The sequence below is a fragment of the Cryobacterium sp. Y62 genome (assembly GCF_002929785.1).
Classification (GTDB): domain Bacteria; phylum Actinomycetota; class Actinomycetes; order Actinomycetales; family Microbacteriaceae; genus Cryobacterium.
This window is the reverse complement of record NZ_PJJK01000107.1, coordinates 1-92054: the sequence shown is the minus strand read 5'-3', so window position 1 is coordinate 92054 and position 92054 is coordinate 1. Positions and strand designations below refer to the sequence as shown.

95 protein-coding genes, 2 tRNA genes and 5 pseudogenes are annotated in these 92054 nt (G+C 63.6%); 28 read left to right on the top strand and 74 right to left on the bottom strand.

The window, feature by feature from the left end; genetic code table 11:
• Positions 1–74: 74 nt before the first annotated feature.
• The gene (locus CXY71_RS10660) at positions 75–1376 is read left to right on the top strand and encodes an ISL3 family transposase (protein ID WP_104135585.1); all 1302 of its coding nucleotides are present in this window, start codon (positions 75–77) and stop codon (positions 1374–1376) included.
• Positions 1377–1434: 58 nt separating this feature from the next.
• Positions 1435–1890, top strand: a pseudogene (locus tag CXY71_RS10655) (recombinase family protein); the annotation flags it as partial.
• Between the two features lie 25 nt (positions 1891–1915).
• On the opposite strand, the gene CXY71_RS22030 reads toward CXY71_RS10655, so the two are convergent.
• Positions 1916–2059: a hypothetical protein gene (locus CXY71_RS22030; protein ID WP_233204591.1), complete on the bottom strand. Its 144-nt coding sequence runs from the start codon at positions 2057–2059 to the stop codon at positions 1916–1918.
• A gap of 13 nt (positions 2060–2072) precedes the next feature.
• Positions 2073–2453, bottom strand: a complete 381-nt coding sequence (locus tag CXY71_RS10650; RefSeq protein WP_233204590.1) for a DNA/RNA non-specific endonuclease — start codon at positions 2451–2453, stop codon at positions 2073–2075.
• On the opposite strand from CXY71_RS10650, the pseudogene CXY71_RS10645 reads away from it, so the two are divergent.
• The 3 genes and pseudogenes from CXY71_RS10645 to CXY71_RS10630 all read left to right on the top strand — a co-directional run bounded on the left by CXY71_RS10645 (position 2394) and on the right by CXY71_RS10630 (position 6858).
• A pseudogene (locus CXY71_RS10645) lies at positions 2394–3536 on the top strand (IS3 family transposase). The gene CXY71_RS10650 and the pseudogene CXY71_RS10645 overlap by 60 nt on opposite strands.
• A 1586-nt stretch (positions 3537–5122) precedes the next feature.
• Positions 5123–6241: an aromatic acid exporter family protein gene (locus tag CXY71_RS10635; RefSeq protein ID WP_104135583.1), complete on the top strand. Its 1119-nt coding sequence runs from the start codon at positions 5123–5125 to the stop codon at positions 6239–6241.
• A gap of 161 nt (positions 6242–6402) precedes the next feature.
• Complete coding sequence (locus CXY71_RS10630) at positions 6403–6858, top strand: SRPBCC family protein (RefSeq protein WP_104135582.1); 456 nt, start codon at positions 6403–6405, stop codon at positions 6856–6858.
• A gap of 374 nt (positions 6859–7232) precedes the next feature.
• Here CXY71_RS10630 and CXY71_RS10625 read toward each other — a convergent pair whose 3' ends face one another.
• The 3 genes from CXY71_RS10625 to CXY71_RS21475 all read right to left on the bottom strand — a co-directional run bounded on the left by CXY71_RS10625 (position 7233) and on the right by CXY71_RS21475 (position 9106).
• A complete protein-coding gene (locus tag CXY71_RS10625; protein WP_199184279.1) occupies positions 7233–7940 on the bottom strand; it encodes a tyrosine-type recombinase/integrase in 708 nt (235 codons plus the stop codon).
• Positions 7904–8749 carry a tyrosine-type recombinase/integrase gene (locus CXY71_RS10620; protein WP_199184278.1) on the bottom strand — a complete coding sequence of 282 codons (846 nt, stop codon included), beginning with the start codon at positions 8747–8749 and terminating at the stop codon, positions 7904–7906. Before CXY71_RS10620 ends, CXY71_RS10625 begins: the two co-directional genes overlap by 37 nt.
• A 129-nt stretch (positions 8750–8878) precedes the next feature.
• Positions 8879–9106, bottom strand: coding sequence for a hypothetical protein (locus tag CXY71_RS21475; RefSeq protein ID WP_199184277.1), 228 nt, complete (start codon positions 9104–9106; stop codon positions 8879–8881).
• 164 nt (positions 9107–9270) lie between these two features.
• Here CXY71_RS21475 and CXY71_RS10615 point away from each other — a divergent pair.
• Together CXY71_RS10615 and CXY71_RS10610 are read left to right on the top strand one after the other, a co-directional pair.
• A pseudogene (locus CXY71_RS10615) lies at positions 9271–9576 on the top strand (IS3 family transposase); the annotation flags it as partial.
• Positions 9577–9630: 54 nt separating this feature from the next.
• A complete protein-coding gene (locus tag CXY71_RS10610; protein WP_146072800.1) occupies positions 9631–9942 on the top strand; it encodes a hypothetical protein in 312 nt (103 codons plus the stop codon).
• Positions 9943–10305: 363 nt separating this feature from the next.
• Here the strand turns inward: CXY71_RS10610 and CXY71_RS10605 are convergent.
• From CXY71_RS10605 to CXY71_RS10585, 5 genes are all read right to left on the bottom strand, one after another.
• A tRNA-Arg gene (locus CXY71_RS10605) sits at positions 10306–10380 on the bottom strand.
• Complete coding sequence (locus tag CXY71_RS10600) at positions 10371–10856, bottom strand: VOC family protein (RefSeq protein ID WP_368665878.1); 486 nt, start codon at positions 10854–10856, stop codon at positions 10371–10373. Before CXY71_RS10600 ends, CXY71_RS10605 begins: the two co-directional genes overlap by 10 nt.
• A 10-nt stretch (positions 10857–10866) precedes the next feature.
• Positions 10867–11364 carry an HNH endonuclease gene (locus CXY71_RS10595; RefSeq protein ID WP_104135580.1) on the bottom strand — a complete coding sequence of 166 codons (498 nt, stop codon included), beginning with the start codon at positions 11362–11364 and terminating at the stop codon, positions 10867–10869.
• A 341-nt stretch (positions 11365–11705) separates the two neighbouring features.
• Positions 11706–12509: a C40 family peptidase gene (locus CXY71_RS10590; protein WP_104135579.1), complete on the bottom strand. Its 804-nt coding sequence runs from the start codon at positions 12507–12509 to the stop codon at positions 11706–11708.
• A 282-nt stretch (positions 12510–12791) separates the two neighbouring features.
• Positions 12792–13511, bottom strand: coding sequence for a metal-dependent transcriptional regulator (locus CXY71_RS10585; RefSeq protein WP_104135578.1), 720 nt, complete (start codon positions 13509–13511; stop codon positions 12792–12794).
• A 132-nt stretch (positions 13512–13643) separates the two neighbouring features.
• Between CXY71_RS10585 and serC the strand changes: the two genes are divergently transcribed.
• Positions 13644–14762 carry a phosphoserine transaminase gene (serC, locus tag CXY71_RS10580; RefSeq protein WP_104135577.1) on the top strand — a complete coding sequence of 373 codons (1119 nt, stop codon included), beginning with the start codon at positions 13644–13646 and terminating at the stop codon, positions 14760–14762.
• Between the two features lie 174 nt (positions 14763–14936).
• Here serC and CXY71_RS10570 read toward each other — a convergent pair whose 3' ends face one another.
• Together CXY71_RS10570 and CXY71_RS10565 are read right to left on the bottom strand one after the other, a co-directional pair.
• Entirely contained in the window at positions 14937–15560 is a 624-nt protein-coding gene (locus tag CXY71_RS10570) for a DUF3027 domain-containing protein (RefSeq protein ID WP_104135575.1), read from the bottom strand.
• Positions 15553–15933, bottom strand: a complete 381-nt coding sequence (locus CXY71_RS10565) for a cold-shock protein (RefSeq protein ID WP_092451191.1) — start codon at positions 15931–15933, stop codon at positions 15553–15555. The genes CXY71_RS10570 and CXY71_RS10565 overlap by 8 nt, the downstream gene beginning before the upstream one ends.
• Positions 15934–16026: 93 nt before the next feature.
• Between CXY71_RS10565 and CXY71_RS10560 the strand changes: the two genes are divergently transcribed.
• The 3 genes from CXY71_RS10560 to CXY71_RS10550 all read left to right on the top strand — a co-directional run bounded on the left by CXY71_RS10560 (position 16027) and on the right by CXY71_RS10550 (position 19889).
• Complete coding sequence (locus CXY71_RS10560) at positions 16027–16299, top strand: multidrug ABC transporter ATPase (RefSeq protein ID WP_146071719.1); 273 nt, start codon at positions 16027–16029, stop codon at positions 16297–16299.
• The gene (locus tag CXY71_RS10555) at positions 16299–18161 is read left to right on the top strand and encodes a helicase-associated domain-containing protein (protein ID WP_104135573.1); all 1863 of its coding nucleotides are present in this window, start codon (positions 16299–16301) and stop codon (positions 18159–18161) included. Before CXY71_RS10560 ends, CXY71_RS10555 begins: the two co-directional genes overlap by 1 nt.
• Positions 18162–18245: 84 nt before the next feature.
• The gene (locus tag CXY71_RS10550; protein ID WP_104135572.1) at positions 18246–19889 is read left to right on the top strand and encodes a DNA repair helicase XPB; all 1644 of its coding nucleotides are present in this window, start codon (positions 18246–18248) and stop codon (positions 19887–19889) included.
• 111 nt (positions 19890–20000) lie between these two features.
• Here CXY71_RS10550 and CXY71_RS10545 read toward each other — a convergent pair whose 3' ends face one another.
• Positions 20001–20723 (bottom strand): pyrimidine reductase family protein, encoded by a 723-nt coding sequence (locus tag CXY71_RS10545; RefSeq protein ID WP_104135571.1) that lies wholly within the window; start codon positions 20721–20723, stop codon positions 20001–20003.
• Positions 20723–21637, bottom strand: a complete 915-nt coding sequence (gene folP / locus CXY71_RS10540) for a dihydropteroate synthase (protein WP_233204589.1) — start codon at positions 21635–21637, stop codon at positions 20723–20725. The genes CXY71_RS10545 and folP overlap by 1 nt, the downstream gene beginning before the upstream one ends.
• Before the next feature lie 143 nt (positions 21638–21780).
• On the opposite strand from folP, the gene CXY71_RS10535 reads away from it, so the two are divergent.
• The 6 genes from CXY71_RS10535 to CXY71_RS10510 all read left to right on the top strand — a co-directional run bounded on the left by CXY71_RS10535 (position 21781) and on the right by CXY71_RS10510 (position 30085).
• Positions 21781–22473: a response regulator transcription factor gene (locus CXY71_RS10535; RefSeq protein WP_092112483.1), complete on the top strand. Its 693-nt coding sequence runs from the start codon at positions 21781–21783 to the stop codon at positions 22471–22473.
• 46 nt (positions 22474–22519) lie between these two features.
• Entirely contained in the window at positions 22520–24259 is a 1740-nt protein-coding gene (locus CXY71_RS10530) for a HAMP domain-containing sensor histidine kinase (protein ID WP_104135570.1), read from the top strand.
• Between the two features lie 130 nt (positions 24260–24389).
• Entirely contained in the window at positions 24390–24680 is a 291-nt protein-coding gene (locus tag CXY71_RS10525) for a WXG100 family type VII secretion target (protein WP_104135569.1), read from the top strand.
• 196 nt (positions 24681–24876) lie between these two features.
• Positions 24877–27012, top strand: a complete 2136-nt coding sequence (gene betT, locus CXY71_RS10520; protein ID WP_104135568.1) for a choline BCCT transporter BetT — start codon at positions 24877–24879, stop codon at positions 27010–27012.
• Positions 27009–28505, top strand: coding sequence for an aldehyde dehydrogenase family protein (locus tag CXY71_RS10515; RefSeq protein WP_104135567.1), 1497 nt, complete (start codon positions 27009–27011; stop codon positions 28503–28505). The genes betT and CXY71_RS10515 overlap by 4 nt, the downstream gene beginning before the upstream one ends.
• Before the next feature lie 8 nt (positions 28506–28513).
• On the top strand, positions 28514–30085 hold the full coding sequence (locus CXY71_RS10510) for a GMC family oxidoreductase (protein ID WP_104135566.1): 1572 nt from the start codon (positions 28514–28516) through the stop codon (positions 30083–30085).
• A 193-nt stretch (positions 30086–30278) separates the two neighbouring features.
• Here CXY71_RS10510 and groL read toward each other — a convergent pair whose 3' ends face one another.
• The 5 genes from groL to CXY71_RS10485 all read right to left on the bottom strand — a co-directional run bounded on the left by groL (position 30279) and on the right by CXY71_RS10485 (position 34571).
• Positions 30279–31907, bottom strand: coding sequence for a chaperonin GroEL (groL, locus tag CXY71_RS10505; RefSeq protein WP_104135565.1), 1629 nt, complete (start codon positions 31905–31907; stop codon positions 30279–30281).
• A 140-nt stretch (positions 31908–32047) separates the two neighbouring features.
• Positions 32048–33097, bottom strand: coding sequence for a DUF3048 domain-containing protein (locus tag CXY71_RS10500; protein WP_104135564.1), 1050 nt, complete (start codon positions 33095–33097; stop codon positions 32048–32050).
• A gap of 65 nt (positions 33098–33162) precedes the next feature.
• Positions 33163–33366 (bottom strand): cold-shock protein, encoded by a 204-nt coding sequence (locus CXY71_RS10495; protein ID WP_035834941.1) that lies wholly within the window; start codon positions 33364–33366, stop codon positions 33163–33165.
• Positions 33367–33650: 284 nt separating this feature from the next.
• On the bottom strand, positions 33651–34214 hold the full coding sequence (locus CXY71_RS10490; protein ID WP_104135563.1) for a LytR C-terminal domain-containing protein: 564 nt from the start codon (positions 34212–34214) through the stop codon (positions 33651–33653).
• Between the two features lie 84 nt (positions 34215–34298).
• Positions 34299–34571 (bottom strand): DUF3263 domain-containing protein, encoded by a 273-nt coding sequence (locus tag CXY71_RS10485; protein WP_104135562.1) that lies wholly within the window; start codon positions 34569–34571, stop codon positions 34299–34301.
• Positions 34572–34752: 181 nt separating this feature from the next.
• Here CXY71_RS10485 and msrB point away from each other — a divergent pair, with 181 nt between their 5' ends.
• Both msrB and CXY71_RS10475 read left to right on the top strand, forming a co-directional pair.
• The gene (gene msrB / locus CXY71_RS10480) at positions 34753–35154 is read left to right on the top strand and encodes a peptide-methionine (R)-S-oxide reductase MsrB (protein ID WP_104135561.1); all 402 of its coding nucleotides are present in this window, start codon (positions 34753–34755) and stop codon (positions 35152–35154) included.
• Between the two features lie 4 nt (positions 35155–35158).
• Entirely contained in the window at positions 35159–35806 is a 648-nt protein-coding gene (locus CXY71_RS10475; protein WP_233198250.1) for a nitroreductase family protein, read from the top strand.
• Positions 35807–35924: 118 nt separating this feature from the next.
• Here the strand turns inward: CXY71_RS10475 and CXY71_RS10470 are convergent, their stop codons facing one another.
• The 4 genes from CXY71_RS10470 to CXY71_RS10455 all read right to left on the bottom strand — a co-directional run bounded on the left by CXY71_RS10470 (position 35925) and on the right by CXY71_RS10455 (position 39900).
• Positions 35925–36923 carry a DMT family transporter gene (locus CXY71_RS10470; protein ID WP_233198251.1) on the bottom strand — a complete coding sequence of 333 codons (999 nt, stop codon included), beginning with the start codon at positions 36921–36923 and terminating at the stop codon, positions 35925–35927.
• Between the two features lie 151 nt (positions 36924–37074).
• Positions 37075–38670: an ABC-F family ATP-binding cassette domain-containing protein gene (locus CXY71_RS10465; protein WP_104135560.1), complete on the bottom strand. Its 1596-nt coding sequence runs from the start codon at positions 38668–38670 to the stop codon at positions 37075–37077.
• A gap of 135 nt (positions 38671–38805) precedes the next feature.
• A tRNA-Thr gene (locus CXY71_RS10460) sits at positions 38806–38878 on the bottom strand.
• Positions 38879–38985: 107 nt separating this feature from the next.
• Entirely contained in the window at positions 38986–39900 is a 915-nt protein-coding gene (locus tag CXY71_RS10455) for a thioredoxin domain-containing protein (protein ID WP_104135559.1), read from the bottom strand.
• A 217-nt stretch (positions 39901–40117) separates the two neighbouring features.
• Here CXY71_RS10455 and CXY71_RS10450 point away from each other — a divergent pair, with 217 nt between their 5' ends.
• Together CXY71_RS10450 and CXY71_RS10445 are read left to right on the top strand one after the other, a co-directional pair.
• Entirely contained in the window at positions 40118–41215 is a 1098-nt protein-coding gene (locus CXY71_RS10450; protein WP_104135558.1) for an ABC transporter ATP-binding protein, read from the top strand.
• Positions 41216–41279: 64 nt separating this feature from the next.
• Positions 41280–42590, top strand: coding sequence for a DUF4032 domain-containing protein (locus tag CXY71_RS10445; protein WP_104135557.1), 1311 nt, complete (start codon positions 41280–41282; stop codon positions 42588–42590).
• 80 nt (positions 42591–42670) lie between these two features.
• Here CXY71_RS10445 and rlmB read toward each other — a convergent pair whose 3' ends face one another.
• From rlmB to CXY71_RS10425, 4 genes are all read right to left on the bottom strand, one after another.
• Positions 42671–43807, bottom strand: a complete 1137-nt coding sequence (gene rlmB / locus CXY71_RS10440) for a 23S rRNA (guanosine(2251)-2'-O)-methyltransferase RlmB (RefSeq protein WP_104135556.1) — start codon at positions 43805–43807, stop codon at positions 42671–42673.
• On the bottom strand, positions 43807–45222 hold the full coding sequence (gene cysS / locus CXY71_RS10435; RefSeq protein ID WP_104135555.1) for a cysteine--tRNA ligase: 1416 nt from the start codon (positions 45220–45222) through the stop codon (positions 43807–43809). Before cysS ends, rlmB begins: the two co-directional genes overlap by 1 nt.
• Entirely contained in the window at positions 45219–46553 is a 1335-nt protein-coding gene (gene ispD, locus CXY71_RS10430) for a 2-C-methyl-D-erythritol 4-phosphate cytidylyltransferase (protein ID WP_104135554.1), read from the bottom strand. Before ispD ends, cysS begins: the two co-directional genes overlap by 4 nt.
• Before the next feature lie 93 nt (positions 46554–46646).
• Positions 46647–47129, bottom strand: a complete 483-nt coding sequence (locus tag CXY71_RS10425) for a CarD family transcriptional regulator (RefSeq protein ID WP_104135553.1) — start codon at positions 47127–47129, stop codon at positions 46647–46649.
• Positions 47130–47302: 173 nt separating this feature from the next.
• On the opposite strand from CXY71_RS10425, the gene CXY71_RS10420 reads away from it, so the two are divergent.
• The gene (locus CXY71_RS10420) at positions 47303–47818 is read left to right on the top strand and encodes a hypothetical protein (protein WP_104135552.1); all 516 of its coding nucleotides are present in this window, start codon (positions 47303–47305) and stop codon (positions 47816–47818) included.
• A gap of 148 nt (positions 47819–47966) precedes the next feature.
• Here the strand turns inward: CXY71_RS10420 and CXY71_RS10415 are convergent, their stop codons facing one another.
• Together CXY71_RS10415 and CXY71_RS10410 are read right to left on the bottom strand one after the other, a co-directional pair.
• Positions 47967–48650, bottom strand: a complete 684-nt coding sequence (locus tag CXY71_RS10415; protein WP_104135551.1) for a response regulator transcription factor — start codon at positions 48648–48650, stop codon at positions 47967–47969.
• Positions 48647–49834 carry a cell wall metabolism sensor histidine kinase WalK gene (locus CXY71_RS10410; RefSeq protein ID WP_104135550.1) on the bottom strand — a complete coding sequence of 396 codons (1188 nt, stop codon included), beginning with the start codon at positions 49832–49834 and terminating at the stop codon, positions 48647–48649. The genes CXY71_RS10415 and CXY71_RS10410 overlap by 4 nt, the downstream gene beginning before the upstream one ends.
• A 182-nt stretch (positions 49835–50016) precedes the next feature.
• On the opposite strand from CXY71_RS10410, the gene phoU reads away from it, so the two are divergent.
• Positions 50017–50673 (top strand): phosphate signaling complex protein PhoU, encoded by a 657-nt coding sequence (phoU, locus tag CXY71_RS10405; RefSeq protein WP_104135549.1) that lies wholly within the window; start codon positions 50017–50019, stop codon positions 50671–50673.
• A gap of 169 nt (positions 50674–50842) precedes the next feature.
• Here phoU and CXY71_RS10400 read toward each other — a convergent pair whose 3' ends face one another.
• The 5 genes and pseudogenes from CXY71_RS10400 to CXY71_RS10385 all read right to left on the bottom strand — a co-directional run bounded on the left by CXY71_RS10400 (position 50843) and on the right by CXY71_RS10385 (position 54460).
• Entirely contained in the window at positions 50843–51595 is a 753-nt protein-coding gene (locus CXY71_RS10400) for a phosphoglyceromutase (RefSeq protein ID WP_104135548.1), read from the bottom strand.
• A gap of 185 nt (positions 51596–51780) precedes the next feature.
• A complete protein-coding gene (locus CXY71_RS10395; RefSeq protein ID WP_104135547.1) occupies positions 51781–53061 on the bottom strand; it encodes a folate-binding protein YgfZ in 1281 nt (426 codons plus the stop codon).
• 189 nt (positions 53062–53250) lie between these two features.
• Positions 53251–53643 (bottom strand): annotated as a pseudogene (locus CXY71_RS22650) (FABP family protein); the annotation flags it as partial.
• A gap of 231 nt (positions 53644–53874) precedes the next feature.
• Positions 53875–54066, bottom strand: a pseudogene (locus CXY71_RS22645) (FABP family protein); the annotation flags it as partial.
• A gap of 139 nt (positions 54067–54205) precedes the next feature.
• The gene (locus tag CXY71_RS10385) at positions 54206–54460 is read right to left on the bottom strand and encodes a hypothetical protein (protein ID WP_104135545.1); all 255 of its coding nucleotides are present in this window, start codon (positions 54458–54460) and stop codon (positions 54206–54208) included.
• 72 nt (positions 54461–54532) lie between these two features.
• Here CXY71_RS10385 and CXY71_RS10380 point away from each other — a divergent pair, with 72 nt between their 5' ends.
• The 4 genes from CXY71_RS10380 to CXY71_RS10365 all read left to right on the top strand — a co-directional run bounded on the left by CXY71_RS10380 (position 54533) and on the right by CXY71_RS10365 (position 59420).
• Positions 54533–55225, top strand: a complete 693-nt coding sequence (locus CXY71_RS10380) for a response regulator transcription factor (RefSeq protein WP_104135544.1) — start codon at positions 54533–54535, stop codon at positions 55223–55225.
• Complete coding sequence (gene mshD, locus CXY71_RS10375; RefSeq protein WP_104135543.1) at positions 55176–56069, top strand: mycothiol synthase; 894 nt, start codon at positions 55176–55178, stop codon at positions 56067–56069. Before CXY71_RS10380 ends, mshD begins: the two co-directional genes overlap by 50 nt.
• A gap of 232 nt (positions 56070–56301) precedes the next feature.
• Positions 56302–58473 (top strand): RNA degradosome polyphosphate kinase, encoded by a 2172-nt coding sequence (locus tag CXY71_RS10370; protein ID WP_104135542.1) that lies wholly within the window; start codon positions 56302–56304, stop codon positions 58471–58473.
• Positions 58473–59420, top strand: coding sequence for an NUDIX domain-containing protein (locus tag CXY71_RS10365; RefSeq protein ID WP_255411381.1), 948 nt, complete (start codon positions 58473–58475; stop codon positions 59418–59420). Before CXY71_RS10370 ends, CXY71_RS10365 begins: the two co-directional genes overlap by 1 nt.
• A gap of 85 nt (positions 59421–59505) precedes the next feature.
• Here the strand turns inward: CXY71_RS10365 and map are convergent, their stop codons facing one another.
• The 40 genes from map to CXY71_RS10165 form a co-directional block, all read right to left on the bottom strand.
• A complete protein-coding gene (gene map / locus CXY71_RS10360; protein ID WP_233198252.1) occupies positions 59506–60336 on the bottom strand; it encodes a type I methionyl aminopeptidase in 831 nt (276 codons plus the stop codon).
• Positions 60337–60456: 120 nt separating this feature from the next.
• Complete coding sequence (locus tag CXY71_RS10355; RefSeq protein ID WP_104135541.1) at positions 60457–61041, bottom strand: adenylate kinase; 585 nt, start codon at positions 61039–61041, stop codon at positions 60457–60459.
• On the bottom strand, positions 61038–62360 hold the full coding sequence (gene secY / locus CXY71_RS10350) for a preprotein translocase subunit SecY (RefSeq protein ID WP_104135588.1): 1323 nt from the start codon (positions 62358–62360) through the stop codon (positions 61038–61040). Before secY ends, CXY71_RS10355 begins: the two co-directional genes overlap by 4 nt.
• 142 nt (positions 62361–62502) lie before the next feature.
• The gene (rplO, locus tag CXY71_RS10345) at positions 62503–63063 is read right to left on the bottom strand and encodes a 50S ribosomal protein L15 (RefSeq protein WP_104135540.1); all 561 of its coding nucleotides are present in this window, start codon (positions 63061–63063) and stop codon (positions 62503–62505) included.
• A complete protein-coding gene (gene rpmD / locus CXY71_RS10340) occupies positions 63063–63245 on the bottom strand; it encodes a 50S ribosomal protein L30 (RefSeq protein ID WP_066597599.1) in 183 nt (60 codons plus the stop codon). Before rpmD ends, rplO begins: the two co-directional genes overlap by 1 nt.
• The gene (gene rpsE / locus CXY71_RS10335) at positions 63245–63937 is read right to left on the bottom strand and encodes a 30S ribosomal protein S5 (RefSeq protein ID WP_092451201.1); all 693 of its coding nucleotides are present in this window, start codon (positions 63935–63937) and stop codon (positions 63245–63247) included. The genes rpmD and rpsE overlap by 1 nt, the downstream gene beginning before the upstream one ends.
• Before the next feature lie 11 nt (positions 63938–63948).
• Positions 63949–64320, bottom strand: a complete 372-nt coding sequence (gene rplR, locus CXY71_RS10330; protein ID WP_092107252.1) for a 50S ribosomal protein L18 — start codon at positions 64318–64320, stop codon at positions 63949–63951.
• Positions 64321–64322: 2 nt separating this feature from the next.
• A complete protein-coding gene (gene rplF / locus CXY71_RS10325; RefSeq protein WP_092451139.1) occupies positions 64323–64859 on the bottom strand; it encodes a 50S ribosomal protein L6 in 537 nt (178 codons plus the stop codon).
• Positions 64860–64865: 6 nt separating this feature from the next.
• Positions 64866–65264 (bottom strand): 30S ribosomal protein S8, encoded by a 399-nt coding sequence (rpsH, locus tag CXY71_RS10320; protein ID WP_092107248.1) that lies wholly within the window; start codon positions 65262–65264, stop codon positions 64866–64868.
• A 187-nt stretch (positions 65265–65451) separates the two neighbouring features.
• Complete coding sequence (gene rplE / locus CXY71_RS10315; protein ID WP_104135539.1) at positions 65452–66060, bottom strand: 50S ribosomal protein L5; 609 nt, start codon at positions 66058–66060, stop codon at positions 65452–65454.
• On the bottom strand, positions 66060–66419 hold the full coding sequence (rplX, locus tag CXY71_RS10310) for a 50S ribosomal protein L24 (RefSeq protein ID WP_092451143.1): 360 nt from the start codon (positions 66417–66419) through the stop codon (positions 66060–66062). The genes rplE and rplX overlap by 1 nt, the downstream gene beginning before the upstream one ends.
• Before the next feature lie 2 nt (positions 66420–66421).
• Positions 66422–66790 (bottom strand): 50S ribosomal protein L14, encoded by a 369-nt coding sequence (gene rplN, locus CXY71_RS10305; protein ID WP_092451145.1) that lies wholly within the window; start codon positions 66788–66790, stop codon positions 66422–66424.
• A 34-nt stretch (positions 66791–66824) separates the two neighbouring features.
• On the bottom strand, positions 66825–67124 hold the full coding sequence (gene rpsQ / locus CXY71_RS10300; protein WP_092451147.1) for a 30S ribosomal protein S17: 300 nt from the start codon (positions 67122–67124) through the stop codon (positions 66825–66827).
• A gap of 2 nt (positions 67125–67126) precedes the next feature.
• On the bottom strand, positions 67127–67471 hold the full coding sequence (gene rpmC / locus CXY71_RS22460) for a 50S ribosomal protein L29 (RefSeq protein WP_104135538.1): 345 nt from the start codon (positions 67469–67471) through the stop codon (positions 67127–67129).
• Positions 67471–67890, bottom strand: a complete 420-nt coding sequence (gene rplP, locus CXY71_RS10290) for a 50S ribosomal protein L16 (protein ID WP_092451151.1) — start codon at positions 67888–67890, stop codon at positions 67471–67473. The genes rpmC and rplP overlap by 1 nt, the downstream gene beginning before the upstream one ends.
• On the bottom strand, positions 67890–68660 hold the full coding sequence (gene rpsC, locus CXY71_RS10285; RefSeq protein ID WP_092107240.1) for a 30S ribosomal protein S3: 771 nt from the start codon (positions 68658–68660) through the stop codon (positions 67890–67892). Before rpsC ends, rplP begins: the two co-directional genes overlap by 1 nt.
• Positions 68660–69025, bottom strand: a complete 366-nt coding sequence (rplV, locus tag CXY71_RS10280; RefSeq protein WP_104135537.1) for a 50S ribosomal protein L22 — start codon at positions 69023–69025, stop codon at positions 68660–68662. Before rplV ends, rpsC begins: the two co-directional genes overlap by 1 nt.
• A gap of 26 nt (positions 69026–69051) precedes the next feature.
• A complete protein-coding gene (gene rpsS / locus CXY71_RS10275) occupies positions 69052–69333 on the bottom strand; it encodes a 30S ribosomal protein S19 (RefSeq protein ID WP_092107237.1) in 282 nt (93 codons plus the stop codon).
• A 9-nt stretch (positions 69334–69342) separates the two neighbouring features.
• Positions 69343–70182: a 50S ribosomal protein L2 gene (gene rplB / locus CXY71_RS10270; RefSeq protein ID WP_092339441.1), complete on the bottom strand. Its 840-nt coding sequence runs from the start codon at positions 70180–70182 to the stop codon at positions 69343–69345.
• A gap of 22 nt (positions 70183–70204) precedes the next feature.
• The gene (gene rplW, locus CXY71_RS10265) at positions 70205–70507 is read right to left on the bottom strand and encodes a 50S ribosomal protein L23 (protein WP_092107233.1); all 303 of its coding nucleotides are present in this window, start codon (positions 70505–70507) and stop codon (positions 70205–70207) included.
• Positions 70507–71157 carry a 50S ribosomal protein L4 gene (rplD, locus tag CXY71_RS10260; protein ID WP_104135536.1) on the bottom strand — a complete coding sequence of 217 codons (651 nt, stop codon included), beginning with the start codon at positions 71155–71157 and terminating at the stop codon, positions 70507–70509. The genes rplW and rplD overlap by 1 nt, the downstream gene beginning before the upstream one ends.
• A 5-nt stretch (positions 71158–71162) precedes the next feature.
• Positions 71163–71822, bottom strand: coding sequence for a 50S ribosomal protein L3 (gene rplC, locus CXY71_RS10255; RefSeq protein WP_104135535.1), 660 nt, complete (start codon positions 71820–71822; stop codon positions 71163–71165).
• Between the two features lie 8 nt (positions 71823–71830).
• Positions 71831–72139 carry a 30S ribosomal protein S10 gene (gene rpsJ, locus CXY71_RS10250; RefSeq protein WP_035834607.1) on the bottom strand — a complete coding sequence of 103 codons (309 nt, stop codon included), beginning with the start codon at positions 72137–72139 and terminating at the stop codon, positions 71831–71833.
• 495 nt (positions 72140–72634) lie between these two features.
• A complete protein-coding gene (locus CXY71_RS10245) occupies positions 72635–73093 on the bottom strand; it encodes a hypothetical protein (protein ID WP_104135534.1) in 459 nt (152 codons plus the stop codon).
• 196 nt (positions 73094–73289) lie between these two features.
• Positions 73290–74483: an elongation factor Tu gene (gene tuf / locus CXY71_RS10240; RefSeq protein ID WP_104135533.1), complete on the bottom strand. Its 1194-nt coding sequence runs from the start codon at positions 74481–74483 to the stop codon at positions 73290–73292.
• 135 nt (positions 74484–74618) lie between these two features.
• Positions 74619–76733: an elongation factor G gene (gene fusA / locus CXY71_RS10235; RefSeq protein ID WP_104135532.1), complete on the bottom strand. Its 2115-nt coding sequence runs from the start codon at positions 76731–76733 to the stop codon at positions 74619–74621.
• 126 nt (positions 76734–76859) lie between these two features.
• A complete protein-coding gene (gene rpsG, locus CXY71_RS10230; RefSeq protein WP_092107221.1) occupies positions 76860–77330 on the bottom strand; it encodes a 30S ribosomal protein S7 in 471 nt (156 codons plus the stop codon).
• The gene (gene rpsL, locus CXY71_RS10225) at positions 77330–77704 is read right to left on the bottom strand and encodes a 30S ribosomal protein S12 (RefSeq protein WP_035834602.1); all 375 of its coding nucleotides are present in this window, start codon (positions 77702–77704) and stop codon (positions 77330–77332) included. The genes rpsG and rpsL overlap by 1 nt, the downstream gene beginning before the upstream one ends.
• A gap of 372 nt (positions 77705–78076) precedes the next feature.
• The gene (locus tag CXY71_RS10220) at positions 78077–78799 is read right to left on the bottom strand and encodes a spermidine/putrescine ABC transporter substrate-binding protein (protein ID WP_104135531.1); all 723 of its coding nucleotides are present in this window, start codon (positions 78797–78799) and stop codon (positions 78077–78079) included.
• A gap of 54 nt (positions 78800–78853) precedes the next feature.
• On the bottom strand, positions 78854–79354 hold the full coding sequence (locus CXY71_RS10215; protein ID WP_146072798.1) for a DUF6121 family protein: 501 nt from the start codon (positions 79352–79354) through the stop codon (positions 78854–78856).
• Between the two features lie 212 nt (positions 79355–79566).
• Positions 79567–80655 carry a hypothetical protein gene (locus CXY71_RS10210; protein WP_104135529.1) on the bottom strand — a complete coding sequence of 363 codons (1089 nt, stop codon included), beginning with the start codon at positions 80653–80655 and terminating at the stop codon, positions 79567–79569.
• An 88-nt stretch (positions 80656–80743) separates the two neighbouring features.
• Positions 80744–81421 (bottom strand): hypothetical protein, encoded by a 678-nt coding sequence (locus CXY71_RS10205; protein ID WP_104135528.1) that lies wholly within the window; start codon positions 81419–81421, stop codon positions 80744–80746.
• 2 nt (positions 81422–81423) lie between these two features.
• Positions 81424–82092: a hypothetical protein gene (locus CXY71_RS10200; protein WP_104135527.1), complete on the bottom strand. Its 669-nt coding sequence runs from the start codon at positions 82090–82092 to the stop codon at positions 81424–81426.
• Complete coding sequence (pilM, locus tag CXY71_RS10195) at positions 82089–83204, bottom strand: type IV pilus assembly protein PilM (protein ID WP_104135526.1); 1116 nt, start codon at positions 83202–83204, stop codon at positions 82089–82091. Before pilM ends, CXY71_RS10200 begins: the two co-directional genes overlap by 4 nt.
• 64 nt (positions 83205–83268) lie before the next feature.
• Positions 83269–85104 carry a hypothetical protein gene (locus CXY71_RS10190; RefSeq protein WP_233204588.1) on the bottom strand — a complete coding sequence of 612 codons (1836 nt, stop codon included), beginning with the start codon at positions 85102–85104 and terminating at the stop codon, positions 83269–83271.
• Positions 85101–85781 carry a type II secretion system protein J gene (locus CXY71_RS10185; protein ID WP_104135525.1) on the bottom strand — a complete coding sequence of 227 codons (681 nt, stop codon included), beginning with the start codon at positions 85779–85781 and terminating at the stop codon, positions 85101–85103. Before CXY71_RS10185 ends, CXY71_RS10190 begins: the two co-directional genes overlap by 4 nt.
• The gene (locus CXY71_RS10180) at positions 85778–87148 is read right to left on the bottom strand and encodes a prepilin-type N-terminal cleavage/methylation domain-containing protein (RefSeq protein WP_158253053.1); all 1371 of its coding nucleotides are present in this window, start codon (positions 87146–87148) and stop codon (positions 85778–85780) included. Before CXY71_RS10180 ends, CXY71_RS10185 begins: the two co-directional genes overlap by 4 nt.
• Before the next feature lie 101 nt (positions 87149–87249).
• Positions 87250–87759 carry a type II secretion system protein gene (locus CXY71_RS22455; RefSeq protein ID WP_199184276.1) on the bottom strand — a complete coding sequence of 170 codons (510 nt, stop codon included), beginning with the start codon at positions 87757–87759 and terminating at the stop codon, positions 87250–87252.
• Between the two features lie 301 nt (positions 87760–88060).
• Positions 88061–89290, bottom strand: a complete 1230-nt coding sequence (locus CXY71_RS10170; RefSeq protein ID WP_158253052.1) for a type II secretion system F family protein — start codon at positions 89288–89290, stop codon at positions 88061–88063.
• Entirely contained in the window at positions 89290–90954 is a 1665-nt protein-coding gene (locus CXY71_RS10165) for a type IV pilus twitching motility protein PilT (RefSeq protein WP_104135523.1), read from the bottom strand. Before CXY71_RS10165 ends, CXY71_RS10170 begins: the two co-directional genes overlap by 1 nt.
• A gap of 749 nt (positions 90955–91703) precedes the next feature.
• Between CXY71_RS10165 and CXY71_RS10160 the strand changes: the two genes are divergently transcribed.
• The coding region (locus tag CXY71_RS10160) for a hypothetical protein (protein WP_146072796.1) at positions 91704–92054 on the top strand (351 nt) is incomplete at its 3' end.

The following is a 92054-nucleotide window of genomic DNA, read 5'->3' as shown; positions in this document are numbered from 1 at the left end:
TAACGGCCGCACGCCGCTCTCCGCCTAGGTTTCTAACTGTCAAAGGTAAGAAACTCGGGAACGGAAAAAGCGGCGTGCGAACTCTAAGAATATGGCGAACCCTCCTTGGTGTCGAGAACACGTTCGTCGAGGACGTCGATCTTGATCTGGAGGGCAGGATTTTGATCGCGTCGGTGCGTCCGATGGCAGTGAAGCGGAACCGCTGCGGGTCCTGTCAGAAGCGCTGCCCACGCTACGACCTCGGTGACGGGCAGCGTCGCTGGCGAGGGTTAGACGTGGGCTCAATTCAAGTTCACCTCGAAGCCGACGCACCCCGAGTGTCCTGCCGCGTCCACGGCGTCACCGTCGCCGCCGTCCCCTGGGCTCGGCACCAAAGCGGCCACACGATGTTCTTCGATGATCAGGTCGCGTGGCTGGCCACGCAAACATCCAAGACCGCCATCACCGTGCTGATGCGCATCGCGTGGCGCACCGTCGGCGCAATCATCACCAGGGTCTGGGCCGATACCGAAAAGCAGTACGATCAGTTCGCGGACCTGACGCGGATCGGGATCGACGAGATCAGTTACAAGCGCGGCCACAAGTATTTGACCTGCGTCGTCGACCACGATTCCGGCCGCCTCGTCTGGGCGGCGCCGGGTCAGGACAAAGCCACCCTCGCGACGTTTTTCGATGCGTTAGGCCCGGAGCGTTCAGCCCAGATCACGCATGTTTCGGCCGACGGTGCGGCCTGGATCGCCAGTGTTGTCGCGGAGAAAGCGCCCGACGCCGTTCGGTGTGCTGATCCGTTCCACGTCGTGACGTGGGCCACCGAAGCCCTCGATGACGTCCGCCGGGCCGCGTGGAACGATGCCCGCACAGCCGCCCGCCACAACGATGCCCGACGCACCCGCGGCCGGCCAGCCGCCGACGCTCCCGCTCGCCCGGACAGCGCCCGAGCTGCCGGCATCAAGAACTGCCGCTACGCCCTCTGGAAGAACCCGGAAAACCTGACCGAGAAGCAGCAAGCCAAGCTCGCCTGGATCGTGCAGACCGACCCTCGCCTGGCACGCGCCTACTACCTGAAGGAAGGCCTCCGGGTGATCTTCAAACTGCCCCTCGACGAAGCGACCGAAGCCCTCGACAAATGGGTCGGCTGGGCCCGACGCTGCCGCATTCCGTCCTTCGTGAAACTGCAGAAGAGCATCGTCAAGCACCGCACCGCGATTCTCGCGTCCATCGAGCACGGCCTCTCCAACGGCCGCGTCGAATCCATGAACACCAAGATCCGCCTCATGACCCGCATCGCCTTCGGCTTCAAATCACCCGACGCCCTCATCGCCCTCACCATGCTCAGCCTCGGCGGGCACAAACCCGTGCTCCCCGGCCGGATTTAACCCACGGTTACGTCAGGAGAGCCCATAAACGCGGCGGTTTCTAGGGGTCGGTGTTAACACGGGGAAGGATCAGAACCGGCCCGAGCCGGAGGAGATGATCAAGTTCGTCCGAGATAGCGATACTGTTCTCGTGCATTCCATGGACCGGTTGGCCCGTAACTTGGATGATCTTCGCTTGATCGTGCGCCGGCTCACAGCGAAGAAGGTCCGGGTCGAATTCGTGAAAGAGCAACTCGCCTTCACGGGCGACGACAATGCAATGGCGAACCTGCTCCTCAACGTCATGGGAGCGTTTGCTGAGTTCGAGCGTTCCTTGATCCGTGAACGTCAACGCGAGGGCATCACTCTGGCTAAGAAGCGTGGTGTCTACCGCGGCCGCACCCCGTCACTGGACGCGGCCCGCGCGGCCGAGCTGCGCGAGAAGGCTGCCGCTGGCGTGCCGAAGTCTGTGCTTGCTCGAGAGTTTGGGATCAGCCGCGAAACCGTCTACGTCTACCTCCGCGCCGGGGACTGAGCTGGCTGTAGAGGATTCGGTGTGGTTAGAGGTGGATGCCTGCGGTGTCGACTAGTTCGGTCCAGCGCGTTTGACGATCGGTGTCTTCTCGGATTGCTGGGGCCTGCGCGTAGACGTCTGCTTCGGATAGGGCGGTCAGGTTGAGCCCGGTGAGGTCGATGATGTCCACGATGGGTACTTGGTTAGGTGCGGTACGGTCCCAGCGGTGGGGGTTTACCGTACATGAGGGCTGGAGTGCGGACCGTGTCAAGGTCGATGTCTTCTAATTGTGGGCTTTGGTCGAGGACGAATCCGGCAGCGTGCAGAATGGTGGGGCCTTTTGTGGTGGTTGTCCATGCTGCGATCTTCCAGAACGCTTGCGGGATCTTCACCCCGCGGTATATCGGATCTTCGGCTGAGAGTACGGGGGCGGTGAAGACGCTGAGGCGGTTACCGTTGGGACTGCCCCTGGTTTGGTTGACTCCTGATCTGTGGAGATTCGTCTTCGCTGGAAGGATGTCATCATGCCCAAGCCCTACCCACCCGAGTTTCGCCGTGATGTTGTCGCGGTCGCCCGAATGCACGAAGCTCCGCTGAACCAGATCGCGAAGGACTTCGGCATCTCGGAGTCCTGCCTAGCGAACTGGCTGAAGAAAGCCGACGTCGAAGAGGGCGTGAAGCCCGGTGTGACCGAGAAGGAGTCCGCGGAGCTCCGGGATGCGAAGAAACGTATCCGGCTGCTCGAGCAAGAAGCCGAGGTCATGCGCCGTGCCGTCGCCTATCTTTCCCGTGACGTCAACCCACAATGATGTACCCGCTGGTCCTCGAAATGGCCGTCGACGGTATCCCCATCACGGTGACCTGCCGGGTGTTGCGCTTCTCCAAACAAGCGTTCTACAAGTGGAAGCGCAACCCCATCTCCCCGCGCGACTGGGACGACGCCCACCTCACCAACGCCGCCTGGGACGCGCACCAGGACGACCCCGCGTTCGGCTACCGGTCCATCGCCGACGAGCTCCACCAGGCGGGCCTCGCTGCGGGTGAGAACCGAGCCTGGCGGCTGGCTCCCAGCAGCGACTTGGAGCGTGTTCGCGAAGAAACGCGGCCTGACCCGCAAGGCCGGGGCATCGGTGCACGACGACCTCGTCAAGCGGAAGTTCACCGCGACGCGCCCGAACCAGCTCTGGCTCACCGACATCACCGAACACCGCACCGATGAGGGCAAGATCTACCTCTGCGCGATCAAGGACGTCTGCTCGAACAAGATCGTCGGCTACTCCATCGACTCCAGGATGACGGCGTCCCTGGCCGTGGCCGCGGCGCGCCACGCGATTGGCCAACGCACCATCGACGGCACGATCCTGCATTCCGATCGCGGGTCGCAATTCCGCTCCAACGCCTTCCTGCGGGTACTGAAGAACAACGGCATCACCGGATCGATGGGCCGCGTTGGCGCCTGCGGCGACAACGCCGCGATGGAGTCCTTCTTCGCGCTGCTGCAAAAGAACGTCCTCGACCGGCAACGCGGGGCGACCCGGGAGGAACTGCGCCTCGCGATCGTCGTCTGGACCGAGCGGACCTACCACCGCAAGCGCCGACAACGCCGCCTCGGCAAACTCACCCCGATCGAGTTTGAGACAACACACCTGGCCCTCACGGCCGCCTGAAACCACTAACCCTCTAAGTCAACTGAACCCGGGGCAGTCCCTTTCGTCCACTTCCAATTCCGGTCATCCGCGTCGAAACGGGCACGATTGACCCCTTGATGGTGAGTGCGTCTGCCGCTCGCCCGAGGTCTCTTAGGTGGCGATGGTGCGGGCACAAATGTCGCTGGTTGCGGTCACGTAGCCTGAGCTATTCCAGGCGCAGGAGAAGCACGGCGTCGAGGTCCACCGGCGAGGCGAACGCACCACCGCGCAGATCGCTGAACTCTTCAGCGTGGCCAGGTCCACGGTCTACTGCGCGATCCAACGCGCCAGGGACATCACCGTCTAAGCGTTCGTTGTGCAGACGAGTATGGGGAACATGACACGGAGACGTGCCGATGTCGTAGTGACAAGACTCTTCGTAGCCAACAGGTCGCGAGACTGCCAGAAGTTTCGAATGGTTGTTGCGTGTCGACGCTGTTGGCTGCTGCTCGCGCGTTCGTTGCCGCCGGAGAGCGGAGGCCATCGTGGTGCTGACATAGCGCATGTCAACACTCCCGTGAGTTCGTTTGCCGCGTAATTTTGGGCGATATCTTCTCTGACGTAATAAGCATCCCGAAAGAGCTGTCGGCGGAGAGGGTGAGTTCCGCCAACCAGACCGGGTTCACGCTGGGCGAGCGACCGCCATGGAATTTGAAGTAGAGGGGCATGGCGGGGTGTACCCATATTGAACTGCGACCATGTCCCGTCTCAGAGGCCTCTTTCCAGGACACCAGGAAGCTTTCGCCCCGGCGAAGCTTGCGGACAATCACGATCTGAATGTGCGCCAGAATCCGATCGTCAAATTCGACCGTTCTATTGCCGTACTCTAACGAACCCACAACACACACTACGTTTCCTGGGATATGTGGCTTGTGCCCTTGGTGAGGGGTCACACGCCGTTGAAAGGTGAAAAGAATTTTCTAGAGACCGTTCTATGACTTAGTCATCCCAATTTGCATATTCGTGTTTTCCCTCCGAGCGCGTTTGAAGAACTGCAATGGCACGGTTTGAATTGAATGAGTAGGAGATCCGGGGGATGTCGCACCGACCGTTGGCTGGCGGGGTTACCGACGACCGTGGTAAAGACGGATAGTGGTGGAGTTATAGCCGGAATATTTCAGCAAGTATCGAGGTGCGGCAGTCTCTGCGTTCTGGGCAGGGTCCAATTTGATTTGCGCCTGAGGACGACAATACGAGCAAATGATTCTCACGAATGAACACCTTTGTTCGTTCTGCCGCCCGAATAGGACATCGCGCCACATCTTGCGGGAAGCAATCACTTCACNCGCCCTCACCATGCTCAGCCTCGGCGGGCACAAACCCGTGCTCCCCGGCCGGATTTAACCCACGGTTACGTCAGGAGAGCCCCGAAACAACGCCATTAACCGTTGCGACTCACCAGTGAACGAAAGTGGACATCCTCTCCGAAATTCCACAGCTCCGTACCGCCGTGCTGCGGGAGTGTTTTTCTTGTCGGGTGTTTCCCAGCGCCTCGCCAGCCTCCGCGCTTAACCTGCGGGGCGAGCGGATCCCAACTCTCCGTTGCCGCAGGAGAGACTTAGACGATGCCGAGAACGATTTTCCCGTGGAACGTATCACGGCTGGCGTCGGTTCGTCGTCGTCTTCAACCTCCGCGATTCCTCCAGGTCACCAAGATTGCTGTTGCTGTGGCGATTGCCTGGACGCTGTCCCCTTTCCTCCCTGGAGATGCTCAGGAATTGCGGTATTACGCGCCGCTGGGCGCACTTCTGAGCATGCACCCAACGCTTATGCGTTCGCTTCGCAGCGCTTTACAAACCCTCGCTGGGCTCGCCGTGGGGATCGCCCTCGCCGGGGCCGTGCTCCTCCTGAGCGAGCCCAGCGTGTGGACGATCTCGCTGGTGATCGGCCTTGGCTCCCTTATCGGAGGAATGCGATGGCTTGGTGTGGGCGGAGAACAAGTACCTCTGACTGCTCTTTTCGTTCTCATCATCGGCGGTCCGGAAGCCGATGATTACTCGGTCGGCTATCTCGCCCAAGTCTGTCTGGGAATGGTGGTGGGGCTTTTGGTCAACCTGCTAATTTTGCCGCCGCTCGCCATCGGCACAGCTGTCGAGCGGTTGACCAGTTTTCGAGGCACCCTCGCCACGCACCTCAGCGATATCGGCGTAGCCTTGGTCGAGAATTGGCCTCCGGAGCGTGACCTCTGGGCGACCAGGGGTAACGCACTCACCGACGCGGCCCGAGACGTCAGGTCGGCTGTGCAGTACGCCGATGAGAGTCGTCAGGGTAACCCTCGCGCTCGGTTCAACCGCAGAAATCTTGTTGTTGACTATGAGGACCTCGCGGCTCTGGAGAACGTGACCTTTCATGTGCGCAACCTGACAGAGGTTTTTTCGGGCATGATTTGGGGTAAACCGATTCCCCTTGAACTGCCGCCCGAGTTGCGGCCGGTTCTTAGCGATGCCCTGCACGCGGTCGCGGAAACTTTGCGTGCCACGGACGACGGCCCGCGTGATAGCGCACCCTTTGATGCCGCCGTAGTGGCAGTCGAGGCGATTCTGCACAGCATGCAAGAGTTGGGTGCCGAAGCGACATCGCTCAGCCCGACGGCCGCGATCGTCATCGATCTGAAGCGCATTTTGGTCGCGCTTCGCCCGGGGACCGAGAGGGAATCTGACGGGTCTCCCTCGCCCGTTGTTTAGCCCGGCCCATCGAATGTTCACGCTGCTGAGGTTCCGCGCACAGGTACCTTCTCGTTTCTGCAAGTTTTTCCTTACCCGGGTTGACCTTGGATAAGCCTTCGGTACGGTGAATGGGGTTGCAGAAACTATTTCATCCGTGGAATTCGCATTAGGAGGTCATCATGCCCAACGCCATCGAGACTGTCGACGTCAACGTTCCCGTTACCGTTGCTTACAACCAGTGGACAAAATTCGAGGAGTTTCCAAAGTTTTTGAGTTTTGTTGAATCCATCACGCAAGTAACCGACACTCTCACCGAGTGGAAGATTAAAATCGGCGGCGTGGAGCGCACGTTTGAGGCTCGGATAACTGAGCAGCACCCCGACGAGCGTGTTGCCTGGAACAGCACCGGCGGCCAGGTCGACCACGCGGGAGTCGTTACGTTCCATAAATTGGCCGCGAACAAGACTCGTGTGACGGTTCAGCTTGATTGGGAGGCAACAGGGCCGATTGAGAAGGCTGGGGCCGCTCTCGGTATTGACGGCCACGCCATCAAGAAAGACCTCACGAACTTTAAGGAGTTCATCGAGGCGAAAGGAGCCGACGATGTCGGATGGCGCGGAGATGTACAGGCCTGACGCTGCGGGAAGACCAACCTACGACTCGTGATGGTCCGCACACGGCACACCGGAGTTTGGCCACTTGGGATGACGCGACTCTCGAAGCGCTTGGCAAGCTATCTTGCAGAGCGGGGTCAGGTGTTCGTGCTGGATGGCTTTAATGCCCCGGTTCGCCGTCGTGAGTGGTTCCCTTATGTTTCCGTTTGTGACTTCCGAGAGGTGGTCAGGCGGGCTACATGATTGGCTCATTCGAGATGTTGTGAAGAGCCGCCACCGGGTTCGATGTGAGAATCACGCGATCATCCTTGTTAGATCCTTGTGCGGGGCAGAGCACGGCGTAGCGGTAGCTCAACTGTTTGTATGTGGCGCTGTAGCCGCCAACTGGTCCTGTTTTATGGCCTGTCATCGCTGAGACATAGGTCTTGGGTCGGACAAGTAGACTGCGGAGAGAAATTCCGGGTGAAGACGCCGCGGGAGCGGGTATCGCAATCGGTCAGGACGTCAAGGAGCTCGCCGGTGAGCGGCAGTCGTCGGTCACGATGTCCCTTGGCGCCCAGCACCTCGATAACGCCGTCGTTCAGATGAACATCGTGCGGGGTGAGGTGGCGAACTTCGCCGGTGCGCAGCCCGCCGGAGTGCATCAGGGCGAAGAATGCGACGGCCTGCCATTTCCACGGCGAAGAAGCCTCCACCCGTGCGGCCGCCCGGAAGAACAACTCAATTTCGGCGTCAGTCAGCAGGTAGGGCCGCGACCGGACGAAACCGGCCTTCCAGCGGTCCGACAGCACGTAAGCCTTCTGGTTGCCGTTGATCCGCACCCACCGGCCGAAGTCTCGGATGTAAGACATCCACGACCGGTAAGGTCCCGGCTGGGACGATTGCTGGACCGTCACCCAGCCCTCGATCGTCGCCCGGACGAGAATCTCCAAAGCATGGTCAGCGCAGTATCGGTCGAACTGTTTCAGATACCAGATCCGGGAAGCGCCGTAACAGCCCATGCTCGTTTTGAACGCGAGGTAGCCCTCAAGGTCATCGGCGAACAGGCTGGCGAATCCGTGCCCGCTCACGGTCGTGGCCTTGCAGGCATCGGAAGCACGCATGCGCGCATCTGCTCGGTGTCGTCGCTCAAATAGACGTTCGTGGAATCCGGACTCGAATGTCCCAGAATTGCGGAGATCGTCGGCAGTGGTGTTCTCGCGCGCAGCAACTTCGTCGCCGCGTGGTGACGCAACATCCGGGTGCCCGCTTTCGTCTGCGTCACCCCGGCGGCCCTGAATATCCGCCGCGTGATCGCATAGATCGTCGCATGATCTGCCAACGCGAGGTGCGGGGCCAACGACCGCAGGAACACGTTCTCGATGTCGGAGGCTGGCCGGTCGCCCAGAACATAGTCGGCCAGCTTACTGAGGACCGCGGCAGGCAGCGGCAACGTCAACGGATTGCCCGTTTTCTGCTGCACGATGCCGAGAGTGGAGCTGCGCCAATCGATGTCCATCAGCCGTAGCGCGATGATGTCGCAGGCGCGTAACCCCGTCACCAGAGCCAGCATCGTGATCGCAGCGTCTCGGGCAGGAACGTCGCCGCAGGTGCAGGCCGGAATGACCAACTGCTCGTCACCGTCGGCCAGTACGGGAACGAGCTGGTGCCACCGCCAGGCGCGCGCCATTGTCAACGCATCAAGTAAATCGTGCCGCTGGACATGGGTGAGGAATGGGCGGAAATTCGATACCACCGTCCACATCGCCGATGCCGCCCACCGGTCCAGCAATGACTCCAGATAGGCAAACACGGTGGTGCCGTCAGCTGCCTCCAACGACGTGATCCCGCTCGCCTCCAAAAAAAGCAGATATTCGCGTGCCGCCCGACCATAGGCACTTCGAGTAGCCGTGGCCAGGCCACGGCGCTCCATCTCTCACGACCACGCGTCCCAGACGGCGACCAAGTCGGCGCATTGCGGCACTGCCAGGCCGCCGCCGCGGTTACTCATCACCAAGCTCACCCGCCTGGTCAATACATACGAGTCGAACAGTGTCACTAATCAGCCATAATCGAAGTGGCGTTGGACGCTGAAGCGGCCCGTTCTCAGACTCGTCGTCATCGACGCAAACTCCGCCCCCAAAGCCGAGGTGTAGACGCCGTCCTTCCGCGCCAGCAGAGCCAACCATCGAATCGACTTCCGATAGTTACCAATCGTCGACTCTTTGTAACCGGCCGCTCTCCGCGCCTCGACAACGACAACTCCAATGTCATCAACCAGCGTTTCCATAGTATTTTCCCTTCACCGTGCATCTGGACACGATGAAGGTAACGCCAGCGACCGCAGCGCACTATGCCGAGAAAGTCGACCTCCCTCCCTGTAAACAAGCGGCATCGGCACGGTTTCTCGGCTTAACGTCATCCTCGGCATAATCGCTGTTAAGCCGAATTCGGCTTAACAGCGATCGCGGGTCGCAATTTCGTTCCAACGCCTTCCTGCGGGTGCTGAAGAACAACGGCATCACCGAGTCGATGGGCCGTGTCGGCGCCTGCGGCGACAACGCCGCGATGGAGTCCTTCTTCGCGCTGCTGCAAAAGAACGTCCTCGACCGGCAACGCTGGGCGACCCGGGAGGAACTGCGCCTCGCGATCGTCGTCTGAATCGAGCGCACCTACCACCGCCGGCGACGGCAACGCCGCCTCGGCAAACTCACCCCGATCGAGTTTGAGACAATAAACATGGCCCTCACGGCCGCCTAAAACCACTAACCCTCTGAGTCAACTGAACCCGGGGCAGTCCCACGGCGCGTGCTCGTGCAAACGAACGCCGTGCGTGCGGGCGGCCACATCGTGATCGGCTCCCCCAAAGGTTACGAGATGCGCAGCGTGCCCGTTCCTGCCTTTCTCGAAGCGTCGCAGACAGATCAGATCGCAGGCAAACAGCGCAACCAGCTCGTGTTCGGCAATGGCAACATCTATTTGGACACGCCGACCCACTGTGACGTCTGGTTCGCGGGAGCCCGAAAACGCGCACGCCTGACCGATTCGTCCATTCCTATTGGGCTGACGCTGCATGATTTGCGGCATACCGCAGCGTCCCTGGCGATCTGGGCGGCGCAAACGTGAAGGCGGTGCAGCGCATGCTGGGGCACGCCTCAAAGGCGATGACCCTGGACACCTACGCCGATCTATTTGACGATGACCTTGACGCAGTGGCGATCTCGCTTGATACTGCAAAGACCAGGTCGGACGCGCTGCCGTAACGATTCACGCCCGTCGGAGTCGATTTTCTACCTCGAGGAGCGGCCCCAAGGCCCCTGGCGCGGTGTCCCCGCTGCGCGTTGAAATGCCAAAATTGGGCCGTTTCAGCGACCACCGATCACACCTAAATCTTTTGAAGTGTGGGCAAAATGTGGGCAAACGGCCATTCCTGAGAAGTACGAAAACCCTACAGCCCAGTGTTTACAAGGGATGTAGGGCCTCAAAGCATGGTGCCCCTGGAGGGATTCGAACCCCCAACCGTTTCCTTAGGACGGAACTGCTCTTCCGTTGAGCTACAGAGGCTGGTTCGGCAAGTTTAGCCGGTCGCGCCGGTCAGCCCGCTCGATCGAAGCACGACGGTGCCACGGAAACCGCGTAATGCCGACGCCGGCTAGCTGGTCATGTGCACGATCTAGAGCAAGTTGCCGCAGGTCGTCGAGAACAGCCGTGGTCACCGGCCTTATAATCGTCGGTTCCTGCGTGACGCGCACGCCGAGGCCGCGAAGTCGCTCACACCGGAACGTCGTCGACAGCGAATTGGGTGAACGGGATGCCGTCGGCGTCCGGGGCCTCCCTGACCGGCTTCGCGGCGAGGTGGCCGCTGGGTTCCAGCAACAGTTCGGTGCCTTTCGGGTTCTCCGAGGGGACACGACGGTCAGCCAGCGGTCCTCGCCGTCCATGGGGCTGTCATGCTTTTTCAGGAAGCCCAGCACGTCGGTGTAGAACCGCAGTGCCTCCACCTGGTCATCGACGAGCCCGCCCGTAATGTTGATCCGCATGACCAAAAACCTAGGCGGCAGGCGCCAGGTAGGCGTCCCAGTCCTCCAGCGGCCGCTCGACGCCGCGCACAACCCACGTAGTGCCCTGCGGCATCCGCGGGGTGAAGCGCAGCTCCCAGCCCATTTCGGCCGGGGTGTGGTCGCTCTTCAGGTTATTGCAGCGCAGGCAGCAGGCGGCGAGGTTGTCCCAAGTGTCGCGCCCACCGCGCGATCGCGGCAGCACATGGTCGATCGTGGCCGCGGACTTGCCGCAGTAACAGCAGCGGTGATCGTCACGACGCAAGACTCCACGGCGACTGACCGGCACGAGTCTCGACATGGGAATGCGCACGTACCGCGTGAGCAGAATGACGCTCGGCCGATCCCATGACCCCGAGGCCGCGAAAACGGGATGGTCCCGATCGGACTGCACGATCGTCGCCTTCTGATTCATGACCAGAAGGAGTGCCCGTTTGAACGAAACAACGGCGAGGGGCTCATAGCCCGCATTGAGTACCAGTGTGCGCATGCGCTCCCTTTCGAAGGAGGCTGGACGGCTTCCAGCCATTCGAACTACATCCGATGCGCAAAGAACAAGAGCGTGACAAGGCGAGAGAGGGTACAAAAAAGGCGCCGTCACGATGACAACGCCTTACGGCTGCTCACGCAGCTCTTCTCGCTCTGACAACTATGCCGAAAGCACTCGCGACCGCGCACATCCATGGTGTGGATAGTGCGTCGCTCATGCATGGGCTCTCCTTGCGGATCTTCAACTACATCAGGGCACTAGGTTAACCCACAAATGGCGCATCAGGTAAACCTGAACGCGCCATTTGTGTGAGCTGTTACCCAGCGTTCACCGAGGGCGGGTTAGATGCCGATCCTCACGATGTAGTAGTCGCTGCTCCAGATGGGCTGTATCCGCACCGACTGGCCGGTGTATGGGGCGTGCAGAATATTGCCGTTGCCGGCATAGAAGCCGTCGTGACCGGGCATGATCACGAGGTCGCCTGGCACGGCATCCTCGATCGCGATCTTGGTTCCGGCCGCGCCCTGGCCCGTCGACGAGTGCGGCAGACTGATGCCGAATTGCGCATAGACGTACATGATGAAGCCGGAGCAGTCGAAGCCGGCCGGGGTGGCGCCGCCATAGACATACGGTGTGCCCTGATACTGCGAGGCCACATTGAAAACGGATGCGAGATCAAAATTCGGGTAGGTCGGGTTGGCCAGGTAGTCGGCGACGCTCGGACCGGAGTAGCTCGCGGCATACGAGGTCATCTGCGCGGCGACCTCGATACGGCGGGTTTCCGCGGCTGCCGCGGCGGCCGCAGCTTCAAGTTCTTCCGGGGTGGTGGCGGTGAATCCTTCGCGAGCAACACTCACGGTCGCTGCCTGCGCGTCGACCTCAACGGCTTGCGCCTGAGCCTTGGACATTTCGGTGGACTCACTGGCCTGAAAGCTGGCTTCGTTCGAACCGGGGGCGAAGGCATAGGCCGGAAGGGCCATTGTGGCGATCATGCCGGTAGCGAGGGTCATAACGACGACATTGCCGAGGCGGCTGCGGCGCTTCTTCGGGGCCGCACGCGGCAGTGCCCGGTGGGCGTGTGCCGAAGGTTCCACTGTTGCCAGGGCATCGGATGTTCGACCCAGCCCGCGGCGGGACCTTCTCATGCCTAATGCAGCCAAAGTTTTAACCTCCGGCGCCTCGACAACACTAGGTTGTTGTCCCGTCCACTTCGCTAATCGCGGGTGTGTTCCTAGTCAAGAGACGGGGCGAACAGGCGTCTTGGCTAGAGTCCTTCGACCGTTTCTGATCTGTGGGACTCCCCGAGGTTACAAGACGCGCACCCATTTGTCACGCTGAAGTACCATTTTTCTAACGAATTGATAACGGCACGGTCATTGGGACGAGACGTCTGGCTGGAATCGGCGCGGAGCGATCTGCGCCCGATGTCAGTGAGCGACGGGCGCGAAGCCGTCCGGCGTGCTGACGAAAATATGGCTGGCGACCTCGTTGGGCAGTTCCAGGCCGGCACCGAAACCTTCGACCTGTACTAGAACGTACGATCCGGCAACCGAGAAGACTCCCGTCGCGCCGGGCATGACGCCGCTCTGCTTGAGCTGCAGAAGCAGCTCGGGGTCGAACTGCACCGGTTCACCTAGGCGACGGATGACCGCGGTCACCGGCTCGGATGAACTCGCCACCACCGCAACCACGCTGGTTACTCCCGCCATGAACGCCACGGCCGCTGATTCACCGAACTCGTCTAATCCCGGAATCGGATTGCCATAAGGAGACTCGGTGGGGTGACCGAGCAGCTCTAAAATCTTGCGTTCCACCTGTTCGCTCATCACGTGCTCCCAGCGACAGGCCTCATCGTGCACGAACTCCCACTCGAGCCCGATCACGTCGCTGAGCAGACGCTCGGCCAGACGGTGCTTGCGCATCACGTGCACGGCCTTACTGCGGCCCGCCGCAGTCAATTCCAGGTGCCGGTCGCCGGAGACGACGACGAGGCCGTCCCGCTCCATGCGCGCGACGGTCTGGGAGACAGTGGGACCGGAGTGCCCAAGACGCTCGGAGATGCGCGCCCGCAACGGCACGATCTGTTCTTCCTCCAGGTCGAGGATGGTGCGGAGATACATTTCGGTGGTGTCGATCAGATCGCTCATCCGCAGCCCTTCGTTCAGCTCGTGCGCGCACCGCTCATCTGGTGACGGAAGGTGCCTCGTTGGCGGCCTCGGCAATGGCCCGCACAGCGTCACAAGCCTACCCGCCAGTGGGAGGGCAACTAGAATTACGGCATGGCAGACCTTCTCATACCCACCGATCTGCTCCCCGTCGACGGACGATTCGGCTGCGGCCCATCGAAAATCCGGAGAGAACAGCTCGACCACCTGCTCGGATTCGGCACCGGAGTGCTCGGCACCTCGCACCGCCAGCCCCCAGTGAAAGACCTCGTCGGTCGGGTGCGGGCCGGCCTCGCCGAGCTGTTCAGCATTCCGGACGGTTATGAAGTCGTGCTCGGCAATGGCGGCTCGACCGCGTTCTGGGATGCCGCAGCGTTCTCCCTGATCGAGAAGCGCGCGCAGAACCTGGTCTTCGGCGAGTTCGGCGGCAAGTTCGCCAAGGCGGCCGCTGCCCCGTGGCTCGATGCCCCCGACGTGATCAACGCCGACACCGGCTCGCGCAGCGACTTCGTTGTGAAGGGCGGCATCGACGTCTACGCCTGGCCCCAGAATGAGACCTCGACCGGCGTCATGGCCCCGGTCATCCGGGTCGCCGGCGACGCTGGCGCCCTCACTGTCATCGACGCCACGAGCGCCGCCGCTGGCATCGATTTCGATGCCAGCCAGGCCGATGTCTATTACTTCGCCCCGCAGAAAAACCTCGCCTCTGATGGTGGCCTGTGGATCGCCCTGTTCTCCCCGGCGGCCCTCGAACGCGTCGAACGTATCGCCGCGAGCGGCCGGTACATTCCGGAATTTCTCAGCCTCAAGAACGCCGTCGATAACTCCCGCCTGAACCAGACGCTCAATACCCCGGCCCTCAGCACGCTGCTGCTGATGGAGAACCAGATCGATTGGATCAACCAGAGCGGCGGACTGGCGTGGGCGTCCGCGCGCACCCTGGCATCGTCATCCGTTCTATATGACTGGGCGGCAGACGTCGATTACGCGACCCCGTTCGTGGCGGACCCGACCCACCGTTCGCAGGTCGTCGTCACGATCGACTTCGACGACGCCATCGATGCGTCAGCGGTCAGCAAGACGCTACGTGCCAACGGCATTGTTGACACGGAGCCGTACCGCAAGCTCGGCCGCAACCAGCTGCGCATCGCGACCTTCACCGCGATCGACCCTGAGGATGTCAAGAAGCTCGTCGCGTCGATCGAGCACGTCGTCGGCCACCTCGGTAACTAGCACGAAGCCCAACGAAAGGATCGGGCCATGCGTCTCTGGCTGAAAGACAGTGAACGTCGGCCCGATCCGCTACCCGCGAGAACGGATGCCCGCAAGGCACTGCTTGTGGGCACGCTGCTCTGGCTGATCGCCCTCGGCGCCGCACTCGTCATTGAGTTCACGGCGCCGCAGGCATCAGGGGCGGCGAGCGCGTCGGGACCGGGTTGGTGGCTGTGGTGCGCTGTCATCGGCGTCGGGCTCGGACTTGCCGGTATCACCTGGGTTCAGTTCCGCCGCCGCTAGGGCCTCATCGAAGTCGATGCCATCGAGGGCATCGAGCGAGTCATCGGCGTCGTCACCGGACCCATCGTCGCTGTCTTCGTCCGACTCGTCGGAGTCGTCGGAGTCGTCGGAGTCGTCGGAGTCGTCATAATCCTCTGAATCTGATTCGTCGACATCCGCGTCCCCGTCGTCTTCGATAAGGCGATCCGACCACGGCACCCATTCGGGTGCCAGCAGGGAATCGTCGCCGGGGGTGAGCTCGGTCTCAAGCACCGTCGGCGCGGCATTTTCATCGACTCGGGCCAAGGAGACCGTCCAGCGCCAGCCCGGATAGCCGGTCATCAGGCAGTCGAAAAGTAGCGAGATCACGAACTCGCCCTCATCGAGGTGCCCGATCACCTCGCCGATCGTGTCCTCATCCGTGATCTCTCGGAGCGCAGTGCGGGCCAGATCAACGGCCGCGAGCAAGGTGGCGTCGGTTGGTTTTGCCGTCGTGGGCTGGGCGTCGGCCGGCTGTGCGTCCGTCAGGTCAGGCATCCAGTTCCTCGGCGACCTTGCGTAGCATCGCCGCGATCTTCTTGCTGTGGCTCGACTCGGGGTAGCGCCCGCGCTTGAGGTTGGTGCCGATGCCGTCGAGCAGTTTCACCAGGTCTTCGACGATGATCGCCATGTCGTCGGCCGGTTTGCGGTTGATCTTGGACAGGCTCGGCGGAGCTTCAATCACGCGCACCGAGAGTGCCTGGGCGCCGCGTTTGCCGTCGGCGATACCGAATTCGAGCTTCGCGCCGGCCTTGACGGTAACGCCGGAAGGCAGGGCGGAAGCGTGGAGGAAGACTTCCTGGCCGTCATCGGAAGTGATGAAGCCAAAACCCTTCTCTTCGTCGTAAAACTTGACCTTGCCGGTAGGCATCTGAACCTCACTGAGTTTTGGGCGCACAGAAGAGTGCGGGGTGTGAACTCAGCATATTCGGTTGCGGCCGCTGCGTGCCCGTATCCTTAGCCTGTGACCAATCAAACTCCACGACCCGTCAGCCGGATAGAACGTGTTCTTGCTTACACGGTTGCGGGCGTGGTCGGGCTGTCGATCCTCGCCTTTATCGCGGTGATCGCGGCGACGGCGGTGGGCGTCAAGGCGCCGCAATTCGGGCAGGGTATCTGGCCATCCGTTATCGTGCTCCCGACATTCGGTCTTCCGGTTGGTTTTCTGCTGGTCATCGCGCTCATGGTCACGGTTGGAGTTCGCCGCAGTCGCGAAGCCCGACGAGACCGCGAGTAATGCTCGGCCTCGCGTCACGACTTCGGGCCCTGCCCGATGCCGAGCTGCGGCACGTGATCGGGGTGCGCGGTGTGAGCGCGAACGGCATCCACGATTTCTTTGACCTGGCCGAAGCGCTGCTGCACCCCGAAAGCATCCAGCTGGCGCTCAGCCACCTGGACCGGTCCGTACTGGCCGTACTGGCCGTCGCCGGCGAATACACGAGCGCCGATTCGGTACCCAGCCTGCACGCCGTCGCCCAACGGCTCTCAGCACTGGGTTCCACCGAAGTCACGGCCGCCGACGTGGCCGCCCGCGCCGATTTCCTCGACGCCCTGCTGCTCACAGTTCGTACGGACGGATGCTGCATCCCCTACAACGCCGTCTCGGCTCACCTGGCGAAATGGCCGGCCCAGGGCCTTCCGGGAGCCGCCGATCTGGCCATCACAGTCTCCCCGGCCACCGTAGCCGCCGTACCGGACACCGATATCCCTTTCATCGACACGCTCGCCACCGAGCGCGCCTTCTCGGTTGTATCGTCGATCGCCGAGCTGGTCAACGAGCTCAGCCGCGAGCCCGCCCGCGAGCTCAGCCGCGGCGGACTCGGTCAGCCCGACACGAAGCGTCTGGCCGCCATCATGACCGTTGAGCTCGAGCTGGTCGCGCCGATCGTCGCCCTGGCCGCGCGGGCCGACCTGCTGGCCCGCTCCGACGGGTATTGGATGGAAACCGAGTCCGGCGAGGCCTGGCTGCTCGAAGGCACCACCTCCCGTTGGTCCACCCTGGCTGCGGCCTGGCAGGCGGCCCTCCCTCCTATCGTCGCCGACATTCTGCCGCGACAGGCGGGGTTGTTCTGGGGCGAGGCGCTATCGGGATTCATCGCCTGGCTCTACCCAGCGGGCGGCGAGTGGATGCAGACTCAGCTGACCGAGTTTGCCCGCGACGCCGAACTGATCGGCATCACGGCCCACGACACCACGAGTACCGCCGGCGCGAGCATGCTACGCGGCGACCTTATGGCGGCTGTGGCGACCATGGCGGCTGCCCTCCCCTCCGAGGTCGGTGCCGTGTATCTCCAGCACGACCTGTCGATGGTGTCCCCCGGCCCGTTGGCCCCGTCGATCGATGCCCGCCTGCGCGGGATGGCCGACGTGGAAAGTCGGGAACTGGCGTCGAGCTATCGCATCACCGCAGCATCCGTCAATCGTGCGCTGGCCGCCGGCGAGAACGCCGCGTCTCTGCTGGCCTTTCTCGCTTCAATCTCGCTCACCGGCATTCCGCAGCCAGTGGACTATCTGATCAATGAGTCAGCCGCCCGCTACGGTCGCGTGCGAGTGGGCACCCTGGCCGACGATGCCGTCCTCGCGTTGAGCTACGTCTCTTCAACGGATGCCGCACTGCTGAACACGATCGCGGTCGACCAGACTCTCGCCCCGCTCGGGCTGGTGCGCGCCGACGACGGTGAGCGCCTGCTCAGTCGGTTCGGCGGCGACGCGGTGTTCTGGGCGCTCAGCGATGCGCGCTATCCCGTCGCCGCCGAGAACGAACATGGCGAGATTGTGCACCTGCGGCGACACCAGGTCGCCAGGATCGCCGTGACCCCGCCGAAGGATCCGGCTCTGAACCTGGTCGAGAAGCTCCGCGCCAGCGACGGCCACGGCGTGTCGGTAGCGGATGCCTGGCTCGCCCGTCAGCTCGACTCCGCCATCAAAGCCAAGCAGACCATCCTGGTCAGCGTTGCGATGCCCGGCGGCTCGGTCGTGGACTATCTGCTCCAACCGGCCAGTGTCAGTAACGGCCGCTTCCGAGCTCGCGACCGACGCGCCGACATCGAGCGCACCCTGCCGTTGAAAAGCATCCTGAGCATCACCCCGGCGCCCTGACCAGCCAGGTGTCGAGGACGACACCCGACGCGAGCATTGGCCGAGTGCAGGCGACGGCATCGGACGCGAGTAGGATTGAGCGCTATGTCTGATGGCCCCCTGATTGTTCAAAGTGACCGCACGGTGTTGCTCGAAGTCGCCCACCCTCTTGCCGAGGATGCTCGTCACGACCTCGCCGTTTTTGCCGAGCTCGAACGGGCTCCCGAGCACATCCACACTTACCGCATCACGCGGCTCGGCCTGTGGAATGCCCGGGCGGCCGGCCACGACGCTTCGGACATGCTCGCCACGCTCGAGAAATATTCCAAGTTCGCCATACCGCAGACGGTCAGCGTGGACATCACCGAGACGGTCGGCCGCTACGGCCGCCTCGTCATCGAACGCGACTCCGAGGGCGACTTGGTGCTACACAGCAGCGACCAGGCCGTGCTCACCGAGATAGCAGGGGCCAAGCGCATCGCGCCACTGCTGATCGGGCATCCGTCGTCGGAAACGTACCTGGTCGAGCCGTGGGCTCGCGGGCAGCTCAAGCAGGAGCTGGTGAAGCTCGGCTGGCCGGCCGAGGACCTCGCCGGGTACACGCCCGGCACCCCGCACGACATCGCCCTGCGCGAAGACGGCTGGGCGCTGCGCGACTACCAGAACAAGGCCGTCGCGAGCTTCTTCGACGGCGGCAGCGGCGTAGTCGTGCTGCCCTGTGGCGCCGGTAAAACACTGGTCGGCGCCGGAGCGATGGCCACCGCCAAGACCAACACGCTCATCCTGGTAACCAACACGGTCTCGGCGCGGCAATGGCGCAACGAACTGCTCAAGCGCACCACGCTCACGCCCGACGAGATCGGCGAATACTCCGGGCAAGTCAAAGAGGTCAAGCCCGTGACCATCGCGACCTACCAAATTCTCACCGCGAAGCGCAAGGGCGAGTACGCCCACCTCGAGCTGCTCGACGCCATGGACTGGGGCCTGGTGATTTACGATGAGGTGCATCTGTTGCCAGCACCCGTGTTCAAGCTCACCGCCGAGCTGCAGGCGCGCCGCCGCCTCGGTCTCACCGCCACCCTGGTGCGCGAGGACGGCCGCGAGGGCGATGTGTTCAGCCTGATCGGCCCCAAGCGGTTCGACGCCCCGTGGAAGGAGATCGAGGCTCAAGGCTTCATCTCGCCCGCCAACTGCTACGAGGTGCGCATCGACCTGCCGCAGTCGGAGCGACTCAGCTACGCTGCGGCAGCGGATCATGAGCGATACCGCATGGCGGCAACCGCTCCGGCCAAGCTCGGCGTAGTGCAGGTCCTGATCAAGAAGCACGAGGGCGAACGTATCCTCGTGATCGGCCAGTACCTCGACCAGATCGACGAGCTCGCCGAGGTGTTGAACGCTCCCCAGCTCACCGGTGCCACTCCAATCGACGAGCGAGAACGGTTGTATCAGGCGTTCCGGGTGGGCGAGGTCAAGGTGCTCGTGGTGTCGAAGGTTGCGAACTTCTCGGTCGACCTGCCCGAGGCGACCGTGGCCATCCAGGTGTCCGGCTCATTCGGCTCTCGCCAGGAGGAGGCCCAGCGCCTCGGCCGTCTGCTGCGACCAAAAGAGTCCGGCCTATCGGCGAACTTCTATACCCTCGTCGCCCGCGACACCGTCGACCAGGACTTCGCGCAGAACCGCCAGCGTTTTCTCGCCGAGCAGGGCTACAGCTACACGATCCTCGACTCGCATAGCCTCGAGGCCGCATAACTCCGTTCCCCGCTCGCCTGAGTACTTTCCGGATCCGGGCCCAGAAAGCGGGCCTACGTTGGATCATGGGCCCGCTTTGGCAAAGCGGCCAGAACAAACGCTTGCCCGATCTCAGGACCGCGTGCGCCCGTAACGCAAGAACAGCATGTCGCCGGCGCGCAGGACGTGCAGCAGCTCCATAGCGCGGGTAACAGCGCTAGCGCCAACGGCGATACGCCCGGCCGAGCCCCCCACCAGCACCGGACTGAAACTCAGGCACAACTCGTCGACACAGTCCGCCGCGAGCAGGTCGCCGAACAGGTGCGGACCCCCCTCGCACAGAATCTGCGGCAAACCGCGTTCGGCGAGCGCCGCCACTACGCGGTGCGGCTCGACTTCTTCGTCGCCGCACACGATCACGTCGGCCACCGCGGCGAGCGCGGCCCGCCGGTCTGACGGGGCGGCGGCGTGGGTCAGCACGATGGGTCGAGTCGCAGCTTCCGTGAAAAGCGGATGCCGCGGGTCGAGATCCAGCCGCCCCGACACCACGGCCAGCGGAGGCTGAGCGGCCAGACCCGCCTGCGTGCGCCAGGCCGCGTCATCCGCTGACAAACGAATGCCGCCGTAGCCCTCGGCCCGAACGGTGCCCGCCCCGATGAGGATCACGTCGGTCAGCAGCCGCAGGGTGTCGAACACGAGTTTGTCGTCGGCGTTGTTCAGACCGCCGCTCAGGTCGTCGATGGTCGCGGCGCCGTCGAGACTCGCGATGAAGTTGACGCGCGTCCGCGGCGCCGAACGGTCGACCACTTGGTAGCTCTCGATCAGTTCCGCCCGCGGCGGCAGCTCGGCGCGCATCAGGCGAGGTTGTGACGCTCGTAGGCGGGCTGCCGAAGCCCGAGGATGGCCTCGGTCATGCGCACGGCATCGACGGCCGCGCGCACGTTGTGCATGCGCACGATCCGCGCTCCCTGCAGAATACAGACCGTCATGGCGGCCAGCGAACCGTCGACCCGCTCGCCGCGCGGCCGATCGAGGCTCTCTCCGACGAAATCCTTATTGGAGACGGCCACGAGCGTCGGCAGGCCGAGCCCGGTGATCTCGCCAAGCCTTCGGGTGATCTCGAGCGAGTGCCGGGTGGTCTTGTTGAGGTCATGGCCGGGGTCGATGATGATGCGGTCGGCCCGCATTCCACGCCCGAGGGCACGGTCGACGCGGGCGAGCAGAAACGCGCTGACCTCGCCAACGACATCGTCGTACTGCGGCGCCGGGTAGGGCATTCGCGGCGCCGCGAGGCTGTGGGTAATCACGAGGGTGGCATCGCTGTCGGCGACCACATCGGCCATGGCGGGGTCGTGCACGCCCGTGGTGTCGTTGATCACGTGCACGCCGGCGGCGATGCTCGCGGCGGCCACAGCCGGGTGAAAGGTATCGACCGAGATGACCACGCCGGCGCCGCGCAGCGCCGCGACCACCGGAACCACCCGGTCGATCTCCTCCTCGATCGGCACGGCCGGCCCGGGCGCGAACTTGGCGCCACCAATGTCAATCCAATCCGCTCCATCAGCAATGGCCTTCCGTGCCGCTAGAACGGATGCGTCGAGCGCGAACGTTGCACCCTGGTCGTAGAACGAATCCGGCGTGCGATTGACGATGGCCATCACTGCCACCTCGCGATCGAAATCGAAGGTGCGGCCGCCGATCAACCGGCGCGGTGCATCCAGTTGAGGAAGCAGCACTCCCGGAGCGGAGCTGATTCTTGTGCGGGTCATAACGGTCCTCACCATTGGAATGAATCGATTGTTCCATTCCATCATGGCGCTAACTCCTGCCGCGGAACGGATCATCGGCCGCCGATCCCGGCACATGGGCTCACTCTCAGCGAAGCTCCAGCTAACACGCAGATACTGGGGGCATGACTGACGGCCCCCGCATCCTTATCGTCGATGACGAACCCAATATTCGCGACCTTCTCACCACCAGCCTCCGCTTCGCCGGCTTCGCCGTGCGCGCAGTGGGCAATGGCGCGCAGGCTATCTCCGCCGTGCTCGAGGAGGAACCCGACCTCATTATTCTTGACGTCATGCTTCCCGACATGAACGGTTTCGGTGTCACCAAGCGCCTGCGTTCGGCCGGCTACACGGCCCCGATCCTTTTCCTCACCGCCAAGGACGACACCGAAGACAAGATCACCGGCCTCACCGTCGGCGGCGACGATTACGTGACCAAGCCGTTCAGCCTCGACGAAATCGTCGCTCGGATCAAGGCCATCCTGCGTCGCACCATGCACGCCGACGAAGATGCCGTGATTCGCGCCGGCGAACTCACCATGGATCAGGACACCCACGAGGTTCTTGTCGGCACCGAGGCCATCGAGCTGAGCCCGACCGAGTTCAAGCTGCTGCGTTACCTCATGCTCAACCCCAACCGGGTGCTGTCGAAGGCGCAGATTCTCGATCACGTCTGGGAATACGACTTTAACGGTGACGCCGGAATCGTGGAGAGCTACATCTCCTACCTGCGCCGCAAGGTCGACGTGCACTCGAGCGAACCGCTCATTCAAACCAAGCGTGGCTTCGGCTACATGCTCAAGGCTGCCAAGGCATGATCCATGGGGCTTAGGCACAGCGAGCTTTCGTAGACTCAAGCCACTCATGCACGAAACCCTGTCCAGGCGGTGGAGCAGCATCTCCCTCCGTTCCAAGATCACCGGTGTCACGGTGTTGATGCTCACGCTCGGCCTGCTTGTTTCCGGAATCGGCACCATGGCCATGCTCAAGCAATATGTAGTGACTCAGGTCGACACGCAGCTGCAGGTCGACACGCAAACCGCGCTCAGCGGATACTCGTCGAGCGTGTTCTCCCAGGGTGACACCGAGGGAGTCGCCTCGGACTACTTCGTAGCTCTGTACGACCAGGACGGCGCTCTGATAACCCGCACCTGGCAGGAACGCGACCACGCCGAGCTGCCGGTTATCGGCATGCCGCTCGACCTGAAACGGGTATCGCAGCTCGACGGACAGATTCAAACCCTGTGGGACGCCGCCCACGCCACCGAGTTTCACGCGATTATGGTACCCGTGGTGATCAGCCCGACCGGCACCTACGGCACCCTCGTCATGGCGGTGTCGTTGCGGCCGACCGAGAACACCATGGCTACCTACCTCACGATCTTCCTGGGCTTCGGCGCTGGAGTCGTGCTTATCGGAGCCATGCTCACCCGCGTACTCGTCACCACCACCTTCGTTCCGCTCCGCGAGGCCGAGCAGACCGCCGCGGCGATCGCCGACGGTGACTTCAGCCAGAGGCTCGGCGGCGCCACCCCGAACACCGAGGTCGGGCGCCTCAACCGATCGCTCAACATCATGCTCAGCCGCATCGACCGAGCCTTTAAAGACCGCGCCCGCACCATCGACCAAATGCGCCGCTTCGTTGGCGACGCCAGCCACGAACTGCGCACCCCCCTGGTTTCGGTGCGCGGCTACGCCGAGCTGTATCGTATGGGCGCCCTGCAGACCCCCGAAGATGTCGCCCAGGCCATGGAACGCATCGAAAAAGAGGCCATTCGCATGGGTGGTCTGGTCGAGGATTTGCTTGAACTCGCCCGCCTCGACGAGACCAAGCCGCTCGCGCTCACCCGGGTCGACCTCGTTCCGCTGGCGCGCGACGCCGCCCTCGATGCCATGGCCAGCTCACCGGGCCGCCAGGTGACGGTGCTCACTCCCCCGCCGGCACCCGGGTCGCCCGGTCGCGATCTTGACGCTGACCACGACCACGAGCACCGCGATGGTGATTCCGGCGAGATCGACAGCGATGGAACAGAAAGCATCACCACCGGCACGATTACCCGGCCGTCCGGATCGAGCACTCCGACCGGTGCCATCGCCTTCGCCGGCGCCACCCTGGCCCGGCTGCGCACCCGCAAACCGCGCCGTACAACCGCAGCGCTTCCCGATGCCGGCCTGACGGTGTTGCCCGTCGTACCCCAGCTGCCGCCCGTGGTGATGGCCGAAGAGAACAAGATTCGCCAGGTCATCACCAACTTGATGGGCAATGCGATGCGGTTCACCGCACCGGACAGCCCGATCGAACTCGAGGTCGTGGTCGACCCGCGCACCCTGCGGGCATCGATCGCCATCGTCGACCACGGCGAAGGCATCCCACCACAGATTCGCGAGAAGATCTTCCAGCGCTTCTGGCGCGCCGACTCCAGCCGCGCCCGCGAAACCGGTGGCAGCGGCCTCGGCCTCGCCATCGTCGCCGCCATCGTCGCAAGCCACAACGGTACCGTCGACGTCGTCGACACCCCCGGCGGCGGCGCCACCTTCCGCATCTCGCTCCCCCTCGCCGGCACGCCGAGCGCGCCGCTGCACACCCAGCCCGTCATCCCGTAACCGCCCTCCTGCACAGGCCGCGGCAGGCGGCATCCGTTCACAAATTGGTTGCCGGGCAGCGGATGCTGCACGCTCTCCTTCTACGCTCATGGTCACCAACATTCATGTTTGAGTAGCAGGAAGGCACACCATGACGAGCTTTCAGGTCGACAGCGATGCGGTGCAGAGCACCGCCAACACCGCACGCGGCACGATCGGGCAGGTGCAGGCTGATGTGGCCGAACTCAACGCCCAGCTCACGAGTCTCGAAGGGTTCTGGACCGGCCAGGCATCGGCTGCGTTCCAGGGGGCTTTCGCCGAGTGGCGCGGCATGCACCAGCAGCTGGAAGAGAGCCTGACCCTGCTCAACCAGGCGCTGAGCCTGGCCGGACAACAGTACGCCGAGACCGAGCAGGCCAACACCCGGCTGTTCGCACGGTAGACGATTCGTACCCGGTCGGAGTGTGTTATCCCGCGCGGGATAGCACGACCGCAGCCCAAAAAAGCCCGGAAAGACGCGGATTTTCGGTTGCTAGACTGACAGATGCGCTTGCGCCGCCACCGCGGCCACTCGGACAGCCATGCCGCGAACACGCGGTCGGCGCCATCGAGACATCACACCGAGTACCAAGGATGAGATGACTTTCTCTGCCCACATTCCCGCTACCGAACCATCGACCGGACCGCCTGGCCTCCCCCCGGAGAACAAGACCCGGGTGAACAAAACGGTCTTTTTCGGTTCAGCCTCCGGCATCATTGCCATCGCCCTCTGGGCGATCCTCGCGCCCAACAACGCGAGCGACGTCATTGCCGCCGTCGTCGGCTGGGTGTCGGTCAACCTCGGCTGGTACTACTTTCTAATCGTCACCGTCGTGCTGGTCTTCGTCATCGTCGTCGCCCTGGCCCGCGTCGGCAAGACCCGCCTCGGGCCAGACCACTCCAGGCCGCAATTTAGCTTGTTCACCTGGACCGCCATGCTATTCGCCGCCGGAATCGGCATCGACCTCATGTTCTTCTCGGTCTCCGAACCCGTCACCCAGTACCTCGCCCCGCCCACCGGCGACGGCAGCTCCGTTGAGGCCGCCCGCCAGGCCATGGTCTGGACCCTGTTCCACTACGGCCTCACCGGCTGGGCCCTCTACGCCCTCATGGGACTGGCCCTCGGCTACTTCGCCTACCGGCAAAACCTGCCGCTGAGCATCCGTTCAGCGCTGTACCCGATCTTCGGCAAGAAGATCCGCGGCCCGATCGGCGACGTGGTCGACATCGCGGCGATCCTCGGCACCATTTTCGGCATCGCCACGAGTCTCGGCATCGGCGTCGCCCAGCTCAACTACGGCCTCACCTTTATGTTCGGAGCGCCGGAGACGCTTCTCGTGCAGGCCTCGCTCATCGCCCTGAGCGTGGTCATGGCCACGATCTCGGTCGTCTCCGGGGTTGAGAAGGGCATCCGTCGACTGTCCGAGCTGAACGTTCTGCTGAGCGTTGGTCTCATGCTGTTCGTTCTGATCGCCGGCAATACGAGCTTCCTGCTCGACGCCATCGTCCTCAACATCGGTGACACCCTGAGCCGGTTCCCGGCTATGACCCTTAATACCTTCGCCTATGACCGGCCCGATGAATGGCTCAACTCGTGGACCCTGTTCTTCTGGGCCTGGTGGATCGCCTGGGCACCGTTCGTCGGGCTGTTCCTGGCCCGCATCAGCCGCGGCCGCACCATCCGCGAGTTCGTCGCAGGCACCATGATCGTGCCGTTCGCGTTCATCCTGATCTGGATCGCCGTGTTCGGCAACAGCGCCCTCGCTATTGTGATCGGCGGTGATGCCGGCTTCGGTGAGGTCGCCATGAATTCGCCGGAGCGTGCGTTTTACTCACTCCTGGCCGAGTTCCCGTTCGCACCGGCCACCGCCGCGATCGCCACCTTCACCGGACTGCTGTTCTATGTCACGAGCGCCGACTCCGGCGCCCTCGTGATGGCCAATTTCACCTCGCATCTCAAGGACTCCGAGTCCGACGGTCCGAAGTGGCTGCGCATCTTTTGGGCGGTAACCACCGGCGTGCTGACCCTGGCAATGATGCTGGTGGGCGGCATCCCGACCCTGCAAAATGCCACGATCATCATGGGACTGCCCTTCTCGGCGGTACTGCTGCTCGTCATGCTCGGGCTGTATCGCGCGCTTCGGCTTGAGCAATCGCTTACCGACAGTTACCGGGCGAGTCTGCCCGGTCTGCTGTCCGGCCGCAGTACCGACCCGGCCAGGGCGCGCAACTGGCGTCAGCGGTTGACCCGCGCCATGAGCTACCCCGGTCCACGCCAGGCCGAACGCTTCGTGTCGAGCGTGGCCCTGCCCGCCCTGCAGGAAGTGCGTGACGAGCTCGTGACGCAGGGTGCAGAAGTGATCCTGTCGCAGGGCGTGGTCGACGGCCTGCAGATTCCGCACCTCGACCTCAACGTATCGATGGGCGACGAACGCGGGTTCAAATACCAAATCTACCCCGTGCAATCCGACACTCCGACCTATGCGGTGCGTTCGGCGAGCGCCAGCGGCAAGTATTACCGCATGGAGGTTTTCTCCCTCGAGGGCAGCCACGGCTACGACCTCATGGGCTACAGCAAGGAGCAGGTCATCACTGACGTGCTCGATCATTACGAAACCCACCTCGACTTTCTGCATCTCAACCGGGCAGAGCCGGGAAACACCGCCCTCGCCGAGGACCAGGTGGCTAAGGACAATTGGGAAACCGATTTTGAATCGGACGAGGTCAAGCAATGAACACACCGATCGATACTGCCGCACCGGCGACGCTGTTCATCAGCGGCGCCTGGCTGCCCGCGAGCGACGCGGGCACCCGCGAAATCCACTGCCCGGCCGATCAGAGCTTGGTCGGCACGGTCAGCGAGGCGACCACAGCGGATGTCCACGCTGCGATCCGCGCGGCCCGCACCGCTTTCGACAGCGGCCTGTGGAGCAGCGTTCCGGCGCCCGAACGCGGTGATTTTCTGCTGCGCGTCGCCGCTGAACTGCGCGTGCGCCGGGCCGAGTTCGCCCACGCCGAAACGCTCGACACCGGCAAACGCCTGGTTGAGAGTGAAATCGACATGGACGACATCGCGAACTGCTTCGCCTACTTCGGCAAGATTGCCGGGCAGGACAGCGGGCGCATCGTCGACGCCGGCGATGAAAACGTCGTCAGCCGCATCGTGCACGAGCCCGTCGGGGTTTGCGGCCTGATCGCGCCGTGGAACTACCCACTGTTGCAGGCCGCCTGGAAGATCGCCCCGGCCCTCGCCGCCGGCAACAGCTTCGTGCTCAAGCCGAGCGAGCTCACCCCACACACCAGCATGCTCATGATGGTGCTGCTCGACGATCTCGGCCTGCCGGCCGGCGTCGCCAACCTCGTGCTCGGTGCCGGTGCTGTGGCCGGCGAACCGCTGTCCAGCCACCCCGATGTCGACCTGGTCTCGTTCACCGGCGGCCTCGAGACCGGTCGGAAGATCGCCGCGGCCGCCGCTGGAACAGTCAAGAAGGTCGCCCTCGAACTCGGTGGTAAGAATCCCAACGTGATCTTCGCTGACGCCGACTTCGACGCCGCCGTGGACAACGCGCTCAATGGCGCGTTCGTACACTCGGGGCAGGTCTGCTCGGCCGGCGCGCGCATCGTGGTAGAGGCATCCATTGCTGAGAAATTCGTCGACGAACTGGTGCGCCGGGCCAACCAAATTCGCCTCGGCGGACCGTTTGATCCCGACGCCGAAACCGGGCCACTGATCAGCGCCGCGCACCGCGACAAGGTCACCGCCTACGTCGCGAAGGGCATCGCAGAGGGCGCTCGCCTGCGCTGCGGCGGAACCTGGGGCGAGGGCGACCTCGAGGAGGGCTTCTATTACACGCCGACCGTGCTCGACCAGGTGTCGGGCGGCATGTCCGTCGTGATCGACGAGGCTTTCGGCCCGGTAGTGACGATTGAAACCTTCGAGACCGAAGCCGAGGCCGTGCGCATCGCCAATGACACCGTCTACGGCCTGGCCGGAGCGGTCTGGACCCAGGACGCCGGCAAGGCCCAGCGCATGGCCAAGGCCCTCCGGCACGGAACCATCTGGATCAATGATTTTCACCCCTATCTGCCGCAGGCGGAGTGGGGCGGCTACGGTCAGTCCGGCGTTGGCCGCGAGCTCGGCCCGATGGGCCTCGGCGAGTACCAGGAAACCAAGCACATCTACCAGAACACCGCACCGGCCGTCACCGGCTGGTTCGCCGCACGTTAGGACCACCGATGACCGCACTGACTCAAACCGAATTCGACTACATCGTGATCGGCGGCGGCTCCGCCGGGGCCGCTGTTGCCGCGCGGCTGAGCGAGGACCCCACGCTCGAGGTGGCCCTCGTGGAAGCCGGCCCCGACGACCGTGGCATCGATGTCATCCTCCAGCTCGACCGCTGGATGGAGTTGCTTGAGAGCGGCTACGACTGGGACTACCCGATCGAGCCGCAGGAGCACGGCAACTCGTTCATGCGCCACGCCCGTGCCAAGGTGCTCGGCGGCTGCTCCAGTCACAACTCCTGCATCGCCTTCTGGGCACCGGCCGAAGATCTGAACGACTGGGCCACTTTCTACGACGCCACAGGCTGGGACGCCGCTAATACCTTCCCGCTGTTCCAGCGCCTGGAAACCAACGAAGACCAGGCGCCGCACCACGGCCAGGCCGGCCCGGTGCACCTGATGAACGTGCCGGCCACCGACCCTTGCGGCGTGGCCCTCCTCGATGCCTGCGAGCAGACCGGAATCCCGCGCACCACGTTCAACTCCGGCACAACCGTTGTGAACGGGGCGAACTTCTTCCAGATCAACCGGCAGGCGGACGGAACGCGCGCGTCGTCATCCGTTTCTTATATTCACCCGATTCGGGATCGTGCCAACTTCACCCTGCTCACCGGAATGCGGGCCCGCAAACTCACTTTCGACGAGAGCAAGCGCTGCACCGGCGTGCAGGTCGTCGATGCTCCCGGCGGCAAGACTCACTACCTCACCACCCGCGCCGAGGTCATCCTCTCGGCCGGCGCCATCGATTCACCCAAGCTGCTCATGCTCTCCGGCGTCGGTCCGTCAGCGCAGTTGAAGGAGTTCGGCATCGAGGTAGTTGCGGACTCCCCCGGCGTCGGCGAGAACCTGCAGGACCATCCAGAGGGTGTGATTCAGTGGGAGGCGAAGCAGCCAATGCCCGAGACTAGCACTCAGTGGTGGGAAGCCGGCATCTTCACGACCACCGAGGAGGGCCTCGACCGCCCCGACCTCATGTTCCACTACGGTTCGGTTCCCTTCGACATGCACACCGCCCGTCAGGGTTACCCGACGACGGAGAACGGGTTCTGCCTGACCCCGAACGTCACTCGGGCACGCTCCCGCGGCACGGTCAAACTGCGCTCGAGCGACTACCGCGACAAGCCTATGGTGGATCCGCGCTACTTCACCGACCCGCACGACATGCGCGTTATGGTCGCGGGAATTCGCAAGGCCCGGGAGATCGTGGGCCAGCCGGCCATGGCCGAGTGGGCTGGCGAGGAGCTGTATCCGGGCGTCACTGTGCAAACGGATGCCGAAATCACCTCGTACATCGAAAAGACCCACAACACGGTCTACCACCCCGCCGGAACCGTGCGGATGGGCGCCGTCGACGATTCGCTCGCGCCGCTCGACTCCGAGCTGCGGGTCAAGGGAGTTACCGGCCTGCGCGTCGCCGATGCGTCGGTCATGCCGGTTCTCGTTACCGTAAACCCGAACATCACCACGATGATGATCGGCGAACGCTGTGCCGACCTGGTGAAGTCGGCCCGCAGCATCCGCTAAAACACGGAACAGACACAAAGGTGGGCGCGCCTCCCCAAGGACGCGCGCCCACCCACTGACCAAAGCACGACGTAAAAAGAGTGCGCGCCTCCCCAAGGACGCGCGCCCACCCACTGACCAAAGCACGACGTAAAAAGAGTGGGCGCCTCCCCAAGGAGGCGCCCACTCTTTTGTGGTGCTAGCTGGCGGGGACTTAGAAGTCCATGCCACCCGAGGGGTCGCCGGCCGGAGCCGAGTTCTTCTCGGGCTTGTCAGCAACGACGGCCTCGGTGGTGAGGAACAGTCCGGCAATCGACGCGGCGTTGAGCAGCGCGGAGCGGGTGACCTTCACCGGGTCATTGATACCGGCAGCGATCATGTCGACGTACTCGCCGGTGGCGGCATTAAGGCCCCATCCAACGGGCAGGTTGCGCACCTTATCGGCGACAACACCGGGCTCCATACCCGCGTTGAGAGCGATCTGCTTGAGCGGAGCATCGATGGCGACGCGCACGATGTTCGCGCCCGTTGCCTCGTCGCCGACGAGAGCGAGAACTGCCTGGCTCTCGAACGCGGTCTTGCCAGCCTGGATGAGTGCAACGCCACCACCGGCGACGATGCCCTCTTCAACGGCAGCCTTGGCGTTGCGCACTGCATCTTCGATGCGGTGCTTGCGCTCCTTGAGCTCAACCTCCGTTGCGGCTCCGGCCTTGATGACAGCAACGCCGCCAGCAAGCTTGGCGAGGCGCTCCTGGAGCTTCTCGCGGTCGTAGTCGCTGTCGGTGTTCTCGATCTCGGCGCGGATCTGCGAAACGCGACCGGCGATAGCTTCGACGTCGCCGGCACCCTCAACGATCGTGGTCTCGTCCTTGGTGATGACGACCTTGCGGGCGTTACCAAGCAGGTCGAGCGTGACGTTCTCGAGCTTGAGGCCAACCTCTTCCGAGATGACCTGTCCACCGGTGAGAATGGCGATGTCCTGCAGCTGAGCCTTGCGACGGTCCCCGAAGCCCGGCGCCTTGACGGCGACGGACTTGAAGATGCCACGGATCTTGTTCACAACGAGCGTGGCCAAGGCCTCGCCGTCGACGTCTTCCGCGATGATGAGGAGCTGCTTACCGGTCTGGATGACCTTGTCCACGATGGGGAGCAGGTCCTTGATGTTGGAGACCTTGGAGTTGACGATCAGGATGTAGGGGTCTTCGAAGACCGCTTCCTGACGGTCGGGGTCGGTGACGAAGTACGCCGACAGGAAGCCCTTGTCGAAGCGCATGCCCTCGGTGAGCTCGAGTTCGGTGCCGAAGGTGTTCGACTCCTCAACGGTGACAACACCTTCCTTGCCGACCTTGTCGATGGCCTCGGCAATGATCGCGCCAATTTCGGTGTCGCCGGCAGAGATGGAAGCCGTGGCCGCGATCTCTTCCTTGGTTTCGATTTCCTTGGCGCTGGCGATGAGCTCGGCAATGACAGCTGCCGTGGCCTTCTCGATGCCGCGCTTTAGGCTGATCGGATCGGCGCCGGCTGCGACGTTGCGCAGGCCTTCGCGAACCAGGGCCTGAGCGAGGACAGTGGCGGTGGTCGTTCCGTCGCCGGCTACGTCATCCGTCTTCTTGGCGACCTCTTTGACGAGCTCGGCACCGATCTTCTCGTACGGGTCGTCGAGTTCGATCTCCTTGGCGATGGACACACCGTCGTTGGTGATCGTGGGGGCGCCCCACTTCTTCTCCAGAACGACGTTGCGGCCGCGCGGGCCGAGGGTGACCTTGACGGTGTCGGCCAGAATGTTCAGGCCGCGCTCAAGCCCACGACGGGCCTCTTCATTGAATGCAATGATTTTTGCCATATGTGTAACTCGTCCCTCCCGGACGTTCCAAACGATGATGGGGTTAGCACTCAGATGACGAGAGTGCTAGATCGATTCTGGCACTCTGGGGTCGAGAGTGCAAGCGAGCATCCGGGGTGATGTCGGGCTGTCTGCAGCTGTCAGGGAACGAGATCGGCTGAGCCGGTACCGTTGGGCACCAACTGGAACCAGGTATTGCCCGGTGCCAGCCGAATTGTCACGCCGTTGCCGTCGATGAAGCGGATCGGTGAGGTCTGGGCATCCTTGCTCCAGGTGGCCGCTAGGGTCTTGCCACCGGACGAGATCGACGCTTCACCGGAGGCGATCAACTCGGTCTTGGGGATACTGTTGGAGACGGTCACATCGACCCGCAACACGACCACGTTGGTGGCCTTGAGTTGGGCACCCTCGGGGGTCAGGTCGGGCACACCGTCCTGAGCGCGCAGGTAGGCGGCCGCCTCGGCGTTCCAGGTCCAGCTGCGGGCGCTGGAGTTGGAGAACTGGGTGTTGATCACCGAAATCGGCGTGCCGTCCGTAGAAGCGGATGCCGCGGCGAGGGTGGCTGCGTAGGCGTACTGCTGGGCGGGCGGGGTGACGGAGGCATTGCGGTTGACGAATTCCGACGCGGCGAGGATCACGTTGTGCGGGGCCGACGTAGCGGAAGACCGCGAGAACAAGCCGGTCGTGTCATAGTCGAAGATGGCACTGATCTGGCCAGTCACGTTCATCGCGTCGACGAATCGCTGCTGGCCACCGGAATAGGCGACCAGACCGCCGAACGGCGCAATAATGTCAGGGTCCATCGGCCGGATCGACCGCACCGGGCCGAGCTGATCGGGAATACTCGACTGCCAGACCGCGACATAGCGGGTGATGCCGCCCTCGACCAGTTCTTCGAACACGAGGTCGGTGCGGTCGATGGCAACCTGCGGCCGGGCCGCAACGTGGTTGTCAATCTTGGCTGCCAGTGACGGGTGGGCCAACGAGCCGCCTTCGACGCTCTGCCCGGTCAGCGGTGCGATCTCGGTCGCCGCCGGGGCGACATAGTCAGAGGTCCAAGCCGTGCTGGTCGGTGCCGAGGAGGGGGTCGGGGTACTGCCGGTGCACGCGCTCAGGAGCAGTGCCGGTAATACGAGGGCGAGCAGCCCCGCGGCCTGAAGCGGTCGAGCGGTACGGGCCGTATTTTTCATAGTCACCGGTAAACACTAACGCCGCCCGTTGCAGCGGGCGGCGTTAGTGTGAAATGCGAGGCGGGTTAGGCCGGTCGAACCGATTCAGCCTGAGGGCCTTTCGCTCCGGCACCAACCTCAAAGACGACCTGCTGGCCTTCTTCGAGAACCTTGTACCCGCTCATGTCAATGGCGGAGTAGTGGACGAAGACGTCTTGCCCTCCGCCGTCGACGGTGATGAAGCCGAAACCCTTTTCAGCGTTGAACCATTTTACGGTTCCGTTCGCCATGTGTTACTCCTTGCTCAGTTATCAACGGCAACGGCCCATTGGCTGTTCCGGGCCGTGCCGCAGAGATTGCGTTCATTCTGTGCGAGCAGCAAATCCCCGAGAACAAGATGTCTGTTGCAAGTTACCTACTGGTGCAAGTTTCCTTGGGCGAGCTTTCTTGATCCGGGCGGGTATTGCCCGAACAAAATGTGTGACCAGAACGGATATTACTGAAATCGGAGCAGAAGAATAGGGGCTTGACGAATCAAATCATGGCCACTAAGAACACAGCTTTCGCGTTTCGCTCAGCCAACTGGTGAAACGTAGTCGTTGCCGACGACGACGGTCATGCTGGCGCCGGAATCGACGAAATTCGTGGAGACCACGATCTGCGCTCCCGGAAGCGAGGCAGCGACACCGCGGGCGGCGCCTTCCTGGCTCGCATCGGCGTAGTAGATCACCGTGGTCGCCTCCGTGTCGGTACTGGCGTTCCCCGTGGCACTGACCACCCAGCCCGCGGCGGTGAGAGTGTCACTGACGGATGCTGCGACGCCGTCGTTCGCGGACCCGTTGAGCACGTTGATGGTCTGCGCCGGGTCGACGGTAGCAACAGCCGTGGGGACGCCGGTCGCTGTTGGCGGCGTAGTTGCACTGCTCGCGGGCAGCCCGGGAATGCTGGAGAAGTCGAGGTTATTATTAATCGCGAGGATACCGACAGCACCGATGGCAATCAACAGCACGGTGACTCCCAGCGCCCACCAGAATCCAATCCAGCCGCGACCCCTCTTGCCCGGGGCGCGATGGGCACCTACTCGGTCGAGGGCGTGCGGGTGGGTGTCGAAACGGTCTTTCGCAAATTTTTGCGCCATGGTAGTGGAATCCTTGGTTGGCCGGCCGGGCCGGAATCGAGCTGAAGCGCAAGGCTCCGTGCTGGCCGAAAAGCGGGTGGGTGCCTAGTCGCGGGTGGGCAGCGAACGACTGGCGCGTGCCTCGGATCGGACGGAACGCATCCGCTGCAATCGTTTCACCAGCATGGGATCAAAGGCCAACGCCAACGGCGAGTCAACCAGTGCGCCCAATAATTGATAGTACCGGGCGGTCGACAGGCTGAAGGTGGCCCGGATGGCCTCCTCCTTGGCGCCGACGTGCCGCCACCATTGCCGTTCGAAGGCGAGCACGGCCTGGTCGCGTTCGCTCAACTCGGTTGTCGGGGCGTGTTCACTCATTGCTGCGTCCCTCCCCCTGTTGGCTGTCCGTCAGACTCATCCTATTTGCGGGCGGCTGAATGTTACCTCCGGCACGCCCTGCCGCGCTGGGACACGCCGTGTGGAATGCGCGCGAGGCCAAGCGAGTTTAGGCTTAGTAGACGCGGCCAGTGCCCGGTCGCCGGAACGAAGGGATCTGAACATGGACTACGCAATCAAGAAATCAGACAGCGAATGGCGCTCCGAATTGGGCGCGGAGAAGTTTGCGGTACTACGCGAAGCCGGCACCGAGCGCCCCGGCACCGGCGAGCTGCTCGACGAGGGTCGGGCTGGCCTCTACACCTGTGGTGCCTGCAACGCCGAGCTGTTTCAAAGTGGCACCAAGTTCGATTCCGACTGCGGCTGGCCGAGCTTTTACGAGTCGGTTCGGCCCGAAGCGGTCGAACTGCTCGAGGACCGCTCCATGGGAAGCGTGCGCACCGAGGTGCGCTGCGCGAAGTGTGGCTCGCACCTCGGCCACGTTTTTCCCGACGGTTTTGGTACCCCGACCGGCGACCGGTACTGCATGAATTCGCTGTCGCTGAGCTTCACGCCCGCCGAGTAACGCGGTGTCGACGACGGAGGCGGTTGCCAACCCGGAAGTGGCAGGTTCGGTCGGAGCGAGTTCTGGTGTTCCCGGCCCGGACACGACCGGTTCCACAGCGGATACCGCGGCGGTCTTCAAAGCTGTCGCTGAACGGCGCAGTCACTCCAGGGTGACGGCGTTCGCCCCCAGCCGGGCGGAGTTACTTCCGCTCGTGGCGGCGTCCGCGCGGGTGGCCGATCATGGCGCGTTGCGTCCGTGGCGGCTGCTCGAGTTGCGCGGTGACGCTCGGGAGCGGCTCGGAGCGGCGTTTGTGGCGGCATCCGCTTGTGAAGGGCTCGAGGCGATCAAGCTGGCCGGCAAGCCGCTGCGCGCACCGCTGCTGATCGCGATCGTCGCATCGCGGCAGGCGAACTGGAAGGTTGCTGGCTGGGAACAGGATGCGGCGGCTGCGGGCGTCGCGCACCTGCTCACGCTGCTGCTCGAAAACGCTGGCTGGGGGGCGATGTGGCGCACCGGGCCACTGGTTCGATCGGCGCCGGTGCGGGTGCTGCATCGCCTTGCCGACGGGGAAGAGCTGCTCGGCTGGCTCTACGTTGGGGGAATTCCCGAGGAGTCGAAGCCGGGCGTGCGGCTGTCGATTGATCCAGAGGAGTTTCTGGGGGTGTTGTAGGCGATGTTCGGGCTTGCGGTTTTCGTCCCTGGCCCACCTTGGAGCGCCGGGCCCAGGATCTATCATGGGCCCGCTCTTCGGGCCCAGGCGGGATGGACACCACGTTCAGGGACTACCGTTATGCGCGGGCATGACCGGGGCGACGCCAGCGCACCGCCGCGATGACGACGGCCACCAGCGCGAGCGCGGTTCCGGCCAGGGTTGCCACGCCGAGCGGATGCCCCGCGGTGGGCGCGAACAGATCCAGCGCGAGGGCGCAGAGTAGCTGGCCGGCGACGATGCACAGGCCGAGCATGAGTACGCCGGTGGTGCGCACGACGAGTGCAGCCCCGGCGATGAAGATGCAGCCGATGAGTCCGCCGGTGTAGAGCCACGGGTTGTCCGGCAGGTCGAGGGCGAAACCGACCAGCAGACCGTGCACGAACGCCGCGAGTACGAGCGCGACGGATCCGGTGAGGAAGTTCAGAAAAGTTGCCGTGAGTGCGCTCTGCGCGGTGACCCGCACCTGACCGTTCACGGCCTGCTGCCAGCCCTGGGCGATGCCCGCCACGAGGGGCAGCACGAGCAGCCAGAGCGCGTCGATTCCGCGCAATTCGCCGCTCACCGTGCAGGCGACGGCGACCAGAGCGAGCACCGCGCCGACGATTTTGGAGGCGTGCAGCGGTCGGCGCCCACCCGGGCCGATGCCAAACCGGTCCATGAGTACGCCGCTCACGGTCTGGCCGGCCACGACTGCGACGGTGAACAGGGCGATGCCAAGTGGCGCGGCAACGAGGCCCTGCGACAGCACGAACAGGGCGCCGGCCAGGCCGCCGAACAGGTGCCACCAGGACAGGTGCTTTGCTTTCACACCGCGGGCAACGAGTTGGAGGCCACGGCGTCCACGACGGAAGACGACGAGGCCGAGGCTGAGAACGACCAGCCCGGAGCCGAAGGAGATGACGGCGGCGGTGAATCCGTCACCGATTTGATGCCCCAGTTCGCCATTCACCCGCGATTGCACGGCATACATGGCCCCGATCAGCACCGAAAACAGGAGCGCCAGCCAGATCGGCACAGCGGATGCCGCGGGCGCGGTCGGAGCATCCGCTCGGGTTTGTGCGTTGGCTGGGTTCACTTGGCAATACTACGAGATGGGTGCGTGCGGGTAGTGCCCGACCGGACTGCAACCTGCCCGGAGCCAACCCTAGGTCGCTGGGGCCATGATTCATCATGGGCCCAGTTTCCGGGCCCGATCGAAACAGGGGGCAGGGCGCTGGCGCGGCGCGTCAGGCGGCGCGCATCTCGATTTCGCCGGGGGCGGCACCGTCGCTGCCGAAGACCAGGCGGCGGTTGGCAATCTTGTCAGTGAAGAAGCGATCGTGGCTGACCACCACGACAGCGCCGGGAAAGTGCACGAGGGCGCGTTCCATCACCTGAGTGCTCGACATGTCCAGATGGTTGGTCGGTTCGTCGAGCAGCAGCACCGAAGCTCCGGAGAGCAGGCACTGCGCCATCGCGACGCGGGCGCGCTGACCGCCCGAGAGATTGCCAATCTTCTGCTTGAGGTCGGCCTCGCTGAACTGGAACATAGTCAGAAAACGGTTGACCGATTTCTTGGTCGCGGTGAGGGCGAGGCTGCCGGGCATGGCGTTGACGGCATGACTGACAGTGTCATTTTCGTCGAGTTCGGTGAGAATCTGGTTGTACGACACAACGCCGGCGCCGCTGGCCCAGGCGACCGAACCGTGGTCGGCCGTCTCCTCGCCGGTGAGCACCCGCAGCAGGGTCGTCTTTCCGCTGCCGTTGCTGCCAAGCACGACGATGCGGTTGCCACGGCGCACCTCGAAACTGAGGTTTTCGAACAGCACCTTGTCGCCGAAACTCTTGGCCAGGCCGTCGACCCGGCAGAGGACGTCCTTGACGTGCAGGTTGCCGTAAATCTCGGTGATGATCTGGTCGACCGGGCGCGGTGTGCGCGATTTCTTGATGTGCGCGAGCTGGTTGCCGAGCTGGCGGCTCTCGGCCTTAGCGGCCTCGCGGCCGTCGGCGATGCCCTCGGCCTCGAAGGCGAGCAGCTCGGATTCGTGCACGAACTGTGCCTCGAGGGTCTTAAGCCGAAACTGCTTCTGCACGATGTACTCGCCGAAGCTGCCGGGGTATTCGTGTAGGTGAAAGTTCTCGACCTCGATGATGCGGGTGACGACAGCGTCAAGAAACTTACGGTCGTGCGAGACGACGATGGCAGCACCCTTGAAGCTCTTGAACCAGGCTTCGAGCCACTCCACGCCGGCCACGTCGAGAAAGTTGGTGGGCTCGTCGAGCAGCAGCACGTCGGGCGCTTCGAGCACGATCTTGGCCAGGGCAGCCCGGTTGCGCCAGCCGCCGGAGAGCTCATCGATCGCACAGACGCGGTGCGCCTGATCGAATCCGAGGGTGGTCAACGCGGTGTCGATGTGCCGCTTGTAGTCCCAACCGTCCAGCCGGTCCATCTCCTCGAACAGCTCGCCCTGCCGCCCGATCAGCAGGTCGAGTTCAGCGCTGGCCGACGAGTCGAGCGCGATTGCCGCGTCAATCGCGGCGACCTCGGCCTCGACCGCCTTCACGGCAACGAACAGTTCGTCGAGCACCTCGGTGATGGTCTGCTCGCCGTTGAGTTCGGAGAACTGGGAGAAATAGCCAACCCGAATGCCATCTTCGAGGGTGACCTCGCCGGTGTCCGGCGAGACCTGGTCGAGAATCAGCTTGAGAATGGTGGACTTGCCGGAGCCGTTCTTGCCGATCAGGCCGACCCGGTCGCCGGGTTCGAGGCGAAAGAATGCCTCCCGCAGAATCTGGGTGTTCTCAAAGCGGATGCTGACATCGTTCAGCCGGATCAGGCTCATGTGTGTTCCCTCCCGAGGTTTCTACGGCGGGCATTCGCTGAAAAAAACCCCAGCCGTCAGTGTACGTGGCGGCGCTGTGGGACCGTGGCGGCACAGAAAAACCCCTACATCCCAGCCGGGAGGAGGGGGTAAGGGGGCCGGCCACGGGACTTGAACCCGTAACCCCCACTTTACAAGAGTGGTGCGCTACCAATTGCGCCAGGCCGGCATGAGGCCAGGGCCTCGAATAACCATCCTAAATGATTCTCGAGGCTTTGCCGCCATCGGCCGGGCGAAGCGGATGCGACGGCTCGAGCAGCAGCATCCGCTTAGCAGCTACCCGCCCGGGGTCGGGGTGGGGGTCGGCGTCGAGGTCGAGTAGGTCTCGCCGAGGGCCTGCTGAACGAAGGAGGCGAATTCCTTGGGGTCGTCGAGCGAGCCGGTGTAGGGCTTTCCGTTGACCAAAACGGTCGGGGTGCCGGTGATGGCCTTGATCGACGAGTTGGCAATCGGTCCGTCGAGGGACCTGTCTGTGGCGGCCTGAACCCAGGACTCGAAGGTTCCGTCGTCGATGCAGGTGTTGATGCTCGAGAGCGCGGTGCTCACGCCGGAATCCTTGACGACGGCCTTGATTTCATCGTTGCTACGGCCGGGCGCCGATTCTTCGGGCTGATCGACGAACAGGGCCGAGCTCAAGGCGAAGAAGTCGTCCGGCGAGTAGTTGGCGACGCAGGCTGCCGCATTGGCCGCCCGCAGGGAATACTTGGTGCCGGCGGACTTGCTCGTCAGAATCGACACCGGATGAATCTCGATCGTGGCGGCGCCGGAATCGACCCACTGGGCAATTTGCTCATTGTTGGCGGCTTCGAAGTCTCCGCAGAACGGGCAGAGGTAGTCGAGATAGACACGAATGTTGGCGACGGCGCCGGTGGGATCGGGTTCGGAGGGCCGAACGGCGGCATCGGGCTGTAGCGCCGGGGTGAGCGCCGTGATCATGCCTTCGCCGATGAGGACGCCATCGCTGGCCATGTTCCTGGGGCCGGGACCGGCCGGTTTGATCGAATTGACGATGATGACGGCAACGAGAACAACGATGGCGATGCCCGCGATGCCGATGCCGCCCTGCAGAAAGACCTTGTTTCGACGGTCCTTTTTCTTTTGGCTGACGCGCAGCTGCTTGGCCTTGATGCGGGCCGCGTCACGGCGTCGGTTTTTTGAGGGACTGCTGTCGCTGGGTCCGCCAATAGTCATAAAGATCGCTTTCGAGAAGTGAGCGCGCGCGTCAGCGCACCTTTGGAATATTAGATCCCCTGACTGGGAATCGGCCAAACGGGGCGGACGGGCGATAACCGGCACCGGGACATCCGTCGTGTAATAATAAAAGCGTCGTGTGCTTCGGCGCCCGGCGGACAAATCCTATTCACAACGGATCGTCCGGCACGTTCCTGCCGGTGAAGGAGTAATAATCATGGCTTCAGTGACCTTTGACAAAGCAACTCGGCTCTACCCGGGTTCCACCCGACCGGCTGTTGACCAGCTCGATCTGCAGGTCGCCGATGGCGAATTCCTGGTTCTGGTCGGCCCGTCCGGCTGTGGAAAGTCCACCTCGCTGCGTATGCTCGCCGGCCTCGAAGAGGTCAACGACGGCAACATCCTCATCGGCGACCGCAACGTGACGGATGTTCCGCCGAAAGACCGCGACATCGCCATGGTCTTTCAGAACTACGCGCTGTACCCGCACATGACGGTCGCCGAGAACATGGGCTTCGCGCTCAAGATCGCCGGAATCAACAAGGACGAGCGTGCCGCCCGCGTACTCGAGGCCGCCAAGCTGCTCGACCTGGAGCCCTACCTCAGCCGCAAGCCGAAGGCCCTCTCCGGTGGCCAGCGTCAGCGCGTCGCCATGGGCCGCGCGATCGTGCGTCAGCCGCAGGTGTTCCTGATGGATGAGCCGCTCTCCAACCTCGACGCCAAGCTGCGTGTGCAGACGCGTACGCAGATCGCTTCCTTGCAGCGTCGACTCGGCGTCACGACCGTCTATGTGACCCACGACCAGACCGAGGCGCTCACCATGGGCGACCGGATTGCGGTACTCAAGGACGGCATCCTGCAGCAGGTCGGTTCGCCCCGCGACCTGTACGCGAAGCCGCAGAACGTGTTCGTGGCCGGATTCATCGGCAGCCCCGCAATGAACCTGTTCCTCGCGGACACCGTCGACGGTGGCATCAAGTTCGGCACCGCGACCGTCCCCGTGCAGCGCGACACCCTCGCTGGCTCGACCGGCAAGAAGGTCACCGTGGGAATTCGTCCGGAAGATATTCAGATGTCGTCGACCGCCGGAGACGGACTGCAGATTGAGGTCGATCTGGTCGAAGAGCTCGGCGCCGACGGCTACCTCTACGGTCACTCCACGATCGAGGGCAAGCGCACCGACATCGTCGCTCGCGTCGACGGCCGCTCGCACCCGAACGCCGGCGAGACGGTGTACCTCACAGCTACTCCGAACCACCTGCACGTGTTCGACGCTGAAACCGGTCTGCGCCTCGGCGGCGCCGTCACCGACTAGTCAGCTTTTCGGCTTTCGGCTGGAGGGAGTTCGCTCCCTCCAGCCTTTTGGTTAGGGTCACACTATGAGCGGTTCCCTCAATATCACCGCGGCTACGGCCGACCCTGCCCTACTCGACCTGCCGTGGCATCTGCCTTTGGATGCCTGGCCGAATGAGAACATCGCCTCGTTGCCCAAGGGCATTTCCCGGCACCTGGTGCGGTTCGCTCATCTGAGCGGGCGGGTGGTCGCCATCAAGGAGACTACGAACGAGATGGCTAAGCGCGAGTACGACATGCTGCGCACCCTGGCCAATCTGGAGATTCCCTGCGTCGAGCCGGTCGCCGTCATCACCAATAGAACGGATGCCGACCTCGACCCCCTGAATTCGGTTCTGGTCACCCGGCACCTCAAGTTTTCACTCCCCTACCGCGCCCTGTATTCACACGCCCTGCGTCCGGATACGGCCACCCGGCTGGTTGATGCCCTTGCCGTGCTGCTGGTGCGGTTGCACATGATCGGATTCTTCTGGGGCGACGTGTCGCTGTCGAACACTTTGTTTCGGCGAGATGCCGGCGCCTTCGCTGCCTATCTCGTCGACGCCGAGACCGGACAGTTGTACTCCGGCGGGCTCTCGAATGGACAGCGCGAGAACGATTTGGAAATCGCCCGGGTGAACATTGCCGGGGAATTGATGGACCTCGAAGCGGGCGGCCGCGTTGCCGACGAACTCGACCCGATCCGGATCAGCAACGGCATCGTTGCGGCTTACCGACTGCTCTGGAAGGAGCTCACCGGCTCAGAGTCGTTCTCTAGTTCCGAACGGTGGCGCATCACCGAACGGGTCGAGCGCCTCAATAACCTCGGCTTCGACATCGAGGAACTCGCGATCAAGACCGATGGGACTGGTTCGCGCGTGCGGATTCAGCCCAAGGTTGTCGACGCCGGACACCATCAGCGCCGTCTGCTGCGCCTGACCGGCCTCGACGCCGAAGAAAACCAGGCTCGTCGGCTACTCAACGACCTCGACTCCTACCGCGCTGCGTATGGCGAGCCGGCCGCCGACGAGGAAATGGTCGCGCACGAGTGGCTCGTTCGGGTGTTCGAGCCGGTGGTGCGGGCAATTCCCGTGGAGTTGCAGGGCAAGCTCGAGCGGGCGCAGGTGTTCCACCAACTCCTCGATCACCGCTGGTATATGGCGCAGAACCAGTCGCGGGACATTCCGCTCGCCGAGGCCGTGAGCTCGTATGTGCAGGATGTGCTGCGGCACCGCCGCGACGAGGCTACCGTAATGGATCCACTCACCGGGGCGATTACGCTGCCGATCCGGGTGCAGCCCGGCGACGATACCTCGGTCGACCCCGATGATGCCGACGACTGGACCCTCAAGGTTTAGCGCTTTCTCCCAGTTGCCTACTGGTACTTCTTTGCGACCGGGCCCGGGCCCGGTCGCAAAGGGAGATACGAGTGCGGGGTCTACTGCTTGGCGGCATGTTTCGCGGCCTTGATCTGAGCACGGAGGCGGGCCACCTCGTACAGGGTGACTCCGGCGGCGATTCCGGCGTTGAGTGATTCGGTCGAGGCGCTGATCGGAATCGAGACGATCGCATCGCAGGTCTCGGTGACGAGGCGGGACAGGCCCTTGCCCTCGCTGCCGACGACGATGACGATCGGGCGCTCGGCGAATCCGGTACCGAGGTCGGGCAAGGACACGTCGCCGTCGCCAGCCAGGCCGAGCACGAACACGCCTTGCGCCTTGAGTGCCTTGAGCGTCTGGGTAAGATTGCTCGCCATCGCGACGGGGGTGCGGGCGGCGGCGCCGGCGCTGGTCTTCCAGGCAGAGGCGGTGACGCCAACCGAGCGGCGCTGCGGCACGATGATTCCGTGGCCGCCGAATGCAGCGGTCGAACGGATGATCGCACCCAGATTGCGCGGGTCGGTGATGCCGTCGAGGGCCACGAACAACGGCTTGTGGCCGCGGCTGATGGTCAGTTCGAGCAGTTCCATCGGGTGCGCGTACTCGTAGGCCGGAACCTTGAGCGCGAGGCCCTGGTGCACGGCGTCGCGACCGGCGAGACGGTCGAGTTCGGGGCGCATAACCTCGAGAATGGGGATGTTGCGGCTCGTCGCCATGAGCAGCACCTCTTTGACCCGCTCATCCATTTCGATGCGCGCTGCGATGTAGAGGGTCAGTGCCGGGATCTTCGCGCGCAGCGCCTCAAGCACCGAGTTGCGGCCGGTGACGATCTCGTGCTCGTCGATCTGTTGGGCGCGACGGGTCGAGGATCCGCCGCCGCCGGTGTTGCCGGTGCCGCGCTGCGGGCCTCCCTGCGACGCGCCGCGGGAACCGCCACGAGCAGCGGGGCCGCCACGCGAGCCGCCACGGTTGGCGGAAGCATCCGCTGCCGGGCGCGAGTTGAAACCGCCGGCGGCGGTGAAGCGCTCGGCCGCAGCCTTGCGCTTGCCAGCGGGGTGGTAGGGACGGTCTTCGGCCTTGGGCGTGGGCTTCTTACCCTCGAGCGCCTGGCGGCCCTGGCCACCGGAGCCGACCTGGGCTCCGCGGCTGCCCTTGCGCACCGATCCGGTGCGCGATTTGCGGTCTAAGTTCTTCATCAGTCAAAGCTCCAATGGGCACCCGACGGGGTGTCTTCGATGGTGATTCCGGCGGCGACGAGTTCGTCCCGGATTCGGTCTGCGGCCGCGTAGTCGCGGTTTTCCCTGGCGAGGGTGCGGTCGCCGAGCAATCGCTCGACCAACGCGCTCAGGGCCACCATGGCCGGTTCGTCCGTCGCCACGGCCCAGCCGGGCGACAAAGGGTTGATTCCCAGCACTTCGCTCATCGCGAGTACTTCACTACGAGCAGATGCCGCAGCATGCAGGTCTTCGGTATCCAGCGCGGCGTTGCCGGCCCGAACGGTGTCGTGGAGCACACCGAGCGCCTGTGGAACGGCGAGATCGTCGTCCATGGCCGCGGCGAACTCGTCGGGCACGACCTCGACGCCACTCCCGGCGAACCGGGTACCGGCAAGGCGCCGGTCGGCACGGTCGAGAAAACTTTCGATGCGGTCGAGGGCCGCTTCGGCCTCGGCCAGGGACCCGTCGTTGTAGTCAATGGTCGAGCGGTAGTGGGCGGCGCCGAGAAAATAGCGCACGACGATGGCGCGAGCCTGGTCGAGCAGTTCGGCCGCGAACACAGAGTTGCCGAGCGACTTGGACATCTTCTGCCCGTTCACGTTCACCAGGCCGTTGTGCACCCAGTAGTTCGCGAAGTCACTGCCGGCCGCGTTCGACTGGGCCAGCTCGTTCTCGTGGTGCGGAAACCGCAGGTCGAGTCCGCCGCCGTGAATGTCGAACCGGTCGCCGAGGTAGCGGGCGGCCATGGCCGAGCACTCGATGTGCCAGCCGGGGCGACCAATGCCCCACGGCGACGGCCAGGCGGCTGAGTCCGGTTCGCCCTCCTTATGGCCCTTCCACAGGGCGAAGTCGTGGGGGTCGCGCTTGCCGCGCGGGGAGGAATCCGCTGCCGTTTCCATATTGTCCGGCGACTGGTGCGTGAGCGCGCCATAGGCGGCCCAGCTCGCACTGGAGAAATACACGTCGGCCGAACCGTCAGCGGCCGGGTAGGCGTGGCCGCGTTCGATCAGGGTCGCGATGAGGGTCTGCATCTCGGTGATGCTCGCCGTCGCGCGCGGCTCGTAGGTGGGGGCGAGGATGCCGAGGCGCTGGTAGCCGGCGGTGAACTCGAGCTCGTAGCGGTAGGCGAGCGCCCACCACTGCTCGCTCGAACCCTTGGCGTTGATCAGAATCTTGTCGTCGATGTCGGTGACGTTGCGCACGAACGTGACGTTCAGTCCGCGGTAGCTGAGCCAGCGGCGCAACTGGTCGTAGACCAGGGCGCTGCGCAGGTGACCGATGTGCGGGCTGGACTGCACGGTGGGTCCACACACGTACATTCCGACCTGGCCCGGTTCGCGGGGGACAAAGTCAAGCAAGGCCGCAGCCTTCGAATCGTACAGTTGCATGGTCACGCCTCCCAGTTTAGGTCAGGGGTCTGACCCGGCTCTGGTGCCGCAGGCGGTAGCGGGTAGAGCAGCGCCGTTGCCGTCGCCGCGACGCCCTCGCCGCGACCGGTGAATCCGAGGGCGTCGGTCGTGGTTGCCGCGATATTGATCGGTGCAGAGAGGATGCCGGCGAGTCGCGTTTCTGCCTCGGCACGACGCAGCGAAAATTTGGGGTGGTTACCGATGATCTGCACCGAGACGTTGCCGACCTGGTATCCGGCGGCAGCAACCAGGCGCACCGTTTCGGCAAGAAAGACGTCGCCGTGGGCGCCGCTGAACCGCGGATCAGTCGTGCCGAACACGCTGCCGATGTCGCCGAGGCCGGCCGCGCCGAGCAGGGCGTCGCAGATGGCGTGCGCGGCGACATCGCCGTCACTGTGGCCGCTGAGGCCGCGCTCCCCCGGCCAGTACAGCCCGGCCAGCCAGAGATCGGTCGTGCCATCGGCGGCGAAGGCGTGCACGTCGAGTCCGGTGCCAATGCGCGGCGGGAGCGGGGACTGCGGCGGGGTCGCGGCGACCACGTGCAGAATCAGTTCGGCTCGTTCGAGGTCTTCGGGCGTGGTGATCTTGAATGCGAGGGGGTCGCCGGGAATGACGGTGACCGTATGTCCGGCATCGGCGACGAGAGCGGCATCGTCGGTGAGCGCTTCGAACCGACCGTTCTGCACGGCCCAGGCGCGGGCGGCGGCGAGCATGGCGCGAGGAAAGCCCTGCGGGGTCTGTACGGCTAAGAGCTCGGAGCGGTTAACGGTGCCGAGGATTGTGCCGGATGCGGCGACCCGTTTGATGGTATCCACGACCGGGAGCCCCGGAATAATGCCGTGTCCGGTAGAACGCACAGCGTCGACGACGGCGTCGCACAGGCTGGCGGGGGTGAGGGCACGCGCGGCATCGTGCACGAGCACCACGTCGATACCCGGGAGCAGGGCTGCGACGCCCTGGTCGACCGAGTCCTGGCGGGTGCCTCCGCCGGCGACGATCGTCAGGGCCGATGCGGGCGCCTCATGACGGGCGGCGGTAGCGGCGGCGATGGCGCGCGCATCCGCTATCCGGTCGCTGGGGGCAACGACAATGATCTGCACGGGCCAACGCATTCCAAAAATGGAATCCAGGGCGTGGTCGAGTAGGGGGCGCATATGCAGCAAAACGAATGCTTTAGGTTCGGCGTGCCCCAGACGGTTCCCGCTGCCGGCAGCGACGACGATCACAGCAACGGTGGGCGCCGTCACGGCCGAGCGCGTGCGGTCGGCGAGAGCGCCGGGCTGGGGCACGGCCTGCGACACGAGGGGAACAGTCATATTTGGAGGGTATCTATCTGGGGCGGTTGCGGGGCACGAACATGCAAAAGGCGGCACCTCGCGGCGCCGCCTCTCACGAAGCAAAGTTAATGATTATGAAGCGAGGACCTCATCCAGAACGGTGGAGGCACGCTCTTCATCGGTCTTCTCGGCGAGCGCCAACTCGCTGATCAGGATCTGCCGGGCTTTGGCCAGCATGCGCTTCTCTCCAGCGGACAGGCCGCGGTCCTGATCGCGACGCCACAGATCGCGCACGACCTCCGACACCTTGATGACGTCGCCGCTGGCGAGCTTCTCGAGGTTAGCCTTGTACCGGCGGGACCAGTTGGTGGGCTCCTCGGTGAACGGTGCCCGCAACACTTCGAACACCCGGTCGAGGCCCTCCTGGCCGATCACGTCGCGCACGCCGACCAGGTCGACATTCTCGGCGGGAACCTCAATTGTCAGATCACCCTGGGTGACGTTGAGCTTGAGGTAGAGCTTCTCTTCACCCTTGATGATGCGCGTTTTGACCTCGGTGATCGTTGCAGCGCCGTGGTGGGGATAAACAACAGTTTCGCCAACCTCAAACAGCATAGAGATCCCTTCAGCAGAATCTACGATACCACGTCAAGGTGGTGCTATAGTACGCGCGCCCCCACGAGGCGCGCCAACGACATCCCGCTGCCCAAACTCGCCGCTAAGCTAGTCACAAAGCGAATTCTGCAGCGCCGGCCAACCGTCGACCGCTGCTTCGGTATGGAGGTCCTGTGAGAGCGCGCATCGCTGCATCCGTTGTATTGGCGGCTGGCATTCTGTTGGGCACGAGCGCATGCGGATTTTTCGCACCGCAAGCCACGTCCATCGAGTACAACGCGAGCGACGGGGTCAGCGGTGACGTTGGCGAGATCCACATTCGCAACGGTCTGCTGATCTCGACCGACGGAGAACGGGCCAACCTGATCGTGTCCGTCGTGAACACGACCGACTCCGAGCAGAATCTGCTCGTGCAGTACGAGTCCAGCACCGGTACGGTCTCACAAGATGTTCCGGTCGAGGCCAACACGACCGTAACGTTCGGCACCGAGGGTGAGGAATCGGTCATTCTGGAGAACATGAACAGCCAGCCTGGCTCGCTGTTTCCGGTGTTCTTCCAGTACGGCGAAGAGACCGGCGTCGAGCTGCTCTTGCCGGTTCTGACCGGCACTCAGGGTGAGTATTCCACCCTGCTGCCGACGCTCGCGCCGACCGAGACCCCCGAACCGACCGAGACCCCCGCAGCGTAGATTCTTCAGCAAACAGGCCGCCAGCCCCTCGGGGACGGCGGCCTGTCTTGTGCCTGCGGCAGCCTGCGCTGCGTAGCCGGCGTGACGTGCGCGAGTGCGCGCATCCATTGCCCGCCTGGTCAAGCGGATGCCGTCCGTCCCTGACGGCTCAGGCCTCGAAGCGGTAGCCGAGCCCGCGCACGGTGACGAGCATGGTCGGGTCAGACGGAACCGCCTCGATGCGCGAACGAATACGTTTGATGTGCACATCGAGCGTCTTGGTGTCGCCAAAGTAGTCCGTGCCCCAGACCCGGTCGATGAGCTGGCCGCGGGTGAGCACCCGGCCGGCGTTGCGCAGCAAGAACTCGAGCAGCTCGAATTCCTTGAGCGGCATGTTCACGAGTTCGCCGGACACTGAGACGGCGTGCCGCTCGACGTCCATGCGCACGGTGCCGGCGACGAGCGTGGTGTCGTCGTCACCGCCGCCCTGCTCGTCGTGGCGCCGCAACACCGCACGGATTCGCGCGACGAGTTCGCGCGTCGAATACGGCTTGGTCACGTAGTCATCGGCGCCGAGTTCAAGTCCGACGACGATATCGATTTCGGAGTCCTTGGCGGTGAGCATGATGATCGGCACCATCGACCGGGTGCGGATCTCGCGGCACACCTCGGTGCCCGGAATTCCGGGAAGCATGAGGTCGAGCAAGATGAGATCGGTGCCGCCCTGGTCGAATTCGCTGATCGCGCTCGGCCCATCTTCGGCCACGACGACCTCGTAGCCCTCACGTTCGAGCAGGAAACTCAGCGGCTCGCTCAGCGCGCTCTCGTCTTCGACCAGAAGGATGCGTGTCATAGTGTGTCTCCTGCGGCCGCACGTGCGGCTGGTTGAGGCTTCTTAGGGCCGGGTTCGATCGGCTGCGCCGCCTCGGGGAGACGGATGGTGAAGGTGGATCCGCTGCCCGGCTGGGACCAGACGCGAATGTCTCCGCCGTGGTTCTGCACGACGTGTTTGACAATAGACAGGCCCAGTCCGGTTCCGCCGGTGTGGCGCGACCGCGCCTGGTCGACCCGGAAAAACCGTTCGAAGACCCGGTCCAGATCGGCTTCGGCAATGCCGACGCCCTGATCGGTGACGGTGATTTCGACGATGCCCTTCTGCAGGCGCACGCCGACGCCCACGCGCGATCCCTCGACGGAATAGTTCACCGCGTTGGCGACAAGGTTGTGCACGGCCACGATGAGCAGAGCTTCATCGCCGTAGATGCGGGCATCGGACTTTTTGCCCAGAACGATGGTGATGCGTTCCGCTTCTGCGACGACTCGACACTGGTCGACGGCCGCGGCGACAATGTCGTCGACGCTGAGATTCTCCGGCTCGGCGAGCACGTCCTGCGCCTGCAACCGGGACAGTTCGATGATCTCCTGGGTGAGGCGACCGAGCCTGGCCGACTCCGTCGTTAACCTGTTGGCGAAGCGGCGAACCTGCGCCGGTTCATCCGCTGCCTGATCGAGCGCCTCAGCGAGCAGACCAACGGAGGCGATGGGGGTTTTCAGTTCGTGACTGATGTTGGCCACGAAGTCGCGGCGCACCTCGTCGAGGCGGAAGGCTTCGGTGCGGTCCTCGGCCAGGAGCAGCACGTAGCGAGTACCAAGCCGGGCCAGGCGCACCCGAAAGCGCATGCTCGCGTCGCCGAACGGGCCGCGGGAGAGCACGAGGTCTTCGCTGATCGGCTCGCCGGTACTGCGTACGAGCCGGGCGAGTTCGAGCAGTTCGGGATGCACGAGCTGGTGATTCCAGACCAGACCAAGGGTGAGGGCGCCCGGGCTGGTCTTGATGACGTTGTTCGACGGGTCGAGCACGACGCCGGCGGTTTCGAGCGCGTCAAGCACCTGGTCGATCCCGTCGGGCACGGCCGGGTTCACCACTTCGCTGGCGCGGCGTCCGTGCCGTTCGGCAACGTGCAACAGCGTCACGAAGCCAGCCCCGACGCCGAGGCCGAGTGCCAGCGACAGCAACACCAGCCACGTCGATTCCATAACCTACAGGTTACTGACCCTCTGGGGCTTTACTTCGCAGCGAAGGCTGCCGGAGACCTGTACTTTAGAAAGAGTTCAAGACCACGGCACCTGCCGTTAACCTAAATCCGGCATTCTGTGTCGGAGGCCAAGGCGGGTCTCACAGGCCCGTGCGTGCCCGCGCGGCAAGGAAGGACCACAGCATGCGCGACGTATTCCAGCAGGAACTGGCAGAAGTTCAACAGCGACTGGTCGAGATCTCTCGGCTCGTCGCCATCTCGATGGACAAGGCCACTCACGCTTTCAACGAGAGTGACGTCAGCCTCGCCGAAGAAGCCATCACCGAAGACGAGAAGATCGACGAGCTAACGGTTGAGCTCGACGAGCTCGCGATCACCATTCTGGCCCGCCAGCAGCCGGTCGCGCGCGACCTGCGCATCGTCGTGAGCGCCCTGCGCATCAGCGCCTCCCTTGAGCGGATGGGCGACCTCTCGACGCACATCGCCCAGCTGGCCCGGTACCGTTTTCCCGACAAGGTCATTCCCAAGGGCCTGCGCGGCACGTTCGCCGAAATGGGCGCGCTCGACGTGGTCATCGCGAATATGCTCACCGAGCTGCTCCTGCACCAGGACATGGCCCTCGCCGAGACCATTCGCAATGAAGACGACAAGGTCGACGCGCTGCACGTGAGCGTCTTCGACGCCGTCCTCGGCGCAACCTGGAAAGGACTCGCCGCCGACACCGTCGATGCGACCCTGGCCAGCCGGTACCACGAGCGGTTCGCCGACCACGCGGTGTCGATCGCGAAGAAGGTGCAGTACCTCGGCACGGGAGACTGGCACCAGGACAACCAGCTCTAGCCTGCTCTCGGTTTGAGCGAGCGCTCGCATGAGCGCGCCCAAAATGGGCACCCGCTGCGGTAATCGGCGTAGCGCCCACCGACATCGGGCGCGGCCACGACGCCGAGTGCCGTAGCCGCAGAAATTGGCACGGCAAGGCCCAGAGCGTTCGCTCCGGGCCTTGGGCGAGTTACTTTTTGTTACCCTGGGCTGCGACGGCGGCGGCTCCGGCGGCCGCGGCCTCGGGGTCGAGATACTCCCCCGGTCCGAGCGGCATGAAGTCTTCGCCGAGCCGGTAAACCAGGGGGATTCCGGTGGGGATGTTCAGTTCGGCGATGTCGGCATCGCTGATGCCGTCGAGGTGCTTCACCAGGGCGCGCAGCGAGTTACCGTGCGCGGTGACCAGGACGGTCTTGTTCGCGCGCAGGTCGGGCACGATGTCCGACTGCCAGTAGGGCAGCATCCGCTCAACGACGTCCTTGAGGCATTCGGTGCGCGGAAGGGCGGCGCCGAGGTCGGCGTAGCGCGCGTCATGCGCCTGCGAGAACTCGCTGGAGTCGTCGAGCACGGGCGGCGGGGTGTCGTAGGAGCGGCGCCACAACATGAACTGCTCCTGGCCGAACTTGGCCTGGGTGGCCGCCTTATCGAGGCCCTGCAGCCCGCCGTAGTGGCGTTCGTTGAGGCGCCAGGAACGCGTGACCGGGATCCACGAGCGGTCAGCTTCTTCGAGCGCGAGGTTCGCTGTCTGGATGGCGCGGGAAAGCAAGCTGGTGTGGAGCACGTCGGGCAGCAGACCGGCGTCCTTGAGCAGCACGCCGGCGCGGACAGCTTCGGTGGCACCCTGCTCGCTGAGGCGAACGTCCACCCAGCCGGTAAACAGGTTCTGCTGATTCCAGGTGCTTTGGCCGTGGCGGAGGAGGACGAGTGTGTAGGGGGCAGACATGTGCCCACTCTATCGAGCGTGGGTGGCGAAATTGCGCCGGAGCACACCCGCCTGCGGGGGCTAATTCAGGAAAACTGGTCACAGCGGATGCTGCCACCCGCGCAAACACGAGGGAAGCAGCATCCGTCACAGAGAGTTTCCTGAATAAGCCACCAAAAGTCGGCGAGCCCTTGGAGCCGGGAAGGCTAGCGAACCGGGGTGCGGGCACCCAGGCGCGGCAGGCGGGGGATATCGGCGACGGATCCGGCGGACTGTGGCACGATGATCTCCTGGCTGGCCGAGATGGAGATTCCCTCGGACTCGACATAGAGGGTCGACGTGGCCGGAATGATGCGCTTGATCACGGCGAGCGCGATCGGCCCGAGCTCGTAGTGAATGGCGCTCGAAGTGATGGTGCCGACGGCGACTCGCTCGGGCTCTGCCTCTGAACTGCCTGGCCTGACGCGGTCGGCCTGCACCGGGTCGCCGGGCGCGGGCAGCACGCCTTCCGACCCGTCGAGGTGCAGCATGACCAAGCGGCGCGGCGGGTGGCCGAGGTTGTGCACCTTGGCCACGGTTTCCTGCCCGCGATAGCAGCCCTTGCTGAGGTGCACGGCGGTGCGCAGCCAGTCCAGCTCATGCGGGATGCTCTTCTCATCGACCTCCCGCGCCCGTCGCGGACGCCACGCGGCGATGCGCAGCGCCTCCAGGGCGAGCAGTCCGGCCGGTTTTACCAGTTCAGCGGATGCCGCGGCGCCGGTTGGTGAGGATGTGGCAGGGGCAGGGGCAGGGGCGGTGGCGGTGGCGGTGGCGGTGGCGGTGAACGCTGTCGCGGCGGCGCCGGCGGCGAGTGAATCACGCAGCGCGGGGAGGCTGGCGCGGGCCACGAGGGTTTCGGTGTAGGTCCAGCGGGTTCCGGGATGCTCGGGCACTTCGGCGTACTGGTAGCCACCACGGGCGACGGCAGCCCAGGGATCCAGCCAGGTCAGCGGCACGCCGTTCGGGGCGGCGGCGGTGATACCAACAGAAGCTGGGGCATCCGTCATGGCGCCGATGGTGGCGTACACGAGGGTGTGGTCGACAACCTGCACCCGCAGCATAAACTTCATGCGGTCGAGGAAGGTCTGCAGGCCGGGCAGCTCGGCGGCCTCGACGAGGAGCCAGGTTTCGACGCCGTCATCCAGCACGCGGACGGCGTACTCGAGGTGTCCGGTGGGGTCGAGCAGCAGCATCTCGGTGGATCCGCCGGGGGCGAGGCTTTTGAGCTCCTGGCTCGCGATGGAGTTGAGCCAGCTGAGGCGGTCGGGGCCGGCGACGGAGAGCACGCCGTGGTGCGAGAGGTCGACGATGGCGCGTCCGGCGACGAGGGAGCGTTGTTCGATTATGGGATTGCCGTAGTGCGCGGCGACGCCGACGTCGATTCCCTCGGACTGCACCGCGCCGGGCAGTCCCAGCAGCGGCGAGACGGTTGTTGCCGGGTCAGTCATGGCGCTCAATTCTGCCGATCCGGGTTGACGGTCGGCGATCGTGCTTGGGGGCGTGCTCGTTGGCACGGCTCATGCACCTACAACACTACGGCCCGCAGATTTATTCGACGGGCGGGCCGGGTCACTGCCTGACCGGGTTCACCTGAGGAAACCGGGCCCGGGCACGGTTGAAGGAGGGGCGTGCGGCGGCTAGGAGACTCGGGCGAGGCGGCCGGAAGCGTGAGTACGCAGATCCTGGCCGAGAGCGGCGATGTCCCAGGCCCAGAGCAGGTGATTGTCGACGAGGCCGTAGAGGCGGGTGGCGGCCGCGTAGGGCTTCGATCCGGCGGTACGCAGTACGGCATCCGTGGCGAGGTCGATGCGCGGGCCCTTCACCTGGCCGAGGTAGAGCTCTGCGACGCCGCCGGGATGCACGAGAGTGACCTCGATATCGAAGCCGCCGTCACGATTGCGCAACGTTTCAACGGCCGCCGCCGAGGTGAACGGGCGCTCCCCCAAGCCCGGCAACATGCCGGGCCCCGGGTCGCCGTCACCCTGGTTACGGCTAAGCCGCCAGTACCCCGTTTCGGTGACCAGGGGGAGCTTCTCGTCGGACAACATCTCGTCGGACAACATCTCAGGGGGCAGCATCTCAGGGAGTAGCGGAGAGGCTGGCGTAGCGACATCCGTTCCCGAGGAAACGGTCTTTCCCTGCAGAGCGGATGCGGCAGCGCGGGTTTTGGCGGAATCCGTTTCAGAGGCGGAGCCAGTAGCGGTCTCAGACGCGGGCACGGCGGTGTCCGCTTCAGCGGCTGCAGCATCCGTATCCAGAGGCTCGAGCCAGGTATATGAGCTGTAGTTCAGGTGCGGCAGGCCGTCATGGCTGAAGCTGATGCGGTGGCCGAAGGTGCGGCTGACCGACTCCGTGCCGATTTTGTATTCGAGCACACCGGAACCTTCCCAGACTCCAATCAACCAAGAGAGTGGAACAAGTTCGGACGGCAAGCCGACCGGAAGGTCAAACATCGTACTTACCGCTGCCCCCGGAACAGCTTGAAAACGACCATGCCGGATACCCAGGCGATCGACAAGCTGGCCAGTCCGAGCAGGCCTAAAAAGAAAAGTTCCAGCGCTAACAGATCCATGCTGCGAGTCTAGCGGGAGCTCAGAGCACAGCCACGACAATCGTCGCCACGACGAGGATCACGAGGGCGCCCGCGATGCTCAGCGTGACCCGTTTCACGTAGCCCTCTTTGGTTCCGGTGGCGATCTGCAGGCCGAGTGTGACGAGCGTGCAGCCGGCCAGGGTGAGCCCGAACCAGCCGAGCGCCGAATTCGGGGTAGCGAGCAATCCGGTAAGAACAGCCCCCACAATCGCCAGTAACCACACGGTCGCGATCGTTCTCCAGTGCCAGCTCACGTCTCTATTGTGCCCGAACGGTCGCATCCCGTGGCACGCTAGTATGAAATTCGAGACACTTGGAGGGCGCCCGTGGCGCAGTTGTTGATCCTGACCTCCGCGGCCAACAATGACGTACTCCCCGCCCTGGCGCTGCTTTCCCACAATGCAAAACTGATTCCCGCCCAGGCGGATCAGCTCATTCACGCTCCGGATTCCGATTTGATTTTGGTCGATGCCCGAAGCAACTTCGCCGTGGCCAAGTCGCTCTGCCAGATTCTGCGCACGATGGGCACCGTCACTCCCCTGCTGCTCGTCGTCACCGAGGGCGGACTGGCCGCGGTCAGTCCCGACTGGGGAGTCGACGATGTCATTCTCGACACGGCTGGCCCAGCCGAAGTGGATACCCGTATCCGCCTGAGCATCGGCCGGCTCGCCCACACCGTGCCCTCGAACACGATCCGCGCGGCCGGAGTCGTGATCGACGAAGCGAGTTACTCGGCCAAGGTGCACGGAAAACCGCTCGACCTCACTTATAAGGAGTTCGAGCTGCTGCGGTTCCTGGCCGCGCATCCTTCACGGGTATTCACTCGCGAACAGCTCTTAAGCGAGGTCTGGGGCTACGACTACTTCGGCGGCACTCGCACGGTCGACGTGCACGTGCGACGCCTGCGCGCCAAGCTGGGCGACCAGGAATCGCTCATCGGCACCGTGCGCAACGTCGGCTACCGATTCAATGTGCACGAAGAAAATGATGAGCGAGTTCCCAATTCTCTCCGCGCTTAATAAAACGGATGCCGCGGGGCTGGTCGAATTTCACCGGATCGCCGCGGAGGCGCTCGCCTTTGACGGCTACGCGCCCTTCAACGAGCAGGCGCTGTTCGACCTGCACAGCGGCCTACGTAGCGCCTATCTGGTGCGATCGAACGACCTTCTGGTGGGGGCGTCGCTCGCCGGGCGCGGGGAGATCGACCTGGTTGTTGCACCGGAGTCGCGGCGACGCGGATTTGGGCGGGCGGCGGCGATCGAGCTCGTCGCGACGGTTCCGAACGGACTGACTATGTGGTCGCACGGCGATCATCCGGGAGCGCGTGCCCTCGCCATTGAGCTGCGCTTCGTCGCCGCACGCACTCTGCTCGAGCTGCGTCTGCTCCTGGACGAAGCTGGGCCGGCGGCATCCGCTTTGCTGGAAGCCGACAGCATAGACGTGTTCCGCCCGGGCATCGACGATGCCGAATGGATCGCGCTAAACGCCCTGGTCTTTGCGACGCACCCGGAACAAGGCGCGATCACATCGGCCGATCTCACGGCGCGGCAGGCCGAGTCATGGTTCAGCAGCGATGACTTTCTGATTTTGCGGGACGCCGACGGTCGCATGATCGGCTACAACTGGCTCAAGGTCGACGGGGCGATCGGCGAGATTTATGTGGTCGGGGTGCATCCGGATGCCGCCGGTCGAGGATTCGGACGCGCGCTCATGCAGGCGGGGATCCAGCGACTGCGCGACGCCGGCTGCGTCACCGCCGCCCTCTACGTTGAGGCCGACAGCGCCGGTGCCGTGCACCTGTATCGGTCGCTCGGTTTCACCGACCACACGGTTGACGTGCAGTACCGCCGCCTCGCCGACTGATCCCTTCTCGACTGACCCTGTCGCGTCGGACACCGTCTCGACTGACCCAACGCCACCATGTCAGAAGCTGCACCAGCTGGTGCAACGTCATCCGTGCCAGGGGCGATTCGCAACGTAACTCCGTCGATATAACCGGGGCGACGCGCCGAAAAGTCAACGGCTTCGAGATTATTTCGCCTCCCGTTCACCTCGTTCGTCGCGGTGGCGTGATTAAGGGTGTCAGGATGGATAAATGGACGGCGAAACCACCCAAGCAGACTCGGGTCTCACAGACTTCGATGACGACTTTGACCCACTTTTCGGCAAACTCGACCCGGCGCTGCCCGACGACCGCTACCTCGACCGCGAGCTGAGCTGGCTCGCTTTCAACCAGCGCGTGCTCGAATTGGCCGAGGACGAGTCGCTGCCCGTGCTCGAACGCACCAACTTTCTCGCCATTTTCGCGAGCAACCTCGACGAGTTCTTCATGGTGCGCGTCGCCGGGCTGAAACGCCGCATCCTCACTGGGCTGGCTGTACCGACCAACGTGGGCCGGGCTCCGCAGGACGTGCTCAGTGACATCTCGGCCGTCGCCCACGCCCTGCAAGACCGCCACGCCCTCGCCTTTCAGAACCTCGTGCGCCCCGCCCTCGCCGAGGCCGGCGTCGAGGTGGTCGACTGGCAGAGCCTCGGCGACACCGAACGTCGCTCGCTGCGCACCTATTTCTCGAATCAGATCTTTCCGGTACTGATGCCTCTGGCAGTTGACCCGGCGCATCCGTTTCCCTATATTTCCGGACTCTCGCTCAACCTGGCCGTGCGGGTACGCAACACCAAAACCGGCAAGCAGGAGTTCGCCCGGCTCAAGGTTCCGCCAATGCTGCCGCGCTTTGTGCGGGTCGACCGCAATGAGTCGGTCGATCGCATCCGCTACATCGCCCTCGAAGATCTCATCGCCAACCAGCTCGACGATCTGTTTCCAGGCATGGAAATTCTGGAACACCACGTGTTTCGGGTCACCCGCAACGAAGACGTTGAAATTGACGAAGATGAGACCGAAAACCTGATCAAGGCACTCGAGAAAGAACTGCTGCGTCGACGGTTCGGGCCGCCCATTCGCCTGGAGATCACCGAGGACATGGACGAGGTCACCCTCGGCCTTCTCGTGCGCGAACTCGACGTGACCGAGCAGGAGGTCTACCACCTGCCAGCACCGCTCGACCTCGGTGGATTGTTCGACCTGCGCATCGACCGTCCCGACCTGCACTTCGCCAAGCACGTGCCGACCACGGCAGCCCAGCTACTGCCGAGCGAGCCGAACGCCGAGCAGGACATCTTCGCGGCCGTCGCACACCGGGACGTACTGCTACACCACCCCTACGAGTCCTTCGCGACGAGCGTGCAGGCATTCTTGGAGCAGGCCGCGGCCGACCCGAACGTGCTTGCCATCAAGCAGACGCTGTACCGCACCTCCGGTGACAGCCCCATCGTCGAGGCACTCATCGCCGCCGCCGACAGCGGCAAGCAGGTGCTCGCGCTGGTGGAGATCAAGGCCCGCTTCGACGAGCAGGCCAATATCACCTGGGCGCGCAAGCTTGAAAAGGCCGGCGTGCACGTGGTCTATGGGCTGGTCGGCCTCAAAACGCACTGCAAGCTCGCCCTCGTGGTGCGCTACGAGAAGGGTGTGCTGCGGCACTACAGCCATATCGGCACCGGAAACTACAACCCGAAGACCAGCCGCATTTATGAAGACCTCGGTCTGCTAACAGCGGATGCCCAGGTCGGCAAGGACCTTACCCGCCTGTTCAACGAGTTGTCGGGGTACGCCATAGAGAAGAAGTTCAAGCGGCTTCTCGTGGCTCCCCTGCACCTGCGCAAGGCCTTGCTTAAGCAGATCCAGACCGAAACCGAGAACGCCCTCGAGGGCAAGACCAGTGGCATCCGGATCAAGGTCAACTCAATGGTCGACGAAGACATCATCGACGCGCTGTACCGGGCGAGCCAGGCCGGCGTGCACGTCGACGTCTGGGTGCGCGGCATCTGCAGTCTCAAGCCGGGCGTGGTCGGCATGAGTGAGAACATTCGGGTGCGGTCCATTCTGGGCCGGTACCTCGAGCATTCGCGCCTGTTTTCTTTTCACAACCTGGGCGAAACGCAGGTGTTCATCGGCAGCGCCGACATGATGCACCGCAACCTTGACCGCCGGGTCGAGGCCCTCGTGCGCCTGATCGACCCTGAGCACCTGGTCGAGATCGAGGCCCTGTTCGAACGGGCCATGGATCCGCGCACCTCGAGCTGGTGGCTCGACGAGACCGGGCATTGGACCCGCCACGACGTCGACGAGAACGGCGTGCACCTCAGCGATATGCAAAACCGATTGATGCAGCAGATCAGCGCCCGCAAACGACCGGCGGGGCGTCGCTAGTGGCGTCCAAAACCACGGATACCAACGTTTATGCTGCCGGCGCGGTCTGCTGGCGCCTGATCGACGGTCGCATGCACGTGCTGCTCATTCATCGCACGGTGCACGGTGACGTCACCATCCCCAAAGGCAAGGTGGACCCGGGTGAGTTGCTGCCCCGCACCGCGGTGCGTGAAGTCGGGGAAGAGACCGGGCTGGACGTAGCTCTCGGAGTTCCGCTCGGCGTGTCGCACTACGACATGCCAGACGGTCGAACCAAGGTCGTGCACTACTGGGCAGCCGAGATCACGCCGGACGCGATCGCACGCTCGACATTCGTTCCGAACGGCGAGGTCGCCGCGATTGAATGGGTCACCATCAAAAAGGCCCGCAGCTATCTGAGCTACCCGGCAGATGTGGAGATTCTCGAGACGTTTTCGGCATTCGTCGAGGCCGGCGTGACCCGCACGTTTGCGGTTATCGCACTGCGCCACGGCAAGGCCGCGCCACGCACCGGAGCGGGGCCTGACGCTCGTCGTCCGCTGACGGCACGCGGGGTAACGCAGGCTGCGGGCCTGGTCGCGACGATCACGGCCTGGCGACCGTTGCGCATCATCTCGAGCACGGCGACGCGGTGCGTGACGACGGTGGCTCCGCTCGCAGCCGCCACGGGCATCCCGATCAAGCAAACGGACCTGATCAGCCAGGACGCACTCGAAAATGGTGAAGCAGATGTTCGCTCCATCGTCGGCAAGCGCGTGCGCTCCCGCAAGACCGCTGTTTTGTGCAGCCACGGTCCGGTGCTGCCCGAGATCATGCGGGAAATCGCGCTGGCTACCGGGAGCCAGCCGACCTCTGCGCTGTTCGACGCCGCAGACCTCGACACCGGCGGGTTCTCGATCGTGCACCTGTCGTCGGAGAACCCGGCCGCGGGCATCCTGGCCATCGAGACGTTCCGCGCGACCGCCTAACCGGCGTTTCACAGCCGCGCTCAAGCTTGCGTTGGGCGCTGGCGGTTTACGTCGACACCGCTCAGCACGCCGTCGGGAAGCCGGGTTATGGGATGGGGACGGGCGTGATGCCAAACTGGGCGAGGCCGGCAGCGCCACCGTCTTCGGCGGTCAACACCCAGATACCGTCCTTGTGCACGGCAATGCTGTGCTCCCAGTGCGCTGCGGCCTTGCCGTCGCTCGTGGCTACGGTCCAATCGTCGTCCCGGGTGTAGGTATCGATCGACCCGAGCACGACCATCGGCTCGATAGCGACGACGAGCCCCGGCTTCACATCCGGACCTTTCGGGCGCACGCGGTAGTTGAACACCGGCGGATCCTCGTGCATCGAGCGGCCGATGCCGTGGCCGACATAGTCCGTGAGAATGCCATAGCTGCCCTGCGACTCCACGTAATCTTCAATGGCGTCACCGACCTCATTGAGGTGACGGGCGGTGTGTAGCCGGGCGATGCCGTGCCAGAGCGATTGCTCGGTCACGTTACACAGCTTCTGCCGTTCGGCCACAAGCTCGGGTCGGCTGGCGTCCGGCAGCACGAAGCTGAACGCGGCGTCGCCGTTCCAGCCTTCGATGATGGCGCCACTGTCGATTGAGACGATGTCACCGGCCGCGAGGCGCCGCTCAGAAGGGATGCCGTGCACAACGTCGTCGTTCACCGAGGCACACACGGTGTGGTGATACCCGGCCTCGAGCTTGAAGTTCGGCTTACCGCCGAGCGCGACGATGGCGGCCTCGGCCGCAGCGTCGAGTTCGAGGGTCGTAGCCCCGATCACCATGGCAGAGCGGGCGGCCTTGAGCGATGCGGCGGTGGCCAGGCCCGGGGCGACCATGAGGCGCAACTGGGCGGGGTTCTTGTAGATGGAACGACGAAAACTCACTGATTTCCTACAAACTAGCTCCGAGAAGGGGAGCGATCTTTTCTTATTTGCGTTGTGGTGCACATGATGATGGGCCGAGTCGTTAGGCCCGGCCCAAACTCGTGTTAGAGCCTGGTCGTGCTACTGACCACGCAGGCCGCGGTCGGCCAGGGCGGCGAGAATGCGCTCGGTGACCGCCTCAACGGCACCGAGGCCGTCGATCGTGACCACGAGGCCACGAGCGCTGTAGACGTCGATCAGCGGAGTGGTCTGCTCCGCGTAGACATCAAGACGATGGCGGATGACGTCGGCCGTGTCGTCCGCGCGGCCCTGCTCGGCCGCACGCTTCAGCAGCCGCGTGACGACCTCGTCGGTGTCGGCGGTGATGAGAACGACTACGTCGAGCTGAGTGCCCTCTGCACTCAGCAGACGATCGAGCTCATCGACCTGATCGGTCGTGCGCGGATAACCGTCGAGCAGAAAGCCGCCGGCAGCATCCGCTTCCTTGAGCCGGTCAGCGACTATGGCGTTGGTGAGGGTGTCGGGGACGTACGCTCCGGCGTCCATGAACGACTTGACCTCGACGCCCAGCGGGGTGTTGTTGGTCACGTTGTAACGAAAGATGTCGCCGGTGGAGATGGCGGGAATGTCGAAGGCAAGCGCCAGGCGCTCCGCCTGGGTGCCTTTGCCAGCGCCGGGCGGGCCGATCAATAGTAAGCGCGTCATTTAAGAAGCCCCTCATAGTGTCGCTGTTGCAGTTGCGAGTCGATCTGCTTGACCGTCTCGAGCCCCACGCCGACGATGATGAGAATACTCGCGCCGCCGAACGGGAAGTTCTGGTCGGCACCGATAACTGAGAATGCAACGAGCGGGATCAACGCGATAAAACCCAGGTAGAGCGAACCCGGAAGCGTAATGCGGGTGAGCACGAAGTCGAGGTACTCGGCGGTCGGCCGGCCGGCGCGGATGCCGGGAATGAATCCGCCGTACTTCTTCATGTTGTCCGCAACTTCTTCGGGGTTGAAAGTGATCGCCACGTAGAAGTAGGTGAAGCCGATGATCAGGAAGAAGTACATGGCCATGTACAGCGGCTGGTCGCCGCCGGTGAGGTTGTTGGAGATCCAGACGACCCAGGCCGGAGCTTCGGTGCCGGCGGCCGGCTGGTTGAATTGCGCGAGCAGGGCCGGCAGGTACAGCAGCGAGGAGGCGAAGATCACGGGGATCACGCCGGCCATGTTGACCTTGATCGGAATATAGGTGTTGTTGCCGCCGTAGGTGCGGCGCCCGACCATACGCTTGGCGTACTGCACCGGTATTCGCCGCTGGGATTGCTCGACGAAGACCACGCCGGCGACCACCAGAATTCCCACGATCAGCACGATGATGAGGGTGTCGAGGCCCTGCTGCTGGCCGATGGCGCCGAGCGATCCAGGGAACAAGGCTGCGATCGAGATGAAGATCATGAGCGACATGCCGTTGCCGACGCCGCGTTCGGTGACGAGCTCACCCATCCACATGATGACGCCGGTGCCGGCGGTCATCGTGATGACCATGAGCATGATGGCGTACCAGGCGTCGTTGGTGATCAGCTGCGTGCACTCGGTGCTGGCGGATGTCCCAAACAGGGCGCCGCTGCGGGCGACGGTGATCAGCGTGGTCGACTGCAGAATGCCGAGGGCGATCGTGAGGTAACGGGTGTACTGGGTCAGTGTGCTCTGACCCGAAGCACCCTCCTTGTAGAGGGTGTCGAAGTGAGGGATGACCACGCGCAGCAGCTGCACGATGATGGAGGCAGTGATGTAGGGCATGATGCCGAGGGCAAACACGCTGAGCTGGAGCAGGGCGCCACCACTAAACAGGTTGACGAGCTCGTAGAGGCCGCTCGAACCCTGGTTGGCCGCCAGACACAGCTGCACGTTGGCGAAGTCCACGAACGGGGCCGGGATGAACGAGCCCAACCGGAACAGAGCAATGATGCCCAGGGTGAAGCCGATCTTCTTGCGAAGGTCGGGTGTGCGGAAGATCCGCGCAATGGCGCTGAACAAAAAGGCCTCCAGATATTTACGCAGACCGACCCGCGCGGGTCGACAGGAGTACATCGACTAAATACGATCGAGCTTGTCGAATCACACCAAACGATTTAACTCGATTGACGGATTCGACAAGCTCGATTGAGCGTCTACGGGTTTACTTTACAGATCCGCCCGCGGCAACAATTTTCTGCTCAGCTGAAGCAGAGACCTTGTCAACCGTCACGTTCAGCTTAACGGTAATCTCACCGGTGCCGAGAACCTTGACTTTTTCGTTGTCACGAACCGCACCCTTGGCGATCAGGCTGGCGATGGTGACATCGCCGCCGTTCGGGTAGAGGAGTTCAAGCTTTTCCAGGTTGACAACCTGGTACTCGACGCGGAACGGGTTCTTGAATCCACGCAGTTTCGGGGTGCGCATGTGCAGAGGCATCTGCCCACCCTCGAAGCCGACGCGTACGCTGTAACGCGCCTTCGTACCCTTGGTGCCTCGACCCGCGGTCTTACCCTTGGATCCTTCACCACGGCCAACGCGCATGCGGGCCTTCTTCGCTCCGGGAGCGGGGCGAAGGTGGTGTACCTTCAGCACGTGCTCGCGGGGCTCAGTCGACTCGGCTGCGACGGGGGCCTTCTTCGGTGCTGCGGCCTTTTTGGGGGCAGCGGCCTTCTTCGTGTCGGGCTTGTCGGCTACCTTGGTAGCTTCCTTCTCGTCAGCCATTAGTCAATCTCCTCGACCTTTACGAGGTGAGCGACGGTGTTGACGTAGCCACGGTTCTGCGAGTTATCCTCGCGGATCGTAACGGCGCCAATGCGTCGCAGACCCAGACTGCGAAGAGTGTCGCGCTGGTTCTGCTTCTCACTAATTTTGGACTTGATCTGTGTGATCTTCAGCTGGGCCATCAGGCACCTGCCTTCGCGGTTGCGGCTGCTGCAGCTGCAGCAGCGTCGGCACGCAGGAAACGGGCCGGAGCCACGTCTTCATAGGCCAGGCCGCGGCGAGCCGCAACCGCACGCGGCTCTTCGAGCTGGTGCAGCGCCTCGACCGTGGCGTGCACGATGTTGATGGTGTTCGACGAACCGAGCGACTTGCTCAGCACGTCGTGGATGCCAGCACATTCGAGTACGGCGCGCACCGGGCCACCGGCGATAACGCCGGTACCTGCTGCTGCCGGACGCAGCAGAACGACGCCGGCTGCGGCCTCACCCTGTACGGGGTGCGGAATGGTCAGGCCAACGCGAGGAACGCGGAAGAAGTTCTTCTTCGCTTCTTCCACGCCCTTGGAGATAGCGGTCGGGACCTCGCGGGCCTTACCGTATCCGACGCCGACCAGTCCGTTACCGTCGCCGACGACGACGAGAGCGGTGAAGCTGAAGCGACGACCACCCTTGACAACCTTCGACACACGGTTGATGGTGACGACGCGCTCCAGGAACTGGCTCTTGTCGGCATCGCGGCTTCCGCGGTCCTTGTTCGGGTTGCGCTCACGGCCACCACGACGAGCCTCGCGGGGCTCGTTCTGCGGCGGCGTCGTGGAAGCAGCGGTTTCAACCGGTGCAACCGCTTCGGCAGCAACAGGTGCTGTGGTTTCGATCTTTTCAGTGCTCACAGGTTCAATCCACCCTCTCGAGCTCCTTCAGCGATGGCTGCGACGCGTCCTGCGTACTTGCTGCCACCACGGTCAAATACAACGGCTTCGATGCCGGCGGCTTTCGCACGCTCAGCGACGAGCTCACCGACCTTGCGGGCCTTGGCGGTCTTGTCACCATCGAAGGTGCGCAAGTCCGTTTCGAGCGTGGACGCCGACGCAAGCGTGAAGCCCTTGCTGTCGTCAACGACCTGCACGAATACGTGACGAGCCGAGCGGGTGACGACGAGGCGCGGGCGAAGCGCCGTTCCCTCGATCTTCTTGCGAAGACGAGTGTGTCGACGTCCGCGGGCTGCGGCCTTGCTCTTGCCTCTAGTTCCGAGTCCCATGGCTACTTACCACTCTTTCCGGCCTTGCGGCGAACAATCTCGCCGGCGTAACGCACACCCTTGCCCTTGTAGGGCTCTGGCTTGCGAATCTTACGGATGTTGGCGGCAACCTCGCCGACGGCCTGCTTATCGATTCCGCTGACCGTGAGCTTGTTGACGCTCTCCACGGTCAGAACGATCCCGACCGGCGGCTCGACGACGACCGGGTGCGAGAAGCCGAGGGCGAACTCAACAGAGGTACCCTTCTGCGCCGCGCGGTAACCGGTACCGACGATTTCGAGACCCTTGGTGTAACCAACGGTTACGCCGATGATCTGGTTGTTGATCAGGGTGCGAGTCAGACCGTGCAGCGAACGCGACTGGCGTTCGTCGTTCGGACGGGTGACGAGAACGTGACCGTCCTCGATCGACACTGTGATGGGGTTGGAAACGACGAGCGCGAGCTCGCCCTTCGGACCCTTGACGGAGACGGCCTGGCCGTCAGCCACAACCGTGACCCCGGCAGGGATCGGGATGGGGAGTCTTCCAATACGTGACATTCTCAGTTACCACACGTAGGCGAGAACTTCTCCGCCTACGCCCTTCTTCTCAGCCTGGCGGTCGGTAAGCAGACCGCTGGAGGTGGACAGGATGGCAACGCCGAGGCCGCCGAGAACCGTGGGGATCTCAGTCGACTTTGCGTACACGCGGAGGCCGGGCTTGGAAACCCGCTTGATGCCCACGATGGAACGCTCACGGTTCGGACCGAACTTGAGGTCCAGCGTGAGGGTCTTACCTACTGTTGCATCCTTGACGGTCCAGGCAGAGATGTAGCCCTGTGCCTTGAGGATGTCAGCGATGTGCGCTTTCAATTTGCTATGCGGCATCGACACTGTGTCGTGGTACGCCGAGTTAGCGTTGCGCAGTCTGGTCAGCATGTCTGCGACCGGATCTGTCATTGTCATTTTGTGGTGCCTTTCTCGCCTGGTTTCGCCGTTCGTTACGCGAATGACGACCTGTGGTGGTGAGGAAACCGATCGGTTGACCGGCTTCCGGGGTGAAAATCTGTGTGCGCCTGACATTTCTGTGCGCCGGGGCCAACCATGAGTTGGGAGCTAGCAAGCGCAAGCTCCCAACTCTAGTTGAAAAACGCTACTTCTGTGCGTCGGACGTTTTGAACGGGAAGCCGAGCGCTTTGAGCAGCGCGCGACCCTCGTCGTTGGACTTCGCGGTCGTAACAACCGTGATGTCCATACCGCGAACGCGGTCAATGCGGTCCTGGTCGATCTCGTGAAACATGACCTGCTCGGTCAAACCGAAGGTGTAGTTGCCCGCACCATCGAATTGCTTGTCGGAGAGGCCGCGGAAGTCACGGATACGAGGAAGGGCCAGGCTGAGCAGCCGGTCCAGGAACTCCCACATGCGGTCGCCACGAAGGGTGACGTGGGCACCGATGGGCTGTCCCTCACGCAGTTTGAACTGCGCGATCGACTTGCGAGCCTTGGTGACCTGCGGCTTCTGGCCGGTGATCTTGGTGAGGTCAGAAACCGCACCGTCCATCACCTTGCCGTCGCGTGCTGCTTCTCCGACACCCATGTTGACGACAATCTTCGTCAGGGTGGGGATGCGGTGCACGTTGGTGAAGCCGAGTTCCTCGGAGAGCTTGGCACTGATCTCATCGCGGTACTTCTGCTTCAGACGCGGCAGGGCCTTGACGGGCGCGGCGCCGCCAGTGCCTTCAACAACTGCGGTGTCAGTCATTAGAGGTCCTTCCCTGACTTCTTGGCGTAACGAATGCGGACCGTCTTGGTGACGCCGTCCTTCGTTACCTCTTCCTGGCGGAAGCCGACGCGGGTCGGCTTCTTGGTCTCCGGGTCGACGATGGCTACGTTGGACACGTGGATGGCGGCTTCGAAGGTCTCGATGCCACCCGTCTTGGTGCCGCGCTGGGTCTGTCCGACGCGAACGTGCTTGGTCACGAAGTTGATGCCCTCAACGAGGACACGGTTCTTCTCGACGTCGACGGAGATGATCTTGCCCTGCTTGCCACGGTCTCCCCCGCGAGCCTGGCTGCGGCCGCTGATGACCTGAACGAGGTCACCCTTTTTGATTCTGGCCATGATTAAATAACCTCCGGTGCCAGCGAGATGATCTTCATGAACTTCTTGTCGCGAAGCTCGCGACCGACCGGTCCGAAGATTCGGGTGCCGCGGGGGTCACCGTCTGCCTTCAAGATCACTGCAGCGTTCTCATCGAACTTGATGTAGGAGCCGTCTGGACGACGGGTTTCCTTCTTGGTGCGAACGATGACAGCTTTGACGATGTCACCCTTCTTGACGTTTCCGCCCGGGATTGCATCCTTGACCGTGGCGACGATGACGTCGCCCAGGCCGGCGTAACGACGGCCGGAGCCGCCGAGAACACGGATGGTCAAGAGTTCCTTGGCGCCGCTGTTGTCGGCAACCCGTACTCGTGATTCTTGCTGAAGCACTTTATAACTCCTTTACGTCAAGTAAGCGCGAGGCTTACTTGGCCTTCTCAAGAATCTCGACCAGGCGCCAGCGCTTGGAGGCGCTAAGCGGACGGGTCTCACTGATCAGGACCAGGTCGCCGATGCCGGCGGAGTTCGCCTCATCGTGCGCCTTCAGCTTGGAAGTACGGCGGATGACCTTGCCGTACAACGGGTGCTTCACGCGGTCTTCGACCACGACAATGATGGTTTTGTTCATCTTGTCGCTGGTCACGTAACCACGCAGCGTCTTGCGGTAACCGCGAACGAGAGCTTCTGCCTCGGCTGCGACGACCGTTTCGTCAGTCTTCGCCATGACTAGGCCTCCTTCGTCTCGACGGTCTCGGCTGCAGCGTCGTCCGTGGACTCAACTGCGGCCTTGGCCTTCTTGGTTTTTTTCTCTGCCTTCTCAGCCTTGGCCGGAGCCGGGACTGCAACCGGCGTGGCACGAATACCCAGCTCGCGCTCACGGAGAACCGTGTAGATGCGAGCGATATCGCGCTTAACCGCGCGGAGGCGGCCGTGGCTCTCGAGCTGACCGGTGGCCGACTGGAAGCGCAGGTTGAACAGCTCTTCCTTGGCCTTCTTCAGCTCTTCGAACAGCTTCTCGTTGTCAAAGGTGTCGAGCTCGACTGGGGCGAGCTCCTTGGTTCCGATCGCCATTATGCGTCGCCCTCCTCGCGCTTGATGATGCGTGCCTTGAGGGGCAGCTTGTGAATTGCACGGGTAAGTGCTTCCTTCGCAACGGCGTCGGTGACACCGCTGAGCTCGAAGAGAACGCGACCCGGCTTGACGTTGGCAACCCACCACTCGACGGAACCCTTACCGGAACCCATGCGAGTTTCGGCCGGCTTCTTGGTCAGCGGGCGGTCGGGGTAGATGTTGATCCACACCTTCCCGCCACGCTTGATGTGACGCGTCATGGCGATACGAGCGGACTCGATCTGACGGTTGGTCACGTACGCGGGGGTCAGCGCCTGGATGCCATAGTCACCGAATGAGACCGTAGTGCCACCGGTAGCGTGGCCGGTACGACCCGGGTGGTGCTGCTTGCGGTGCTTGACTCTACGTGGAATCAACATTATTTAGCCTCAACTCCTGCTGCGACCGGTGCCGCTGCCGGAGCATCTGCACGAGGTGCACGGCGCGGTCGATCGTCACGACGCTCGGGGCGGGACGACTTAGCGTTGGCCTGCTCGCGAGCGAGTTCCTTGTTGGTGATGTCACCCTTGTAGATCCAGACCTTCACGCCGATGCGGCCGAAGGTGGTCTTGGCTTCATAGAAGCCGTAGTCGATGTTCGCGCGAAGCGTGTGCAGTGGCACCCGGCCTTCACGGTAGAACTCGCTGCGGCTCATCTCGGCGCCACCCAGACGACCGGACACCTGGATGCGAACACCCTTGGCGCCGGCGCGCTGCGCACCCTGCAGGCCCTTACGCATCGCACGGCGAAAAGCCACACGTGCGGAGAGCTGCTCGGCAATACCCTGCGCGACCAGCTGGGCATCCTGCTCGGGGTTCTTGACCTCGAGGATGTTCAGTTGAATCTGCTTGGCAGTGAGTTTTTCCAGGTCAGAGCGGATGCGCTCGGCCTCCGCGCCGCGGCGACCAATCACAATGCCCGGACGGGCGGTGTGAATGTCAACGCGAACACGGTCACGAGTGCGCTCGATCTCGATGCGGCTGACGCCGGCGCGGTCGAGGCTGGTGCTCAGCAGGCGACGGATTTTGACGTCTTCTGCGACAAAGTCAGCGTAGCGCTGACCCGGCTTGGTCGAGTCAGAGAACCAACGCGATACGTGATCGGTGGTGATTCCCAGACGGAAGCCATAGGGGTTTACTTTCTGGCCCATTACTTCGTACCCTCCTCAGGAGTGGTGAGCACAACCGTGATGTGGCTGGTGCGCTTCTTGATTTCGAATGCGCGACCCTGGGCACGAGCCTGGAAACGCTTGAGGGTCGTACCCTCGTCAACGAATGCCCGGCTGATGAACAGGTCCTGCTCGTCCAGATACGTGTTGGCTGCATCTGCCTTGACCCGGGCGTTGGCGATGGCCGAGGCCACCAGCTTGTACACCGGATCGGATGCACCCTGGGGCGCAAACTTCAGAATTCCCAGCGCTTCCTGCGCCTGCTTGCCGCGGATCATGTCAACGACGCGACGAGCCTTCTGGGGGGTAACGCGGATGTGACGCACGCGTGCGATCGACTCCACCATTTCTTCTCCTCCTTCACGTCCCCGCGTTAGCGGCGACGGCCCTTCTTGTCGTCCTTCACGTGTCCACGGAAGGTGCGGGTGGGCGCAAACTCGCCGAGCTTATGACCGACCATGCTCTCGGTGACGAACACCGGGATGTGCTTGCGTCCGTCGTGCACTGCGATGGTGTGTCCGAGCATGTCGGGGATGATCATCGAGCGGCGCGACCAGGTCTTGATTACGTTCTTGCTCTTGGCTTCGTTCGCCGCGAACACCTTGCGAAGCAGGTGGTCGTCAACGAAAGGGCCTTTCTTAAGACTTCTTGGCATCGTCTACTCCTACTTACGCTTCTTGCCGACGGTGCGGCGACGAACAATGAGCTTGTCGCTTTCCTTATTCGGGTGGCGGGTGCGCCCTTCCTTCTGGCCCCAGGGGCTGACGGGGTGACGTCCACCGGACGTCTTACCCTCACCACCACCGTGCGGGTGATCGACCGGGTTCATGGCAACACCACGAACAGTCGGGCGAACGCCTTTCCAGCGCATACGTCCGGCCTTGCCCCAGTTGATGTTCGACTGCTCGGCGTTGCCGACCTCGCCGATCGTCGCGCGGCAGCGAGCATCCACGTTGCGGATTTCACCAGACGGCAGACGAAGCTGGGCGTAGACGCCCTCCTTCGCTACCAGACGAACGGATGAACCGGCTGAGCGGGCCATCTTGGCGCCACCACCCGGACGCAGTTCGATCGCGTGAATGATGGTACCGGTAGGGATGTTCTTCAACGGCAGGTTGTTGCCGGGCTTGATGTCAGCCCCGGCTCCCGACTCGATGATGTCGCCCTGGCTGAGCTTGTTCGGCGCGATGATGTAACGCTTCGTGCCGTCAATGAAGTGCAGGAGCGCGATGCGCGCCGTGCGGTTCGGGTCGTATTCAATTTCAGCGACGCGGGCGTTGACGCCGTCCTTGTCGTTGCGCTTGAAGTCGATCACGCGGTACTGGCGCTTGTGGCCACCACCGATGTGACGGGTCGTGATGCGGCCCTGGTTGTTACGTCCACCAGTCTTGGAGAGCGGACGCAGCAGCGACTTCTCTGGGGTGGAACGCGTGATTTCCGCGAAGTCGGCAACGGATGAACCGCGTCGACCCGGGGTCGTGGGCTTGTACTTACGAATAGCCATTAGTTATCCCTCTGCCTGTCGCTTAGCCGACGGCCGTGAAGATGTCGATGGAGCCAGACTTGAGCGTGACAATGGCACGCTTGGTGTCCTTGCGCTTGCCCATGCCGAACTTGGTACGGCGAGTCTTGCCCACGCGGTTCAGGGTGTTGATCGAAGCGACCTGCACCTTGAAGATCTTTTCGATCGCGAGCTTGATCTCCGTCTTGTTCGAGCGGGGGTCAACGATGAAGGTGTACTTACCCTCGTCAATCAGGCCGTAGCTCTTTTCAGAGACAACCGGAGAGATGATGATGTCGCGGGGGTCCTTGTTGGTCGCGATAGTCATTATGCGGCCACCTCTTCCTTCTTGGTCTTGCTCTCCACAAACGCGTTGAAAGCAGCGGTGGTGAAGACAATGTCGTCGCTGACGAGCACGTCGTAGGCGTTGAGCTGGTCCCACGAGAGGATGTGCACCGTCGGGATATTGCGAATGCTGCGCAACGTGATCTCGTCGGTACGCTCGAGGACAACCAATACGTGCTTGCTCGTGGCGATCTGCGTTAGCAGCTCCAGGGCAATCTTCGTGTTGGGAGTCTCAGCTGTGAACAGTGCCTCGACGATGTGCAGGCGGCCACCGCGGGCGCGATCGCTCAGTGCACCCTTGAGGGCTGCGGCAATCATCTTTTTCGGGGTGCGCTGGTCATAGCTGCGCGGGGTCGGTCCGTGGACGATTCCACCACCGGTCATCTGAGGAGCGCGGATCGAGCCCTGACGAGCGCGACCGGTTCCTTTCTGCTTGAACGGCTTGCGGCCGGCACCGGAGACTTCTCCACGGCGCTTGACCTTACTCGTTCCCTGGCGTGCGGCAGCGAGCTGCGCAACAACGACCTGGTGGATGAGCGGAATGTTGGCGGGAACGTCAAAGAGCTCGTCGGGAAGCTCGGCAGAGCCTGCCTTCTTGCCCTTGGCGTCAATGATGTCGAGTGCTGTAGCCATAAGGACTACGCTCCCTTCACTGCGTTGCGAACGAATACGAGGCGGCCACGAGCACCGGGAACGGCACCCTTGACGAGCATGAGGCCCTTGTCGGCGTCAATAGCGTGCACCTTGAGGTTCAGCACGGTTACGCGCTCGCCACCCATACGACCGGCCATGCGCATGCCCTTGAAGACACGGCTCGGGGTCGAGGAAGCACCGATGGAACCGGGCTTGCGGTGGTTACGGTGCGAACCGTGTGAGGAGGAAACACCCTTGAAGTTGTGACGCTTCATAACACCGGCGAAGCCCTTACCCTTGCTGGTGCCCATGACGTCAACCTTGGTGCCGGCAGCGAATACACCGTCAACGGTGAGCTCCTGGCCGAGGTTGTAGTCAGCGGCATCCGCGGTGCGGAGCTCGGTGATGTGGCGACGTGGCGTGACGCCGGCCTTGTCGAAGTGACCGGCAAGGGGCCTGTTGACCTTGCGCGGGTCGATGGGACCAGCGGCGATCTGAACGCCGTTATAGCCGTCGACGGCCTTGGTGCGAATCTGCGTGACAACATTCGGCGCGATTTCGATGACGGTAACGGGAACAAGCTTGTTGTTCTCGTCCCACACCTGGGTCATGCCGAGCTTCTTGCCGAGGAGACCTTTGGTGGTCTTGGTATCTGCGTAAGACATCGCGGGCCCTAGAGCTTGATCTCAATGTTGACGTCGGCCGGAAGGTCGAGGCGCATGAGCGAGTCAACGGCCTTCGGGGTCGGGTCAATGATGTCGATCAGACGCTTGTGGGTGCGCATTTCAAAGTGCTCCCGGCTGTCCTTGTACTTGTGAGGAGAACGGATGACACACACCACGTTCTTCTCGGTCGGAAGCGGCACCGGGCCGACGACTGTAGCGCCCGCACGGGTCACTGTGTCGACGATCTTGCGCGCCGAAATGTCGATGACCTCGTGGTCATATGACTTAAGTCGAATGCGGATCTTCTGTCCCGCCATGTCGAACTCTCTCTCTGTCGAGGCGTCTTACAGACAACGGCACTGTTTGCCGAGGTTGCATTGGACGCCGTAGTAGCACTGCTGCTGAAAGCACCACTGTTCATATGTCAATTTGAGTCACGTACGAATAATCGACGCTCATCATCAACGCCGACTCCCAGAGCAGAACCTGGGGGACGACACGGTTTTACCCGCGCCGACCAGATCGTTGATTTATGCTGCGCTCTGCTCCCTGCGGCCTAGCCTGCAATCAGCTCTCGTTCGACGAGTGTTCTTCGAAGAGTGTGACGCGACTATGCACTGCCTGGCAGTGATTCCGGCGACGCGTAGCGCACGCCGAAAGTGTTGAACTAGAAGAGTCTGCCACACAGTTGCCACTTCATGCAACCCGGGCGTGTCGCGGCTTTCTTATCGGCCCTTCCCTGTCGGGCCATTTTTAGACGGATGCCCACGGCCGGCCGGCCGCTGGCATCTATTTTTTTGCGCTGTACTGGGCTAGTCCTGGATTCCGGCAGCTACGCGTGGGCTCTGGTCGGCGCAGCTCTTGGCAGCAGATTCGGTCAGCACCCGCCGGGCCATGATCTGACGCGACTGGTCGGAGAGGCCCGATGTCGGGTATGCGGCCAGCACCTTCGTGATGATTTCGGCAATCGATAAGGCGGCGTATTCGTCAAGACTGTCGCAAACCAGCACGCTGTAGACGCTGACCGTGCTCGCCACGATGTCGTCGAGAATCTGCCGTTCCGTTTTCGCGGTCGGCGCGGGAGCGGGGGCCGGCGCAACCGTCGGAGTTGCCGACGGGGCTGGTGTCGGCGTAGCCGCTTGCGGACCGACGGCCGATTGGGCAGCGGGGGCGAACCCGACCAAACGGGGCACGATTACCACGGCAAGGATGCCGACGACGACAATCGCGATCGCCATCAGGATGCGCACTTCGAGCTTAGATATCTGCATGGGCAGACCATAACCGGAAACTGAGAATTCTGCAGGTCGACCCGGCCAATGTAATCCGCTGGAAACAGGCCGGGCTGGCAAACTCTCGGCGGGCCGAACGATGGCATCCGCTGGCAAAGTATGCAGACCAAAGGGGATGCAAAAAAGGGGCCAGGCCCGGAGGCCCGACCCCTTTCAGGAGATCAGTAGGTTGAAACTACTTGATGATCTTGGTCACCGTGCCGGCGCCGACGGTGCGGCCACCTTCACGAATCGCGAAGCCGAGGCCCTCTTCCATGGCGATCGGCTGGATCAGCGCGACGGTCAGGTCGGTGGTGTCGCCAGGCATGACCATCTCGGTGCCCTCGGGCAACGTGATGACGCCGGTGACGTCCGTGGTGCGGAAGTAGAACTGCGGGCGGTAGTTCGCGTAGAACGGGTTGTGACGGCCACCCTCGTTCTTGCTGAGGATGTACGCGGTGCCCTCGAAGTCGGTGTGCGGCGTAACCGAACCCGGCTTGACGACGACCTGGCCGCGCTCAACGTCTTCGCGCTTGGTGCCACGAAGAAGAAGTCCACAGTTCTCGCCGGCCCAAGCCTCGTCGAGCTGCTTGTGGAACATCTCAATACCGGTAACCGTGGTCTTCTGCGTCGGGCGGATGCCGACGATCTCGATCTCGGAGTTGATCTTGAGGGTTCCACGCTCGGCGCGGCCCGTAACAACGGTGCCACGGCCGGTGATCGTGAAGACGTCCTCGATCGGCATCAAGAACGGCTTGTCTTTGTCGCGGATCGGGTCGGGAATGAAGTCGTCAACAGCCTGCATGAGCTCAAGGATATTGCCGGTCCACTTCTCGTCGCCTTCAAGCGCCTTGAGTGCGGAGACCTGGATAACGGGGGCGTTGTCGCCATCGAAACCCTGGCTGGAGAGAAGTTCACGAACTTCAAGCTCAACGAGCTCCATGATTTCTTCGTCGTCAACCATGTCGGCCTTGTTCAGCGCGACGAGCAGGGTCGGAACGCCGACCTGCTTGGCGAGCAGAACGTGCTCACGGGTCTGAGCCATCGGGCCGTCAGTAGCGGCAACCACGAGGATCGCGCCGTCCATCTGAGCAGCACCGGTGATCATGTTCTTGATGTAGTCAGCGTGGCCCGGAGCATCGACGTGCGCATAGTGACGCTTGTCGGTCTCATACTCAACATGCGAAATGTTGATCGTGATACCGCGCTGGCGTTCTTCCGGAGCCGAGTCAATCGACGCGAAGTCGCGCTGAACGTTGATCTTGGACGGGAACTTATCGGCAAGAACCTTGGAGATCGCTGCAGTCAGCGTGGTCTTTCCGTGGTCAACGTGACCGATCGTTCCGATGTTTACGTGCGGCTTTGTCCGCTCGAACTTGGCCTTGGCCACTGTGGGTCCTCCTCAGGACTCGCGTGCAAATTCACGGCCGCCATTACGAGCGGCCGGTATGCGCTGGATGTGTCTACTTATGTTACTCGGGCCAGGTGGCCTAAGCGATTTCGGGCCCGTAGGCCACCTTAGGGGTTATTCGCCCTTGTTCTTGTTGATGATCTCGTCGGCAACAGCCTTCGGGACCTCCGCATAGCTCTCGAACGTCATCGAGTACACCGCACGGCCTGAGGTCTTCGACCGCAGGTCGCCGATGTATCCGAACATCTCCGACAGTGGAACGTGAGCGCGAATTACCTTCACGCCCTGCGCATCCTCCATGGTCTGGATCTGCCCACGACGCGAGTTGAGGTCGCCGATTACGTCACCCATGTATTCCTCAGGGGTACGAACTTCGACCGCCATCAGCGGCTCGAGCAGAACGGGGTTCGCCTTGCGAACGGCTTCCTTGAAGCCCATCGAGCCGGCAATCTTGAAGGCCATCTCCGAGGAGTCGACGTCGTGCGCAGCGCCGTCAAGCAGGCTGGCGCGAACGCCCACCATCGGGTAGCCGGCCAGGATACCTACGCGGAGCGCATCCTGAATTCCAGCATCCACCGAGGGGATGTACTCACGCGGGATACGGCCACCGGTGACCTTGTTGAGAAACTCGTACGACTTCTCAGCAGTGATTTCCATCGGCTCGATCGCGATCTGGATCTTCGCGAACTGGCCGGATCCACCGGTCTGCTTCTTGTGCGTGTAGTCGTGACGCTCAACGGCCTTGCGGATCGTCTCGCGGTACGCCACCTGGGGCTTACCGACGTTCGCCTCAACGTTGAATTCACGCTTCATGCGGTCGACCAGGATGTCCAGGTGAAGTTCACCCATTCCCTTGATAACCGTCTGGCCAGTTTCCTGGTTTTGCTCGGTACGGAACGTGGGGTCTTCTTCCGCAAGCTTCTGAATGGCAAGGCCCAGCTTTTCCTGGTCCTGCTTCGTCTTCGGCTCGATCGCGACCTCGATAACCGGGTCAGGGAACGTCATGGACTCGAGTACGACCTGGTTGTTCGGGTCGCACAGGGTGTCGCCCGTGGTGGTGTCCTTGAGGCCGATGACCGCGTAGATGTGACCGGCGGTCACGAAGGCCACCGGGTTCTCCTTGTTGGCGTGCATCTGGAAGATCTTGCCGATGCGCTCCTTCTTACCCTTGGTCGAGTTGATGACCTGGGCTCCGGAGTCGAGACGGCCCGAGTAGACGCGAACGTAGGTGAGGCGACCGAAGAACGGGTGCACCGCAACCTTGAACGCGAGAGCCGTGAACGGCTCCTCGGCGTCGGGGTGACGCATGATGACCTTTTCTTCGTCGCGCGGGTCGTGTGCCTCAATGGCAGGCACGTCGAGCGGCGTCGGGAGGTAATCGATGACAGCGTCGAGCATCGGCTGAACGCCGCGGTTCTTGAACGCAGAACCGCACAGAACCGGGTAGATCTCGCTGTTGATGGTGAGCTTTCGAATGGCGCCCTTGATCTCGGCAACCGTCAGCTCTTCGCCGGCGAAGTAACGCTCCATGAGGTCGTCGTCGGTTTCGGCGACGGTCTCGAGCAGAAGCTTGCGGTACTCGGCGGCCTTCTCCACGAGGTCTGCAGGGATCTCTTCGATGGCGTACTTCGAGCCCATCTCCACGTCACCCTTGGAGTCGCCACGCCAGGTCAGTGCACGCATCTGAACGAGGTCAACGACACCCTCGAACTCAGACTCTGCACCGATCGGCAGCTGGATGACCAGCGGCTTCGCGCCGAGGCGCTTGATGATGGTGTCGACCGTGAAGTAGAAGTCGGCGCCGAGCTTGTCCATCTTGTTGACGAAGCAGATGCGCGGCACGTCGTACTTGTCGGCCTGACGCCACACGGTTTCGGACTGGGGCTCAACGCCCTCCTTGCCGTCGAACACGGCAACAGCACCGTCGAGGACGCGGAGCGAACGCTCCACCTCTACGGTGAAGTCCACGTGTCCGGGGGTGTCGATGATGTTGATCTGGTTGTTGTCCCAGAAACAGGTCGTCGCAGCAGAGGTGATCGTGATGCCACGTTCCTGCTCCTGCGCCATCCAGTCCATCGTCGAGGCGCCGTCGTGGGTCTCGCCGATCTTGTGGTTGACACCCGTGTAGAACAGGATGCGCTCAGTCGTGGTGGTCTTGCCAGCATCAATGTGAGCCATGATGCCGATATTGCGGACCTTACTCAGGTCGGTGAGCACGTCAAGTGCCACGGGGGTCCTCCGGAAGGGTAGGGGTGGGTCATGCGGAACAGGGCCGTAAGCATCCGCTTCCCAGCTGGGCAGGCGCGTTGTTTACAGGCGCCTGCCCGCTGTTCAGGAATGCTCGATGGTTCGTGCCTACCAGCGGTAGTGAGCGAAGGCCTTGTTCGCTTCAGCCATCTTGTGAGTGTCTTCACGACGCTTGACAGCGGCACCGAGGCCGTTGCTCGCGTCGAGGATCTCGTTGGTGAGACGCTCGGTCATGGTCTTCTCGCGACGCGCCTTGGCGTAGCTGGTCAACCAGCGCAGCGCCAGGGTGTTGGCGCGGTGCGGCTTGACCTCAACCGGAACCTGGTACGTGGAACCACCGACGCGGCGCGAACGCACCTCGAGGGTCGGACGAACGTTGTCGAGTGCCTTCTTCAGCGTCACAACGGCATCCAGCTCGTTCTTGGCGGAGACTCCGGCGAGGGCATCGTAAACGATGCGCTCGGCGAGGCCCTTTTTGCCATCGAGAAGGATCTTGTTGACGAGCTGGCTAACGATGGGTGCACCGTAAACCGGGTCGGCAATGACAGGACGCTTGGGAGCGGGTCCTTTACGGGGCATTACTTCTTCTCCATCTTTGCGCCGTAGCGGCTACGTGCCTGCTTGCGGTTCTTGACGGCCTGGGTGTCCAGTGCGCCGCGAATGATTTTATAACGCACACCGGGGAGGTCCTTAACACGGCCTCCGCGCACGAGCACCATGGAGTGCTCCTGCAGGTTGTGGCCCTCGCCGGGAATGTAGGCGGTGACCTCGGTGCCGTTGGAAAGCTTGACGCGGGCGACCTTGCGAAGAGCCGAGTTCGGCTTCTTCGGGGTGGTGGTGTAGACGCGGGTGCAAACGCCGCGCTGCTGCGGGTTGGACTTCAGGGCGGGAGCCTTGGTCTTGGTGACCTTGGGGCTGCGGCCCTTTCTGACCAACTGCTGAATGGTGGGCACTAATTACTCCTTGATATTGCTGCACGGTGACAGCTTTGTGATGGTTAGCATTCGACCCGCTCGTTCGAATGAGGTCGAGTTCATCTGGACCCGCTTGAACCCACACGATTGCTCGCGCGTGTTTTGGTGGGTATGCCGTGGGGGCTACTCGTTGAGCAAACCCTGCATGTGTGGAATCTCGGCCTGTGCTCTCAGGAGGGCATAATTCAGGCGCACGACAAAGCGCACACCCGACGAGTCTAGCCCGGCGGAGCCTCGACGGTCAAATGGGTCGCGGTGGGGTCGCGGTGGGGTCGCGGACGGCCGTCGTCCTGCACTTTTGCTTTCCGGGCCCGGAGCCGGTCGGTGTGAGAACCTCGCGCTGCGGCTCGGCTAGGGATTGCGCGGCCAGAGCGGAGAGTCGAGGGTACTCTCGAGGTCAGCGAGCAGGGCCTGCACCTGAGGCTCGACGTGCTCGGCGATCGCGGCGAGCAACCGCGGCTGCTGCTGCCGGAGTTGGGCACAGATCCGGCGGCCGACCTGGGTGGCGAACTCGTCGGCGAGGCCAATTTCTACCCTCAGTGCAGCCTTCTCTTCGGGGGTCAGCGGCGGGAAGGGGTTCTGCGCGGCGGAGGGTTCGTCGGGATCGGGGTCGCTCGCAGGGTCGGAGGCGGCATGCTTGAGGGCGGCGGGCGGTGAAACGGGGGGTTCCAGGTCGGCGAGCTCGCTGAAGGTGAAAAGGTAGGGGGCATCCGCTGCGGGTTGCGGGTCAAGGTCGAGGCCGCGAAACTCCGGCTCGAGGCCTTCGGCCGGGCGATACGCCTGAGCGGATTGGCGGCGCTCGCTCAGGTTCAGTTCGTGCGCGAGCAGCGGGAGGTTGCGCTCGGTGTATTCATCGACCGAGGCATCGATGACGATCTTCATGCGCATCGAGAGGGCGTGCTGCACGACGTGGGGCACGTCGACGGCAAGTCCGGCCGATGCGATGATCGGCGAGCCGAAGCACAATCGGCAGAGTCGGGCACGGCCGTGGTGCGTTGCGGGCCGCCACCGGGTGATCCAACGCAGCCAGTTTTCAACCTCATGGCTGACGCGCGACTCAATGGACCCTTCCATACTGCACAAGGGTACTCGACCGGCGTTGCCCGCGACATGCCACGAACGGCCCCATCATCGAGGCATATTGTCGTCGCCCTTCTCCCACGGCCACTCGGGGGTGCCGGATCCGTCGGGCTTGGCCAGCAGCACAACGAAGTAGAGGAACGCGATAAGCCAGCCGCAGACCGCAACGGAGATCGCAAAGGGGCTCGTCATCTCGCCGCCGATGAAGACCACAGAACGAAAGAGTTCGCCGGCGCCGAGGCTGTAGAAGACTCCCCCGAAGAGGCAATAGGCCAGGTAGGCGGCGACTCCGGCGAGAAAGATCGGCAGCGGCGGCACCTGGGTCAGGCGTGCGGGCGAGCGCAGCACTGCGGAGAGAATAACCCAGACCAGGGCGAGGGCCGCGGTCGTGACCATGAGGGGGCCGAGGAGGGCACCGGCATCCGTTTCATTGATGACGTCGCGATTGAGCAACAGGCTGAGCACCCCGAATGACGCCACGATGAGGGCCACGTAGAGGGCGACCGAAAAGGCCGCCATGATTATCGCGTACTTTCGATATTCCCGCATGGCTCCAGCGTAGGCCCGCTGGAGCCATGCGAGACCGCAAACGGTGCAGCGAAGTTGATGCCGCGGCTGGCGTAACGGTCGGGCCCACCCTATGAACCCAGGCTCAGTATATTAACTGGGCCCACGCCCCGGGCCTGGACGGACAACGAGTTGCCACCCGTACAGGACGAAGCCCCGACCACCCAGGGGCGGCCGGGGCCAGAAACGGAACGTTACGGGCGGGTGAGGTGAGGGCCGTCGGCGAGCAGGCGTTCGTACTCGGTGCGGGCCTCGAGATTGCGGGCCGTGACGCGGCGTCCGCGGCGGGCGATCCACGCACCGGCCCAGATCGGAATCTCGCGGGCGATGAGCCCGGCGGCAATCGCGCCCGGATTCAGCCAGAGCGAAGCCACGAAGCGGCTGAGGTCGGCCGCTCCAACCTTGTTGGCCGTTCCATCAAAGACGAGGCCGAGCAGCGCCCCGCCGATGTAGGAGAAGTACACGATGACGGCGACGATGAATCCGAACAGTACGTACGCCCACCAACCGCCCCGATTGACCAGCGCGATCAGGCCGCCATAGGCGAGGAAGAAGAACAGAATGGGGATGTAGAAGACCGGCAGAGCGGCGAAGGTGGTGAACCCGGTCACGGTCGCGGCGACGCTGGTGCTCGTCACGCCGATAATGATGAAGGCGGCTGCGGCGTAGAGCAGGGCGAAAACCACCGTCGCGAGCAAGGCGATCAGGATGCCGCCACCCCGGTTACTGCGCAGGCGCGGCTTGGTCGGCGCCTGCACGTAGATCGGCGACTGGGCTGCGGGCGCGGTATAGGCGGCAGCGGGCGCCGGCGCGTCGACCGGCACATCATCGACCGGTGCCGCGGCGGCTGCGGCACCGGTCGTTCCGACAACGAGGGGAGCCGACGCGACGACGACGGGCTCTGAATCGATGGCCGTGCTCCGGGCCGGCATGGTGGCAGCCGGGGTATAGGAATCGGCGTAGTCGTCGGCGAGGCTCGGTGCGGCAACGTCGGCCGATGCGACCGGCTCGGCCGTCGACATCGGCGACAGGTTGCGCGCGTCCGCCGAAGCGGTCGCGGCATCGGCACGTTCGGCCGCGCTCAGGTTGGCGTTGACGGCGTCATAGTCGATGACGAGGGGCTCAGGCTCAGGCGAAGCTGCCTGAGCTGAAGAGTCCGGCACGGCCTGCGCGGGTGCGCTGCTGACCGACTGGTCGTCGGCAACGGGCGCGTTCTCGTCGAGCGAAGCCGTCGCATCCGTTTCAGGATTCTTCTTACCGTCAAGTGGCGTGTTGTCGCTCATGCTGAACTCCTCGTGGCCTTCGCCGTGACTGGCCTTTTATTGTACCAAGGGCACGGCGAATGCCACGGAGACTCGGCGTGCCAGGCCATTATCCAACGGATGCCGCCGGCGGCGCTACCAGCGAATACACCAATCCAGAGATAGTCGCGTCCACCAGCGACTCTTCGCCGGAGGCCTGCGCCGTATCGATCCCGTGCACGAGGAACAACCGGCCCCCGGATTGCAGACTGGCCACGAATTCAAGCACCTGGGTGTACGTTCCTGTCACGGTGATCTGGAGCGGGAAGGCGGCGAAGTTGCTTCCCGTGATCAGCGCGACGGGCGCTGGCGCAGGAGCCTCTGCGGCGGGCGCCGCCGCTTGTGCAGCTGCTGCAGCCGATGAAGGCAGCACAGCAGCAGCCGGCACCTCGGGAAGTAAAGGAACATACGCCTGCGCGTCGGTCACGGTTATTCCGGTGAGGGTGAGGCCAACGGCCTGGGCCTGGGCGTCGAGCTGGTCAACGAAGGCCGGCATGGCCGAGCCACTCGGCACGGATTCGGCGAGCGCCTCGGCCGTCGCGGTCAACGCGTCCAGGTCTTCGAAGTCGTGCTTGAGGCGGGTGAGCAGGGCGGCATGCCCGGCGTTCGTGCTTTGCACCGCGGCCCGGCTCGCGTCGGCGGCGTTCATGCTGTCGAGCTGCGGCTGCACGCCGAGCAGCACGCCGAGCACGACGATGACGCTCGTCACCAGCACCGAACCGATGAGCCAGAGCTTGTTCTTATCCATGGCTAGTCCTTTGCTGTTGGATCGAAGCGGTGCGCGAACGCCACGTCATTGACGTGCATCGTGATGGTGACGGTATAGCTGCCCGTGTTTTGGTCGAGCGAGACCGAGCCGGGCAGCGCGTCGGCAAAACCGTCGAGCGTGCTGAGCGCGTTCAGCCAGGCCGGAATATCGGGCAGAACGGCGCTTCTTGCGGTGAACGACACGGTCGCCACCCGCAGTCCCTGCAGCGGCGCGGTCGCCTGGGTGTATGCCGCGAGCGGGGTCGCCGAATCCACCTGCACCGTGCCGATCGCGACACTGCTCGGCAGTGTGCCCTGCACGGCGTCGAGGTAGCCCTTCCAATCAATTTCGGTCGAGGCGCCCAGCTGCTGCGCCGCCCGGCTCAGCGCGATCTGGTTCTGCAACGACCGTACGACGAAGTACTTGCTCTGCTCGGTCAGCAGGGTTGCGGTGCGGGCCTGCTCGGTGGCAAGTTTGGTCTGCGCGGTCAGAGCGAGCGCCGTAGACGCGCCGACTCCGAGGGCGACGAGCACGGCGATGCCCGTGACGCCAAGGGTGAGGCTGCGCCGTTGCCGCTGACCGCGCCGCTCGTCCCGCACCTCCGGCGGCAGCAGGTCGACCCGTCGGTCGCCGCCGATGACGAGCACGTCGTCGTTGTGCGCGCGCCTCATGCTGCACGCCCGAGCGCGAGGCCGAGGGCTACGGTGTAGGCGGAGCCGCTCAGCCGAAGTGCTTCAGCATCGATACCGGATGCGAGACCCACCATTGCGAGCGGATCCCCCTGGGTCACGCCGAGGCGGGTCAATTTCGAGACCGCCTCCGGCAGGCCGGGAAGCTCGGCTCCCCCACCGCTGAGCACGATGGCCGACACTGGGTCGCTTGGTCGGGTATTGGCGAAATAGCTGAGCGTGTTGACGATGCTGCCCAGCTGTTCGTGCATGGTATCCGCGATGATGCGGGCGGCGGCCTCATCGACCGGGCCGAAACCGGTGCGCAGGCCGCGGGACCCGGCGACATCGGGGAAATTTGGCACGGCGATGTCGGACGACTCGATCGCGGCCAGCAGACCGACGCGACGTTTCAGCTGCTCGGCAGTGGCAGCATCCGTCTGCAAACCGTCGATGAGGGCCTGGGTGAGATCGTTGGCTCCGGTGGGGATGATGCGCACGAACTGGGGCACACCGTTCTGGGCGATCACGATGCTCGTGGTCGTCGCCCCGAGATCGATGACGGCCACGACGCCGTCGATGCCGGAGCGGGTGACCAGCAGGCGGCTGACCGCAAACGGGATCAGATCGACGTCGATGGTTCTGAGCCCGGCCAAGCGCACAGCGGAGACGTTGGCGACGACGGCAGCCTTGACGGCCGCGATGAGCAGCCCGTTCACTGTCGGGCCGTGCTCGGTCGTCGATTCCGAAATGGGATAGAAGTCGAGCAGCGCGTCGGCGACGGGCACCGGCAGCAGGTCCTGCACCTCGAACGGGAGCGCCTGTCGAATGCGCGCGAGCGACATCTTGGGCACGCTCAAGTCGCGGGCCAGCACGCGTTGATTACCCATGCCGAGCACCACCTGGCGAGAACGGAACCCGCCGCCCGACCACAGCGCTTTGAGCGCGGCGGCCACAGTGTGCGGCTCGATCACTTCGCCGGCGATGACGGCTCCGGGCGGCAGCGATACCTCATGATAGCGCTGCAGCATCGGCCGTGGCTTGCCGGGATTGCGCACCTCGACGGCACGCAGGTGCGCAGTGCCGATGTCTATTCCGACGATGCTCTGAGCCACGAGAAGTGCTCCTTATAAATAGGGATGGGTGAACTGACGAGTGGATGCTGGGCGCGGCCGATCATTACGGAACCGTCGCTCCCCGCGCGGTGAACGCCGAACTCACTTCAACCAGCAGGTTCACGCTGTAGCGGGCCGACACCGGCGAGAGGAATTTGGGCGGCGCAATGTAGCGAAAGCGCGGATCGTAATTGTAGTTCTTGCTGTACCCGTTGGCGCCGCCGCTGTTGGTCAATCGCACGGAGCCGCGATATTTCTGGGCGAGCGACCCGTTGATGGTCAGCACGCCCTGATTGCCGCCGCGGTCGTAGTTCTGCACCTGAATGGTGTGGTCGAGCGAGAGCATGGCCGCGTCGATGCGCCGATTTTCAGGCAGGATGGCGCCACCTTCACCGGGGCCAACCCCCGGGCAAATCACCCCATGCGTACTGTCGCAGTACGGGTTCCAAACCCAGATAGCATTCTGCGCGACCAGCCCGAGCACGTCGGTGGATGCATCCGAATAAATGATGTCGCCGGTGACGTAGAGAAAGTTGTCGGTGGCGATGGTCATCGTGCCGTCCAGGGTTCCCTTGACGAAGGCATCACCCTTGCGGCAGTCATAGGACCGGGCGCTTGGCGCGGTTTCATGCGTCACGGGAAAGCCGATACCGTTGCCGACGGAGCAGGTGGCCGCGCTTTGGCCGCTCGGCCAGACGGTGCTGCTCGTATAGTTCGGATCAGTGACGACGCCCGGAACGCTCTGGACGAAGAGCAGGTTCGCGTTCAACACCGGGACGGTGGCGCCGGCCGTTGAGCCGAGCTGGCCATTGGCCATTCCCGGTAGGCCGCAGGCCGCCGGCGTGCTGCCCGCCGTCGCCGGGTCCCCGACGATGCGGGTCTTCTTGGTCCAGGGCGAACGGATGGTCATGGTGCCCGAGCTGTTCAGTACGATGCTGGTCGGGCCGGTATAGAGGCAACCCGGAGCGTCGATACCGGCGTCCGTCCGGGTTTCCTGCTTGAGCTGCATGTTGGTAGCCGGCATCGCGATGACCGGGCTGGTCGTTGGCTGGCCGCCGTTGAATACTTGACCGGAGCAGGCGCCGCCGTTCGAGTTCTGCTTGAGGTAATTCGACCCGGTCGCACCCGGGCTTCCGGTGGTGACCATGCCATTGAACGTGGCGTTACAGATACGGATGGTGTCGTTGGAGTGCGCCGGACCGTTGATGACGTCGCTGCTGCCGAAGGCGATGTCGCCACACGGTATTGAGCGACCCGCCCAGGCATAGGTGTTAGCGCAGGCGGTCAGACCGCTCTGTTCCGGATCCTGAATCTCATAGATCGTGAAATAGAGGTAGTCAATGAACCCGTCCTGGCGCAGGTTGGCAACGATGCTGCGGGTGGAGGTGCCCACCCGGCCGGTGGAGCGGATGCGCAGAATGCCCGAGGCGGAATAGGCAGAGTTGTCGACCTCGTACCGGTAGCTGGCCGTGCCGCCGCTGCCGGCGACGCTGCCCCAGCCGCCCGCCGCGCCCACGTCGAACGCGGGATTGGGCACCGAGGGAGAAGTCAGAGCGCTTCCGACGCTGAAGGCGGCGGCCGAGTTGCCGTATTGAAAGTAGGTGTTGTCGTTGACGAGGCGGCTTTCGTAGTCGGCCACCCCGGCATAGGCTGCGGCCATGGCGCCGTTCCAGTTCTGGTCGCTCGAGGCTTTGAGGCTGCCGCTGACCGAGAACGTCATCGCGGTGGCGACGAGGGTGAGCAGCAGCAGGCCGAGGCCGATCACGACGACGAGGGCGGCGCCGCGTTCATCTGGTTCACGGCTGATGCGGCGACGGAAGACGCTCAGCAACGCGAATCGCTTTCGGGGCGTCCAGGTGCTTCGGCGCCGGGAGGGGCGCCAGAACGGGTAGACGCTCATGACGCTTCCGCCGCGAGGGCAACGTTGGGCATGCCGACGGTATTGTGCAGGGTGACCGCGCTGCGGGCATCCGTCAGGGTGGCCTGCACCGTGAGATTCACCGAAACGGATGCGACGCTGCGCAGCTCGGTACTGGTGAGCAGCGTGCCGTCGCCGCCCGAGCCGAGCAGAGGCAGGCCGGCGGCGTCGCGGTAGCCGAACAGGAAGGTGCCGGGGTCGCCCGGCGCCACGGTTTCGGCGATGATGCGCGACGATTCCGGCTCGCCGGAGAACTCGTAATACCCACCGCTGAGGGCGGTCGCGGCCCAGCGGGTTTGGACAAGTCGCCGCTCGGCGTCGAGGGACAGACGAATCCTTACCGGTTGCTGGGTCGGCATGCCGAGGTTGACGTAGGCATACAGGGTCACCGCTTCCGGAGTCGCTTCGATGAGGGCCGGGTCGGGCAGCGGATGTCCAGACACCGGATTCTCGGTGGCCGCGCGGATGACCCGGGCGACCTCGTTCATGCCGTTGGACACCTGCCGGGTGTTGGCACTGAGCAGCTTGGCCTGACCGAGCGAGCGCGAAGCGCTCAGATAGAGGCTCGAGATCATGGTCATGAACACGCCGAGCAGCAGCATGGCCACGAGCAGCTCGACCAACGACAGACCGGCATCGTTTCTCCGGGGCGGCATCATGGCGCCACAACTCGCGGATCAAGGGTGACAACGTCGCCGGCGACCACGCCCCGGGTGAGTACGGCGAGGTTTACAGCGGGCACGCGCGTCGTCTCGGAACCGCTGGCGGCACCAGAGAAGAAGGTCCAGGAGCCGAACGGCAGGCCGAGTTGGGTCGTCGCGTCGGCGGGGAGCTGCCCGAAGTTGTAGGTCGTGGCGACTGCGCAGCCCGGATCCCCGCTGCCGGCCGGCGCGGTCGTCGACTCGGCCCGCAGGAATTGCCCGGCCAGGCCGGTCACGGACAGTACGCCGAGCGGCACGTCGGCCGTGGCACTGCCGCCGGGAAGCGTACCAACGGTGACGGCTGCGGTGCCGATTGCCCCGTCGTCGGCGGGGGTTGTCCAGGCTGCCGGGTCAACCGATACGCAGCCGGGGGCGCTCGGGGTCGCCGCGATGAAACGGCCGGCGAAGACTTCATAGCCGAACGGGTGCAGCCGAAAGGTCTGCACGTTCGCGTTGCTCGGGTTGACGGCTGCATACGGCTGATAGGTGCTGCGAAAGGTGGTGCTCAGGTTGTTCGGCAGCAGCGTCGTGCCCTCCGAATAGTTGGTGCCGTAGTGGGCCGTGACGGTTCCGGCCAGATCGTAGGCGAAGGCGACGGATGCCGCTCCTCCGGCCGCGACGCCGACCGTCTGCGCCCCGCTGGTCGCCTGATCTTTGTCGACGAAGTTGGGGCGGGAGACCGTGACGTCATAGGTGCCGGGCTTGACCTTGAGCAGGTAGCTGCACCCCTCGGCGTCCGTTGCCGCTGGGGCCGCGGTGAGAGTGGCAGCACCGTTGGGGATGGCGCCCGGCACTGCGGAGATGGCGACACCGGCGGCGCCGCTGCCGGAGGCGGTGAGCACCGAGACAAGGATGGTGCCGAGTGCCGGATCGTTGATGCGGCTGCCGGGGGCGAGTGCACTGTCGGCGCGCACGACCGGAGTCGTGGCGCGCATGCTGTCCCAGGTGACGGTGACGTTGACGCGGCGGTAACGCAGCTGGCCACCGCCGGAACCGCAGTTGCCGTCGGCGCCGGTAGTGGTTTCCCAGTCGGTGGAGCGGTGCAGGGTGAAGGTCGTGCCGTTTTGTACGACCGTGCTGGTGCTTTCGAGCACGGCGAATACGTTGCCGGCCGAGCGCGCCAGGTCGATCTCCTGCGCGGCCAGGTTGACGGCCGATTCGCGGGACCGAGCGTCGTTGCCCAGATAGAGGGAGGTGACGAGTCCGTAGCCAACGCCGACGGCGATGATGGCGAAGATCAACATGGCCACGAGCACTTCGATGAGGCTGACGCCTTCATCGTTTTGGGTGAGGTGGCCCAGGCTGAGCCGTTTTGGAGCGTGCACGAGGGCCTCCTTCGCGAGAGTCAGGTCGAGGTGTTGCAGAACCGGGTGGCCGGGGCGGCCCGAAGGGCGGCCCCGGCCACGCCGGTCGGGTGTGCGACCTACTAGCCTGCGGCGGGGGCGGCGGTGGCGGCGGCGAAGCAGTCAGCTGGCGCAGTGGTGTCGGTGTCGGCATCATCGGTGATGCCGTCGATGTCCGTCACAAAGAACTTTGCGTCGGTCGAGCTCACAGCACCAATGCAGAAGGCGGGGTCTCCATCGTTCACGACAGTGAGCACTTCATAGTTGATCGAGATCGTTTGCAGGCCCTCGGTGTAGCCATAATTGGTCACGCCCGGCATCGTAGCCTCGCTGATCACCCCTGTGGCGCTGACCGGCATCTCACCCGACTCCGTCTGCAACGCGATGATCGCAGTCTTGGCGTTGGCGAGGTCGCTCTTGACGCTTGCGTCCTTGGCGTTGTTCTGCACGCCGAGGTACACCGGAATGGCGATGGCGGCGAGGATGCCGATGATGATCACAACGACGAGCAGCTCGATCAGCGTGAACCCTTTCTGGTTCTCGGTGAAACGTGCGCGGCGCTGGTTCAGGGAAGCGAGCAGGCGAATAATCATGGTGTGTCCATTCGGGTTGGAAATGAGCGGTGCAATTTGTGAGCCGGGTAAGGACTCCTGGTACGGGATTTCTGACGTGCTTTTCTGGCGACCGAGGGTACGATCGGAGCTTCAGATTAGGGGGGCAATTTTCTTCTGCACGACCCACAAGTGAGGGTGATTTGGGTATTACCCACCCCCACAACGGGATGGCTGCCGGCCGCGCGGGTACGCCAAAAGCCCCACACCGCGGGCCGAGAAGCCGGCACGCTCTACGCCGGCGTCTCGAGACCCACGAGGCGGGGTCGAGGGCGGTGCTGGCTTACTTGATCATGCTGGCGATGCTGAAGATGGGCAGGTAGAGGGCGATCACCATGCCACCGATAACGACGCCCAGAAAGGCGATCAGGAGCGGCTCAATCATGGCGGTGAGCTGCTCCGTCGCCGACTGCACCTCCTGGTCGTAGAAGTCAGCGATTTTGTCGAGCATCAACTCAAGCGTTCCGGCATCCTCTCCTACGGCGATCATCTGCACGACCATGGCCGGAAAAACCGGGTGTTCGAGCAGTGGCTCCGAGATAGACTTTCCGCGCCGCACCGCCTCGCCGACCTCGGTCAGGGCATTCTCGATCATCCAGTTGCCGCTGGTCTCCCCTACGATCTTCAGCGCCTGCAGAATGGGAACTCCGGCGCCGAGCATGTTGGCGAAGTTTCGACTGAACCGCGCCACCGCGATCTTCTTCTGCAGCAGCCCGAACACCGGCAGTTTCAGCCGCAACGGGTCGAGCCGGCGGCGCACGGCCTCGGTGTGTTTGTTGCGCCGCCACCAGAGCACGAAACCGACGCCGAGCACCGCGCCGATCGGAACGACGTAGATCATCGATTCCGAGAGGGTGACGAGTAGCTGGGTGGGCAGCGGCAGGGCGCCGCCCAGGCCGGTAAACATGTCCTGAAAGATGGGCACGATGAAGATCAGCATGATCAGCACGGCGGCGAACGACATCGCCAGCACGATCACCGGGTAGGTCATGGCTGATTTGATCGTTCCGCGCAGCTTGACCTCCTTCTCGAAGTTCTCGGCGATCGAATGCAGCGCGCCGTCGAGAAAGCCGCCGGTCTCGCCGGCACGAACCATGTTGACCATGATCGGAGGAAAGGTCAACGGATGCTTCGCGAGCGACTCCGAAATCGACTGCCCGGCTTCGACGTCGTCACGTACCAGGGCGAGCACCGCGGCGAGAGGTTTACTCGCGGTCTGCTCGGTGAGGATGCCGAGGGCGCGCAGCAGCGACAGCCCGGCCCCGATCATGGTGGCGAACTGCCGGCTCATGATGGCGAGGTCCTTCAGGCGCACTCCGCGCGAGAAGGCCGCCAGGGTCAGCGACCGCCCGAGCCCGGTTCCCGGCACGACCGGGGCGATCGAAATAGGCGCGATACCCAGGGCGTTCAGCCGAGAGGCGACCTGCGCTTCACTCAGGGCATCGAGTTGCCCCTTGACGTTCTTACCCGCGGTGTCTCGCCCGGTGTAAGAGAAAGCGAGGGCGTTGGACATCAGCTCGCCGACCGGGCGAGGTCAGCGGTCGCGCCGGGCAAGCCGGCCGCCGCTTCACGAAAGCTGGTCTGCCTAAAGCTGGGCTCGACAAACGGCTTCTCCGCAAAACCAACAGGAGCGAATCCCACCGGAGCGAATCCACTCGTAGGGAAACCGGCTTCCACGAAACCCGAATCGGCGGCGAACGAGAAGCCGCCGGTCTGCCGCGGCGCGTCGCTGCGATGAATGAGTTTCTCGAGTCCTACGGCGTTCTGGGCCTTCTCTAGCGCGGCCTGGCGCGTGACCTGGCCGGTATTCACGAGCTCGGCGAGGTGTTGATCCAGCGTGAACATGCCACGTTCCCGCCCGGTTTGCATCATCGATTCGATCTGGTGGGTCTTGCCCTCGCGAATAAGATTCGCGATCGCCGGAGTGGTCACGAGAATCTCGGTGGCCGCCACGCGCCCGATGCCCGTCGCCGACTTGACCAGGGTCTGACAGATCACGCCCTGCAGCGTCTGGGCCAGTTGCGCGCGCACCTGGTTTTGCTGGTGCGGCGGAAAAACATCCACGATGCGGTCGACGGTCTGGGCAGCGCTCTGCGTGTGCAGCGTCGCGAAGACGAGATGCCCGGTCTCGGCCGCGGTCAGCGCCACCTGAATGGTCTCGAGATCTCGCAGCTCTCCGATCAGGATCACGTCGGGATCCTGCCGCAACACGTGCTTCAAAGCGGATGCGAAACTGGCCGTATCCGCTCCCACCTCGCGCTGGGTCACTACCGACTTCTTGTGCGCGTGCAGAAACTCGATCGGATCCTCGACGGTCACGATATGGTCGGCCCGCGTGCTGTTAACGAGGTCGACGAGTGCGGCGAGGGTGGTCGATTTTCCCGAGCCGGTCGGCCCCGCCACGAGCACGAGTCCGCGGGGAAGCTGTGCGAACGAGGCCACGGATTCGGGAATACCGAGCGATTTGAGATCCTGAATCTCGCTCGGAATGAGTCGAAAGGCCGCCCCAGGCGTTCCCCGCTGCTGGTGCACATTGACCCGAAACCGGCTGGCGTTCAGGCTCGCGCCGTTTGCGTCCGCATCACTCGTGGCCGTGCCGCTCGCAGCCGCACCGCTCGTAGCTGCGCCGTGCAGCGTGTAGGCGAAGTCCAGCTCGTGATCGCGGTCGAAGATCTCCTGCTGCTCGCCAGAGAGGATGCTGCGGATTGCCCGGCTCGCCTTCTCCGCCGACCAGACCGGCGCATTGTCGATCGAGCCCAGTTTCCCGTCCCGGCGGATCTTCGGTGGGGACCCAACGGTGACGTGCAGGTCGGATCCGTGCTGCACGACGACACATTCGAGGGCCGCGAGCAGGTCAGCGTCGATCGGGCCGAGGGCCTCATCGGCCGGCTCGAGCGGGTGCACCGGTTGAGCCAGGTCGGTAGAGGATGACGGTAGCGCCTCGTCGATCGGCGCGGGAAAGACCGGGTGCTGCTCTGGCACAGAGCCAGGCGTGTCGTCGGCGAGGAACCGAGTGCGGGAACGGATCTGGGGTAGCACCTGCACCTCGCCCGGGCGGCTCTCGTCTAGCGCATCGCGGGCCGACACGGGGCGCCAGTCGACGGCGTCGCTCGCCAACGGGGTCTCGTGCCTGCCCGCGTTGTCGGTCGGCGACAGGGGGATTTTCGGGTCGTCCATGGAGTCCTTCTCGCAAGCAATGGCGTCGGGTACTGATTGCCGCGAAAGACACGGCCGCGCTGGTTGTTCGGGGTGAGACGAGCGGTCACCGAGGGTGCGGTGATCGACGCTGGCAGGCTTGGCGCTGCGAGGGTAAGTCGTGTTCGCCGAGGTCTACGTAAGGCGTAACGCTAACGACGAGGTTGGCCGCTCGGTAGTCCCGCGATCTGGGGGTCTGCGCCCGCTGGGGCGCTGTTTTCCTGATCTCTCGCCGTGCGCCGCAGCGTCTAGGCGACTCTCCCTCCGCGCCACAGCGTTCAAGCGACTCTCGTTCTTCGCCAAGACCCTCGCCCTGCCGCCCCGCAGCGTTCGTGAGGCCCCCGCCCTGCTCCATGCCCCTCACCGCATTTCGAACCCTGCGCTTTGTTCCGGGCCCGGGCCCGGAGAGTGGGCCCAGGATAGGTCATGGGCTCACTCTCGCAACCTGGGCCCGGCATGCCCGCACACGCTGTTTGTGGATCGACGTTTCAATCGCTCGAGCCTGCTCTGCATAAAATAGTGACAGATCTTCGATAGTTATTTCGATAAGCCATCCGTCCCACCTCAACGTTTCCGATGGTACTAACCTCCCAATCGGGCATCGGTCGGGGCACAGTGGCTCACGGGAAGCCCCGCCCATTCGCTTTAGCATCGGAAATTTGCATAGAAATGTATCTGAGTTTCTCTCGTTTTTGTGTTCGATTCGGGGTAGAATTGTGGTGAAGGAGGCAATGGCGCCCATGTTTATGGAAAACCCGAGTGAGTCCAGTTCGAACCCCGTGATTGTGGCGGTGGAGCAGGCGCGGGAGATCTTGTTGGCGGCGTTGGGTGGGCTGTCCTTCGGGGCGTTTGGCGATGAAGAATCCCTGACCATGCTGCTCGCCTTGGAGAGCGTCGGGCGGGTCGTTGATGGTGCGCGGGTGCTGTCCACGACGGATGTGTTGCGTCGTTCCGAGTATTTTGATGCGGCTGTGGCTAAGAAGGCTGTGGCTAAGAAGGCCGTGGCGAAGACGGCTGCGACGAAAACGGCCGAGCAGGCCGAGGTTGAATCCGCTGGCGCGGTGTCTCTGGCGCGTCGGCTG

What these genes read in the sequence shown, in the direction of transcription:
- CXY71_RS10635 (WP_104135583.1), top strand. Translation starts at nt 5,123, where the DNA reads ATGCCGAGAACGATTTTCCCGTGGAACGTATCACGGCTGGCGTCGGTT.
- CXY71_RS10630 (WP_104135582.1), top strand. Translation starts at nt 6,403, where the DNA reads ATGCCCAACGCCATCGAGACTGTCGACGTCAACGTTCCCGTTACCGTT.
- CXY71_RS10625 (WP_199184279.1), bottom strand. Translation starts at nt 7,940, where the DNA reads ATGCGTGCTTCCGATGCCTGCAAGGCCACGACCGTGAGCGGGCACGGA.
- CXY71_RS10620 (WP_199184278.1), bottom strand. Translation starts at nt 8,749, where the DNA reads ATGGAGCGCCGTGGCCTGGCCACGGCTACTCGAAGTGCCTATGGTCGG.
- CXY71_RS21475 (WP_199184277.1), bottom strand. Translation starts at nt 9,106, where the DNA reads ATGGAAACGCTGGTTGATGACATTGGAGTTGTCGTTGTCGAGGCGCGG.
- CXY71_RS10600 (WP_368665878.1), bottom strand. Translation starts at nt 10,856, where the DNA reads ATGCGGATCAACATTACGGGCGGGCTCGTCGATGACCAGGTGGAGGCA.
- CXY71_RS10595 (WP_104135580.1), bottom strand. Translation starts at nt 11,364, where the DNA reads ATGCGCACACTGGTACTCAATGCGGGCTATGAGCCCCTCGCCGTTGTT.
- CXY71_RS10590 (WP_104135579.1), bottom strand. Translation starts at nt 12,509, where the DNA reads ATGAGAAGGTCCCGCCGCGGGCTGGGTCGAACATCCGATGCCCTGGCA.
- CXY71_RS10585 (WP_104135578.1), bottom strand. Translation starts at nt 13,511, where the DNA reads ATGAGCGATCTGATCGACACCACCGAAATGTATCTCCGCACCATCCTC.
- serC (WP_104135577.1), top strand. Translation starts at nt 13,644, where the DNA reads ATGGCAGACCTTCTCATACCCACCGATCTGCTCCCCGTCGACGGACGA.
- CXY71_RS10570 (WP_104135575.1), bottom strand. Translation starts at nt 15,560, where the DNA reads ATGCCTGACCTGACGGACGCACAGCCGGCCGACGCCCAGCCCACGACG.
- CXY71_RS10565 (WP_092451191.1), bottom strand. Translation starts at nt 15,933, where the DNA reads ATGCCTACCGGCAAGGTCAAGTTTTACGACGAAGAGAAGGGTTTTGGC.
- CXY71_RS10555 (WP_104135573.1), top strand. Translation starts at nt 16,299, where the DNA reads ATGCTCGGCCTCGCGTCACGACTTCGGGCCCTGCCCGATGCCGAGCTG.
- CXY71_RS10550 (WP_104135572.1), top strand. Translation starts at nt 18,246, where the DNA reads ATGTCTGATGGCCCCCTGATTGTTCAAAGTGACCGCACGGTGTTGCTC.
- CXY71_RS10545 (WP_104135571.1), bottom strand. Translation starts at nt 20,723, where the DNA reads ATGCGCGCCGAGCTGCCGCCGCGGGCGGAACTGATCGAGAGCTACCAA.
- folP (WP_233204589.1), bottom strand. Translation starts at nt 21,637, where the DNA reads ATGACCCGCACAAGAATCAGCTCCGCTCCGGGAGTGCTGCTTCCTCAA.
- CXY71_RS10535 (WP_092112483.1), top strand. Translation starts at nt 21,781, where the DNA reads ATGACTGACGGCCCCCGCATCCTTATCGTCGATGACGAACCCAATATT.
- CXY71_RS10530 (WP_104135570.1), top strand. Translation starts at nt 22,520, where the DNA reads ATGCACGAAACCCTGTCCAGGCGGTGGAGCAGCATCTCCCTCCGTTCC.
- CXY71_RS10525 (WP_104135569.1), top strand. Translation starts at nt 24,390, where the DNA reads ATGACGAGCTTTCAGGTCGACAGCGATGCGGTGCAGAGCACCGCCAAC.
- betT (WP_104135568.1), top strand. Translation starts at nt 24,877, where the DNA reads ATGACTTTCTCTGCCCACATTCCCGCTACCGAACCATCGACCGGACCG.
- CXY71_RS10515 (WP_104135567.1), top strand. Translation starts at nt 27,009, where the DNA reads ATGAACACACCGATCGATACTGCCGCACCGGCGACGCTGTTCATCAGC.
- CXY71_RS10510 (WP_104135566.1), top strand. Translation starts at nt 28,514, where the DNA reads ATGACCGCACTGACTCAAACCGAATTCGACTACATCGTGATCGGCGGC.
- groL (WP_104135565.1), bottom strand. Translation starts at nt 31,907, where the DNA reads ATGGCAAAAATCATTGCATTCAATGAAGAGGCCCGTCGTGGGCTTGAG.
- CXY71_RS10500 (WP_104135564.1), bottom strand. Translation starts at nt 33,097, where the DNA reads ATGAAAAATACGGCCCGTACCGCTCGACCGCTTCAGGCCGCGGGGCTG.
- CXY71_RS10495 (WP_035834941.1), bottom strand. Translation starts at nt 33,366, where the DNA reads ATGGCGAACGGAACCGTAAAATGGTTCAACGCTGAAAAGGGTTTCGGC.
- CXY71_RS10490 (WP_104135563.1), bottom strand. Translation starts at nt 34,214, where the DNA reads ATGGCGCAAAAATTTGCGAAAGACCGTTTCGACACCCACCCGCACGCC.
- CXY71_RS10485 (WP_104135562.1), bottom strand. Translation starts at nt 34,571, where the DNA reads ATGAGTGAACACGCCCCGACAACCGAGTTGAGCGAACGCGACCAGGCC.
- msrB (WP_104135561.1), top strand. Translation starts at nt 34,753, where the DNA reads ATGGACTACGCAATCAAGAAATCAGACAGCGAATGGCGCTCCGAATTG.
- CXY71_RS10465 (WP_104135560.1), bottom strand. Translation starts at nt 38,670, where the DNA reads ATGAGCCTGATCCGGCTGAACGATGTCAGCATCCGCTTTGAGAACACC.
- CXY71_RS10455 (WP_104135559.1), bottom strand. Translation starts at nt 39,900, where the DNA reads ATGACTATTGGCGGACCCAGCGACAGCAGTCCCTCAAAAAACCGACGC.
- CXY71_RS10450 (WP_104135558.1), top strand. Translation starts at nt 40,118, where the DNA reads ATGGCTTCAGTGACCTTTGACAAAGCAACTCGGCTCTACCCGGGTTCC.
- CXY71_RS10445 (WP_104135557.1), top strand. Translation starts at nt 41,280, where the DNA reads ATGAGCGGTTCCCTCAATATCACCGCGGCTACGGCCGACCCTGCCCTA.
- rlmB (WP_104135556.1), bottom strand. Translation starts at nt 43,807, where the DNA reads ATGAAGAACTTAGACCGCAAATCGCGCACCGGATCGGTGCGCAAGGGC.
- ispD (WP_104135554.1), bottom strand. Translation starts at nt 46,553, where the DNA reads ATGACTGTTCCCCTCGTGTCGCAGGCCGTGCCCCAGCCCGGCGCTCTC.
- CXY71_RS10425 (WP_104135553.1), bottom strand. Translation starts at nt 47,129, where the DNA reads ATGCTGTTTGAGGTTGGCGAAACTGTTGTTTATCCCCACCACGGCGCT.
- CXY71_RS10415 (WP_104135551.1), bottom strand. Translation starts at nt 48,650, where the DNA reads ATGACACGCATCCTTCTGGTCGAAGACGAGAGCGCGCTGAGCGAGCCG.
- CXY71_RS10410 (WP_104135550.1), bottom strand. Translation starts at nt 49,834, where the DNA reads ATGGAATCGACGTGGCTGGTGTTGCTGTCGCTGGCACTCGGCCTCGGC.
- phoU (WP_104135549.1), top strand. Translation starts at nt 50,017, where the DNA reads ATGCGCGACGTATTCCAGCAGGAACTGGCAGAAGTTCAACAGCGACTG.
- CXY71_RS10400 (WP_104135548.1), bottom strand. Translation starts at nt 51,595, where the DNA reads ATGTCTGCCCCCTACACACTCGTCCTCCTCCGCCACGGCCAAAGCACC.
- CXY71_RS10395 (WP_104135547.1), bottom strand. Translation starts at nt 53,061, where the DNA reads ATGACTGACCCGGCAACAACCGTCTCGCCGCTGCTGGGACTGCCCGGC.
- mshD (WP_104135543.1), top strand. Translation starts at nt 55,176, where the DNA reads ATGTGCACGAAGAAAATGATGAGCGAGTTCCCAATTCTCTCCGCGCTT.
- CXY71_RS10370 (WP_104135542.1), top strand. Translation starts at nt 56,302, where the DNA reads ATGGACGGCGAAACCACCCAAGCAGACTCGGGTCTCACAGACTTCGAT.
- CXY71_RS10355 (WP_104135541.1), bottom strand. Translation starts at nt 61,041, where the DNA reads ATGACGCGCTTACTATTGATCGGCCCGCCCGGCGCTGGCAAAGGCACC.
- rplO (WP_104135540.1), bottom strand. Translation starts at nt 63,063, where the DNA reads ATGGCTGACGAGAAGGAAGCTACCAAGGTAGCCGACAAGCCCGACACG.
- rpmD (WP_066597599.1), bottom strand. Translation starts at nt 63,245, where the DNA reads ATGGCCCAGCTGAAGATCACACAGATCAAGTCCAAAATTAGTGAGAAG.
- rplR (WP_092107252.1), bottom strand. Translation starts at nt 64,320, where the DNA reads ATGGGACTCGGAACTAGAGGCAAGAGCAAGGCCGCAGCCCGCGGACGT.
- rplF (WP_092451139.1), bottom strand. Translation starts at nt 64,859, where the DNA reads ATGTCACGTATTGGAAGACTCCCCATCCCGATCCCTGCCGGGGTCACG.
- rpsH (WP_092107248.1), bottom strand. Translation starts at nt 65,264, where the DNA reads ATGACAATGACAGATCCGGTCGCAGACATGCTGACCAGACTGCGCAAC.
- rplE (WP_104135539.1), bottom strand. Translation starts at nt 66,060, where the DNA reads ATGACTGACACCGCAGTTGTTGAAGGCACTGGCGGCGCCGCGCCCGTC.
- rplX (WP_092451143.1), bottom strand. Translation starts at nt 66,419, where the DNA reads ATGGCCAGAATCAAAAAGGGTGACCTCGTTCAGGTCATCAGCGGCCGC.
- rpsQ (WP_092451147.1), bottom strand. Translation starts at nt 67,124, where the DNA reads ATGGCGAAGACTGACGAAACGGTCGTCGCAGCCGAGGCAGAAGCTCTC.
- rpmC (WP_104135538.1), bottom strand. Translation starts at nt 67,471, where the DNA reads ATGGCGATCGGAACCAAGGAGCTCGCCCCAGTCGAGCTCGACACCTTT.
- rplP (WP_092451151.1), bottom strand. Translation starts at nt 67,890, where the DNA reads ATGTTGATTCCACGTAGAGTCAAGCACCGCAAGCAGCACCACCCGGGT.
- rpsC (WP_092107240.1), bottom strand. Translation starts at nt 68,660, where the DNA reads ATGGGCCAGAAAGTAAACCCCTATGGCTTCCGTCTGGGAATCACCACC.
- rplV (WP_104135537.1), bottom strand. Translation starts at nt 69,025, where the DNA reads ATGGTGGAGTCGATCGCACGCGTGCGTCACATCCGCGTTACCCCCCAG.
- rpsS (WP_092107237.1), bottom strand. Translation starts at nt 69,333, where the DNA reads ATGCCAAGAAGTCTTAAGAAAGGCCCTTTCGTTGACGACCACCTGCTT.
- rplB (WP_092339441.1), bottom strand. Translation starts at nt 70,182, where the DNA reads ATGGCTATTCGTAAGTACAAGCCCACGACCCCGGGTCGACGCGGTTCA.
- rplW (WP_092107233.1), bottom strand. Translation starts at nt 70,507, where the DNA reads ATGACTATCGCGACCAACAAGGACCCCCGCGACATCATCATCTCTCCG.
- rplD (WP_104135536.1), bottom strand. Translation starts at nt 71,157, where the DNA reads ATGGCTACAGCACTCGACATCATTGACGCCAAGGGCAAGAAGGCAGGC.
- rplC (WP_104135535.1), bottom strand. Translation starts at nt 71,822, where the DNA reads ATGTCTTACGCAGATACCAAGACCACCAAAGGTCTCCTCGGCAAGAAG.
- rpsJ (WP_035834607.1), bottom strand. Translation starts at nt 72,139, where the DNA reads ATGGCGGGACAGAAGATCCGCATTCGACTTAAGTCATATGACCACGAG.
- CXY71_RS10245 (WP_104135534.1), bottom strand. Translation starts at nt 73,093, where the DNA reads ATGCAGATATCTAAGCTCGAAGTGCGCATCCTGATGGCGATCGCGATT.
- rpsG (WP_092107221.1), bottom strand. Translation starts at nt 77,330, where the DNA reads ATGCCCCGTAAAGGACCCGCTCCCAAGCGTCCTGTCATTGCCGACCCG.
- CXY71_RS10220 (WP_104135531.1), bottom strand. Translation starts at nt 78,799, where the DNA reads ATGGAAGGGTCCATTGAGTCGCGCGTCAGCCATGAGGTTGAAAACTGG.
- CXY71_RS10215 (WP_146072798.1), bottom strand. Translation starts at nt 79,354, where the DNA reads ATGCGGGAATATCGAAAGTACGCGATAATCATGGCGGCCTTTTCGGTC.
- CXY71_RS10210 (WP_104135529.1), bottom strand. Translation starts at nt 80,655, where the DNA reads ATGAGCGACAACACGCCACTTGACGGTAAGAAGAATCCTGAAACGGAT.
- CXY71_RS10205 (WP_104135528.1), bottom strand. Translation starts at nt 81,421, where the DNA reads ATGGATAAGAACAAGCTCTGGCTCATCGGTTCGGTGCTGGTGACGAGC.
- CXY71_RS10200 (WP_104135527.1), bottom strand. Translation starts at nt 82,092, where the DNA reads ATGAGGCGCGCGCACAACGACGACGTGCTCGTCATCGGCGGCGACCGA.
- CXY71_RS10190 (WP_233204588.1), bottom strand. Translation starts at nt 85,104, where the DNA reads ATGAGCGTCTACCCGTTCTGGCGCCCCTCCCGGCGCCGAAGCACCTGG.
- CXY71_RS10185 (WP_104135525.1), bottom strand. Translation starts at nt 85,781, where the DNA reads ATGATGCCGCCCCGGAGAAACGATGCCGGTCTGTCGTTGGTCGAGCTG.
- CXY71_RS22455 (WP_199184276.1), bottom strand. Translation starts at nt 87,759, where the DNA reads ATGATTATTCGCCTGCTCGCTTCCCTGAACCAGCGCCGCGCACGTTTC.
- CXY71_RS10170 (WP_158253052.1), bottom strand. Translation starts at nt 89,290, where the DNA reads ATGTCCAACGCCCTCGCTTTCTCTTACACCGGGCGAGACACCGCGGGT.
- CXY71_RS10165 (WP_104135523.1), bottom strand. Translation starts at nt 90,954, where the DNA reads ATGGACGACCCGAAAATCCCCCTGTCGCCGACCGACAACGCGGGCAGG.